Below are 85363 nucleotides of genomic sequence, written 5' to 3' on the forward strand. Positions count from 1 at the left end.
TGAGTTCGATCATGCTGATATTTTTACCGATCTAAGCGCCATAGAAACCCAATTCCATCATTTGGTACGCACTATCCCTTCCAATGGGTTAATCATTCGCCCCAACGAGGCCGAGGCCTTAGATCGCGTTCTAGAGCGGGGCTGCTGGACGCCTGTGCAAACGCTAGAAAATGCTTCCGGCTGGCACGCTACGCAAACGGCGGCTGGTCAACTCTCTATTTATTACCAAACAACGCATCACGGTGATATACATTGGGGTTTAAGCGGCGAGCACAATCGGCTTAATGCCTTAGCAGCTATTGCCGCCGCTCAACACGTAGGGGTTAGCCCAGCCCAAAGCTGTGCGGCTCTTAGCGCTTTTCAAGGCATCAAACGACGCATGGAATTACGCGGTACCCGTGCGGGGATTCGCGTTTATGATGATTTTGCGCACCACCCAACGGCTATTGCACTGACCTTAGAGGGCTTAGCTAAAGACTTACCCAAAACCGACCGCATCATTGCCGTGCTTGAACCACGCTCAAACACGATGAAAATGGGGGCCATGGCCGCCCGCTTACCTGCATCACTCAGCCACGCTCACCATACATTTTGTTACACTGAACCCAGCGGTAAACATGCTTTGGCGTGGGATGCACAACACGCTTTTGCCCCTCTCGGCGAGGCCATCACTATTAAAGACAATTTAGATCAGCTCATTGAAGCAATTGTGCAGTTTGCACAGCCCAATGATCATATTGTGGTCATGAGTAATGGCAGCTTTGGTGGGATCCACGAGCGTTTATTACAGGGGCTAACCCAACGCTTTGAGGTGGAGCAGTCATGATTTTGTACTTACATGGGTTTAAATCTTCCCCCCATTCTTTTAAAGCTCAAGCGCTAAAGCGTACACTGACCGCAAACCAATTAGGTGCACGTTGGTGTTGTCCACAGTTACCTGCTAGTCCTGCCGCAGCCATTGCGTTGTGTAACGAGCTAATTCAAGCAGCACAGCTCAAGGACCCAACCACCGAACTCATCATCATTGGCTCCTCTTTAGGTGGGTATTATGCACAGGTCTTAGCGGAACAATGGCAATGCAAAGCCATTGTGCTCAACCCAACAGTCCATGCCGCGCGCGACTTAGCTACCCAAGTTGGTACGCACACCATGTATCATTCAGATCAACCCTTTGAGTTTTTACCTGAATATGTAGACGAGCTACAGGCCATGGCCACCGCCTCATGCACGCAGCCGCAACGCTACTTTTTGGTAGCATCCCGTGATGATGAGGTGTTAAATAGCCACGAAATGCTCGCCTTTTATGAAGGAAGTCAGGGGTTGTTCATTTTGGGTAGCGATCATGGCATTGCCGATTTTGAACTCTATCTAGCACCTGTTTTACACTTTATTAACGCCTAAGCTCCACTTCTCCTCCTCATTACTTGTTTTACCTCAAGAGCTCTTATGTACGTCCTTTTTGAAGACAGCGGTAAATTTAAAGCTGAAAAAATCTTTTCTGATGCAGAAACCACAATGCAGGTTGAATCCGCAACAGGAAAACGCAGCAAAATTCGTAAAAACAATGTGTTTTTTGAATTTGCGCAACCCGAGCCGGCAGCATTGCTAGAGCAGGCCGAGCAGCTTGCCGCCGATTTGGATATTCATTTTTTGTGGGAGTGCGCCCCCCAAGACGAGTTCAATGCGGTGGACTTTGCCGAGGATTACTTTGGGCATCCGCCTAGCGCAGTAGAAAAAACAGCCTTAATTTTAGCGTTACACGGTGCCCCTGCTTATTTTCACCGTCGCGGTAAAGGTCTGTATCGCAGCGCACCGCCAGAAATTCTTGAGGCCGCCTTGGCAGCCATTGAGAAAAAACGCGAGCAAGCCGCCCTGCAGGAGCAATGGACCGCGGCAATGGTTGCGGGCGAGCTACCTGCACCCATTGCAGCAGCGGCCAACAGCTTATTAAGCAGCCCCGACAAAAACAGTCTTGAGTGGAAAGCCTTTGACGCAGCCGTTAAAGAGCTCAACTGCAGCCCAGAACAGCTCTTGCTGGATCTTAATGCTTGGTCCAGTCCACTTGCCTTGCACCGTCATCGTTTTTTCTCGCAGTATTTCCCGCGTGGCACAGACTTTCCAGACATTGAGTTAGCCGCCGAATGGGGCACAGAGCTTCCCGTAAGCGACGTTATCGCGTATTCCATTGATGATGCTGGTACCACTGAAATTGATGATGCGCTATCTATCCAAGAGCTAGCACCGCAGCATTGGCGTGTGGGTGTGCATATTGCCACACCAGGCTTAGCCGTACAGCGCGATAACGAACTAGATAGCATTGCTCGTAAGCGCTTATCCACGCTGTATACGCCTGGGCAAAAAGTCCCTATGCTGCCCGAGGCAGTTATTCGTGCTTTTTCATTAGACCAAGGGTTAGAACGCCCAGCCTTGTCGTTATACGTGGATATTGATCTGGCAGCTCAATCTATTACGCAAACGCGCACAGTACTAGAACGTATACGTGTCAAAGAGAATTTACGCCAAAACCAGCTTGATCCGTTGGTCACGGTAGAAGCGTTAAATGATCCAAATAGTGAGCTGCCCTATGGCGACTGGTTGCGTCCTTTGTGGCAAGTCAGCCAATTTCTAAGCCAACAACGTGAATTAGTTCGTGGCAAACCTGAAAACAATAACCGTATTGAGTTCTTGTTTGAGCTCACCGGAGCACCCGATGATCCCAATAGTGTTGTGGCCTTAGTCCCACGCGTACGCAATGCGCCTGTTGGTCTGATCACAGCCGAAATGATGATCTTAGCCAATAACATCTGGGGTGGGCTGCTGGCCCAACACGATGTGCCGGGTATTTATCGCTCTCAGCAAAACATGCGAACCCGCATGTCTACCCATGCTCTACCACACGACAGCATTGGTGTGCCTCAGTATGCCTGGTCTACCTCGCCTCTACGTCGTTATGTGGATTTAGTGAATCAGTGGCAAATCCTTGCTGCTGCCGAACACGGCGTATCCGCGCGCTTAGTCGCACCATTCAAACCCAAAGAATCCGATCTTTACAGTATTATTAGTGCGTTTGAAGCCCAATACAGCACCTGGAACGACTTCCAAAACCAAATTGAGCGGTACTGGGTACTGCGTTGGTTACAGCAACAAGGCATTACCCAAATGCCTGTTACTGTGATTAAAGAAGACCTCGTTCGCTTTGATCTGGCTCCCTTTGTGACTCGCCTACCCGGCGTAGGTGAATTAGAGCGTGGGCAAAAGCTAATTATTGACCTATTAAGTTTTAATGAGCTTGAGCTAACAGTAGAGGCGCGTCTTAGGGAAATTGTAAGCCCTGAGGCAGAAGTGACTACGCCAAGCGCTTAATTACCATGAGCAAGCACCGTTTTTTGTCTCGTTCTGATCATTTATGGCTCGCCGTGTTTTTATCACTGCTGCTTCACGGTCTTGCTCTGGTTTACTTTTGGCCTGCTACTCCTGCCACTCTCTCTAAAACACTTGATCCAGAAATTAGCCTAATTAACTATCAAACCGACGCTACGGATCTAGAGGCCGTATTATTGGCTCAATGGAATGCCGTGGGCGGCGGTAGTGCAGACGACGATCAACTCGCCTCTGCTCCTTTTACTGGTCAAGCCGTTCCCAGCCCTAACTCCTTAGTGCTCCAAGCATTACAAGAGCGTCTACGCCAAGCCGAAGCCGAGCAGCAGCAACGCTTAACGCAGCTTGAAGCCGAATGGCAAGCACTACAGCCCGTACCAAATGCTGACCTAAGCCCAAACGCCGAGCTCGATCAAGAGCAATCCGCAGAGCACGTACAATTAGCTTTAGAGCTTCACGCATTAAAAGACAAGCTAAATCAATACAATGCCAAACCACGCGTTCACTTTGAGGCACCATCAGCCAAAGCCTCTGCTTTTGCGGCCTACGTTGAGGCATGGCGTGCCAAAATAGAGCGTTTAGGAACGGAACATTACCCCGATCAAGCCAAAGGCCAGTTATCTGATGCATTGCAAATGACCGTCTTCATTGACCAAGAAGGCAACCTAGTCAAAATTGAAATTCATCAGCCAGCCCAAAACCCATTATTTAACGTCGCTGCTCAACGTATAGTACGCTTGGCTGCCCCTTACCCTGCTTTTTCTGCTGAAATGCGCGAACAAACGGATATTCTCGCTATTACGCGAAGTTGGCATTTCACTAAAGGCAATTTAAAAACCGATTAACTACTATGACAACCAATCCACTTATTCGTTGCGCCGTTGTAGGCAACCCTATCGCCCATAGTCGCTCTCCTGAAATTCATCATGCGTTTGCAAAGCAATTTGACTTAACCCTGCACTATGATCGAATTTTGGCAGACCGCAATGATTTTAGTGACCATGTACGCGGTTTTTTTGCCCAAGGGGGTAAAGGCTTAAACATCACAGTGCCTTTTAAAGAACTCGCTTTCTCTATGGCACAAGTGCGCAGCCCACGCGCTGAGCTAGCTGGCGCGGTAAATACCCTTTGGATGGATAACCAAGTATTGCACGGCTGCAATACCGATGGCGTGGGGTTGCTTAACGATTTAATCCGTTTGGGATTTAACCCAAAAGATAAACGTGTCTTGTTAATAGGGGCAGGTGGCGCAGCGCGCGGAGTGGTACTGCCTTTATTATCGGCACAGCCATCCCATTTACGTATTATTAATCGCACGGCTCAAAAAGCGCTCGATTTAGTCAACGAACTGGCTACACAGGCAGACCCACTCACTGCTAATACTCAAATTGATGGGGGTGACCTAAGCTCTATTGAAGGCACATGGGATATTGTGATCAACGCTACCTCCAGTGGTTTGCACCAACAAAGTCCTCTTCAGACCGTACCCCTCTTTAATGAAAACGCCTTGGCTTACGATATGGTTTACGGCAATCAGCCCACCGCATTCCTGCAACAATGCCACCATGCTGGTGCAAAGCAATGTGCTGATGGGCTTGGCATGCTAGTTGGGCAGGCCGCAGCTAGTTTTTTTATTTGGCATGGGCACAAGCCCGAGTTAGACCCTGTGCTGGCTACTTTACGCTAACAGTGGTTATGAAACGGCAAGCTATACACCCCATGAAACGCCTACTTATCATAGTAGCAGTCAGTATTCTTCTCGTTTTTTTGTATCAGTTCAGTTTTTTGGTAAGAGTGGTGTGGTTTAATTTCTATAACCCCAGCTCTAGCGCCGTTATGCGGGAAACACTAAAAGACCTTAAACGAGAAAACCCTGACGCCCAGTTACAGCACAGCTGGCTTGATTACGACCAAATCAGCGCTAATTTAAAACGTGCTGTGATTAGCTCTGAGGATGCTAATTTTCTTATACACAGCGGCGTGGAATGGGATGCCATTCGTCAAGCATGGCAGTACAACCAACAGCAGGCTGCCCAAGGCTCAGAGCGGCGTCGTGGCGGTTCAACCATCACGCAACAACTTGCGAAAAACTTATTTTTATCTAATAAGCGCAGTTACACACGCAAAGGACAAGAACTAATTATTAGCGTTATGCTTGAGCAAGTCATGTCTAAGCAACGTATTCTCGAGTTATATTTGAACTTCGCTCAATGGGGGACTTCGGAATTTGGGGCTCAAGCGGCGGCACAGCGTTACTTCAAGCGCTCTGCCCAGCAGCTTAGCCCCGCCCAGGCTGCCCGCCTTGCCGCCATGCTGCCCAACCCCGTTTTTTATGACCAAAACGGCAACACCACCTATTTACAACGCCGCACCAATACCATTGTGCAGCGCATGCGTTTGGTGAGTGCCCCTTAACGTTTATTTTTATGCGTCTTGCTCGTCGCTACTTAGCCACTGAAATTTATCGCTCTAGCGCTGTTGTGCTGTTGGCCTTGCTAGGTTTATTTAGCTTTTTCAATTTAATTGAAGAGCTAGACAAACTAAGCGCCAGCCTCAGTTTAGGTAGTTTGCTGTACTTGCAATTACTTAACCTGCCCACGCAACTCTACGAGTTACTGCCTATTGGATTATTAATTGGTGCTGTATTGGCATTGGCCGGTTTAGCCCAACGTAATGAACTTGTCATATTACGGGTGTCCGGTGTCAGTGGCTTACAGCTCTTGATAAGTCTTTGGATCATTACTATTCCCTTAATGCTAGGGGCTTTTGTGCTGTCTGAATACATTACGCCACGCGCTGAAATTCAAGCCAGTGAAAGCAGCCTGAAGCTCTTAGGCAAAGCCGGAGGAGGACGCTTAAATAGTGGTTACTGGTTTAAAGAAAATGCGTCTGACAACCAGACCCGTCTTATTAATATTACTCACTTGCGTGGCACATCGAGTGTAGAACAAGTGCATGTGTATGAGTTTGATGCGGACCAACACTTGCAAAGCTATACCCAAGCTAGCGTAGGCGAATTCACGCTTACTCATCTTTTGCTTAAAGATGTACAACGTTCAATTATTAATCCCGATGTGCTTAAAGCTTTGGAAGCGGGCGTTACACCCTTAGTACCTAGTATTACACTGGAACACGTCGCACAGCTCGAGCTAGAAACCAGTTTAAGTGCCGAACGTCTTTTGGTGCGCGTATTAACCCCCGAGCGCATGGCCGCTACCGATCTCATTGACTACATTAGCTACTTAAAAGCCAACGATCTACAAACAGAACGTCAAACCGTAGCCCTCTGGCGCAAACTTGCCTACCCGTTTACTTTGCTTGTAATGATCACTATTGCCGCGCCAATTAGCTTTATGCAAACGCGCCACGGTGGTGTAGGCACAAAAATCTTTTTAGGTATTTTAATTGGGGTGGGCTTTTTTATGGCCAACCAACTGGCCTTAAATCTGGGTATGCTTACTAACTGGCAACCTTGGCTCACCGCCTTATTACCTAGTATTTTTGCGCTGGCTGTGGCGCTTGGGGCGCTGCTTATTATCGAAAACGCGCACCGCTGGGCACGTCATTTTCATAAGGAGTCCTAATGCTGACTCCTGATTACTGGGTAATTGGCGATGTACAAGGCTGCATTCATAGTTTGCAGCACCTGCTCGCCCAACCCGAGCTACAACAGCCCAATGCACACTATATTTTTCTTGGAGACCTCGTCAATAGAGGACCCGGTTCACTAGAGGTGCTTACACTAGTGCATGACCTAGGTAATCAAGCTCAAGTGGTTTTGGGTAATCATGATATTCACTTGTTAGCGGTCGCCGCCGGAGTGCGTAAGCAAAGTGATAGTGACACGCTCACCCCTATACTAAAAGCCACAAACGGGCCTGCTCTAATTGATTGGTTACGTCATCAACCCTTAGCTTTACATCAAGTAGGCCATTTAATGGTTCATGCTGGCTTGCATCCCACGTGGAACTTAGCCCAAGTATTAGCATTAGCTAAACGTGTAGAGCAACGCCTTCAAGCGCCCGATTGGCATCAGCATATTCAGACATTATTTGGCAATCAGCCCAATCAATGGCGTACCGACTTGTCTGACACGGATACCGAACGTTTGGTTGTCAATATTTTGACACGCCTGCGTTTTTTTGATCAGCACGGCGCATTAAGCAAATACTCAGGAGCACCTAACACCACGGACCTAACCCCTTGGTTTGCTATGCCCGCACGCCGTATTGAGACGCCCGTTGTGTTTGGGCATTGGTCTACCTTAGGACTACATATGCAAGCAGATGTGGTGGGGCTAGATACAGGCTGTCTTTGGGGTGGGCAATTAACAGCTATGCGCCTGCGCGACCGCCGGTTAGTTCAGGTAGAAAATCGAGACGGCGCGTTAAGCCCTTTTTCAACTTGAGCCAATAACAAATCATAAGCCTGCTGAGCCGTCGCGGCTCGGCCTTGGGTTTGATTGTGCGCATGAGGTAAAGGCGGCAAAAACACGCATTCAATACGTACCTTGGGCTGCGATAACAACAACCAAATATTACACAGCAGACTTTGCTCGCCAATAAATGCAACCCGAGCACTACGTTCTGTATCATCAAAAAAACGCAACGCAACTGGTTGAATATCGACCTCTGTTCTAAGCGCTGTTTCAAATAAGCTCGCGTGAAAAGGTCTTACCGTGAAACCATCCGAGGTCGTGCCCTCGGGAAATAAGCCCACCGCCTGTTGTTGCTTAAAGCGTTGCTGCATTTGTTCAGCCACGCGTTTAATGGCGTGGCGCTGCCCACGCTCTATATAAACTGTACCCGCACCCGTCACCAACCAACCGACTACAGGCCAACTTCGTATATCACTTTTAGCTATAAAAGACGTAGCACGTTTTTGATTGACGACGAAAATATCTAACCAAGAGACATGGTTCATTACAAACAAAACAGGTTTGTGCAGCTCGGGTTGACCAAAATAATCGACGTGTATTCCACACCAATATAATAGCCTTCCTGACCACCAAGCATGTACAGCCTGACGACGTGTTTGAGTCCATAAAGGAAACAATAGACTCAATATAAAGAGTCCTAGTAGCAGCCACACAATCAGCGCTAAGGCACGCCATCCAAAACGAAGCCCTCTTCTCATTCTTTTTGATCAAGCCAACGTTGTAAGATCACTGCTGCGGCAACCGCATCATCATCGTCATTATTTGCCAAGATGTCTTGTGCCTCAAGGCTGGAACCACGCTCATCAACTAAGTGTACGGTCAGGGCATAGCGCCCATGCAACTGATTAGCAAACCGACGACAGCGTAGTGAAGCATATTGCTCTGCACCTGTTAACGTTAAAGGCAGTCCGACCACTAAAGCATCGGGCTGCCATTCATTCAGCAAGGCTTCAATTTGAGCAAAGCGCTCTGCTTTGGTTACAGGCCGTAAGATAGTTAATGGCCGCGCTAAACCAGTTAAGGTATTGCCAATCGCCACACCTATTTTCTTTAGACCGTAATCAAAGCAAAGCAAGGTATGATCCATGTCAGGCATGACCGGAAGCCCCGGTCAACATAATTGGATCAATACCTAATTGACCTAAAGCCGCTTGGTAGCGTTCGGCCGCAGGTATGGAGAATAAAATGTCGAGGTTAGCCTCCACATGAAGCCACGCCCCTCCAGCCATTTCCTCTTCAAGCTGCCCCGCTGACCACCCCGCATAGCCTAAGGTAACCAGTAGCTGATCGGGACCACTACCTATAGCAACCTCTTGCAACACATCGCGTGACGTCGTTAGCGCCACCTCTGAACCCATGCTGATGCTTGAACTGTAATCGCCTACAGGCGTGTGTAAAACAAAACCACGGTCAGTTTGGACTGGGCCCCCAAAGAAAACGGGAGCATTTTGACGCACGTCAATTTCCAAAGATAAATCTAAGTCTATGCGTTGTAACAAATCGCCAAGAGTTAAATCAGTAGGACGATTTATCACAACGCCTAGTGCGCCTTGATCACTGTGCTCGCAGATATAAATCACAGTATCTGCTAAGCTGCCTCCCACCATGCCCGGCATTGCAATCAGTAACTGATTGGTGAAATCAACTCGCGGGGTTTGGGATGCGTTAGGTGTAGGTGTAGTCATCAAAATCTCCTTGAGTTGTTAGGCAAAGTAAGAACCTAATCACTAGAGACATGGTTCAGGGTTATACCTCGATCATTTCAAAATCTTCTTTACGTGCGCCACACTCTGGACAGACCCAATTGGGTGGCACGTCTTCCCATTTTGTACCAGGAGCGATGCCTTCTTCGGGCAAGCCCGCTTCCTCGTCATAGATCCAACCACAAATCAAACACATCCATGTACTCATAAAATACTCACTAAAAAAACCACGATTGCCCTTTAGAGCGAGCAATCTATTAAAATGGGTCGATAGTACTGAATATAAACAGAATTTAATACCTGTTCATTTATCCATTTACGACATATTGTCTCGCATTTTTTCTTTGACACTGCCGCTATGACCGCAACCCCACCGCCTGTAGTCTTGGTTTTTGCCCCGTTAGATCCTACTGGCTCTATGTATTTACCTGCTGATGCTGTCAGCTGTGCTGCCGTGGGCTGCCATGCGCTAAGCATTGTAACGGCAACTCATGTGCAAGACACCACTCATACCGAACTTATTACACTTAGCGCACCCGACGTCATGTATGACCAAATGCGCTGTTTGCTCGAGGACATGAGTGTACACAGCATTAAAGCTGGTCCATTGTATTCCATTGACGCTGCCAGTGTTTTAGCACAAATCGCCGCAGATTATACGGAATTGCCATTGGTCTTACACTTGCAATCCATTCCCGACGAGGACATTTTAAGCAACGACGCGGAAACCGATGAAATTACTGACGCCATTTTTCAGCTTGTATTGCCTCAAACTCAGGTGGTGATAGCAGACCACACCTTATTGGCGCAATGGCAAGCCGATGGCTTGTTACCAGAAACAGATAATCCCATCGCTAGCCTATTAGAGTTTGGGGCAAAAATGGTGTTTTACACCTTACCTGCCTCGGACCCAGGTTACGTCACGCACCAGCTTTACAATCAAGACGGCTTATTGCACGAGTGGCAAAGCGCCGTACACCCTGCACGGCTGCAAGATACCGAGGGGTTGCTCAGCACCCTTATTAGCGCCTACTTAGCCCAAGGGCTCGACATGCGTAGCGCTTGTGCTAACGCTATCCTCTATACAGATAAGGCCTCTGAGCATGCATTTCAAGCAGGGATGGGCAGTCGTATTTTGCGCCATGTCGTATCCTAACTGAGATCTTTATGACTTTACCTTTACGTTTTCCACGCGGTTTATACGGCATTACCCCTGAATGGGATGACACACCGCGTTTGCTAGAGGCTATCCAAGCTGCCCACGAGGGTGGCATGGTCGTGTTACAGTGGCGTCGGAAACAGGCTGACGCAGAGCTCCACGTAGCGCAACGCCATGCTGTGCAACAGCTGTGTGCCCAATTAGAACTGCCTCTGATTATTAATGACGACTGGCAAGTGACTCGCGATTTGCACGTAGCTGGAGCCCACCTAGGCAAAGACGACGGGGAACTTAATGCTGCCAAAGCCGGCCTACATACAAATCAATGGCTTGGTAGCACCTGTTACGACCAGCCAGCTTTAGCCGAACAAGCCTTACAGCTCGGTGTAGATTACGTGGCCTTTGGTGCGGTTTACCCCTCTCTGATCAAGCCGCATGCTCCGCGCGCAACGCTCGACATCTTACGTCAAGGTCGTGCTTTGTGCGAACGCTACGGCGATTACACGCGAGCCGCGGTCGTAGCGATTGGCGGTATTACCCCAAGCAATGCCGCCCCCCTCCTTGAGGCCGGCGTAGATAGCATTGCTGTTATTAGCAGTCTATTTGAAGCGCCCGATATTTATGCCGAAGCGCGTGCTTTCAGCCGTCTTTTTACTTCATGATTCACAGGATTATTTATGTCTAACAATCAAGAGCTTTTTGCTCGTGCATCCCAACATATACCCGGTGGGGTTAACTCTCCCGTGCGCGCTTTTGGATCCGTAGGCGGCACGCCTCGTTTTATTACGCGTGCCCAAGGGGCCTATGTTTGGGACGCTGATGGTAAACAGTACATTGATTACGTGGGCTCCTGGGGTCCCGCTATTTTAGGTCACGCTCACCCTGATGTGGTGCAAGCGGTTCAAGATGCCGCCGTCAACGGTCTTTCTTTTGGTGCTCCTACCCAAGGCGAGGTTGAATTAGCCGAGCTAATCAGTCAGCGCCTGCCCTCAATGGAAAAAGTCCGTTTGGTCAGCTCTGGTACCGAGGCCACCATGAGCGCAATTCGTTTAGCGCGAGGCTATACCGGTCGCAATAAGATCATTAAATTTGAAGGGTGTTACCACGGTCACGCCGACAGTTTATTAGTTAAAGCCGGCTCTGGGCTTTTAACCTTTGGCAACCCCACCTCTGCAGGAGTCCCCCAAGACTTTATCCGCCACACACTCGTATTAGATTTTAATAATCTAGATGCGGTAAAAGCGGCATTTGCCGAACACGGCGATGATATTGCTTGTATTATTGTCGAGCCTGTAGCCGGTAATATGAACCTTATTAAGCCTGCCCCCGGCTTTCTAGAAGGTTTGCGCGAATTGTGTACTGCGCACGGCGCGGTATTGATCTTTGACGAGGTGATGACAGGCTTCAGAGCTGGGCCCCAAGGCGTACAAGGTCTAAGCGGCATTACACCCGATTTAACCACCCTTGCTAAGGTCATTGGCGGCGGGATGCCTGTAGGTGCTTTTGGTGGGCGTGCTGACATCATGGACTGCATTGCTCCGCTAGGTAATGTCTATCAAGCTGGCACCTTATCTGGCAACCCCGTTGCCGTAGCCGCTGGACTAGTGACCTTAAAGCTTTTGGATAACGCCCAGTTCTACACTGAATTAGCCCAACAAACAAAAAAATTAGCCGATGGTCTACAAAACATAGCTCGTGGTCACGGGTTGACCTTCTGCACAGACTCTATCGGTGGCATGTTGGGTCTGTACTTCAGTGCAACCGTGCCCACCACTTACGCAGACGTTGCGGCCAGCAACATCGACCAATTCAAACAGTTTTTCCATGCCATGTTAGACGAGGGCGTGTATTGGGCACCCTCTGCTTTCGAGGCTTCATTTACTTCAGGCGCGCATACAGACGACGTCATTCAAGCCACACTGGATGCGGCTGATCGCGCCTTTAAAAAATTGAAAAACTAAGCAATGCTTTAATCTTTGATTATTCGCAAAGCACGACATAGCATGCCCACCTAGAATTTAATGGACCCTGATTACGTCTAATCAAATCCTCTTAGGGCATTGCTATGTTATTACATGACTTACCTCTTTCATCGACCCATTCTGATCTACCCGATCTGGAAGGTCGTCTCAAACCAAGCGCTTGCCACCACTTGCGTACCTGGTTGCGCTACCTCAGTTGTGGACGCCTCATAGAAAATGAAATTCGCAGTCGTCTACGGCGCGAATTCAATACCACCTTGCCACGTTACGAGGTAATGGCTCAGTTAGAGCAGTTCCCCCAAGGCATCAAAATGAGCGATTTATCACGCCATATGATGGTAACCAACGGCAATATTACTGGCATTGCTGATCAACTAGTCAAAGAAGGTCTGGTACAACGCACTCAACTGCCGCGCGATCGTCGCAGCTCGCTATTAAAACTGACAACCAAAGGTCAAAAACAATTAGACGCCATGAGTGATGCACACAACGAGTGGGTATGCTCTGTGTTTGGGAAACTGTCCGAATCTCAAATTGACGCCATGATGAGCTCTCTTGAGGAATTAAAAAAACATTCTCAGGACTTTACACAGCCTAATCACTAATCAATCCAGCAAAAGCACGGTAATATAAGAACATCTATCATCTTTAACGCTTCCAATTAGGTGTGCTATGGCTGTTAATCTTATTATCCCGGCTCAATCCGATATTCATGCTGTTAAAGGCGTCCAAATTGGTATCGCCTCAGCAGGAATTCGTAAAGCAGGTAACAAAGACCTGACGGTTTTTACCTTTTCCCCTAACACGTCTGTTGCAGGGGTGTTTACAACAAATCGTTTTAAAGCCGCCCCTGTTCAAGTTTGCGAAACACATCTGGCCACCGAGTCTGATGTACGTGCCCTAGTCATTAATACAGGCAATGCCAACGCCGGTACTGGTGAACCAGGCTTAGCCGATGCCAATCAAACTTGCAACGAACTCGCCAAGCTATTACACCTACGTCCCGCCCAAATTCTGCCTTTTTCTACTGGCGTTATCCTAGAGCCGCTCCCCATGCCCAAGCTGCTGGCGGCCTTGCCTGCGGCTGTTAACGACCTCCAAGACAACAACTGGTTCAACGCCGCGCACAGTATCATGACCACCGATACCCAGCCCAAGCTACACTCTCAGCAGCTTAGCGTGGCAAACACAACCATTACTATTACTGGCATCAGTAAAGGGGCTGGCATGATTCGCCCTAATATGGCTACCATGCTGGGCTTTTTAGCTACCGATGTGGGTATTGCCCCCGATTTGTTGCAGGATATGACGCGTGAAATAGCAAACAAATCCTTTAACCGCATCACTATCGATGGTGATACCTCTACGAACGACTCGTTTATTATTGCCGCTACAGGCCAAAGCGGTTTGCATATTGATAGCGTTGCTAGCCCTCATTACACCCATGTGTTTAATGCGCTACGCGAAGCCGCTATTGATCTGGCACAAAAAATTGTGCGCGATGGCGAGGGTGCCACCAAGTTTATGACCATTACTGTAGAGGCCGCACACAGCTCTGAAGAGGCACGCAAGGTAGCGTACTCCATTGCGCATTCTCCGCTAGTAAAAACGGCCTTTTATGCTTCAGACCCTAATCTAGGTCGTATTCTAGCGGCCATTGGCTATGCTGGCATTCATGATCTAGATGTGAACCTTATTCGCTTGTGGCTAGGCGATGTGTTGGTTGCCATCGATGGCGGACGCAACCCCGACTACCTCGAGGCAGATGGCCAACGCGTCATGGAACAAAGTGAAATTCTAGTACGTGTTTCACTAGGGCGTGGTGAGCACACCGAAACGGTCTATACCTGCGACTTTTCCCACGATTACGTCTCCATTAATGCAGACTACCGTTCTTAATTGTCAACAGGCTTAAACCCCATCAGTATTATCCCCTTTTACTAACAGCGAAATAAATTGATACCCTAAAGACTTAACCAAATAGACTTCCCTGCGGTCAAGCACGGCAGGGAAGACTGCAATTCATACCCGTAGTATTTGTAGCAGGAGGAGACGAATGAGTCGCAAGAGCTATGTACGCGGCAGTACCGAAGTTGCACTCACCCATGAAACCATTGGTGATTATTTTGACAGAGTCGTAAAAACCCACGCGAACCACGATGCTCTTGTTAGTTGTGCAGAACACATTCACTGGACATGGCAAGAACTCCATACGCAGGTTGAGCAAGCTGCAGCAGGACTATTGGCTATTGGGCTCAAGTCTGGCGATCGTCTCGCTATCTGGGCCAATACCAGCAGCACTTGGCTAGTTACCCAGCTAGCATGTGCCAAAACGGGTGTTATCTTGGTTAATATCAACCCGTCTGCTCGCCCCGCCGAGCTCACCGAACAGCTCAATGCGGTTCAAGCCAAAGCCCTGGTATTCCAAACCGAATTCAAAAGCAGCCATTACACTCAAATGCTGCAGGCTCTATTGCCCGAGCTCGAACATCACAATGCTGCCGAGCTACACGCTCAAGCCATTCCTAGCCTACGCTATGTAATCCAAATCGAAGATCCCGCCCCAGCCGGCATGCTGAGCTTTGCCCAACTAAAAGCCAAAGGCACAAAGCTCAATCCCGAACAACTCACCCAAGCTCAACGCCAAGTCCAAGCCCAAGACCCTTGCAACATCCAATTCAGTAGCGCTCTGGGTACTTTTGCTGCGCCCGTTACCCTCACTCATTTCAATCTGCTTAACAATGGTTTTTTTATTGGTCAGCAAATGCAGTACACACCCAACGATAGGGTCTGCATTCCAGTACCACTTTTCCATTGTTTTGGCATGGTAATGGGCAATATGGCGTCTATAGCACATGGGGCTACCATAGTTTACCCCGACCAAAGCTTTGATCCAGCACAGGTTTTATCTGCTATTCAGACCGAACGTTGTACCGCCCTATACGGCGTCCCCGCAATGTTTGTTAGCCTACTCGATCACCCTCAACGCCCTCACACCGATGTCAGCTCATTGCGTACAGGAATTATGGCTGGGGCACCCTGCCCTATAGACATCATGCAGCGCGTCACCACTGAACTGCATATGCCTCAGGTGCTTATTGGCTACGGCATGACTGAATCCTCACCCATTTCATTCATGACAGCACTATCTGATCCACTCGAACTGCGGGTCAGTACCGTAGGCCAAGTTCAACCCCACATCGAGGCACAGGTGGTCGATGAGCACAACAATGTAGTCCCTATCAATACGGTTGGTCAGCTTTGCGTACGCGGTTATCACGTCATGCAAGGTTATTGGCAACGCGACGACCTCACCCAGCAGGTCATCAAAGACGGTTGGCTTTATACCGGCGATTTAGCTCAGTTCGACGAGCAGGGCTACTGTCAAATCGTGGGCAACATCAAAGACATGATTATTCGGGGCGGGGAAAACATCTACTTGGCTGAAGTGCACAGTTTTTTACGTCACCATCCCGCTATAAAGGAACTCATTTTATTTGGGGTTCCCGATCAGCGTATGGGCCAAGAACTCTGCGTGGCAGTACGTTTACACGACGGTCACAGCCTAGATGCCGATAGCTTACGTCAATACTGTCAGGGTCAAATAGCGCATTACAAAATTCCGCGTTATGTGTTGTGCTACACCACCTTTCCCAGCACAGAACATCAATCGACCAAAGAGCTGCTTGCAGCAGATGCCATCATAAAACTCGGTCTATAAACCATCTATAAACGATTAGACAGTGTAATTTTCTGCACTGCTTATAGGGAGACAACATGGGCTTAACGTCAACGTTAACGTCAATACCTAAACAAGACGAGGTGATTTTAGCGTGCCACAACATCAGTCGGTGGTTTGGTGGCTTGCATGCAGTCAAACATGTAACGCTGGAAATTCGCAAAGGAGAAACTCTAGGCTTGGTTGGCCCCAACGGTTCTGGCAAAACCACCACCGTTAACGCCATTACGGGTTTTTTTCCTCCTCAAGAGGGTGAAATCCTGTATCAAGGGCGGCCGGTACAACGCATGCGCCCCCATGAAATTGCTCAGCTCGGTATAGCGCGTACATTCCAAAATGTAGCGTTATTTAAAGGGATGAGTGTGCTCGACAACATCTTGCTTGGCCGACACAACTTCATGAAACCCAGCGTTATTAGTGCCATGTTTTATTGGGGTCTGGCCCAAAAAGAAGAAATACTGAATAGGCACAAAGTCGAAGAAATTATTGACCTGCTTCAGCTCGAAGATGTACGCGACGAATTGGTTGACGTGATTCCGCTAGGAACGCAAAAACGCGTAGAGCTAGCACGTGCTTTAGTCGCTGAGCCCACATTTTTAATTCTAGACGAGCCCATGGCTGGCATGAACCAAGAAGAAAAAGAGTACATGGTTCGCTTTATCTTGGATGCCAAAGAAGCTCTGGGATTGACTATTTTACTTATTGAGCACCACATGGATGTGGTCACTGCTATTTGCGACCGCTTAGTGGTGCTAAATAACGGTGAAAAAATTAAAGAAGGCTTGCCGCTCGAGGCAATTAGCGACCCCACTGTGGTAGCAGCTTATATTGGGAGGGTAGACCATGCCAGCGCCTAATGCCCGTGAACAATCCCGTCAACTCCATCCACACTGGAAGGACGAAGACAACTTACTGAGCTTGCTTGCTCACAATGCCAAACAATACCCAAACCAAGTCGCCATGCGCGAACGCGATCACGGCATTTGGCAAGAATACACATGGCAGCAATACTTAGATCAAGTTCTGGGCTTTGCTGCGGGTCTAGAACAACTTGGTGTGAAAGCCGATGATTTAATCCTTATTTTGGGCGATAACCGTCCTGCTCTGTACTTTGCCATGCTTGGGGCAATTGCGGTAGGTGCTATCCCATCACCCGCCTACCCCGACACTACCCCCGAAGAGCTCTCAGGCCAAATTCAACGTGAAAACATCCGTTTTGCCGTAGCTGAAGACCAAGAGCAAGTCGATAAGCTCTTGCATGTGGTCGAGCTTCAAGAGACGGGTTCGTTAATAGAAAAAATCATTTACGACGACCGACGGGGCTTAGATCAACAAGCACACCCCCTGACCATAGCCTTTGACGATGTAGTGGAAATGGGGCAAAACCGTTTAGCTCAAACACCGCAATTACAGGCCGATCTTTTGGCGCGCCCCTCTATTCATGACATAGCAGCACTACTGCACTCCTCTGGCACCACCGGAGTACCCAAAGGGATTCCATTAAAACACGGTCACATTTTGTATGGGGTGCGCAACGCTGCTAATGCGGGCTACTTCACCGAAGGCGAGGTGCATATGGCCTATCTGCCTATAGCATGGGTAGGCGACTTTATTTTCTCTATCGGCGCAGCTTTGGCCTTACGGTTTGTGGTTAATATTCCCGAGCGTCAGGAAACGTCGCAAAACGACCTACGCGAAATTGCACCCACACTGTATTTTTGTTCACCACGCGCTTGGTCTACGATGCTAACCCGTATTCAGGTCGGCATTGATGAATCATCCCCGTTCAAACAAAAAATCTATCATCATTTTATGGATTTTGCTTTACGCCTAGAGCGGCAGCGTCTAGAGGGTAAACAGCCATCCTTAGGTCAAAAAATGTGGTATTGGCTAGGTAGCCAATTAATCTATAACCCCATTAAAGACCGCTTGGGTTTATCACGTGTGCAACGCCCTTATACAGCAGGTGAAGCCATTGGCGAAGAGGTGTTCTTATTCTTCCGTGCGTTGGGGCTTAATCTTAGGCAGTTTTATGGGCAAACCGAAAACTGCGCCTTGGCCGCCGCTCAGTCTGCTGACGAGGTCAAACTACACGCAGTAGGGCGACCTTTCCCCGGTGTGGAAATCAAAATCAATGATGATGGCGAAATCCTCATGCGTGGCGACAACGTCTTTGACGGCTATTACAACCAACCCAAAGACACGGCAGAAACCTTGCGTGATGGTTGGATGCATACAGGTGATGCAGGCTATCTAGAGGACGATGGGCAACTGGTTGTATTAGGTCGCGTTTCAGAGGTGGTTTATACCGCCCAAAAAGAACGTTTTATTCCCACCTATATTGAAAACCGTTTGCAGTTTAGCCATTACATTAAAGACGCCTGCATATTAGGTAAAGACCGCAACCACTTGAACGCCATTATCTGCATAGACTTTCAGGCAGTAGGTCATTGGGCCACAGAAAACAGTGTGCCCTATTCGTCTTATGCAGAGCTCTCTCAACACCCCAAAACCTATGAAATGGTTCGAGAGCAAATTGAAAAAGTGAATCAGCTTTTACCTGAACCACTACGTATTCAGCGCTTTGTTAACTTACACAAAGAATTCGATGCTAACGACGGTGAAGTGACTCGCACCCGCAAGCTACGCCGTAACGTGATTGATCAAACCTACGGTGCCATTATTGAAGCCATGTATAACAACCATGATCACATCGATTTCGAAGCCCCGATTGTGTACGAAACCGGTGAAACGGGTGTGCTCAAGCGCACATTACGTATTCATAACACCACTGGAAAAAGGAATTAAGCATGGCATATTTCCTCGAACTTTTTATTAACGGCGCACTAACGGGCTTGATGTATAGCTTAGTCGCGCTAGGTGTGGTCTTGATTTATAAATCTGCTGGTGTGCCCAATCTGGCTCAAGGCGCGATGGTTATGTCAGCCGCTTATGTGGTCTGGATCCTCAATAGTTATGGGGTACCCATGACACTCGCCATTGTGTTGGGCGCAGTCGTCATGTTTGCATTTGGCATGCTGGCCGAGCGTTTTTTATTACGCAAAATGGTGGGACAGCCCATCATCATGATCGTGATGTTAACTCTGGGTCTAGAGATTTTCCTCCGTGGTTTTGGGCCAGGCTTTCTGGGTGCTGCCCCTAAACAACTCGATATTGGGATGTCATTAGCCCCTATTATTATTGGTGATGTATTTATTAACCGCGTCTACTTACTAGGCGGGGTGATTGCTTTACTGCTTATTGCTGCTTCTGGTTTGTTTTTCCGTACCCGCTTAGGTACTAAATTACGCGCCGTGTCTGATGACCATATTTCTAGCTGGTCAGTGGGCATCTCTGTAGAGCGTGCTATTGGCATTTCCTGGGGCATCGCCGGTATTTCGGCATTAGCCGCTGGGGTGGTATGGGGGTCGGTACAAGGGGTAGATTGGACCTTATCCGAACTGCTTTTCCCCGCCATTGCAGTAGTGATATTAGGCGGTCTTGATAGCGTTCTAGGGGTACTTATTGGGGGGCTAATTGTAGGGGTTTTAGGCAGTGTGATCCCCGGCTACATTGATGAAATCGCAGGAGGCGGTACCCGAGATGTAGTGACCTCACTCATTATTCTATTCACTATTATGCTCCGTCCCTACGGTATTTTAGGCCGTGAAGACATTGAGAGGGTGTAACTATGTTTTATCGCTTATCTGGTATTCACCACACACGCTATCAAACAGCACGTCAGCTTTGGCCTATTCCGGCTGATCGTTATCAAGTCTATTTTCTGCTGGCGCTAGGCCTAGCCGCACCTTTTATTTTTAGCAATTTTTATCTTTCTAGCTACATTATGCCGTGGCTAATCCTTAGTGCCGCTGCGCTTTCCCTAACATTATTAATGGGTATCGCCGGACAATTGCACTTTGGCTTTGCTTCTGTCATGGCGATTGGGGCTTATACGAGTATTCACTTAACACGAGCCGGCGTACCGTTAGAGCTAGCTTTATTAGGGGCTGGTTTGATGTCAGCCCTTATTGGTAGTGTGTTTGGGGCCGCCGCTTTACGTGTTAAAGGCTTGTATTTAGTCATGGCAACCTTGGCTATGCAGTACTTAGTGGACTGGACCATTGTGAATGTTCCCGTTATTAGCGGAGGCGCTCAAGCCACTCTTCAAACCCCCGCAACGACTTTTTTATTTGTTGCACTTAAATCCGACATGGCGCGGTATTACTTGGCATTACTTTGGGTAGTGTTTATCACTTTATTAATTCTTAATATTAAACGCTCCAGTATTGGGCGGGCCTTAGTTGCGGTACGTGACAAGGATTATGCTGCCGCAGTAATTGGCATTAATGTAGTGCGCTTTAAATTAGTAGCCTTTTTTACGAGCTCTTTTTTAGGCGGGGTTACGGGTGCCATTTTAGCTTTTTGTTATTACCAAGCCGTTACCCCCGAACAATTTAACTTCAATATTTCTGTACAGCTCGTAGCAATGGTACTGGTAGGCGGTTTAGGTAGTGTACTAGGTGCCTATTTAGGGGCTGGTTTTGTGCTTCTTGTGCCCATTTTGCTAACAAACGCTGTGATTATGTTGTCCGGCATGGGCTGGCTTGATGTATCCACTAATTTACTGGCCCATATTCCTCTGATGATTTACGGGGCATTAATTGTTGGATTCTTGTTGTTTGAACCTCTGGGTTTAGGAAAGATCTACGACAACATCAGAAACTATCTGTTGGTCTGGCCTTTCCGCCACTCTAAGCTGTAATCATAAACAGTCATACCACTCTATTTAGGAGACTACGATGAGACATTCCATGCGCAAATTGGCCTTCGGTGCCGCTTTAGTCGCTAGTGCCATGAGCTTCGGGGTTGCCCACGCCAACGACCCCATTAAATTCGCCGCCCCTCTTGATTACACCGCGGTGTATACCTTCTTAACAAATGAGTATGCCCAAGGCCAAAAAGACTACTTACGCATGATTAACGACGCGGGCGGTATTGAAGGGCAAAAAATTGAATACACGTCATCGGACACAGGTAATCAACCACAGCGGGGTATTGAGGCGTACAACCGAGCACAGCGTGACGGGGCCATTCTGTTTGATTTTCTCAGTACACCCGTTGCTCGCGCCATGGTTAACCGTGTGCTAGACGACAAAGTCGTCATGATCACAGCCTTCCATGGTCGTGGCGACGCCAGTGATGGTGAAACCTTCCCCTATGTCTTCCCTGTTATGTCAACCTATTGGTCCCAAGCCGCCACGCTCATTGATTACATGGAGCAACACGAAGGGGGGTTAAAAGGTAAAAAAGTAGCGCACGTTTACATCGACTCCCCTTTCGGGCGTGAACCTATTCCAGTTTTAGAAAAACTATCGGAAAAACTGGATTTCACTTTGCGTACCTTCCCCTATGCAAGCCCAGGCAATGAACAGTCCTCTACATGGTCCGAGGTGCGTCGTTTCCGTCCTGATCAAGTAATTATCTGGGGTGCAGGCGGTGGTCAAGCCGTGTCAGTACGCGAAGCTATCCGTAATGGCATTGCGCCAGAAAAAATTCACTCTGTAGTCTGGCTCGCTGAAGCAGATATGGAGTCCGTAGGCAAAGACACTGCTAAAGGTATTCGTAAATTTGAAGGTACTGCAAACGGTACGGACTCCGAATTAATCCAAGAAATCATCACCAAGGTTATTGAACCAGGTCATGGCTCTGGCCCTAAAGAAAACGTAGGCCGCACCTATTACAACGTGGGGGTCGCCACCATGGCCGTTTCTGTGGAGGCCGCCCGTTTAGCCCTAGAAAAATTTGGCCCACCTCTTGATGGCGACAAACTACGTCAAGGCTTTGAAATGATCAAAGACTATGATGCAAAAGGCTTACTGCCACCGCTCAGCTTTAGCACTGAAGACCACCAAGGGGGCGGATTTGGGCGCGTTTCACATTGGGATGGCGAAAAATGGGCCCCCTTAAACGACTGGGGCAACCCTTACCAAGACATTGTTTGGGAATCCATTCGTCAAGACGCTGCTGCTTTTAAGGAGGGTCGCTGATGCTAAAACTGAGCAACGTGGAAGTGGTCTATGACAAAGTGTTCTTAGCCATTCGCGGTGTCTCACTTCATGTGGCCGAAGGGGGCATGATTGCCCTTCTCGGCTCTAACGGCGCAGGTAAAAGCACCACGCTCAAATCCATCAGTGGGCTTCTGGCCCCTGAGCGTGGTGAAGTTACTCGGGGCTCTATCGAGTTTTTAGGCGAAAACATTTTGCCTTATGGTGCACCCAAGCGTGTTGGAATGGGCTTAGTCCATGTCATGGAAGGACGCCGCATTTTTGGGCATTTAACGCCGGACGATAACCTACTGGCAGCCTATCGCAGTGGTGGCTCTAGGGCGCGCCTACAGCAGCTGCGTGACATGGTCTACGACTACTTCCCACGTCTAACCCAATTTCAAAAAACCAAAGCGGGCTATTTGTCTGGGGGTGAGCAACAAATGTTAGCCATAGGCCGTGCTCTTATGACAGAGCCTAAGCTCCTTATGTTAGACGAACCTAGCTTGGGCTTATCACCCCGCCTAGTCCAAGAAATCTTCGGTATCATCCGCAAAATTAACCAAGAAAACAAGATGAGTGTGCTCTTAGTCGAACAAAATGCTGCCGCAGCACTTGAGTTCGTCGATCACGCCTATTTAATTGAAAACGGTAACGTAGTCATGAGCGGCGAGGCTGCCGTACTTAAAGAAAACCCAGACGTCCAAGAGTTCTATCTTGGCGGTTCGGATCGTGTGGATTATCACAACGTCAAGCACTACCGTCGCCGTAAGCGTTGGTTGGCCTAACGCCCAAGGAGTGGGGCTAGCTGCTCCACTCCTCTCCTTATTTTTAATTAAGCACTTAGCACTGCCCCCTTCCCACACCGAACAAAAAAAGCCCGCCAAAGGCGGGCTATAAATACCTACATCACTCTCAAAACGACGGAGACAACCTACTTCTACTTACTCATTAATCCACGCAGTAAACTAAGCACTGCGAGCACAATAAATACAAAAAACAGTATCTTTGCTATCGAAGCCGCACCTGCGGCAATACCACCAAAACCTAAGACCGCGGCAATAATAGCGACAATAAAAAATATCAAAGCGTAATGCAACATATCTCTCTCCTAAACAGAACACCTACAGGCAGATAATTTGGGCTTGTTTAAAGTTGAATCATTGCTAACCAGATCAGATCGCTTTAAGGATTGTCATCATAAAAACGCTTTACTTCTTCTTCGGCTGCTTCACGAGTCTTGCCGTAACGTTCTTGTACTAAGCCAGCTAACTGCCGTAAATTACCATTTACTTGATCCAACTCATCATGGGTAATTTTGCCCCATTTTTCTTGGGCCTTGCCCTTGAGCTGCTTCCACTTGCCTTCCAAGATATCTTTATTCATAGTCACTCCTACAGCGGTGTGTATAAAACTGAGCCAACTTGGTTTTCATTAGAGTAGATTACAGTTTCTACCTTACGCATATCTCTCTAAATAACCATGGCAAAATCATTGCAAATGTAATTAAAAAGCACGCTGTCTCTATAAATCACCTGTTTCAGGGCCTTAGTTGATTCAATCCGTTACATTTAAGCGCTTTCCGTGATGATGATTCCCTTTGTTGCTATTTGCACTTAAAGGCGGCTAGTAGCTTGCTTTACTTGATTTTTACGTTTTATAATGCTTAATTAGTCTATTTTTATTTAGACTAAATTTTGACTATTTAATTAATTGACGATTTATCGTTTTTTATAGGAAATCCCTATGTACGCGGTTATAAAAACCGGCGGCAAACAATATCGTGTTGCCGTTGGCCAAAAATTGAAAATAGAACAGATACCGGCAGACATTGGGCAAGAAATCTCGCTAGACCAGGTTCTATCCGTAGGCGAAGGCGACACCCTTAAAATTGGTGTTCCTTTTGTTGATGGTGCCAAGGTTACTGCTACTGTTCTTGCACAAGGCCGTCACGACAAGATCAAGATCTTCAAAATGCGCCGTCGCAAGGGCTACCGTCGCACCCAAGGTCATCGTCAAAACTACACCGAAATCCGTATCGAAGCCGTTAACGCTTAATCTAGATACGAACGGGTATTACCAATAGGAGTGCATTAACATGGCACAAAAGAAAGGCGGCGGCTCTACGCGAAACGGACGCGACTCACAGGCTAAACGTCTAGGCGTCAAAGTTTATGGTGGTCAAGCTATCAATGCTGGTTCCATCATTGTGCGTCAGCGTGGTACACAGTTCCATCCCGGCTCTAACGTGGGCATGGGTAAAGACCACACCCTCTACTCTCTAGTAGACGGTCAAGTCAAATTCAGCATTCAAGGCGCGCTCAACAAGCGTACAGTTTCTGTTATCGCCGCTGAATAAGCCTTTCGGTTTTTACCGAAACTAAAAACTGCACCCATCTGCAGGACTATGTTCCACGTCAGAGGTGCAGTTTTTTTATTGTAAAGTACGATCAATTATGTTTAAAAAACCCGCTTTATTAGGTCTCATTGCCACTAGCGCTTGGCTCAGCGCCACGCCGCTTCCTGCGATTGCCCAAGACACCGAGGCTGCTAAACACGTTCTTGATCAGCTTAATGCCGAGCGCGAAACCACGCGCATTTTGCTAGAAAAGCTAAAAAGCACCGATCCCAGTGTGATTGATGTCTATTTCAAACTGGATGAAAACCAACAACGTACTATGGTGGTTTCTCGAGTCACGGATGCCGGGCTTATTGAAACATGGGAAGCCCCAGCAGACGTCATCAACGCCACCATGCAAGAAGCCGAAGCCAAAGCTAAAGCAGACAACCCCGAGGCCTCATCTGGCTTTGATTGGAGCTCGGCCATCGCGCCTATGCTTGGCGGCATGTTAGCCGGTTATTTGCTGAGCAATGCGTTTTCAGGTGCAGGTAAAAGTACACAGATGACGCGCGAAGCGCATGAACGAGAAAGACGCATTCAAAGCTCCGCTTATCGCGCCAATAGCGCCACGCGAGCCCAACAGCTACGCCAAACACCAGCCAACACCAATACCTTAAACCGTAGTCCTGCTACAGCACGCCCTCCTGTTGGTCAAAGCCAAGGCGGTACTTTTAGCAGCTCAGGTGTGCGTTCTAGTGGCTATAGTAGCGGCGGTTAATCTCTTTTAGGTATTTCATGAGCGCTATTTCTCTTACTTATGCCTCCGTGCCCTTGCAGCTGGATGAGCTAATTGCGTCCGAGCTTCCTTTTTGCCAAACGCTCTACAATCAGCAGGACGAACTACATCAAGACATTCAGAATTGCTTTTCGTTTTTTTTAGAAAACCAAGCAGATTTGCCTTTATATGTGGTTCAGGAGCCCAATGCAGAGCGTATTCAACACGAATTGAGCCAGTACTATCAAATGCTCAAGGACGCACTCAAGCAAGCCTTTGAGCTACCTATGGATCAGCTCCGCTATTGGTTCGATTGCTCTGCTGCGCATGATGTGGGGTTTGGGGCATTTGTGGATTATGCCAAAGCGACTTTTGTGGATCACACACAGAACCGCACTGCTTTTACTCCCGCCTCTAGCGCTATTTACGGGCGCTTAGATGCAGTGGTTGACCCGGATACGGGTGAGGTCGTGGGCGTGTATGAGTTCAACGGTGATACCCCTGTGATGTTGTTTGAGTCCATCAATTTACAAAATAAAATTGTGACTGAATTGGGCCAAGCCGATAATCAAGCTAATGAATGGTGGGAAATCACCCAAAACCGCTTCCGTGGTCTAGCTGGTAAAACCATCGCGGTGGTCTGCGATGTCAGCTATATTGAAGACAGCACCACCTCAGAAACCATTGCTCAGGTATTAGATGCTGTAGGGGCACAGGTGTATTTCACCACCATTGAAAGCTTGAATCACACCTTATTAGATATTGAAAAACCGTTTCGTATTGATGGGGTCGCAACGCCACCTGATGCGGTATTCATGCTGTTACCTTGGGAAGAAATGTGGAGCTCAGGCCGAGATGTATTAGCTCATTGGCCCCATTGGTATAAAAATGTGCATTTTTTCGAACCCGCATGGCGTTGGTTTATGTCGCACAAAGGGCTTTTGGCATGGGCCAGTTTTTTACTGGCGGAAGACCCTGATTTTGCAGCACGGTGGGCTCATGTACCGCATTTACATACCGAACTGAGTCCCGATTATTTTATTGCCAACCATTTAGATTACGTGGTGAAGCCTGTTATTGGTAGACTAAGTCAAAACATCCAAATTGTGCAAAACAACCACGTTATCACCCAAACAGACGGTCACTATGGGGCAGAACCCATGGTGTACCAACAATACTGCCCACCACACCATGTCGCTGACCGCCCCAATATGATCCTAGGGGGCTGGCTGGCCGGAGAGCAAGTGGCTACCTTATGCTTTAGAGAATTCGATGGCGCGGTATTAGACTTACAAAATGAACGCTTTATTGCTCATCTGCTGGTTCCAAACACCGCAATAAGCCCAAGCGACTATTAATGGAAAGAATATGAAATTTGTAGACGAAGCCACCATTGAAGTACAAGGCGGAAAAGGAGGCAATGGCGCTGCTTCTTTTAGACGCGAAAAATTTATCCCTAAAGGCGGCCCTGATGGCGGCGACGGCGGTCGAGGCGGCTCCGTGTTTGCCGTTGCTGATCGTAACGTAAACACGCTAATTGATTACCGTTACGCACGCCTGCACAAAGGTCGCAACGGTGAGCACGGTCGTGGTTCAGACCAATACGGTGCCGCAGGTGAAGACATTACGCTGCGTTTTCCTGTGGGCACTACTATATACGATGCCGAAACCGGCGAGTTACTCTTTGACTTAGATCACCACGATCAACAAGTCACTCTAGCCCAAGGCGGCCAAGGCGGTTTGGGTAATCTGCACTTTAAAAGCAGTATTAACCGAGCGCCCCGCCAATACACCAACGGCACCGAAGGTGAGCAACGCAAACTTCGCCTTGAGCTTAAAGTATTGGCTGACGTTGGGTTGCTAGGTTTACCCAATGCCGGTAAATCTACCTTTATCAGTCAGGTCTCTAATGCACGACCACGTATTGCTGATTACCCATTTACTACCTTACACCCTAACTTAGGGGTGGTACGTAGTTCAGCCGCGCATAGCTTTGTGATTGCCGATTTACCTGGCTTAATCTCGGGCGCTTCCGAGGGGGCTGGTCTAGGTCATCTGTTTCTCAGGCATCTATCGCGTACACGTTTATTGCTGCATATTGTGGATGTCAGCCATCTAGACCCCGAGGTCGATCCCCTAGAAAAAGCTGTCGAGGAAATAGAGACCATTGTCGAAGAACTACGTCTCTACAACCCAGAACTCTATAAAAAACCTCGCTGGTTAGCACTCAACAAGATTGATATGCTTGAAGACCCCACTGCGTTTAAAGCGGCTTTGTGCGAGCGTTTAAACTGGAAAGGCCCCGTTTTTGAAATGTCTGCCCTCACCGGTCAAGGCACTCAGACTTTGGTATTAAAAATTCAAAGTTGGCTTGATCAACAACAGGCCGAAGAACAACGTCTGTTAAATGAAGCACAGGCCGACTTTGAGCCTGACGATCCGCGTTTTAAGCCAAATCGACAAAACATTGATCAAGACGAGTAAAAGCTCAGCACAACATGAAAAAGCGGGATTATCATAGAGGTTTAACTTGTCAATTGATCTCGCTTTACTTTTAATGGTTCATTTATGTCTCATGCGACAACATCGGTAGTTGCTGACTCCCAACGTTTAGTAGTGAAAGTCGGCTCCTCCTTGGTCACCAACCAAGGCAAAGGCATTGACCGCGCTGCGGTCAAAGAATGGTCTGCTCAAATTGCACAGCTGCATCAACAAGGCAAACAAGTGGTGTTGGTTTCCAGCGGTGCTATTGCCGAGGGTATTGTACGCTTAGGATGGCCGCGTCGGCCTACCGCTATGCATGAACTACAAGCGGCGGCAGCCGTAGGGCAAATGGGTTTAATTCAAGCCTACGAGGTGGCTTTTGCCGAGCATGGCATACGAACTGCACAGGTGTTATTAACGCACGAAGATCTGGCGGATCGCACTCGATATCTCAACGCTCGTAGTACCCTCTATACGCTTTTAAACTTAGGTGTAGTGCCTATCGTGAACGAAAACGATACCGTGATTACCGATGAGATTCGTCTAGGTGACAATGACACCCTAGGTGCTTTAGTCACTAATCTTATCGAGGGCGATTCCCTTATTATTCTTACCGATCAATCGGGACTGTACAGTGCCGACCCGCGCTCTAACCCCGATGCTCAATTTATTTCCCATGCCCAAGCCGGCGACCCTGCTTTGGAAAAAATGGCAGGCGGAGCAGGTAGCAGTGTTGGGACGGGCGGTATGATCACCAAGGTCCTCGCGGCTAAACGGGCGGCTAATAGCGGTGGCGACACTATTATCGCTTCAGGTCATGAGCCTAATGTATTAGTGCGACTGGCCCAAGGTGAGTGCATAGGCACCGAACTACGAGCCGAGCTACCTGTACAAAGTGCGCGCCAACGATGGTTATCAAGCCATTTACGCGTGCGCGGCAAAGTTCGCCTCGATGCTGGTGCCATCAAAGCCCTGAAAGAAGACCATAAAAGCCTATTAGCCATCGGCGTCACCGCCGTCATAGGTGACTTTAACCGCGGGGATGTTGTAGCATGTATTGATGAATCCGGCGTTGAACATAGCCGTGGTCTTATCAACTATTCCAGCGCAGACACGCGGCGTATTATGGGCTCTCCAAGTCATGCCATTGCTGACTTATTAGGCTCTATGTCAGATGCCGAACTCATTCATCGCGACAACATGGTCGTCAACTACTCAAAGTAAAGCCTTATCACTAAGGAAAAATCATGAAAGTGCTTGTGCTAGGCGCTGGCGTTGCAGGGGTCTGTAGCGCCTATTATTTAGCCAAACAAGGCCACAGCGTCACCGTTATCGATCGTTTAGAAGGCTCAGCCATGGAGACCAGCTTTGGCAATGCTGGGCAGGTTTCTTTCGGCTACGCCTCACCCTGGGCAGCCCCAGGCATTCCCTTAAAAGCTGCTAAATGGTTATTTGCTGAACACCCTCCTTTTAGTTTTAAACCTGACGGCAGCCTATATCAGTTGCAGTGGTTACTAAAAATGTGGGCAAACTGCACCCCCGCCAATTACAAAACCAACAAGGAACGAATGGTACGCGTTGCTGACTACAGTCGCAAATGCTTAGCCAAACTACGAGAAGACACGCATATTCAATACGAAGCGCGCCAAAAAGGCACACTACAACTGTTTCGTACAGATCAACAGATGGCAGCTTCCGAAGCCGATATGCGTGTTCTAGAGGAAATGGGCGTTGCCTTCCAGCTTTTAGGACGTGATCAGCTCGCTAGTGCCGAGCCAGCTTTAGAACTAGTCAAAGAAAAATTTGTAGGCGGGCTGCGCTTACCCGATGATGAAACGGGCGACTGCCGCTTATTTACTTTAGCGCTGACTAAAATGGCAGAAGAGCTTGGGGTAGAGTTCAGATTTAATGAGTCCATTCAACAAATCCAACGCCAAGGCGACACCATTAGCGGCGTCATTAGCAATGGGCAGCTAATTACCGCCGATGCGTATTTGGTATGTTTAGGCTCATGGTCTAGACCGTTATTACGCAATATTGCCCCGATTCCGGTCTACCCCTTAAAGGGCTATTCCATTACTGTGCCTATTGCAGACCCTAAGTTTGCCCCACAATCTACCTTGTTAGATGAAAGCTATAAAATTGCTTTAACCCGTTTTGATAACCGGATACGGGTAGGCGGTATGGCCGAAGTGGCTGGGTTTGATAAAACACTTAATCCAAAACGCCAAGCTACGTTATTAATGGTATTAAATGACTTATTCCCTAAGGCTAGCCATGAAAAAAAAGAAGTGAACTTTTGGACTGGCTTGCGTCCAAAAACCCCAGATAGTGTGCCTATTATTGGTAAAGGCCCTGCTAAAAACCTATTTTTAAATATAGGCCATGGCACCTTGGGTTGGACCATGAGCACAGGTAGCGCAAGTGTAATTGCTGATATTATCTCGGGCAAAGAGCCAGAGATACGGGTTGATGACCTTAATTTAAGCCGTTACCAATAAGCTTTTACATTATCTGAATCGGAGCGCCAAACATATAGCCCCATTTGTAAATAGAACGAATAGGCAAGGTGAGGCCCTCCGATGCAGCTTTACGCTTTAACCGACTAATAACTACACCTAATCGGTTATGCCCAGAGATAGCTGCTGACTCTATCGAGTTCTTTTCGCTAATAGCTTGTAATAACTGTTCGTGGCTGGCACGGCGATCGGCTTGGCTACACAAGGTATGCAAAAACTGCCGTTCTGTAGTGGTGAGGGCCAATTTATGCGCCTCTGGGCTAACTAAAGTCCATCCATCGTCCTTGAGATGCCAGATTTCTGATTTCTTTTCCGGGATTGTAGGTACCGCAGGAGCCACAGGAGCCATAGTTAAAGGACGTTGATTGCTAGGTACCCGAACACGGCGTAATAAGCATTCTATTTTTGCCACCCAAAGTGCCGTGCTAGTCTCAAAAATGCAATAATCATCAGCCCCGCTATATAAGGCTTGCAAAGCAAGCTCTTCGCTAAAAGAGGATAACTCCACCATAATAGGTAAGTAACCACTATGCATGCGTAGACGTGAAATAGCCGCCAGACTTTCATTTTCTAGGCCAGAAATCATAAATAATATGGAACTAACTGTGCCAACGGAATGAAATGCTTTTGTGGCAGCGGGATAAAACGATCTGGGCTCGGTATAGACAACAACCTCGAAACCCGCAGCGCGTAAGTCATCTTGGCGGCTCTGGAGTGCAGCGCTACGTGCGGACTGGTGCGGCTGATACCAAATAATAGTAGGGGCGGATTGTGCAAGCATTTCCTATCCTTTTATTACGAAAAGAACGACGCTGTTACATCGATGATAAAGGCTTCATTCTAACATCACAAAAGTGATAGTGATTACCACCAACGCGTTTAAAATAGGTCGTTCAATATAGGAGTGAATACATTTGCTGAGCGTCTTCTTTATGCCCGTCGATTACGCGGCTATACCCAAAATCAACTAGCAACTTTGTGTGGCTTATCGCAGAGCACAATTGCTAGTTATGAGGCTGGCACGCGCCTGCACGCACGCAATTTATTGAGCCTTGCGAAAATACTAAAAGTCAGCCCCACCTGGCTAGAACAAGGTACTGGACCTATTTTCTCTACTTTACAAGAAACCACCCCTAATTACAGCCACAGCTGGCCCTTTACAGGGGTAAGTCCTGATGACCTATTGCAACTTAATGAGCAGCAACTCACCACAATAGAGAACGTGATAAAAGCCTTGCTACTTTCTTGGCCCCAAAAAAAGAAATAATCGCCGTCACCTAGCCTCTCAAAGGGTTATCCCTAGGTTATATAAAAGACCTCATTAAATCCTATATACTTGTTTGCACGCGGGGGTACTGCCTGCCTGAAGCTGTTTTATGTTCAGGCATGTGGTTGAGATAAACCCTTCGTACCAGTACGGATAATGCCGATGCTGGGAGCGTGTCACAGCCTAGTTCCTAGGCGACTTCACACCCCTCCCCTCGGCTCCATTAATTTATTTTGGAGCGAATCTTGACTAAAAATCCAGAGTTCTCAGCCCGCACCGCAACGGTCGATGCTGCAGCTATCAAACCTTTACCTAATTCACGCAAAGTTTACGAAGTGGGCTCTAGACCCGATATTCGTGTGCCATTTCGTGAAATTTCTCAAAGTGACACGGGTGGTATTTTTGGCGATGAAAAAAATCCACCCATTACGGTATACGATACTAGTGGCCCCTACACCGACCCCACGAGTCAAATCGACATTCGTAAAGGTCTACCCGCCCTGCGCGCTAAGTGGATTAGCGAACGTAATGATACCGAAATCCTAAGCGGCCTAAGCAGCGAATACGGTCGCGCCCGTCAAACCGACGAGGCCCTTAAATCCATGCGATTTGAACTAAGCCGCCAGCCGCGTCGTGCTAAAGCAGGTAAAAATGTTACGCAAATGCACTATGCACGCCAAGGCATTATTACCCCAGAAATGGAGTTCGTGGCTATTCGTGAAAACTTACGTCGTGAGCATTATATTGAGTCTTTGCGCAATAGCGGTCCCGAAGGCGAGCGTATGGCAGCACGCCTAACACGCTCTCATCCCGGCCAAGGCTTTGGTGCACACATACCAGACGTAATTACTCCCGAGTTTGTGCGCAAAGAAATCGCTGAAGGCCGCGCCATCTTACCAGCGAATATTAACCACCCTGAAATTGAGCCCATGATTATTGGACGCAACTTCTTGGTTAAAATTAACGCAAATATCGGTAACTCCGCCTTAGGCTCTACTATCTACGACGAAGTGGAGAAAATGACTTGGGCCACGCGTTGGGGTGGCGACACCATTATGGATTTATCCACGGGCAAAAACATTCATGAAACCCGTGAGTGGATTGTGCGCAACTCGCCCGTACCTGTTGGCACGGTGCCTATTTACCAAGCTCTTGAAAAAGTAAATGGCGTCGCCGAAGACCTTACATGGGAAATTTTCCGCGACACCCTAATCGAACAAGCCGAGCAAGGGGTGGACTACTTCACCATTCATGCAGGGGTACGTTTGGCGTATGTGCCCCTCACCGCCAACCGCATGACTGGCATTGTGTCGCGCGGCGGTTCCATTATGGCTAAATGGTGCTTAGCGCATCACAAGGAAAGTTTCCTCTACGAGCACTTTGAGGAAATCTGTGAAATCATGAAAGCCTATGACGTTAGCTTTTCTCTTGGTGATGGTTTACGCCCAGGTTCCGGTTACGATGCTAACGATGAAGCACAGTTTGCTGAGCTCAAAACCTTAGGTGAACTAACCCAAATCGCTTGGAAACACGACGTCCAAGTCATGATTGAAGGCCCCGGCCATGTTCCCATGCACCTCATCAAAGAGAACATGGACATGCAACTAAAGCATTGTCACGAGGCTCCGTTCTACACCTTAGGCCCACTGACCACAGATATTGCCCCAGGCTATGATCACATTACGTCAGGAATTGGCGCAGCGATGATTGGCTGGTATGGCACGGCTATGTTGTGCTATGTCACGCCCAAAGAGCACCTTGGGTTACCCAATAAAAAAGACGTCAAAGACGGCATTATTACGTATAAGATCGCGGCGCATGCTGCTGATCTAGCCAAAGGCCACCCGGCTGCTGCCATTCGTGACAATGCCTTATCTAAAGCCCGTTTTGAATTCCGTTGGGAAGACCAGTTCAATTTAGGCTTAGACCCCGATACCGCTCGTGCTTTTCATGATGAAACCTTGCCTAAAGACTCTATGAAAGTGGCCCATTTCTGCTCTATGTGTGGGCCTAAATTTTGTAGCATGAAAATCTCGCAAGACGTGCGTGATTACGCCAAAGAGCACGGCTTAGACGAAAGCTCTGCGCTACAAAAAGGCATGGAGGAAAAATCCATCGAGTTTCTGAAAACTGGCGCTAAACTTTATCACGAGGCCTAATTCCTACAGCTAAGCCAATCAGCTTGGTTGGTAGGGTATAAAAAAACTGAGCGCAGCATATGCGCTCAGTTTTTTGTTGTTGGGCTTAAAGTAGTTAAAAACTACTGCTGTACAGCGTATAAATACAGCTCGACACGACGGTTCATCGCACGGCCAGCTGGCGTGCTGTTATCAGCAATAGGTGCGTTCGGGCCACGGCCTTCGGCCATTAAGTGACTACCCTGAACACCACGCTGGGTTAGGTAATTGGTAACGGCATAAGCACGCTCGTTAGAAAGACGCTGGTTTAAATCGGCTCCGCCAGTGCTGTCAGTATGACCCACTGCTTTAGCACGTAACTCGGGGTGCTGAACCAATGCACGAGCTACACTATCTAAAACAGGTAATAGCTCTGGTTTTAATACGGCTTTGCTTGAATCGAAAGACACATTGCTTGGGATATTAACGCGCAAGCTACCGTCTGGCATTTCAGTAACATCCACACCTAGACTCGTTGCACCTGATTGTTGTACGTCTTCTTTGATGCCTTTCCAGTTATAGCCCACAATACCCCCAGCCACAGCACCAATACCAGCACCAATGGCAGCGGCTTTGCTGCTATCACCAATCAATACACCTAGACCTGCACCTAGTGCGGCACCTGCGCCTGTTCCCACAGCAGTTCGACCGCCCTGTGAATCAGTAGTGACACACCCTGCCAACATAGCGACTACACCTACACTCGCAGCCATTTTTGTTAGTTTCAGCATATTCATAATGCAACTCCTTGTAGTTTAGCGAACTACTAAAATGTAACCGATGTAGTAAGCCTCAGCGCCAAATTATTGTTACAGATTCTTTTGTTTACGGAGCTTTTCACAAAAATTAACAATATCTTGAGACTGAACCTGTATATATCATAGTCTGAGATACTGTTTTTTGCTTCTTTTACGCAGACGGAATGCTTTATCTAGACGCGTTGCGGCATAATAGTATTACTAACTCGCTCCTACTTTTCATGCAGATTCTATGATTGAATTCAAACACGTCTTTAAGTCATATGGTCGTGGGCCCAATATCTTGGCCGACATTAATTTCCATATCCAACCCGGTGAATTTGTGTTTGTGTCCGGTGCCTCGGGGGCAGGAAAGTCCACGTTGTTGCGCCTAATCGGAGCACTTGAGCACCCTACCCGGGGCGCTGTTCATGTGAAAGGCAATCGTATTGACCAGCTCCCAGCACGGGCTCACCCTTATATACGACGTGCTATTGGCTTGATTCTACAAGACGTACATTTATTACACGATCGCCGTGCTATTCATAATGTTATGCTGCCCCTAGAAGTCCTTGGTCTTGAACGCTCTATTGCTTTTCGTCGTGCTCGAGCCGCCATGGAAAAAGTCGGTTTAGCAGGCAAAGAAGACCAATTTCCTATTGAAATGTCGGGTGGGGAACAACAACGTTTAGCCATTGCACGCGCTATAGTTAACAAGCCTGCCATCGTGATTGCTGACGAACCCACTGCCAATCTAGATGCCGATAGCGCAAAACGCATTATGGATGTGTTTAAAGATTTTAATCGCGTAGGCGTAACCACATTAATTGCCTCTCACGATAGGCAACTGATGTCGCACTATGCCCAGCGCACGCTTTTGCTCGAGTCTGGACGCTTTAGCGATTTAGCAGGCACCCCACTCTAACCTTTCTACGATAACAATTTCTTTATGAAAAGCTGGCTTAGACAACATCAATACGCTTTTAGAGTGGCTTTGCTACGTCTTTTGACCCAACCCTTCTCCTCATTAAGCAACATCACGGTAGTGGCGTTAGCGCTTTGTTTGCCACTGATTAGTTGGGCTATTTTAATTTCAGCGCAACCGGTGGTGGCTTCTATTCCTCTAGCCACTGAAATGACGTTGTATCTAAAGCCCGAGCTCAACGACACCCAAGTGCAACAGTTACGCGCCACCATCGAAAAAAATCACAGCACACAAATTGAACAATTACAATTTATCACCAAAGACCAAGCAGCCAGTCGTTTAAAAAAAGACCCTGCTTGGGCTGATGCTTTATCTGCGTTGCCACATAACCCATTGCCAGATAGCTTCGTCCTCCGTCTCCCCGCCAGCGCCGAGCAAACAGCTATTGCCACACAATTGGCTAGTGAACTGAAAGAGTTAGACGGGGTGGATCAGGTGCAGTTAGATACCGATTGGCTTAATCGACTCGAAGCCTTACTTAACTTTGGGCGCTTGGCATTGCTAGTGTTAAGTCTAAGCGTGGGTATTATTGTAGTCGCTACCGTATTCAATACCATTCGCTTACAGGCATTAAACCAACGACAAGAAATTGCTGTTGCACGGCTAGTAGGAGCCACAGAAAGCTTTGTGCGCCGCCCGTTTCTGTATGTAGGCGCTATCAGTGGTGGTCTTTCTTGTCTGTTAGCCATTGCTCTTGCTCGTATTGCAATTAGCCCGCTAGCAGAGGCGCTGAATCGCTTGGCGCTTAGCTACAATACCCAGGTTCACTTGGTACTGCCCGAGCTTGCCGACTTGTTTTTAGTCAGTCTACTCATTATGGTGATTACCGCCACCGCAGCACGTTGGTCCGTAACCCGTCACTCTACTTTTTAATGTCTGATTTACTTTCTACTTTTGCCCAACGCGTGGTCGATTGGCAGTTATCCCATGGTCGTCAACACTTACCTTGGCAACACACCACAGACCCTTATCGTATCTGGCTGTCAGAGATCATGCTTCAGCAAACTCAAGTCAGTACGGTTTTGGGGTATTACGAGCGTTTTTTAGCACGCTTTCCTACAGTACACGCTTTAGCCGCTGCTCACCAAGACGAGGTGATGCCGTATTGGGCTGGGCTAGGTTATTATGCCCGAGCACGCAATCTACATCGCTGTGCTCAAACAGTACAGGAGCAGTATCAGGGACAATTCCCTACGGATAGCCGTGTGTTGGCAAGCCTACCTGGCATTGGTCCCTCTACAGCAGCTGCTATTGCTGCTTTTTCCGTAGGTGAACGCGCACCCATTATGGATGGAAATGTAAAACGTGTTTTTTGTCGCTACTTTGGAGTGTATGGGCCAACACACTTACGTGCGACAGAAAAACAGCTTTGGCAGCTAGCGCACCAAGCTCTAGAGCAAGCGCCTGCAGACCTAAACATGAGCGCTTATACCCAAGGCCAAATGGATTTAGGTGCTCAGGTTTGTAGTCGAGGCCAGCCGGCCTGTAGCCTTTGCCCCTTACAAGAGGGGTGTTATGCCTTGGCTCATCAGGTGCAGACCGAGTTACCCACGCCCAAACCACGCACCCAACAAGCCGAGCGCTCGTGTCATATGCTTATTTGGCAACAAGGTGAACAAGTGCTGCTGGAACAACGTCCTAACCAAGGCATTTGGGGCGGCATGTTAAGCTTGCCTCAGTTTGAGATAGAGGCCGATTTAGCACAGTTTCTGATCAACCACGGCACCCAGCTTCATCAAGCACAAAAAATGGCTGAGTTTACGCATGTATTTAGCCATTTTAAATTGCATATTACGCCTTGGTGGCTGAAAAACCCGACGGTTTTATACGAGCCTAAACCAGATGAACGTTGGCTAAAAAGTGAAGAATTAGCGGTAGCAGCTTTGCCAGCACCAGTAAGTAAACTGCTCTCGGCTTTTCCTTTTTAATCTAACGCCCATCTGCCTACTGCTACATATCGATCAAGACCCGCAGACTCGTGTTCTAGTGTTAAGCGTGAGCGCTTTTCTGTGGGGGGCGGTAGCGGCTAATCCCCATCAACATACCGCAGGCCACGCCTAGGGTCAGCAAAGCCGTGCCGCCATAGCTCATAAAAGGTAACGGCACACCTACCACTGGCAACACCCCTGTTACCATGCCCACATTGACAAATACATACGTAAATAACATAAGTGATAACGAGCCTGCTACCAAGCGGCTGTATTGGCTTTGTGCATGCATAGCAATGGCTAGGCCCCGTAATATAATCAAAGCATACAGCACCAAAAGCATAATACCGCCGTATAGACCGAATTCTTCGGCAAACACAGCAAACACAAAGTCAGTGGTACGCTCGGGGATGAAATCCAAACGCGACTGGGTACCTAACATATAGCCTTTGCCGTAAATCCCCCCAGAACCTACAGCAATCATGGATTGAATCGTATGAAAGCCTTTACCTAACGGGTCTAAGCCAGGGTTCAACAATGTACAAACCCGATGCTTTTGGTAGTCACGCAACACAACCCAGTCAAAATCAGGCGCGCATAAAGTATCTTCGTAATAAAGAATTAAGCCCAAGCCAATCAATAGCAACAAGGTGGCAGGCACGAGTAGCTTAAACGGCAGCCCTGCAAAATACATTACAAAAAAACCGGCAGCTAAGACCAATAATGCAGTACCAAGATCAGGCTGACGCACAATCAGCATAAATGGTATAGCCAACAACAACGCGGCAACAATAAAGTCTACAAAACCTAAATACGTATTTTGACGCCTATGAAAATACCAAGCTAAGGTAATAGGGACCGTAATCTTCAGCATTTCTGATGGCTGAATGCGTGTAAAGCCTAAATTAAGCCACCGTGTTGCCCCTTTGCTGGTTTCCCCGAAGAACTCCACCCCCAATAACAACATAAGCGCCAACACATATACATAGGGGGCTAATCGCATAATCCACGGCGGCGGAATGCAAGCCACTACCCACATAATCACAAACGCCACCAAAAAATGCTTGGATTGCTCGGCAAAGCGCCAGTCCGTACTGCCCACCGCCGAGTGCATGACGGTTAAACCTAAAACCGCCATTAAGCTTAAAAGAATCAATAATGGCCAGTCTAACGAGTTAAATGCTTTTAGAATGCCCTGCCAAACTAATTTCATGGGTACATATGCCCTCTGTCGACGAGCCAATAATCAAAAACAGACCGAGCCACTGGTGCTGCAATGCTTGCTCCCCAGCCCGCATTTTCTACAATCAGACCAATCGCAATTTGAGGATCATCCGCTGGGGCATAGGCCATAAACAAAGCATGGTCACGCAGTCGCTCATCAATTGCGCTCGCATTGTATTTAGCGCCACGTAAACTAAATACCTGTGCTGTTCCCGTTTTACCTGCAGCCTGATACGCGGCATCACTAAATGCACGACGCGCCGTACCAGTGCGTGTTACATCTATCAGTGCTTTTTTAATTACATCAATATTGGCTTGCTGTAGTGGAATCACATGAGAAGGGGTAGTCACTGTAGGCGTTTTGGTGTCCGAGGCAGAATTAATAATTTGACTGACTAGATGCGGTTTCATATATACGCCATCGTTTGCCAATACAGAGGTGGCTTGGGCCAACTGCAAAAGCGTAAACGAGTTGTAGCCTTGACCTACTGCGACTGATACGGTTTCGCCGGCATACCACCGTTGCTGAGAAGGATTTTTATACGCTTTACGTTTCCATTCACGCGAAGGCAAAATGCCGCGTCGCTCTCCTTCGAGGTCAATACCTGTTATTTGTCCAAAACCAAACTGTTTACTGAAGTCATGCAGGGCGTCCACACCAATTTCCGGCCCAAGCGAGTAAAAATAGGTATCTGAAGACACCGCCAAAGCGCGGTGCATGTCAGTCCAACCGTAAGCAGCCCCACCCGCATTACGAAAACGCTGCCCACCAAACTCAAAATAACCCGGGTCTGGAAGTTTTTCTGTGGCCGTGCGTTTACCCATTTCTAGTGCAGCCAAAGCAACAAATGGCTTGTAAGTCGAACCAATAGGATAGGTGCCAAACAATGGGCGATTAATTAGCGGGTGATCTGGCGACTCGTTGAGTTTGCGCCAATTTTCCACATCAATCCCATCCACAAACAAATTGGGGTCAAACGATGGAGCTGACACAAAGGCTAAGACCTCGCCCGTTTTGGGCTCAATTGCCACCAAGGCACCGCGTCTATTTTCAAATTGCGCCTCGGCGACCTTTTGTAATCCAATATCAATTGATAGCTGCAAATCCGCCCCGGGGATTGGGTCAATACGGCGGAGTACTCGCACCGGGCGTCCCGAAGCCGTAACCTCGACCTCTTCCATCCCCGTTTGCCCATGTAATACGTCTTCCCACGTTTTTTCTATACCTTTTTTACCTATGATAGATGTACCGCGGTAGTTGCCTAGCCGACCTTCCTCTTCGAGCTGTTGCTCATCGGCCTGTGAAATGCGACCCACATAACCAATCACATGAGCGGCCGACTCGCCTTGGGGGTATTCGCGTACCCAACGGGCTTGAAGCTTCACCCCTGGGAACTTAAACGAGTGCGCCGCAAACCAAGAGGCTTCAACTTCATTCAGACTATTACGTAATAGCGTTTGGGTGTAACGGCTGCTTTGACCAATGGTTTGTAAAAAGCGGCGGCGCTCACGAGGGGAAATATAAACTAAGGTGGAAAGCTCATCGAGCAGATCCTCGATAGGACCTTCTACTTGGGCGGGGGTGACCATTAAGGTGTAATCGCGGTAATTACGTGCCAACACCACCCCATTACGATCAGAGACCTCGCCACGCCGTGGTGGAATGGGCACGACAGCAATCCGGTTTTGATCGGCACGAGCGGCGAGGCCCTCGTAGCGCACCACCTGCAAATACCACAAACGCCCCATCAATACGCTTAAGAGTAAAATGACAACCACACCTGCTACTGCCGAGCGCACAAAGGTACGACGACGCAGCAGTTGTGAGGTCTTTTTAAACTCAAACATACTAATACACGCTATGTGCTGCTTTCATCCGCATCATCTAAACGACGATGGGGCAATAACAAAAGAAAGTCCACAATGGGCCATAACGCAGCCATTAATACCGCTGACCATACCCATTCCCAACCTGCCCACTCACCAACAAACCACGCGTGCATAAAACGGGGAATAGCCAAAGCAATTAGCCAAATAGGAAATAAATGCACCAACTGCACTAAGGGGTTGAACATTAAAAGACGACGCTGCAATACCCCGCCCCCATACATGGCTAATACATAACTCAGTGCATGTTCACCTAAAAGCGCTCCACCATGTACGTCCAGCAATAAGCCTAATAAAAACCCAGTTAACATGGAGACACGGCGCGGCTCGTGCAGTGCCCAAAAGCACAATACCAACAACAACAAGTCGGGTGCCATAGGCCAGAGCCGCCACGGTAAAAGTGAGGCTAACCACAACAAAAAAATGGTGCCCCATACCATCCATAGGCTTGAAACTGGTTTAAACGGTGAGCTATCGATGGGCTGCAATGAGCTCAGAGAACGATTGCGCTCAAACGCTTGGGTAGCACGGGAGTAATACGGTTTATTATTCATGGGTTAAAGCGCTGTCTTGGAGCTGTAGACTGGGCTCTTCGACTAAAAGAACAAGAAAATGCTGATAGCGCTCGGGGTGGGATAAGGGCTGACCTACAGCCATCGCAAAACCAGTAGCGGGATCAAACTCTAGGCTTTCCACCTCTGCTACAGGTAGGCCTGCTGGAAACAAACCACCAATACCACTTGTAATTAAGACATCGCCTACTTGTAAATCGACCTCGTTGGTCAAATAGCGAGCTTCAATTTTTGAGGCAGCATGCCCACCAAATGCGACTAAACGCAAACCATTGCGTAGCACCTGTACTGGAATAGAGACCTTGTCATCGGTGATGAGGGCAGCCTCGGCCGTGTAGGGTGTAACTCGCACAACCTGCCCCACCACACCGCCTTCGTCAATAACAGGCATGCCTGCACGAATACCTTGGGCCGAGCCCTTGTTAAATACTAAACGACGGTTGAAGGCATTGGGAGGTTCGTAAAAAACCTCGACCGCTACCGCAGGCTGAGTCACAGTGTCTGCAACCTGCAACAAGCGACGCAACTGTTCATTTTCCGCAGCCAGCTGCGCGGCATGAGTGGATAACTGAGCCAGTTCAATACGCTGACGTTGTAAGGCTTCTTTTTCACTATGGACTAAGGCTGTGGCATTCATCCATGTGTCGACGTACTGCACCAAGTTAGCCGGTGCCATTACAGCACGCTGGAATGGGTAGATTGCTAACGACAAGGCTTGGCGCGCTGGCTCGAGTACCGTCCAACGGGCATCAGTAATCAATAAGACCACTGATAATAAGACAAAAAGGGCCAAACGAACCTCCGCAGCCGGACCTCGTTTAAATAGCCTTAGGGTACGTTGCTCTTGCATGAGTGGTCATAAGCAGCGCCAGCTTAAAGGACCAAAGCTGGCACTAGTTAAGCTGGAAGCAAGGATTAATCGTGAATAAAAACTGCGCCTAATTTCTCTAGATGTTCAAGAGCCTCGCCACAACCACGCACCACACATGTTAGTGGGTCGTCAGCCACCACCACAGGTAGACCCGTTTCCTCTTGGAGCAGACGATCTAAATCGTGTACTAACGCCCCACCACCGGTAAGCGCAATCCCTTTTTCGGTGATATCAGCGCCTAGCTCTGGCGGCGTTTGCTCTAGGCCGGTTTTAACGGCAGAAACAATTTGATTAAGTGGATCGGTAAGAGACTCGAGGATTTCATTGGAGGAAACCGTAAAGCTGCGAGGCACCCCTTCGGATAAGTTGCGACCCTTGACTTCGATTTCACGAATTTCTGTACCAGGGAAAGCAGAACCAATTTCCTTTTTAATGCGCTCGGCAGTAGGCTCACCGATAAGCATACCGTAATTACGACGGATATAGTTGATAATTGCCTCATCAAATTTATCGCCGCCCACACGCACAGAGCCTTTGTAAACCATTCCACCTAGGGAAATAACAGCGACTTCTGTTGTACCGCCACCAATGTCTACCACCATAGATCCGCTTGCATCGGACACAGCCAAGCCCGCGCCAATGGCCGCCGCCATGGGTTCCTCGATGAGGTACACCTGGCTTGCCCCTGCACCCAGCGCAGACTCACGAATTGCGCGACGCTCTACCTGCGTTGAGCCACATGGCACACACACAATAATACGAGGGCTAGGTGCAAACATACTACGCGGATGCACCATTCGTATAAATTGTTTAAGCATTTGTTCTGTTACAGTGAAGTCAGCAATTACCCCGTCTTTCATGGGGCGAATGGCTTCGATGTTGCCAGGAACACGGCCAAGCATTTGTTTGGCCTCATGACCAACCGCTTGGATAATTTTTTTACCATTTGATCCGCCATCGTGGCGAATGGCTACAACAGATGGCTCGTCCAGTACAATGCCTTTGCCCCGCACATAAATCAGGGTGTTAGCTGTACCTAGATCAATAGCCATGTCGCTAGAGAAGTAACTGCGTAGGAATCCGAACATGGGTGCGCAATGTGTCTATGAAGAATTGGTATAAACAGGTGTCGGTTCGACGCCGCGTTTTGTAACCAGAAACCGGGCTAAAAACATCCCTGCTAGCGAACTCACAACAACCTAACAATGAAACAGTCAATGATAACTTATAATTTAAGTCTATTCAGACAGTTTTACAGCCTAAAACATCTGTTAGGCTATATTTTTAAATAAAATAGCCCCAAAATGGTGCTATCACACGATTTTTTTATATTGATACTGACACTGGGACCTTTTTATGGCAATCACACAGCAAGATGTCGCACATATTGCACAGCTCGCACATATTGCGCTAACACCAGAGCAAACTGCCCAAGCCGAACAAGACTTCACCCAAATCCTTGAGCTTATCCACGAGCTTCAAGACGTTGATACAGCGGGCATAGAGCCTTTGGTACAGCCTTTGGCCGTCATCCAAGACCTTCATTTGCGTTTACGCGCTGACGAGCCAGCTCCTACCAATACGACTGCAGAGCGGGACGCGCTCATGAGCAATGCCCCTGCCCTATCTGACGGGCTTTTCTTAGTTCCCACTGTTATCGAGTAAATACCCAATTATGTCTTTTTTTACCCAGTTCCCTGACATTGCCACCATGGGGGCAGCATTACGTGCAGGTAAAACCAGCGCACGCGAACTGACCCAAGACGCCCTCAGTGCTATTTCCCAAAACCAACTGAATGCGTTTATTCAGGTCGATGCCGAGCTTAGCCTGGCTCAAGCTGATCAGGCTGACGCCTTATTGCAATCCGGCAAAGCCACCCCTCTTACCGGCATCCCTATCGCACATAAAGATGTAATTGTGACGCAACACTGGCGCACCACAGCAGCCAGTAAAATGCTGGCTAACTACGTCAGCCCCTTTGATGCAACTCTAGTTACACAGTTGCAGCAAGCGGGTGCCGTTTCACTAGGCAAGCTCAACTGCGACGAGTTTGCCATGGGTTCGGACAGCACCAGTTCGTATTTTGGCTCCACCAAAAACCCATGGGATCTAACACGCACGCCAGGCGGCTCATCAGGTGGTTCTGCGGCAGCGGTAGCAGCAGGCTTAATTATGGCGGCCACGGGCTCTGATACCGGTGGCTCAATTCGCCAGCCAGCAGCTCACTGCGGTATAACAGGTATCAAACCTACCTACGGTACCGTGTCACGCTATGGTGTGATTGCCTATGCGTCTAGCATGGATCAAGCTGGCCCCTTAGCGCGCAGTGCTAAAGACGCTCTGGCCTTGTTAGAAGTCATGTCGGGCTTTGATGCCAACGACCCCACTAGCCTAGAGCAGTGCGGTGATCAGAAAAACACCGGCGCTCGTGTGCGCGATCAATTCACAACTCATAGCAATCAGTTTAACGAACAAGGTGCCCAGCCCTTAAAAGGGCTGCGTATTGGTGTCCCCAAGGAATTCTTTTCCAGCCGTTTAGATGCCGAAAGCCACGCCGCCATCGAGGCGGCCTTAGCGCTTTATGAGTCACTTGGTGCAACACGAGTAGAGGTGTCGTTACCTCGTACTCAGCAAGCCATCCCCGCCTACTACGTCATCACCCCTGCCGAAGCCTCAAGCAACCTGTCACGTTTTGATGGCGTCCGTTTTGGTCATCGCTCAGACACCTATCACGATCTGCAAAGCATGATCAGTAATAGTCGTGCCGAGGCCTTTGGCCCCGAAGTAGTACGCCGCATTTTAACTGGTACCTATGTGCTTTGCGAAGGCTACTACGATGCGTACTACCTCCAAGCACAACGTGTGCGTCGCTTAATTGCTAATGACTTCCAATCTGTTTTTGAGCAATGTGATGTGATTATGGGCCCGGTCACCACCAAACCGGCTCAGTCTTTAGATCATCACGACGCTGATCCAACAGCGGACTGGCGTGAAGACGTCTTCACCTTATGCGCTAATTTAGCGGGGCTACCTGCTATGTCGCATCCCTGCGGCTTTAGTGCTCAGCACCTGCCTATCGGTTTACAACTCATCGGCAATTACTTCAACGAAGGCCAGCTTCTAGCCATAGCAGATCGCTTTCAACAACACAGCGATTGGCATCAACGCATTGCAGGAACAAAATAATGGAATGGGAAATTGTGATTGGGCTAGAGACTCACGCCCAACTATCAACAAAATCAAAAATCTTTTCAGCCAGTAGCACAGCTTTTGGCGCTGAAGCCAATACGCAAGCCTCTGCAATTGATATGGCGCTGCCAGGTACTCTGCCGGTATTTAATGGTGCTGCTGCCGATAAAGCCATTCGTTTTGCGCTGGCGGTAGACGCTACCATCACTCCTTATTCGGTGTTTGCACGCAAAAACTATTTTTATCCAGATCTACCTAAAAACTATCAAACAAGCCAGTTTGATTTACCTGTAGTTCAAGGCGGTAAAATCCACTTTTTTGTAGGCGAAACCGAGCACACTGTAAATCTCACCCGCGCCCACCTCGAGGAAGACGCGGGCAAGTCTTTACACGAAAACTTTACTGGCCCTCACGGTGAGTCCTCAACCGGCATTGACTTAAACCGCGCAGGCACGCCGTTGCTTGAGATTGTCTCTGAACCAGAAATGCGCTCAGCCGCCGAAGCCGTGGCGTATGCTCGTGCTCTGCATTCCTTAGTGGTGTGGCTAGGTATTTGTGACGGCAACATGCAAGAGGGCTCATTCCGTTGTGATGCGAACGTTTCTGTACGCCCTAAAGGCCAAGCGGAACTAGGCACTCGTTGCGAGCTTAAAAACATTAACTCTTTCCGTTTCCTTGAGCGCGCCATCAATTACGAAGCACGCCGTCAGATCGAGCTCATCGAAGACGGGGGTAAAGTCATTCAAGAAACGCGTTTATACGATGCGGATCTAGATGAAACACGCAGCATGCGTACCAAAGAAGACGCGAACGATTACCGCTATTTCTCTGATCCCGACCAAGCGCCTTTGTACATTGGTCCCGACTGGATAGCACGAGTCAAAGCAGATATGCCCGAACTACCAGCTCAAAAACGTGCGCGTTTTGAAAGCGAGCTAGGTCTAGGGGCTTATGATGCAAATCAACTAACCGTATCGCGTGAAATAGCTACGTTTTTTGAAAACACCGTGGCTGCGCTCAACAATCAGCATGCCAAACTAGCGGCAAACTGGATCATCACTGATCTGAATGCAGTGCTAAATCGTGAAGAGCTCGATATCACGCAGTCAAAAATTCAACCTCAGCAACTGGCCAAGCTAATTGCTCGTATTGCGGACAACACCATTTCTAACAAAATGGCACGCGAAGTGTTTGCTGCGATGTGGGATGGCGAGCAAAACGCCGACGCAGATCTAATCATTGAAAAACGTGGTTTAAAACAAATTAGCGACACAGGCGCTATCGAAGCAATGGTAGATGAGGTAATTGCGGCCAACCCAGCAATTGTTGAACAGTACCGTGCTGGTCGTGACAAAGCGTTTAACTCACTAGTAGGTCAAGTCATGAAAGCAGCTCGCGGCAAAGCCAACCCGCAACAAGTCACCGACATGCTAAAAGCTAAGCTCGACTAAGCCAACAGTTCGAGTCCACACAAAAACCCCCACTACCTATTACTAGGAGTGGGGGTTTTGTTTAGGGGGTAGCTAGGCTACCCCTGTGATGCAGTCGGGAATTACTTGGTAGTTGCTGCAACGACCTCGATTTCAACAAGCCATTCGGGGAAAACCAGACCTGCTACCTGCATCGCGGAACGTGTAGGTAGGTTAGGCTGTGCCTCGGTGCCAAAAAACTTGCCGTAACCTTTCATAAAGCCCTCAAAGTCCATTTTGTTGCCTTTGTTTGGATCAGCAACAAGAAAAACTTGCATCTTCACCACATCACCCATAGTTAAACCCATGGATTTTAAATTGGCTTCGATGCTTTTTAAGACGCTTTCGGTTTGAGCTTGGGTATCACCGTAGGTACCGTCCTCGCCTTTGCTAGGTACAGTCCCACTAAGGTAGTGAAGCGTGGTCTCTGCAGGCAATGAAACCGATGTCGCAATAGGGAAATCATTAGGCGCAGGCACGCGTTTGATTTCTTCGGCATTCACATTTAGGGCTAATAAAGCTCCCACGACTAAACCCGCTGTTTTCAACGCAAAGCGCATAAAAATCTCCTTAGAACAAATCACCGTAATCCGCTACGTCATCGCTACGTAGTTTCGCTACATCTTCAGGTTTCACATCAGCTTCAAATTGGTTGCCGAAATTGGTACGTAAGTAGTTTACAACCTCTGCGACTTGTTCGTCAGAGAAGTATTTACCAAAACCAGGCATCCCTTTTTGACCATAAAGCACAATGTGCATTGGGTATTGGGCTGCCATCAAACGCATATTGTTTTTAAAAGCAGGAAACTTACCTGCACCCTCGCCACCTGAACCGTCTGCCATATGACAGGCGGCACAAAGTTGAGTGTAGATTTCTTTACCTGTTTTCATTTGAGCGCCTTCGGTGACATCAGTCATCACGGCGCTATCAGCAAAGCTAACGGCAGACACCACTGACAAGGCCGCAGCTGCTGCTAAAGATACTAGTGTTTTTTTCATGGTGAGACTCCTTATTTCGCCATCGCTTTTTCATGGAGCTGCTCGATAGCAGCAATACCAGAAAGCACAGCACCTTCCTGCCATGCAGGAATATAAGAAGCGTGCTCACCAGCCAGTACGATACGACCATCCATACGGCATAGGTTGTCGTAATGCTCTTCGCGTTTTTTGTCGGTCCACACACCGAAGCAACCTAGAGTCCAAGGCACACGGCTCCAGGACATCACCATACTGGTTTCGGCTTCTTCTTTAATTTGGGGGTGGATCTGTGCGCTGTACTCAAGCGCTTTAGCAATACGCTCTTTGACTGGCAGAGAGCCGAACTTTAACGCATCTAAGCCAAACATATAACCATTCAACAAGACCCCTTTGCCATCGCTGAAGAGATCAGCACCAGCGCTTGGGTAAGAGATTTGAGTGATAGGTAAATCGGTGTAGCTAATACCACCGTAAATATGTTCGTCTTGTTCCCAGAAACGACGCTTGTACTGAGTCCCTACTTTGATGGAGGGGCCATAAGGTATAGCGTTGATCGCATCTTGCATTGGGCGACCCACGTTCATTGGGATTTGGCTGAGTACGGATAGAGGAATGGTGTTAACACAGAAATCAGCACGTTCTGTTTTTACATCACCGTTACCGTTAGTGTCGGTATAGTGAACAGTGACGCCAGTATCGTCTTGTTTGATTTCTACGACTTTGGCATTTAACTGAACAATGTCTTTTAGCTCACGGTAGAAAGCTTGACCGATTTGGTCCATACCACCTACTGGCTGGAACATTGTGCTTTGGAACTCCTCGAGGAAGTGAACTTCCATGTTGGCCCAAAGCTTGGAGTTAACCACATCACTGAATTTAATTGGCTCGGAGTACTCGGGACGGCCATCTAAACCGCCACCTGGAGCTTTTTTGTAATGGCGACGTAAGCTGCTATCTGGGCCTTTAACATAGCGGTACTCGCTATCTAAAGCACCATGGTTTTTCAAGGAAGCTAATAGAACCTCTTTGTCTTCAGTGGTGACTTCTTGGTCTAAGGCACCCGCGTTTACTGCTTTAGCCAGTAATTCAGTCACACCGCCGCGATAGTCGGACATAATATGTGAGTATTTTTGTGGCTTGCCATCAAATGCAGTGCTTGAGTGCAAAAGCGAGTTGAAGTTTAGCTCGAGGAAAGGCTCCATTTTCACGCCTAGACGTTTACAGTAGTCTAAAACGGCATGATGATGGAATGGGATACGCCATGGACCTGGGTTGAAGTATTGGCCTTCGTCAAACTCACAAACCTGTTTTTCACCGCCAAGCTCAACGTGTTCCACACCACGACGCCAAGAGATATTACGGCCACCAGCGCGATTTTGGTATTCCAAAACTTTCACGTTGTAGCCAGCATTGCGCAACTCGAGCGCTGCAACCATACCAGCCAAACCTGCACCAAGCACCACTACGGATGTGCCTTTTTTAGGCTTTCCTTTTAGCTGTACAGGGCCTGTATAAGAAGACTCTGCTGCATACCCTAAGCTAGTCATGGATTGGTACATAACGGAAGCACCCGCTGCGTAACCAATCATAGACAATAGCTGGCGTCGTGTCATAGGAAGACCTTTTGCCATATGATTCACCTTTATGTTCTGTATTTAGGTAATGGATTCAGCTACCTGTGAATAGCTGAAAATCTGTGTGTAGTCATAGCGGGTCTATTGACTTGGGCCTTGCACCTCTATGCACCCTAGAGCGGATGAAACTAATAAGTCAATAGACACTGCTACCCATATATTAGACCTAAACACACTTACACAGTAGGTTTTGTCACATACAGATACACGTTTCGGGGTGTAAAATACAGAAAGTTACCTAACTGTCATTGACATGAACAAAACTCACCTCATAAAGCATAAGCTAATAACGCAAAGGCATATACAGTTAGTTTTTAATCTAAATCCCGTACTGGCTTCGATACGCCGCTACAGATTGTTGATGAGCGGCTAATTCTGAATTGTCAGCTAGATAGGCCATAATATCGTTAAGCGATGCGATACTAATTACTGGCATGTTGTACGTGTTGCTGACCTCTTGAACCGCAGAAAGCGCTGAAAGCTGGTCATCAGCACCCGCCCGCTCCATGCGGTCCAGCGCAATCAATACACCCGCTGGCTCTGCGCCTGCGGCACGAATGATTTCTACTGACTCACGTACCGAGGTGCCTGCAGTGATTACGTCATCAATAATAATGACCTTGCCCTGCAACGGTGCACCCACCAAGGTACCACCCTCGCCATGGGCTTTGGCCTCTTTGCGGTTAAAAGCAAAGGGTACATCGTCTTTAGAGAGGCCTGGATGCTGTGCCAGTGCAATTGCCGTAGCCGTTGATAATGGAATGCCTTTGTAGGCCGGCCCAAACAACATATCGAACTCGACCCCCGAGTCAACCAATGCTTGAGCATAAAATTGGGCTAGCTTCCCAACGGAAGCACCACTATTAAATAAACCCGCATTAAAAAAATAGGGGCTAATGCGACCCGATTTCACTTTAAATTCACCAAAGCGCAAAACACCTTGTTCTAAAGCAAAGCGTACAAAATCATGACGTTGTGAAGACATACTGTAATTCCAATTTCTAGCCTAAATGAACTCGCCTATTATTTCATGAAAGCGAAGCGTTTGCGCTGTTAGTTGTACAACCTTTTACTCTATCTATAGGTTTTTATTATGAAAATGCCCGTTTTTTATCTTTCACATGGTGGTGGCCCATGGCCCTGGATGGAAGGTAGCTCGCGTTACGACACGGCGCTGTTACGCTGTTTGCAAGATCTACCACAACAACTGCCTACCCCACCTAAAGCCATTCTGATGGTATCTGCCCATTGGGAAAGCGAGAATGGAACATTTTTAGTACAAGCAAACCCAAAACCCAGCATGTACTACGACTACTACAACTTTCCTGAACACACCTATCAGGTGCGCTACCCAGCCTCTGGCGACCCTATATTAGCGCAGCAGGTACAAGCTCTGATCAACCAAGCCGGTGGTCAAGCGCATTTAGATACCGAACGGGGCTTTGACCACGGTGCATTTGTACCTGCGTATGTGATGTACCCAGAGGCAAATATTCCTATGATTCAGCTTTCTATTGATGCCAGTTACGATCCGGTATTGCACCTAGAGCTGGGACACGTATTACGCCCCCTTCGTGAACAAGGAGTGCTCATTTTAGGTAGCGGTGCTAGTTACCATAATTTACGCTTGATGGGGCCTGAAGGGGCTGAGCCCTCTGTGGCCTTTGATACTTGGTTAGAACAGGCTTTGACCCAAACATCGCACTATGCAGATCGTCTACAACACATAAAACAATGGGACTCAGCCCCCGCCGCTCGCATCGCCCATGCACGTGAAGACCATCTTGTGCCTTTATTTGTGGCGTTGGGTGCTAGTGACGAACAGGATGCTGTCACGCGTATTTTGTCTAGTCGCAGTCCTACAGGTATTATGAATGCCAGTTATCGCTTTGGCTAAATACCATTTAGCCATTTATTCATTATCTATAAAAGAGTTTGATCTGTGTTTCGTATTTGTAGCTTAAACATGAACGGAATCCGCGCCGCATACCGCAAGGGCTTTGCCGACTGGCTTGCAGCCCATCAGCCTGATCTGGTGTGCCTACAAGAGGTTCGCATTCAAGACAAAGACCTGAAAGACCCAATGCGTCACCCTGAAGGCTATACCGGCTATTTTAATCTTGCCCAAAAAGCGGGCTATAGTGGCGTAGGTTTATATGTAAAATCAGAACCACACACCGTACATTTGGGAATGGAGTGCGATGAGTTCGACCCCGAAGGTCGTATTATCCGAGCCGATTATGATCAGCTCACCGTTATTAGCGCTTATCTGCCTTCGGGTACCAGTGGCGACGAACGTCAAGAGGCCAAATATCGCTTTTTAGAGCGCTTCGAGCATTGGTTGCAGGTTTATATGGATGACCACCGTGCTACCGGTCGCGAGTATGTGATTTGTGGCGATTGGAATATTGCCCACCAGCAAATCGATTTAAAAAACTGGCGTGGCAATCAAAAAAACTCTGGTTTTCTTCCCCAAGAACGCGCCTGGATGACAAAAATTTTGGATGATATGGGCTGGGTGGACGTTTACCGCTCTCTTTATCCAGACCACACTCACGAATGCTATACCTGGTGGAGCAACCGCGGGCAAGCGTGGGCTAACAACACTGGTTGGCGTATTGATTATCAAATTGCTACCCCAGGCATTGCAGCCAAAGCCAAAGAGGCCTGGGTGTACAAAGAAGAACGCTATAGCGACCACGCCCCCTTAGTCGTGGATTACGATTTAACTCCTCGTTAACTACTTATACCTACAAGGCAATCTAGCATCATGGCAGAGACCACACTTCTACACGAACTCGCTACTTTTTTGGCACCCAATCAAATCATTACCGACCAAGATGTCTGTCAGACGTATGCCACTGATTGGAGCGGTGAGGCAGGCGACTTGCCTATAGCTGTATTACGTCCTAAAACCACCGAAGAGGTCAGCCAAATCCTCGCCCTTTGCAACCGCTTAGGCTGTGCCGTAGTACCTCAAGGGGGGATGACAGGTTTGGCAGGTGGGGCCACTATACGTGGTAGCGCAGTGGCCTTATCGCTGGACCATCTACACGGCGTCATTGAGCTAGACGCCGACTCGGCTACCCTTACCGCTTGGGCTGGTACTCCTTTAGAAGTTTTACAAAATGCAGCCGAAGAGGCTGGCTTTTTATTTGCCTTAGATCTAGGTGCCCGCGGCTCGTGTCAGATTGGGGGGAATGTTTCCACCAATGCAGGCGGCAACCGTGTTATTCGTTATGGCATGACCCGAGATTTAGTGCTGGGACTAGAGGTAGTACAAGCAGACGGCACCGTACTGTCTATGCTTAACAAAATGGCAAAAAACAATGCCGCCTTTGATCTTAAACACCTATTTATCGGTTCCGAAGGCACCTTGGGCATAATTACCAAGGTAGTCGTCAAACTCCACCCTAAAGTGAATGGAGCAAATACGGCTCTATTGGCCTTATCCGACTTTAACGCAGTCACTCAATTATTACGCTACAGCCAACAAGCCCTATCAGGTCTAGTCAGTGCGTTTGAGGTGATGTGGCAAGACTACTACGTAGCGGCTACCACCGTTGGCGGTAAGCGTGCGCCACTACCAGCTACCCACCCTATTTATGTATTAATGGATTTGCAATCGGCTAACCCCCACGCCACAGAGGCGCAGTTTGAGGCCGTCTTAGAGCATGCATTAACAGAGGGTTGGGTCTTGGATGCCGCTATTGCCCAATCCCAAAGCGATACCAACGATTTTTGGTCGCTACGGGATGCGGTATCAGAGCTTTTGCCACACTATGCTCCTATTATTAATTTTGATATTTCCTTTCCCATTTCTCGTATTGGGCAAGCCGTCGAGGAACTAAAGCAGGGATTAAGTGCGTCTTACCCTGACATAAATGCTCTGTTTTTTGGGCATGTTGGCGATGGCAATATTCACTTATCCGTCGGCCCTGTTCCAAACAATGACAAAAATATCGAGTACGCCATTGAAAAACAGTGCTATGAAATCGCTCAGCGTTATCAAGGCTCTGTATCGGCTGAGCACGGCATTGGCTTACATAAAAAGCCATGGTTGCACTACAGCCGTACAGAAAGCGAGCTAGCACTGATGCGCTCCTTAAAGCGCACTTTAGACCCGAACGGTATTCTTAACCCAGGGAAAGTATTCGATTTGTAGGCATCTTCTGCCCGTCCTCGAGCTTAAACGCAGCTACCCCTGCGGCTAGCTCATCGGCTTGAACCCGCAACACATGCGACGCGCTGGTGGTTTGCTCTACCAGCGTGACGTTTTGATGTGTGGCATCGTCCATTAAGTTAATTGCCTGATTAATCTGGTTTAACCCCACAGACTGCTCTTGGCTGGCGGCGGCAATCTCACGAATCAGCAAAATCATGCGCTCGTTGTTTGCTACTATTTCATCCATCGTAGCGCCTGCCTCTGAAACCTGCGCATTCCCACTATGCACGATTTGCACAGAGCTATCTATTAAGGTGCGTACTTCTTGGGCTGCGGAGGCTGAACGTTGTGCTAAAGCACGTACCTCTGAAGCCACCACAGCAAAGCCTCTGCCCTGCTCGCCGGCGCGTGCAGCTTCAACCGCTGCATTTAAAGCCAAAATATTCGTTTGAAACGCAATGCTATCAATAATGCCCACAATTTCTGCAATGCGTTGCGAAGAGTGATTAATTTCGTTCATGGTTTGCACCACATTACTTACGGCTTGGCCGCCACGGCGCGCCACCTGCTCGGCCTGATCTGCCATTATCTCTGCCTCGCGCGCATTGGCTGCATTTTGCTGAACCGTGCTGTTTAGCTCTTCTGTTGCTGCCGAGGTTTCTTCAAGGGATGCCGCTTGTTGATCTGTACGGGACGATAACTGTAACGAACCATCTGCCACTTGATTCGCCACATTTACAATCGTGCTTACACTGTAATTAATCCCAGAAAGTAGCTGCCGTAAATTACGCTGCATCTGCTCCATTTGGGTGAGTAGCTCTGTAATTTCATCTTGACCATCATCGGCACTAATAGACTGGGTAAGATTGCCCCCAGCAATGGCCTGGGCTGTTTGGTTAGCTAGGCTGAAACCACGCATCATGCGACGCAAGGTCAACACCATAAACCACGTGATGGGTAACACCCCTACCAAGACAATAGTGGCAAAGATTAACTTGGCATAAAAATAACGTTGGTCGGCTTGCTGTGCCTCTTGGCTAGCTTGTGCGGTTTGGTGCTCGATGGCCGCATTAATTTGACTGACCACCTCGGCACCCTGTGTACGACCTGCCACTAAAAACTCTTGCATTACCTGAGGGCTAAAATCGCCTTGCTCTACATGGTCAATGGTTTGTACAAGCTTGGCACGCCATGCTTCTTGTGCAGAAAAAATACGGTCTAAAACAGTCTGCTCTTCAGCCGATAAAGTACGACTATATAAATTTTCCCGACTTATTTTATTAGCTGCCATGTTTTTTCTAATGTCATCCAAGTGCAAGGTGACAGGGTGATCATGCAACTCATATAAGGCACTGTCTGGATCGTGCTGGAAACTTAATAAAATATTAAGGCGGGTTTGCAGCAGATTGTGCTTCATTGAGTTTAAGGTTTCGACTGCTGTCATACGCTCATCATGAATTAGATGGAGGCTATCACGCGCCTGCATAAGTCCCTTGCTAGCCACTACAATAGTGAGCACAAACACAATCCAATACACAAATGCAATTAACCAAAAGCGCCGCGTTAAACTAAACCGGTTAAACATAACCCCGCCCACCTTATACAAAATAAAACGATGACATAAAAACACTTACATTTTTGTTAAATAAAAATTACAAGTGGCACACTATGGGCTTATTTTATGCATCAAACTCTTTTGTATTCTTTGATATAAGTAAAGAAAACCCCAAAATAACCAGTATTTTGGGGTCAAGGTATTCATCATTTAACCAGGTGATTTACTAGAAAATATTCATAAAAATAGTAATGATGACGGCGTTAAAGAAATCAATAAACAACGAACCCACTAAAGGAATCACAAAGAAAGCTTTAGGAGAAGGACCATTTACTGCGGTAAATGACTGCATGTTAGCCATGGCGTTTGGCGTCGCCCCCATACCAAAGCCACAATGCCCGGTAGCAATCACAGCGGCATCGTAGTCTTTGCCCATCAAGCGGAACGTCACAAACATAGCAAAGAAGAACATGAACACAGTCTGTACCACTAATATCACTAATAGCGGCCCCGCCACGTCGGCAAGCTCCCATAGCTTCATAGACATTAAAGCCATAACCAGGAAAAAGCCCAGCGATATCGAACCAATAACGTCAAACTCTTGCTCGGGAAAGCGCAATTTTTTCCAGTCAATAACATTACGAATAACAGCAGCAACCACCATAGCACCTAGATAGCCCGGCAAGGTAATACCGCTGTCTTTTAACCAATCAATAATAAAAGCACCCAAACCCATCGATACAGTCAGCAGCACCACTGAATGCAAAGAGATAGGTAATAAAGGCTTGCTGTCTGAGGAAAGCTCTTTTTGTTGGTGGTTAAGATCTTGGGGGGGTTCGTTGGTGTCGTGACTCTGATGTCCGTGACTAAAAGGTCGCCCTTTAATTTTATGACGCTTCATTAAGCGCGAACCTAACGGGCCGCCGATTACACACCCAGCAACTAAGCCCCACGTGGCTGCGGCAATAGCAGCGGGCATTGCCCCTACTACCCCTTTTTGTTCTAACAAAGGCGCAAACGCAGCAGCCGTACCATGACCACCTGTTAAGGTGATTGAGCCAGCTATTAAACCAAGCAATGGGTTTTCGCCCATCAATGAGGCAAGACTAATGCCCACCACGTTCTGCAAGCTTAGCAAAAGCACTGCGGTAAATAAAAAGACAGCTACTGCGATCCCACCCTTTTTCAACATCTCGAAACTGGCTGAAAAACCAATCGTGGTAAAAAAGGCCATGAGCAAAAAGGCACGCATATTGTCGTAAAGCTCTATAGTAAAGCTTTGCGTTTGATGTCCATATAGCGTAATTAAAGAAAATACCAAGCCGCCGATAATTGGGCTAGGAATAAAATAACGCTCCAGCACAGAAACGTTTCTTTTGATTAGCTCACCAATCACTAAAAATACGGCAGCTACGCCGACCGTTTGTGCAATATCTAGCTCTATAAGCATAAGACACCTAGGTAAGTTTTTGTTTTAAAAGGAGTCAATTATAGGGTAAAACCACAAATAATCTAACGTTGGATTTCATCCATATATCGCCTACTCTAGGTATAGACTCAAGGAACTCTAGGAGTTATTTAGTAAGAGTTTGTAAAACCACGCAGTCTTTACTGATCACTCTCAAGCAAAGATTCAGATTTTTGCTGTAAAAAACACAAAATAAACTCAGCAACCGCCTGTGGTTGATTTAAATCTAAGCAAACTAAGTCATGAGCCGACAGGTCTTCATCACTCACCAGTGCGATCACCTGCTCAGTATGTGGGTAAACAGGCTCAATGCCACGTGATGGTCTGTACACCTCTAGTCGAGGAATAGCGGCTTGTCTGTAGCCTTCGACCAAAATCACATCCACCTCTGGCTGTAAACGCGCCACCAAGTTACGCAACATGGGCTCATCTTGGTCTTCAAGATTATGGAAAAGCGCGTAATGATAAGGCGATGCCACAATCACCTCGCGTGCGCCAGCAGAACGAAAACGAGAGCTGTCTTTGTGAGGAGGCTCAAACTGGAGGTTGTGGTGGCTGTGCTTGATAACGGCTACCTGTAAACCTTGGTGTTTAAACCAAGGAATCATTGCTTCGATCAGGGTGGTTTTACCACTACCTGATCGGCCCACAATGCCAAAGACTCGCTGCATAATTATAAAAAGAAATTAGTGATCGCGCTGTACGGCGGCAGTACAAAAACCAATAAGGGTTTGTTTGAACTGGCTATCGGGAAAGGCCTGAATGGCTGAAAGTGCTAGGTTGATTTCCGCATCGGCCACCTGACGTGTATAAGCCACCGCATCGGTATTTGCAATAGCAGCGGCAACCTTGGTGAAGTCAGCATCGCCTGTTTCAATAGCAGATTTAATTAGCTGTTGTTCTTGGGGGGTACCCACCTGCATCACGCGGATTAAGGGCAGAGTAGGCTTGCCTTCACGTAAATCATCGCCTACGTTTTTCCCTAGGGCCTCGGCATCGCCACTGTAATCCAATACATCGTCGATTAGTTGAAAAGCGGTACCTAAATGACGCCCAAACGCAGCCGCTGCGTCTTCAAGCTCGACATCGGCCTGAGCTAAAATAGCGCCCACCTGAGCGGCAGCCTCGAAGAGTTTGGCGGTTTTGTAACGCACAACTTGCATGTAGCGGTCTTGAGACACATCGGGGTCGTGTACGTTTAATAGTTGTAGTACCTCGCCCTCGGCAATAATGGTGGTGGCCTCGGACAAAACCGCCATAGCGCGCATGGAGTTGGTCTCTACCATCATTTCAAAAGAGCGCGAATAGAGGTAGTCGCCAACTAAGACACTTGCCGCGTTGCCAAAGACAGCATTAGCTGTGCTACGACCACGGCGTAAGTCGGACTCGTCCACCACATCATCGTGTAATAAGGTAGCGGTATGAATAAACTCGACCACGCCCGCTAAAGTGTGATGGTGATTGCCTTGATAGCCTAAAGCCTTGGCTACAAGTAACAACAAAGCAGGTCGCATTCTTTTGCCACCCGCGCCCACAATATACTCCCCAATAGTACGTATTAAAACAACCTCTGAATTCAAGCGACCTCGGATTACCTGATCCAGGGCTTTCATATCATCAGCGATGGGGCTCATTAGATTTGGGAGATTCAAAACGTATTCCGAACGAAAAAAATTCCTGCTTGGAAAAAATCCAAGGCTAAAGGGATAATTATACGGTGTTGTGGCCTTTAAACCGAATTTGTCACTAAACTAAACTTGCTGACGACATAAAAACCACGCAACCTTTAATAATACATCTAGAGTTTACCAAGTGGAGAAGATTTTGAATTACGATTTAACCCAGTTATTACAACGCGCTGAACGTGTATTAGAGCAGCTTGAAGCGTATTTACCCCCTGCTCCGCCAAGTATTGACTGGAATGCTTCTGCGTTTATATGGCGTCGTCGCGGTGCCCGCGGATGGCTTGATGCAGTCCAACACATTGCCACCATTCACCCCGACGACTTACAACATGTAGAGCAACAAAAAAATACCTTACTGCGCAACACGGCTCATTTTATGGCGGGAAAACCAGCCAACAATGTGCTAATGACAGGTGCCCGTGGCACCGGCAAAAGCTCATTAGTCAAAGCCATGCTGAATCAATTTGCGGATCAAGGCCTGCGTCTAATAGAGATCGATAAAAACGATATGGGGGATCTGCCCGACATCATTACTTTGATCGCAGACCGCCCCGAACGTTTTATTATATTTAGTGATGATCTGTCTTTTGAAGATGGTGAGGCTGGTTATAAAGCATTAAAGTCTGTACTAGATGGGTCAATTGCTGCTCCTAGCGACAATGTGCTTATTTATGCTACCTCGAATCGTCGTCACCTCATGCCTGAATACGCGGTTGACAACCTAGCCACCACAACCCCTGCAACTGGCGAGCTTCATTATGGCGAAGCGGTCGAAGAAAAGGTCTCTTTATCGGAGCGGTTTGGTATCTGGCTCTCTTTTTATCAATTTAAACAAGACGACTATTTAGATATTGTGTATTACTGGCTCAAAGAATTAGGACATCCACCCGCTGAAGTAGAAAATGCGCGTCGTGAAGCCTTGCAGTGGGCCTTGCATCGCGGTTCTCGATCCGGACGTGTGGCTCAACAATTCGCCAGAGATTGGGTAGCAAACCATGGCAACTAAGCCCTATGTACGCGTGGCGGTGGGTGTAATGGTGCAACCAACAGGTGCGGTGTTGCTAGGCAGCCGCCCTGCAGATAAACCTTGGGCTCATTGGTGGGAGCTGCCCGGCGGTAAAATTGAGCCCAGTGAAAGTGTGCACGATGCGCTAGTACGCGAGCTGCACGAAGAAATCGCCATCCAAGCCACCGAGATCAGACCGTGGGTGCGTTATATTCATCACTATCCTCGCTCTACGGTAGAGCTGCATTTTTGCCTAGTCACCAAGTGGGAAGGCACACCTAGCCCCCAAGAAAACCAGCAGCTAGCGTGGTATGACCCGTTTGCGCCCACCCCGTTAACCATAGGGCCCATCCTCCCCGCCACCTTCCCAGTTTTAAAATGGCTCACTCTGCCCAACCGATACTTAATCAGCCACATTGGTTCGCCATCAGGGCTACAACCCTGGCTAGCACAACTAGAGCAAGCCCTAGAAAACGGCGTTAAGCTGGTCCAGTTTCGCGAACCAGAATGGGAACAACACAGTCCACAATCTATAGATTTACTGGATGCTTTAGAGCAAACCATGGCGTTATGTCAGCGCTATCAAGCGCGCTGTTTGCTAAATAGTGTGCACGGTCTAGACTGGCTTCACTACACAGATGGACTGCACTTGCGCAGCCAAGATGCACAGCGCTTAGTGGCACAACAAATCGCTGCCCCAGTACGCGCTGACCAACTGGTTGCTATGTCCACCCATTCTGCTGCTGATATGCAGCTAGCCCAGCAACTGAATACTGACTTTGTAGTGCTAGGCCATGTGCTCCCTACCCCTTCCCATCCAGACCAAGCTGCATTAGGATGGAACACATTTACTCAGCTAGCAACGCTAGCAGGCCGACCCGTGTATGCAATTGGTGGGCAAAACCCCACCACCTTAGCCATTGCGCAACAACATGGCGCGCATGGTATTGCGGGTATTAGGCAACTTGTTTGATTGACGCAAATAACAATGGATAAAGTCACAATTTCAGAACACGAAGGAGTGCGCTATCTGCACTTGGGCTCACCTTGGGTTCAAGGCGCGATGCGCTTGGATCAGCCTGATCATTTAGAGTTAGTCTACATTCAACAAATGATGATGTGGCAGCTGTTTATGGATCAACCTGAACATATTATGCAGCTTGGCCTCGGCGCTGGCTCATTGACTAAATATTGTTACCAGCATTACCCCTATAGTCTGGTCAGCGCCGTCGAGCTAAACCCCGAGGTGGTGCGCGCATGTAGGGAGTTGTTTAATCTGCCCGATGACAACGATCGATTACATGTCATTATTAATGATGCTCACCAACAGTTATCTCAAACTAAAGGGGCTTCTATTGATATTTTGCAGGTTGATTTATACAGTGCACAAGCTGACCACCCGGCCATTGAGACCCTTGCGTTTTACCAGTCCTGTGCGCGTGTGTTGTCTGAACAAGGTATTCTGACCATTAATTTGCTGGGCAACCAATACGTTCATGCCCGTAATGTGCATTTATTGCAGCAAACCTTTGCTGCAGTGGCGTGGCTACCAGAGTCGCACGACGGCAACATCGTAGCCATTGCTTTTAAAGAAGCGCCTTCTGTTGACTTTGAAGCGCTGTATGAGCGCGCCACTCAAATCACTATGGCCTATGGTTTGCCTGCTGCAGAGTGGGTAGAGGGCTTAGAACTGTGGATGCAAGGCGATTAGCCTTGCTCTGTCTAACTACCGTTCGCGCTCCTGCTATGGTTGTGCAGGCTCTAGGGTGTGTTAGAGCACCTTAGGGGCGAACCGCCAAAATTAGTGGCAAGCCTTAATCCCAACGTCCGCCTAAGGCTGTGATTAAGCGCACCGAACTAATATACAGCTCGCTTTGTAAATTCAGCAAAGCTCGTTGTGCTGATAAGGCGTTGGTTTCAACCTGAACCACAGACAAGTAATCAATTAAACCCGCCTCGTATTGATTACGTGTTAACTGCAAGGACTGTTGAGCTGCCGCGACCACCCGTTCTTGGCTGCTTAGCTCTTGACGCAAACCATGCGCTTCTACCAGCGCGTCCTCTACCTCGCGCAACGCTTCTAATGCGGTTTTCTTATAGGTAGCGGCTTGGACATCGTAAGCAGCCTCGGCTTCACGAATACGTGCTGAGCGTGCGCCACCATCAAATAACGTCAAAGCCAAAGCGGGGCCTAAAGACCAAAACCGTGCTGGGGCGCTAATCCAATCAGACCACGAACCACTACGGTATCCACCCTGAGCGGAAAGAGTTAAATTAGGAAACCAAGCTGCTGTTGCTACACCAATTTGGGCATTAGCAGCGGCAACACGACGTTCAGCAGCCACTATATCAGGCCTACGCACTAGCAACTGAGCAGGTAAACCCAGCGGCACAGTAGGTAACACCCCCAAATCCGCCTCGGCTGTTAAGTCAAACTCGGCTGGGGCTTTTCCTAGTAACACCGCCATGGTGTTTCGTAATAAAGACCACTGCCGCTCTAAAGCCAATGCCTGAGTTCGTGCGTTTTCTAATTGCGTCTCGGCTGCAGCCACATCAGCAGTTGAAACCAAGCCCGCATCCAAACGATTACGTGTCATTTGCAGACTGCGCTCGTAGGCGGCAATGGTTTGCTCGTACAGTGCTTGGTTTGCACGTATGTTTTTAGCCTGAAAGTAACTTTGGGCTAGGGTAGACTCTAGACTAAGTCGAACCGCATTCAAATCAGCAGCACTGGCCTGTTGCTGCGCTGTGCCCGCCTCGACCGAACGGCGCACTCGCCCCCATAGGTCCACCTCCCAACTGACATTGGCACTAAGAGTATGCTGATCGCTAGGGCTGGTTTGACCAGACCCCGAGCGTTGAGAAGAAGCCTGAGAGCTAACTGTAGGAAAAAAGCCCGCTTGAGCCTGTTGTAATGAGGCCTGCGCTTGCCTATACCGTGCTTCAGCTTGCTCTAAGTCAAGATTTGCAGTGTGCAGCTGCATCATCCAATAACTAAGGGTGGGCTCATGAAATAGTTGCCACCATGGCTGCGGCTCTGGGGCTACGGCAGTGTCAATTTGAACCCACGCGGCATCCATTGTCTGTGCACGATGGGCATAGTCTACGCTTAAAGGCGTTTCAACCGCATGGTAATCAGGACCGACGGCACACCCAGTCAGTGCACCTACACTTAATAAAACCCATGCCCATTTTTTCATACAGAGGCCTTTTTCATTGGTCGGAAAAACTGCGCAATGCGCTCTAGATAGATATACACCACCGGAGTGGTATAAAGAGTTAATAGCTGACTGACAAGTAGCCCCCCTACGATGGTCAAGCCCAATGGTTGACGCATTTCCACACCTGGGCCTGTAGCTATAATTAACGGCACAGCACCTAAAATCGCTGAAATGGTAGTCATCATAATCGGACGAAAACGCACCATACAGGCCTCAAAGGCAGCATCCGTAATAGATAAACCCTTGTCGCGTTGCGCATGCAGCGCATAATCCACCATCATAATGGCGTTTTTCTTTACTATACCGATCAATAAAAACACACCGATCATGGCAATAATGGAAAACTCCTCATTGACGAGCTTTAATGCTAATAACGCACCAATGCCCGCGGAAGGCAACGTAGAAAGAATAGTTAATGGATGCATATAGCTTTCATAAAGCATCCCAAGCACGATATACATCACCGCTAAAGCGGCCAAAATAAGCATTGGCTGTTGCGCGATGGCTTGTTGCATCATGCGCGCCGAGCCCTCATAGCCCGCCTGAATCTGATGCGTAGGCAAGCTAATGCGTGCCATGGCCTCATCAATAGCACGTAGAGCCTGATCTAACGACACCCCCTCAGCCAAACCAAACGACACACTTTCTGCAATAAACAGCCCCTGATGACTAACGCTAAGTGGTGCATTGCCATGCTCAAAATGGGTAAAAACGGACAACGGAATTCGTTTGCCCTCACGCGTCACTACTTCTAGCTGCTGCAGGGCCTCGATGTCTTGAGAAAAGCGCTTTTCTACCCCCATCACAATGTAATATTGGTTAAGACGCCCATACACCACCCCTACCTGACGCTGGCTAAAAGCACTGTTCAGCGTGGATGCAATCAAGGCCATATCAATGCCCAGTGAGGTGGCTTTTTCTCTATCGATAACAAGCTCAATACGTGCCCCTCTGTCTTCAGAGTCTGCATCCACATCGGTAAGCTCTGGTAGCTCAGCCATCGCTCGCTGCACTTTAGGCTGCCACTCTTTAAGCACCGACAGCTCACTGCCTAACAGGCTATAGCTGTAGGAGCCCGACCGACCTAAGCCACCACCAACAAAAATATCCTGTTGGGGTGTTAAAAATAAACGAGCGCCTGGTTCGGATTGGAGCTGATTGCGTAGACGCGCAACCACCTCGAGCGCACTGACATCCCGTTGGTCTAATGGCACTAGCTCCACCAAAATGGTGGAGGAATTACTACCGCCTCGCCCCCCTGCAAACACAGCTACATTTTGTACAGCGGGATCGGCCTGAATAATCTGTCTAAACGTATCAAGCTTGGGTTTCATAGCCTCAAAAGACATACCCCGGTCGGTTCTAAAAAAACCCATTAATTGCCCGGTGTCTTGTTGAGGAAATAAGCCTTTAGGCACTGTCACATACAAGTAGCCGTTTAATGCAATGGTAGCCAGTAATGACAACAGTGTCAGAAAACGGTAATGCAATGCCCACGTCAATGTTTTTCTATAAACAGCACTGCAATAGTCTCCACATTTTACAAGCGCACGCTCTAAAACGTGGGTAGCGCGATCTGCCACACCCTGTGGGCGCGAACGCAAAAGCTTAGCCGCCATCATTGGGGTGAGCATCAGGGAAATCAACCAGGAAATCATCACAGCCACTGACAAAGTGACGGCAAACTCTTTAAATAAACGCCCCACTAAGCCACCCACTAACCACAGTGGAATAAACACGGCTACCAACGAAAGGCTCATGGCCGTCACAGTAAAGCCTACAGTACGCACACCGCGTGCTGCTGCCCGCAAAGGACTAAAGCCCTGTTCTAAGTGGCGCATAATACTTTCCAGCACAACAATGGCATCGTCCACCACAAAGCCTGTCGCCACAATCAACGCCATCAACGAAATGGTATTTAAAGTAAAACCAAAAAAGTACATGAGCGCAAAGGTGCTGATCAGCGAAGCAGGCACAGCGACAGCGGGTATTAAGGCCGCACGCCAATCTCGTAAAAACAGCAACACCACTAGCACCACGAGCCCAACCGCAATAAACAGAGTGGTTTGTGCTTCGGCTAAGGTGGCACGAATGCTGGGCGTGCGGTCTTGAGCCACCTGCAAACGCACATCTGAAGGCAACATGGCCTCAAGCTGTGGAATACGAGCACGAATGTCTTCGACCGTTTCAATAATATTGGCATCGGCTTGCCGACGTACAATTAATAAAACCGCCTCTTGGTTGTTTACGTAGCCTAAATTATTGATGTCTTCGACTGAATCCTCTACGGTGGCTACGTCTTGTAAACGTATAGCGCTGTTATCATTCCAACCAATAATCAGCGGGGCAATTTGTTGTGCCTGATTCATCTGCCGATTGGTACTGAGCCACCATTGCTCATCGTCATTTTCCACGTAACCATTGGGTCGTAGTGGATTAGCACCATTTAAAGCAGTACGTATATCATCTAAGGCCAAACCGGCCACCGCTAAGGCTTGGGGATTCACACTAATACGCACCGCAGGCAAGGACCCGCCCCCCACATCCACTTGGCCTACGCCCCGAACTTGAGCTAACTTTTGGGCTACTATAGTGGTCGCCATATCGTAAAGCTGCCCTTGCGTAGCAACGGGCGAGGTCATGGCTAAAACCATGATAGGTGCCGCATTGGGATTCACTTTAAAATAGGAAGGCACCCCTCGCATGCCCGACGGCATCATAGGCATAGCCTGATTAATGGCCGCTTGTACATCGCGTGCTGCTTCGTTGATGTCTCGCTCTAGCTCAAACATCAACGTAATACGAGTTGAGCCCTCCGAGCTACGAGAGCTCATTTCGCTTAGGCCAGAAATAGCCCCAAGCGCTTGCTCCAAAGGCGTGGCCACACTAGATGCCATGGTTTCTGGACTGGCCCCTGGCAAACTGGCACTAACCGAAATCATCGGAAAATCCATCTGGGGCAGGGGCGCAACCGGCAGCTGACTTAATGCTAAAAGCCCACTAAACACCATGGCAATGCACAATAAAGTGGTTGCCACGGGACGCATGATAAAAAGCGTTAACCAGCGTTTCATACTCGGCTCTGCTTGTAAGCCTGCCAGCGTTGTGACCAACGATCAAAAAACAGATAGATCACAGGGGTAGTAAATAAGGTCAGCAACTGGCTACAGATCAACCCTCCCACCATTACCAAACCTAAAGGCTGACGCATTTCTGCCCCTGCCCCAGTGGCTAGCATTAAGGGAACAGCACTAAACAGGGCTGCAAATGTGGTCATCAATATAGGACGGAAGCGCAAAAGCGCGGCCTGATAAATAGCAGTATGAGCAGGTAGTTTGTCTTTACGTTGTGCAACCAATGCAAAGTCAATCATCATAATGGCATTTTTCTTGACTATACCGATCAACAAAATAATGCCAATTACCCCTACCATGTCTAACTCGCGCCCTGTTAGAAGTAAAGCCGCCAACGCCCCAATGGTGGCCGAAGGTAAAGTAGACAAAATGGTAACGGGATGAATATAACTTTCATACAAAATGCCCAGCACAATATACATAGTCAACACAGCCGCTAGCATCAACCACAGCGTACTGGACAAAGAAGCCTCAAAGGCCTGCGCAGCCCCTAAAAACCGCAGCTCTGAAGACTCGGGAAGCTGAGCATCTATAGCGCTTTGTTGAATAGCATCTACCGCATCGGAAAGGGAATAGCCAGTTGCCACATTAAAAGAAAGCTGTGTGGCCGGAAACTGATCTAAGCGATCTATAGAAAGCTCTACAGGAGCCAACTGCATACTAGCCACCGTAGCCAATGGCACCACCTGACCACTGCGCGTAGGCAAATAAATAGACTGCAAACTATCAGGCGACTGCCTGAACTCGGGGGCTACCTCGAGCACCACGCGGTATTGAGCCGACTGGGTATAAATAGTGGAAATTAATCGCTGTCCAAACGCGTCATACAACACATCATCAATAGTGGCTTTGCTAATCCCAAGCCGTGCCGCAGCATCGCGGTCCACAGTAACCACCACTTGCTGACCACGCATTTGTAAATCAGTAGCCACCTCAGACAGCTGGGGCAGCTGCTGCAATTGCTCTGCCCAGTGAGGTGTCCAAGTATTCAATACAGTGGGGTCAGGATCAGACAAAGCCATCTGGTAAGCAGTGCGGCTGATTTGATCATCAACGGTGAGCTCTTGTACCGGCTGAAAATAAACGCGGAAATCAGGTTGATTACCAAAGCGGGCAGCAAGCTGCTCAATCACGGCTGGAGCCGTTATATTGCGCTGCGCGTGCGGTTTTAATGCAATCTGCATGCGACCTGTATTTAGCGTAGGGTTGCTGCCATCTACACCAATAAATGAAGTCACCGCCGCCACATCGGGATGGTTAAGAATTTCGTCAGCGGCTGCGGTTTGTAAACGTGACATAGCACTAAAGGAAGCCGCCTGTGGCCCCTCGGTGATGGCTTGAATCATACCAGTGTCTTGCTGCGGGAAAAAACCTTTGGGCACCATCAAATACATGCCCCCCGTTAAGACCAAAGTCGCCACCGCCACCCACAACGTTAGCCCTTGACGCTTTAGCACCCACTGCAAACCATGCTCGTAAGAATGGGTTAAGGCCTGCATGGTACGGTCAGACCACTGCACAAATCGCCCTTGTTGTTGGGGCTGATCGGCAGGAGCGCGCAAATAAAGCGCACACATCATGGGCGTTAAACTCAACGAGATAAATAGCGACAAAGAAATAGCAATAGCCAATGTAATCGCAAACTCTTGGAACAAACGCCCAATCACATCCGACATAAAGAGCAAAGGAATTAGCACAGCAATTAACGACACCGTCAGTGAAATTAAGGTGAAAGTAATTTGCTGAGCCCCTTTTAGGGCGGCCTGTAAAGGTTGCATACCCTCTTCGATGTAACGCGCAATGTTTTCAATCATCACAATCGCATCATCGACCACAAAACCCGTGGCAATAGTTAATGCCATGAGAGTTAAGTTATTAATACTAAACCCCCATAAAAACATAACGGCAAACGTACCCGCAATAGATAGCGGTACCACCACCGACGGAATAAACGTAGCAGTCCAGGTACGTAAGAACACAAACGTGACTAAAACCACTAAGGCAATAGCCATCAACATCTCGGTTTGAACCTGTTTTACTGAATCTCGAATAGTAAGCGTGCGGTCGGTGGCGACTTGAATATCCACCCCTGTCGGCAAAGAGCGTTGCAAACTGTCTAGCTGTTGCTTAATGCTTTCAGCAACCTCTATGACGTTAGCACCGGGCTGACGTTGTATATTTAATAGGATGGCGGGCTCTGAACCTATCCATGCTGCTTGCCGTAAATCTTCAGCGTCTTGAACTACTGAAGCAATATCACCCAAGCGCAGTGGTGCCTCGTTCACATACTGAATAATCAGGTTTTCATAGTCCTCGACAGAGCGTAACTGCTCGTTGGCACTGATGGTGGTGGAGCGTTTGGGGCCATCTAAACTGCCTTTGGGTTGGTTCACGTTCGCCCCTATCACTGCTTGACGTACCGCAGACAAAGCCACATTCCGTGCTGCCAAGGCTTGGGGGTTGACTTGAATTCGGACCGCTGGACGTTGTCCTCCAGCAATACTGACTAAACCCACACCCGCCACTTGTGACAGCTTTTGAGCCACGCGCAAATCAATCAAATCACGCACTTGAGGCAAAGGGATAGTAGGCGAAGTTACTGCCAAGCTAATCACAGGCTGATCGGCTGGGTTTAACTTGTTGTAAAGCGGAGGCGATGGCAAATCGGAGGGCAGCATCGTCGAGGCGGCATTAATAGCGGCTTGAACCTCTTGTTCAGCAATAGCCAATGACAAGCCCAAATCAAACTGTAAGGTAATGCGTGATGCGCCGCCCGAGCTGCTTGAGCTCATTTGCGCTAAGCCGGGCATTTGCCCAAATTGACGCTCTAAAGGAGAAGTGACCAACGAGGCCATCACGCTAGGGCTAGCCCCCGGGTATAGGGTGACGACTTGAATAGTAGGGTAATCCACCTGCGGTAGAGCTGCTACAGGCAAGCTTTTGTACCCCAGTAAACCAGCTAATAGCAGAGCCACCATCGCTAGGGTGGTCGCCACAGGCCGTAGAATAAATATCCTAGAAATCGTCACTGCTGCAGTACCTTATGCTTAAGAGGCGCTAGGAGTGCGACTGCTGCCGCCCCCGTTCCGGCCATTTACCGTGCCGTTAATGGGTTCAACCTGGCTGCCCTCGCGCAGACGATCGGTGCCTTCGACCACCACCTTTTCGCCTAGCTCTAGCCCATCGGTAATGAGACTGCGCTCGTCTGTAGTAAGACCTACTGTGACTTTGCGAATAGCGACTTGGTTATCGTTGGACACCACATACACAAAATCGCCGATTGAGCCTGTTTGAATGGCCTCGCTAGGCACCACCAAACCATTGTGATTCGCTAATAACACACTGACGCTCACAAACTGATTAGGAAACAATCGGTTGTCTAAATTCGGCATGGAGGCCTTCACACGAATCGTGCCGGTATCGAGATTAATCTGATTATCTACGGCCAAAATAGAGCCTGAGCTGACCAGTTTATTTTGGCGGTCGCTAACATAGACGCTTAATTCGCGTTCAAGCTGTAATCGTTCAAGTAAGCGCTGTAAATCGTTTTCGGGTAAAGCAAAACTGACGGCAATAGGTTGTGTTTGTGTGATCAGCACTAGCCCATCGGTATTGGCAGCAGAAATTAAATTGCCTTCATCGAGATTACGTAAACCCAAACGCCCATTAATGGGTGAGGTGATTCGGGTATAACCTAGCTGCAATTGCGCATCATCCACTGCGGCTTGAGCAGACGTAACAGAGCCTTCAAACTGGCTGACTAGAGCACGCTGCGCATCGACTTGTTGCTTTGCTATGGATTGTTGCTTTTCAAGTTGTGTATAACGCGCTAAATCTGACTTGGCTTGGGTAAGTTGCGCTTGAATTTGACGTAGTTGGCCCTGAGCTTGATCAAGTTTAGCCTGATAAGGTCGGGGATCAATTTCAGCTAAGACCGCCCCTGCTTGTACAAACTGACCGTCTTTGAAGTTAAGTTTTACAAGTTCGCCTTCGACACGACTACGCACCACAACGGTATTAAAAGCTTGAACCGTACCTACCGCTTGAAGGCGCTCTTCGACCACCCCCATACTGACATCAGCAGTACGTACTGGTGTTTTTTGTCCACGCATCGCCATGCCCGCACGTGCGTTGTTTGAGCTAGAGTCTGTTGTCTTGTACTGCGACCATCCATACCAACCTGCGACCACCACTACAACTACCAACACCCAAAGCCAGACACGCGCTTTCTTTGGGGATACGTGGTCATTTTTTTCTGTCATGTATGAATTCTCCAGCCATAATTAGCCCACATTACAACGTGCAATAGTAAAAGGTATGGTTTCTTTGACGGTCAAGGGCTTTTGTTCACCGTCATGACGAGAAAAACGCACTAAAATAACGTATTTATTGGCGCTCATTTCCGGAAACACTTCGTATTTTTCATCTACCCAGACGCGTAAAAGCTGAAAGCTTTTACCGCCTAGCATTTCTTGGTAAGACCCATCTGTAGCCATTTGCTCTGTGGTATCGCCTGCCCCCCGTAAAATACGTAAAATCAGACTAAGCGCATTAAACAACGGCATAAAACACGCCGACCAACCTGCGATGTCCGATTGACGCTTGGCAACGCTTTGCATTTGCCAACCATAAAAAGAAGGCATATCGACTGGTGAAGACCCACCAGGCACCACAAGCCGACCACGCAAACTAGATAACCATTCGTTATTGCGTAGCTCTTGACCACTGCGACCCTGACTAGCTAATGCGCTAGAAACGTCCTGAATCTCAGCCAGCATTTTATCGAGCATGGCGGCCGATACCTGCGGGTGTTCACGCAACGCCGCTAACGCCCCACGTTGGCGCTCTAGGTCTTGTAACACCATACCGCGCAAGTCAGATCGTTCGGTTACATCCAGTAAATCAAACAAGGTAACAATAGCCACCTGGTGCATATAACTATCTGCACCCTCAGTAAAATAAAACAAACGTTTAAATAAAGACTCTACACGTAAGAAAGTGCGTACTCGTTCGTTACAGGGGTATTCGTATAAAATCACGCAATAAAAACCCTAAATTGATTCATGTTTTGTTTGGCAAAATTAGCTTACAAGCCGAGCCATAGCTGATGCTTTAACTGGGTGCGTTCGGTCAGTTGCGCTACTGTGGTGTGTGCGTCATTAAGGATGACATCATCTGCCACAGCAAGACGCTGCGTTCTGGTGGCCTGAGCGTCCATGATACGCTTGATTTGGGCTACCGTCAGCCCGCTACGCTGCTGAACCCGAGCAATTTGAGTGGCCTCGTCGCAGTCCACTACACAGACTCGATCAAGATAAGAAGCCCACTGCCCTGACTCGACAAGTAAAGGTATAACCACTACAACATAACAACCTTGAGCTTGCTGTACTTGTCTAAATGTAAGATCTCTAATCAAAGGGTGCAAAATAGCCTGCAGCGCTTTGCGTTGTTTAGGCTGGTTAAAGACCAATTCGCGCATTTGATCGCGGCACATTGCCCCACTAGTAGTAATGAACTGCTCACCAAACTGCTGGCGAATGGGATCAATGGCCGCCCCATTGGGCGCGGTTAATTGATGAGCAATGACATCGGTATCTACTACAGTAGCCCCCCATTGCTCTAGCAGCGTCGCTACAAAGGACTTGCCTGAACCAATACCCCCAGTTAAGCCGATCTTTAGTCGTTTTTGGGTCATAGATGTTAAATCGTTATAAAACAAATGAATGGGGGCACCACCACACCAGCCAACTAGCACTAACTAAATAGGGGCCGAACGCACAGGATCCGGTAGGACGCCACGAGCCTTGTTTATAAACCTGAGTTAAAAAACACAGCACACAGGCCAAACACAACACATACAGCAGCGCACTGGCACCTAACCAAGGTGTTATGGCAACCAATAATTTAACATCACCCAGCCCAACTAGGGGCAAAGCAAAACATAATTTTCCAAAGAACTGAATCAAACGCCCGCTTAAATACACACCGCTTGTGGCCCAGAGCGTGGTGGTAAGTAGTTCAGGGGTTTTTATGCTGAGCTGAAGCAACCCCCACCATAGCAAGGTTTGGGTAAATACATCAGGTAACAACAAACAGCTGTAATCAATACGAGCAAGTAGCCACAATAAACCAAACCATATGAACAAATCATGAATGGAATACGTCCAAGCCCCAGCAATTTGTGTCACATGCAGATAAGACAGCGCCCAAAACACCCCAAAACTCAAAGCAGTGCTTATATACTGCATAGTAATAGCAGAGCTAGGTGCATGGTATACGCAATGCCACCATAACGTTTCATCTGCCCAGGCTCCGGCCTGCACCTGAGCGGAATAATACGGAATCACCGTAAAATACATATGCGTCAACAGCAAGCTTCCTAGGCCAATATATAATGCATTGAAATACATACTTTACCTTTTTGTTCCCCAAGGAGCTTTCTGATGAAACTTCGCATCACTCGCCCTCTGGCTTCGCTTTCTGCCGTGCTGCTAGTCGGGCTGGTTGCAGGCTGTGCCCAACCCCCAACTCAACAGCATTCAGGACGCGCTAGCACCCTAACCGACGCCCAAGAAAAAGCACGGGGTCAACGCGATGGTTCCAAAAACAAAGGGGCGTCTCAGGTTGCAATTGGCTTTGGTGATAAAGGCAATATGGCACATACAACCGACTTACCTAAAGGGGGCATTCGCGAAATCTACGAAGCCAAAACCTTTTTAGGTACTATTTCTTGTGCGGCGACCCAAGTCAATTGTTCCCCCATTCAATTTACCGTCACTCTTAGCCCAAGCGGCGCTTGGCGTATGCGTGCCACGGAAGCATCTACCGCTGCTGGCAAGGCCGCAGTAGCTCAGGGCTGCTGGCATCAAATTGGCACCGAGCCCACCCGTATTTTGTTAGAAACCATGCAAGAAACGGTATTAGCTGACCTAAGCTTTGTTCACGATCAACAGCTACGCGTCAATGTGTTTAATTACGTTACCCCTACTCTAGAGACTCATTTAAGCAGGCAACAGGACATTGATGGCATTGACGAGCTACAAAACCAAACGGGTCCAGTATGTCGTTCCTGATCCACTCTAGAGCGATTCGCTTCCAGCAACTGCACAAGCTCTAATGCATTACGAACACGAAGCTTTTGAAATAAGTTAGCTCGATGGGCTTCCACCGTACGCTGTGAAACAAACAAATCACCAGCAATACGTTTATTTGCTTTGCCCAGCACTATTTCAGTGGAAACCTGTTGTTCCATAGGCGTCAAAGCACTAACTAAAACAGCGGCAAACATAAAAAAACTCCTCCTTAATACTTAGCAATAGCTATTTTAAGGAGGAGTTTTTTTATTGATAAGCTCTCAATTGTTGCGGCGTATAAACCCGTAGTGAGAGAAACAGCAAGCTTTAAACTTCTAGGTTATCGATTAAACGGGTCTGCCCAAGACGTGCAGCACCCAAAGCCACTAACGGCTCTCCGTCAGCCACCTGATTTTGAGTGGGATTCAGTAAATCGCTTTGCCGACGCAAAGATAAATAATCCACTGACCAACCTTGTTGTTCAAGCTGTTTAACTGCCTCTGCTTCGATTGCCGCCACATCGGTCTGCCCAGCTAACACTTGAGCACGCACCGCCTGCAAACAAGCATAAAGCTGAGGGGCCTGAGCTCGCTCTTGCTCGCTAAGGTAGCGATTGCGAGAAGACATAGCTAAGCCATCGGCTTCCCGTACCGTTTCATGCGCTAAAATTTCAACCGGTAGTTGAAATTGACGGCACATCTTACGTATTACCATTAATTGCTGATAGTCTTTTTTCCCAAACACGGCCACACGGGGCTGAACACAGGAAAACAATTTCATTACTACCGTACTGACCCCATCAAAGAACCCAGGACGTACCTCACCCTCGAGGATGTCGCCTAAACCTGTAGGTGGTTGCATCTTGAAGCTTTGCGGTTCGGGGTACATTTCTTTTTCAGAAGGCGCAAACAGCACATACACATCGCGTGCTTTTTCTAATTTCTCTATGTCTTGAGCCAATGTGCGAGGGTATTCAGCAAAATCCTCGTTGGGACCAAACTGCAGTGGATTCACAAAGATACTGGCAACCACCGGGTCACCATGCTGACGAGCCAACTTCATCAGAGCTAAATGGCCCTCGTGCAAATTTCCCATAGTGGGTACAAAAGCAATGCGCGACTGTCCTTGTAACTGATCACGTAACTCTTGGATAGTATGTACAACCTTCACTCGGAACTCCGATGAAAAAAATTAAGCCGCAACAGTAGGTTGCGTATAAGCCAATCGTAAATAAATGGGCGCATAGGGCTCGGCCTGAGTCAATGCCACCAACGACTCTTTAGCTAGTTCAAGCATAGCTAAAAAGTGCACCACCACTACCGCTGCTGCATCGGCAGTTGTTTGCTCTAACACCTCATCAAACAACTGATTAAACTCTAAAAACTCATGATTAGACAAGCGTCGTAAGATTTGGCTCATGTGATCACGCACCGACAGCTGCTCGCGAGTAATGGTATGTGACTGATGCAGCGTGGCACGTTGCATAATGCCTAGCCAAGCTTGGCGTAAATCATCTGCACACACATCGGGAAAAACCTCTTCAATGTGCAAATCCACCTGCACTGCGCTAAGCTCAAAATCTCGCTCTACCCGAGGTAAATCCTCAAGCGCTAAGGCCGCACGTTTCATTTGCTCATACGCTAGCAAGCGGCGTACTAGCTCTGCCCGCGGATCTTCAACCTCTTCGCCTGTATCCGCTTTTTTAACAGGCAATAACATGCGCGACTTAATCTCTATTAAGAGTGCTGCCATTAATAAGTATTCGCCCGCTAACTCTAGGTGCGTTTGCCGGATCTGCTCCACATAGTCTAAATACTGCTTTGTAACTTGAGCCATGGGAATATCGAGCACATCCAAGTTTTGTTTGCGAATTAAATACAACAAAAGATCAAGCGGGCCTTCAAAGCTATGCAAAATGACCTCGAGCGCCTGCGGCGGTATATAAAGATCATGCGGTAAGCTAAACAAAGGCTCGCCATACAGACGAGCAAAAGCCTCCTTAGGCTCTAAGGAAGCATCGGGTTCTAGCACCGGGGTACTTAACGTATCGTCCACCCCTTATGACACGCAAAAACTAGGGGTTTTGGTAATACACATAAGGATCTTGGGGCACGTTAGCTGCTTTGTAACCGTCTTGAGCCTCTTGATCAATAGGTTTGTCCCATAAGCGTCCCCGTCCTTCACGTTGTTTGGCTTCAGTCTCTGGATGCTGTTTTTTGAAATTGTTTAGGAACTGGGTGATATCAGATTCGTAATTCTTTGCCATAATGGGGTGTAAAGAAAAAATTGAACATACACACAGTGTACTGCAATCCTATGCCAACCGAACAGCTTCCCTCACAATCTACTTCTCAACTGTCAGCCCGTGAACGCCAAGCCATACGTATTATTCCGTATATAGTGGGCTGCGCTTTATTTATGCAAATGCTTGACGCAACAGTGGTCGCCACCGCGCTGCCCATGATGGCCCAAGCTTTAGGCACCGATGTGGTCCGCATGAACACCATTATCACCAGTTATTTATTGGCGGTAGCGGTGTTTGTTCCTATCAGCGGGTGGGCCGCAGATCGCTTTGGTGCACGACGGGTTTTTATTGCCGCGGTTTTACTCTTTACACTTAGCTCTGTGGCCTGCGCGGCGTCACAATCACTACCACAACTGATTGCTGCGCGTATTGTTCAAGGGATTGCTGGAGCCATGATGGTGCCCGTTGGCCGCATTATTATGTTGCGCCGCGTACCTAAAGAGGAGTTATTGGGGGCCATGGCGGTATTAAGCTTACCGGCTTTGCTTGGGCCAATCATAGGGCCACCCGTAGGTGGCTTTTTTGTCACCTACATGAGCTGGCATTGGATTTTTTTAATGAACGTGCCAGTAGGCATTCTGGGCATTGTTTTAATTTTAAAATTTATACGCATAGATGTAATTGATGAAAAACCACCCTTGGACTGGTTTGGCTTTATTCTTAGTGCAACCGCTTTGGCGTGCTTGGTGATTAGCTTTGAGTCCTTTGGGCACAGCGAATTCACCCCCCTAGAGCTCACTGTACTGCTAAGCACAGGTGTAGTTACCGCACTTTGGTATGTATGGCACGCACGCCATACCGCTTTTCCTATCTTAGATTTATCGCTACTAAAGACCCGCAGCTTTGCTGTCTCTATTTTAGGTGGCAATTTATGCCGCTTTGCATTGGGCTCAGTGCCATTTATGTTGGCGATATTATTGCAACTAGGCTTTGGCCTAAGTCCAATGACAGCAGGGCTGGTTACCTTTACCAGTGCAGTCGGTGCATTGGTGATTAAACCATTAGCCCCAGCCATTATTCGCCGTTTTGGCTACCGCACAGTATTAATGTATAACGCGCTGTTAACAGGCTTTTTTATTGCAGTTTGCGCCGTGTTTAATGAACAAACCCCGCTATGGCTCATTTCATTGGTCTTAGCAGTAGGCGGCTTGTTTAGGTCTTTACAATTTACCGCCGTCAACACCCTGACCTATGTGGATCTCAGTCAAAATGCCATGAGCCGAGCCAGCTCATTTGCTGCTATGGCACAACAGCTGGGCATCAGCTTGGGGGTAGCTTGTGCAGCCATTACTTTAAATATCAGTATGCAGCTACACGGAAATACTAGCGTAAATCAAAATGATTTGTTTTGGGGGTTTATAGTCATGGGGCTGTTAACGGCGTTATCTTTTTTCTCTTTTAAACGCTTGCCTCTGGTCCAACCAGATTTCACCTCCAAGCCAGAAAAGGAGTAGAATTGAAGCGATTTTTATTTAATTACCTCTAATTTCGCTTAAAAAGCAAAAAGGACTCCATGAATACAATTCCTGCTTGCCCTCAATGCGGTATGGAACACACCTACCCTGACCAAGACCACTACATTTGTCCAGATTGTGCGCACGAATGGCCCATGCAGGCTGAAACTCAAACCGAAGACACACCCATAGTCCGTGACAGCAACGGCACCCCGCTTCAAGACGGTGACGATGTATTGCTCATCAAAGACTTAAAAGTAAAAGGCTCCTCCACTAACCTTAAAAAAGGTACCAAAGTACGCGGCATTCGTATTATTGAAGGTGACCACGATATTGCTTGTCGCATTAACGGCACCCCTTACGAGCTGAAATCCGAGTTTTTGAAAAAAGCCTAAACAGGGTGGGTGGGGCTAGCTCCCACAGGCCCAGCCTGCTCAAAACAAAACGGCCGCGATGCAATGAGATCGCGGCCGTTTTATTGTGTATTTAGTTAAAAGCTATGTAGCAGAGCCACACACGCTGCATTTTGGGTCTTTACGAAAGCGTACAGTATGCCACTGCATGGTTAAGGCATCCACACTTAACAAGCGCCCTACAAGGGGCTCTCCGAACCCGCCAATCACTTTTAATGCCTCGGCGGCTTGAATGCTGCCCACCATCCCTACCAGTGGCCCTAAAACGCCGGTGGTAGCACAACGTAACTCTTGCACGTCATCGGCTTCGGGAAATAAGCAGTGATAGCATGGCGCTTGGTCATCACGTAAATCGTACACACTAATTTGCCCCGCAAAACGAATCCCCGCCCCCGATACAATGGGTACACGATGACGAACGGCAGCACGATTAATAGCATGGCGCGTCGCAAAATTATCGGTGCAGTCCAGCACCACATCGTGCTGCGGCACTAAACGATCCAAATCGGCATCAGACAAACGCTGCGCCAATGGCTCTATGCTGATTAATGGATTTAAGGCCTGCAGAGTTTGTTGTCCCGACTGCGCCTTGTTTAGCCCAACCCGTTCGGAGTTATGCAAAATTTGGCGCTGCAAATTGCTAAGGTCTACCTCATCATCATCGACGAGGGTGATGTGGCCCACCCCTGCTGCTGCCAAATAATACGCAGCGGGCGAACCCAAACCACCCGCCCCTATGATAAGAACCTTGGCAGCAGACACCTTTTCTTGGGCCTCAATGCCATACTCATCCAATAAAATATGACGAGCATAGCGCATGAGTTGTGCATCATCTAACGACATACGGTCTTTTACTATTGAATCGGTTGCACACCTTGAGGGGTGATACGGAAACGCTGTACCTCTTCGGTATTAGTCGTTTTTACTGGGCTTTTTTTTTCAGCATCTGCTGACTGTATTGCCGCATCCTCTGATTCCGCTTGAACTAAAGTGGGGTCCGTTTTTTTAACAGGACGCCCCTCTAGGTGGTTGACGGCCTGACGCAATTGAAAATCGTCATCGCCCCCAAACTCAAACATCTTGGGGTCTTTAACATAGGTTTCATCTGCACCTAGCACAGACTCGTCCTCTACCACGGCATTGTTTAGGTGACGTTGAAGATCGGCTTCGCGAGGAATACGGAATAGATTGCCATTAGGCGTATCATCCACATACACATCGGGCTCGACACCCGTTACCTGAATGGATTTGCCACTGGGTGTGTAATAAAGTGCTGTGGTTAGCTTAATACCAGCCTCGGCACTAAGCGGCAACACGCTTTGTACAGAACCCTTGCCAAAACTGCGTGTGCCCATTACCGTGGCACGACCGTGATCCTGCAACGCCCCTGCCACAATTTCTGATGCCGAAGCAGAACCCGCATTAATTAACACCACAATAGGGATCTGTTTGAGCCAGTCCATTTGCTCTAGCAGTTGACGGTCGTTGCTGCCTAACACCTGAGTGATGGGCTTGACGTAATACTCACGATTGGATGAAGGGATACGCCCCTTGGTTGAAACCACCAAATCGCCACTGTTTAAGAAAGCCGAGGACACGCCAATAGCGCTGTCTAGCAAACCACCAGGATCGTTACGCAAGTCGAGCACCAAACCACGAGGAGCTTGACCATTGCTTAGGCTTTGAAGCTGACGTACTAAATCGGCCGCCGTGCGCTCTTGGAATTGGGAAATACGCACATAGAGTAAATCGTCATCTAAACGCTTGCCACGTACACTTTGTACTTTAATGTGGTCACGCACAATAGTTACTTTAAACGGCTTTTGTTCGCTACGCTGGATTTCAAGCTCGATTGAGGTGTTGGGCTGACCACGCATCATTTTAACCGCGTCATTTAATGGCATGTCTTTGGTGCTTTTACCATCAATGCCTACGATCACGTCCCCCGCCAAAATACCGGCCTTGGCAGCAGGGGTGTCTTCGATGGGTGAAATCACCGTCGGATAGCCGTTTTCATGACCGATTTCAATACCTAGCCCACCAAAACCGCCTTGGGTCATGGACTCCATGTCTTTAAACGCATCAGCGTCTAGATAAGACGAATGTGGATCAAGCTCGTTAAATAGGCCTTTGATTGCCTCGTTAATTAATGCTTCGTCACCCAATGGCTCGACGTAGCTGCTTTTGATCGCAGAATACACATTGGCAAACTGCTGCAGCTCACGCAAGGGTAAAGGCTCGCCTCGTTGAGCGACAGCATTGATCGCTAAGCTCGCCAACACGCCACCTACTCCACCAAGTACTAGTAATCCTATACGGTTTAGCCTACGAGTGCCCATGCACAAAGTCCTATTTATCTAAATTGAAAACACGCCTATATAGCGCACTATAGCGGAATTATAGACAGTTCGCTTTTTATTTGCTTAGCCAAAGCTGTGGATTTACCGGTTGACCATGATGGCGTATTTCAATATAAACGCCGGGATCGACCTGCCCTCCGGTAGCACCGACTCTAGCTATTGCATCACCAGTAGAGACGATATCTCCTACCTGTTTTAACACGCTTTGGTTATTACCATAAACACTTAGAAAGCCGGCCCCATGGTCCACAATTAATAAATTACCAAATCCTGACATCCAATTAGCAAAAACCACACGCCCTGGTGCAATGGCTTTTACTGGTGTACCCGCTGCAGCACGCAGCACAATGCCACGCCATGTGCCCCCATCGGGACGCTCGCCCCCGAACATACCTAATTGCTCACCCCGCACAGGAGGAGGAGCCCCTTTCTTTAAACCCGTAAAGCCTCCCGCTGGTTCGACGGGAGTTTTTGTCTGTGGTTCAACCTGTACGGGCTTTGGCTCTGGCTCTGGCTCAGCAGGCTGTGCCGGGGTATGAGCCAAAGCATACCAACGCGCTTCTTCTTTACGCGCCGCCTCTCGTTCGGCTGCTAACTGCTGATCACGCTCAAGCTGAGCCTGACGCAAAGCAGCCAAATCTGCTTCATTCTGTGTTTTTTGCGCTTGCTCTTGGCGCTGACGCAACTGTTCGGCTTGCGCTTTTGCTTCGGCAATACGTTGTTGTTCGGCCGCCAGTGCTTGTTGACGCTGCTCTTCAGCAACCCGCTTTTGTTCAGCCAAGCGACGCGCTTCTTCGGCTTTGCGACGTGCCTCTTCAGCCCGGCGGCGCTCCTCAGCCAAACGACGTAACTCGGCCTGACGGGCAATTTCCTTTTCTAAGCCGGTAATAAGCTGACCTAAACGCGCCTCATTGGCTGCTAAGTTTTGGGCTTGTTTTTGTTGAGCTACTAGCTCAGTTTCAATGTTTTTTAATACTTGCTCTCGCTCTGCTTGTTGCTTTTGCAACTGTTGTTTTTGTGCTTCAGTTTTCTGAGTGAGCTGCTGTAATTCGGTCTCATTTTTCTGTACGGCGGCTTTAAGCTGTTGTAGACGCTCTAGCCCTTTTTGCAGTTGTCGTACCTGATTGGCTTGGGCTTGATTTACATAACCTAAATAACCCAACTCGCGCTGAATTTCTTGAGGGTCATTGCCAGATAACAAAGCCGTCCACGGCGATAAGCCATTTGCATACTGACTGCGTAACTGCTCGGCCAATTGGGCTTGCCCTACTTGTTGTTGATGTTGTTGCTCTTTAATTTGATCGAGCAAATCGGCAAGATGGGATTGAACCTCAGTTTGACGCTGCTGCAGTGTGTTGAGCTCGCGATCAGTGCTAGAAATACGTGTTTCTACATCACGCAATGCTTGCGTTGCGTCTTTTTTACTTGTTTGCGTGGCCTCAATATGCTTTTGCAATTGATTAATACGCTGCTGAAGCTCAACACGTTGCTGTTGAGCTTCAGCCTGCTGCGCGCTTAGGTTGGTTTGGGCCCAAAGCAAGCTAGGGCCACAGACCATCAGTACACTTACCAACCCAACACGCATCATTTTTTTCATGGTTTTTTTATTTGGCCTTGCCTTGGTTAGCGACCTCGGCCATTTGGGCTTTGATAGCGTCTTCGTCACCTAAAAAGTAATGACGAATAGGTTTTAAGTTCTCGTCTAGCTCGTAGACCAAAGGTTGTCCGGTAGGCAAGTTCAAATGCACGATGTCTTCTTCGGAAATGTTGTCTAAGTGTTTAATCAAAGCACGTAAGCTATTGCCGTGTGCAGTAATCAACACATTACGACCCGAACGGATCGCTGGTGCAATGCTGTCATTCCAAAAAGGCACCACACGCTCGACGGTTTGAGCTAAACACTCGGTTGCTGGCAACTGCTCGGGTTTTAAATTGGCATAGCGTGGATCGTTTTTAGGATGACGTGGATCGTCTTCAGTTACGGGGTCTGGGCCAATCGCATAGGCACGACGCCACACCATGACTTGCTCGTCTCCGTACTTTTCTGCGGTTTCCGCTTTATTTAAACCTTGTAAAGCACCATAATGACGCTCGTTTAAGCGCCAAGTTTTACCTACAGGGATATGAACGCTATCCATGGTATCTAAAACAATCCATAATGTACGGATTGCACGTTTTAATACGGAGCTAAATGCGATATCAAAAGAAAACCCGTTGGCTTTTAAGAGCTCTCCGGCTTGTTTGGCTTGTTCACGACCTGCTTCGGTCAAGTCAACATCTGTCCAGCCGGTGAAACGATTTTCTAGGTTCCACTGGCTTTCGCCGTGGCGCATCAATACAAGTTTATACATGGTAAAAATAGCCTTTAGGTTGCAAAATTTTTGTCCATTATAATTAGTCGAAACAGCCCTTTAACACTTTTAATCTAAACTAAGTTTTACACAGGACTCATCGTGGACTTTTTAACCGATACCAACAATCTGCTGATACTCGTAGTGGCCTTTATTTCCGGCATGATGTTGATGTTCCCTAGCCTCTCTAAACGCGGAGGCCAGTTTCTATCTCCGAGCCAAGCCACACAAAAAATCAATCAGCAAAATGCAATTTTAATCGATATACGCGCAACGGACAGTTATAAAGCGGGCCACATTGCGCAATCACGTCATATTGAAGCGGCCGACCTCGTCAACAAGACTGAAAAAATAGCAAAAGATAAACCCATTATCTTAGTCTGCGATTCTGGACGCAATGCCTCGCGTCAGGTAGCCACATTGCGTAAACAGGGCTTTAATGATGTTTCCGTTCTAGAGGGCGGCCTTATGGCTTGGACTCAAGCCGGCTTACCTCTTAAAAAATCATAACTTTACTCACTAAAAGGCATGACTCATGGCTAAAGTTACAATGTATTCCACTGTGGTTTGCCCATTTTGCACTCGTGCAGAAATGTTGTTAAAACAACGGGGTGTAACAGAGATCGAAAAAATCTTTATTGATAAAGATCCTGCTCAGCGTGACATTATGATGGAGCGCACCAAACGTCGTACCGTGCCACAAATTTACATAGATGATAAGCATATTGGTGGTTACGACGATTTAGCCGCATTAGATCAAGCAGGAGGCTTGGTCCCCCTGCTTTCAGCATAACGGCTTAGTTAACCTTATCACTTTCTACCCCTAAAGGAATGTCTCATGGCAGAGAACCAAGAAAACCAAAACGCAGGCTCTACAGAACAAAGCGCCTCGCCCGTATTCAGCTTACAGCGCACCTACGTTAAAGACCTATCGTTAGAAATGCCCAATGCACCAGAAATCTTTCTAGAGCAAGAGGCCCCTACTGTTTCTGTAGAAATTAACGTTAGCGCTCAGCGTTTAGCCCAAACCGTCTTCGAGTCCGCAGTGACAGCCACTGTAACCACACGCGTCGAAGACAAGGTGCTTTACTTGGTTGAAGCCACTCAAGCAGGTATTTTTGAAATCGACAATATTCCTGCCGAGCAAATGGATCCGCTCATCGGTATTGTATGTCCAACCATGCTGTACCCTTACCTACGTGCTACCGTTGCGGATGCGATCAACCGCACCTCGCTACCCGCTCTGCATCTTAGCGAAGTGAACTTCCAAGCACTTTACGAGCAGCGTGCTGCTGAACAGTCCGGTGCTGCAGCAACAGAACAGGTTCAGTAATGACAGCGTTTGCCCTATCTTCTGTACCCGTATCCGTACTTGGCGCAGGCAGTTGGGGCACCGCTTTAGCGGCGCTCGCCAGTCAGCGTGCCTCAACAAAAATTTGGGCACGCAGTACTCATAGCGCCGCACAAATTAACGAGCAACATCAACTTCCACACTACTTACCTGGCATTCATCTGCCTACGCAGTTACAGGCCACAACCCATTTTGAGCAAGCCCTAGCCCACGCGTTGGGAAACGACACCCAGGCCGGCTTGATTATTTTAGGTGTGCCGCTGGCTGGTCTGGCCGAGCTTTGCCAACGTATTAACGCTCTACTGCCCTCTACACGGCAACATCCGCTTTTTCTTTTACGCACTAGTAAAGGCTTTGACCCAGTAACAGGCCAGCTGCCTCATCAGATTACCGATCAACACCTACGCGCAGCGCCTTGGTTACATACCGGCACACTTTCGGGCCCGTCTTTTGCTCTAGAGGTCGCCCAAGGGCTTCCTTTTGGTTTAACAGTAGCCAGTCACTCACAAACACTCTGTCAAACCACAGTGGACATTTTTCATGGTCAAAGTGCGCGTATTTATAGCAGCACAGACTTATTAGGTGTAGAAATTGGCGGGGCGCTAAAAAATATTATTGCAGTAGCCTGCGGCATTGCGGATGGACTTCAGTTGGGCACCAATGCCCGCGCTGCCCTTATCACCCGAGGCCTTGCAGAAATTCAACGTTTGGGCGTGGCATTAGGTGGCGAAGCTGCCACCTTTATTGGCTTAACGGGTTTAGGGGATCTGGTCCTCACAACCACTGGCGAGCTCTCTAGAAACCGCCAAGTCGGCTTAGCTTTAGCTAAAGGCCAACGTCTTGAGTCCATTCTTGCTTCTGGTTTAACGGCCGAAGGCGTGCGTTGCGCCCAAGCCGCCTATAAACTAGCCCAACAACACCAGATCCAAGCCCCCATTACCGCTGCGGTCTGTGATGTATTATTTAATGGCTTAGCTCCACAACAAGCAGTGCAGCAACTCCTTGCGCGCGATCCTCGTTTAGAAACCTCACTGTAAAAAAATTAAATATGCTGACTCACTTACCTAAAAAAATGCTGGCCGTACTAGGCAGCGCTATGCTTTCTTTATCACTAAGCGCGGCTGCAACAGCGGCAGACTGGCCCACCAAAACCATTCAAATGGTGGTCCCTTTTCCAGCTGGCTCTTCACCTGACATCTTGGCACGCACCCTAGCCGAACCCATGTCTAAAGAGCTTGGTCAAACCATTATCATTGAAAACAAACCCGGCGCAGGCGGCAACATCGGCACACGCTACGTCAGCCAAGCCAAACCTGACGGTTACACCCTGCTATTAACCATTAATGGCCCCATGGTAACCGCACCCACTTTATACAAAAATACACTGGGCTACGACCCACTCAAAGACCTACAGCCTATCTCTTTGGTTGGTACCAGTCCCAACGTGCTAATCGTTCCAGCGGACTCCCCTGCAGAAAATATTGAGCAGTTCATTGAGCTCGCCCAAAAAGAAAAGGGTAAATTAAACTATGGCTCCGTCGGCGCAGGCAGTGCCTCTCATCTGAGCATGGCTATGCTGGAGCACGAGGCCGATATAGAATTAGCTCATATCCCCTATAGCGGCTTTCCACAAATCATTGCTGGAGTGATTGCAGGCGACATTGACGCAGCATTCATGGTCCCTGGTATTGCCATGCCCCAAGTTAACTCTGGCAAAATCCGCGCTTTGGCCGTCACCAGCCTAGAGGAAAGCGACCTAGTCCCTGGCCTAGCTCCTATTGCTGCGGATGAAAAATACAAAGGCTTCGAGGCCATTTCCTGGGATGCGCTTTTTGTACCAACCGGTACCCCCGATGATATTGTGCAACGCTTGAATCAACTGACTCAAGAGGTCATCGCTCGTCCCGATGTTCAAGAAAAAATTCGTGCTTTGTATTTCACTCCTGCAGCCTCTAGTCCCGAGGACATGACTGCTTTGATTCAGTCAGAAAAAGAGCGCTGGGATGCGGTGATTGAGCGTCTAAACCTAACGTTAGATTAATTTTTCTAGGCATTCCTAGCTTGATTAAGCTAAGGTTTTTGAGCTGCGGCAATTACTGTCGTGGCTCTTTTTTTATCTATTATCTAACTGCATTAACCGTTTATTCCTGCATCTTAATGGCATGATCTATCGGCCTTAGCCATTTGCTCTTGCATCATGATGGCATGATCTAACGGCATTAACCATTTGCTCCCGCATCCCAGCTCAGCATAACGCTCTCACTAGGCAGTGCTCGCTCACTAGCGTTCGCTCCGCGCTGAACCGTTCGATCGTTAGTCTGAGCTGTGCTGAAATCAG

The 85363-nt window shown here is 48.3% G+C and carries 85 protein-coding genes (1 of these 85 only partly in view); 49 read left to right on the top strand and 36 right to left on the bottom strand.

Features of this window, described 5'->3' with window-relative positions:
- The 8 genes in view from mpl to ACBP46_RS12785 are tightly spaced (at most 45 nt apart) and all read left to right on the top strand, a layout consistent with a single transcriptional unit that may run on beyond the window.
- Positions 1 to 826, top strand: the 3' portion of a protein-coding gene (mpl, locus tag ACBP46_RS12750) for a UDP-N-acetylmuramate:L-alanyl-gamma-D-glutamyl-meso-diaminopimelate ligase (protein WP_371017098.1). Its footprint begins 560 nt before the window's first position; the window shows 826 of its 1386 coding nt (coding positions 561-1386); its start codon lies off the left edge, out of view; the stop codon is at positions 824 to 826.
- Positions 823 to 1401 carry a YqiA/YcfP family alpha/beta fold hydrolase gene (locus tag ACBP46_RS12755; protein WP_371017099.1) on the top strand — a complete coding sequence of 193 codons (579 nt, stop codon included), beginning with the start codon at positions 823 to 825 and terminating at the stop codon, positions 1399 to 1401. Before mpl ends, ACBP46_RS12755 begins: the two co-directional genes overlap by 4 nt.
- Before the next feature lie 45 nt (positions 1402 to 1446).
- Positions 1447 to 3363, top strand: coding sequence for a ribonuclease catalytic domain-containing protein (locus tag ACBP46_RS12760; protein ID WP_371017100.1), 1917 nt, complete (start codon positions 1447 to 1449; stop codon positions 3361 to 3363).
- A 23-nt stretch (positions 3364 to 3386) separates the two neighbouring features.
- The gene (locus ACBP46_RS12765; RefSeq protein WP_371017101.1) at positions 3387 to 4223 is read left to right on the top strand and encodes a TonB C-terminal domain-containing protein; all 837 of its coding nucleotides are present in this window, start codon (positions 3387 to 3389) and stop codon (positions 4221 to 4223) included.
- 5 nt (positions 4224 to 4228) lie between these two features.
- Positions 4229 to 5065 carry a shikimate dehydrogenase gene (gene aroE, locus ACBP46_RS12770; RefSeq protein ID WP_371017102.1) on the top strand — a complete coding sequence of 279 codons (837 nt, stop codon included), beginning with the start codon at positions 4229 to 4231 and terminating at the stop codon, positions 5063 to 5065.
- Positions 5066 to 5097: 32 nt separating this feature from the next.
- Positions 5098 to 5793 carry a monofunctional biosynthetic peptidoglycan transglycosylase gene (mtgA, locus tag ACBP46_RS12775; protein WP_371017103.1) on the top strand — a complete coding sequence of 232 codons (696 nt, stop codon included), beginning with the start codon at positions 5098 to 5100 and terminating at the stop codon, positions 5791 to 5793.
- A gap of 11 nt (positions 5794 to 5804) precedes the next feature.
- A complete protein-coding gene (gene lptG / locus ACBP46_RS12780) occupies positions 5805 to 6962 on the top strand; it encodes an LPS export ABC transporter permease LptG (protein ID WP_371017104.1) in 1158 nt (385 codons plus the stop codon).
- Complete coding sequence (locus tag ACBP46_RS12785; RefSeq protein ID WP_371017105.1) at positions 6962 to 7786, top strand: symmetrical bis(5'-nucleosyl)-tetraphosphatase; 825 nt, start codon at positions 6962 to 6964, stop codon at positions 7784 to 7786. The genes lptG and ACBP46_RS12785 overlap by 1 nt, the downstream gene beginning before the upstream one ends.
- On the opposite strand, the gene ACBP46_RS12790 is transcribed toward ACBP46_RS12785, so the two are convergent.
- From ACBP46_RS12790 to ACBP46_RS12805, 4 genes are all read right to left on the bottom strand, one after another.
- On the bottom strand, positions 7741 to 8442 hold the full coding sequence (locus ACBP46_RS12790; RefSeq protein WP_371017106.1) for a lysophospholipid acyltransferase family protein: 702 nt from the start codon (positions 8440 to 8442) through the stop codon (positions 7741 to 7743). The two genes, ACBP46_RS12785 and ACBP46_RS12790, sit on opposite strands and share 46 nt — an antisense overlap.
- A gap of 68 nt (positions 8443 to 8510) precedes the next feature.
- A complete protein-coding gene (gene ruvX, locus ACBP46_RS12795; protein ID WP_371017107.1) occupies positions 8511 to 8912 on the bottom strand; it encodes a Holliday junction resolvase RuvX in 402 nt (133 codons plus the stop codon).
- Positions 8905 to 9501, bottom strand: coding sequence for a YqgE/AlgH family protein (locus ACBP46_RS12800; protein WP_371017108.1), 597 nt, complete (start codon positions 9499 to 9501; stop codon positions 8905 to 8907). Before ACBP46_RS12800 ends, ruvX begins: the two co-directional genes overlap by 8 nt.
- 61 nt (positions 9502 to 9562) lie before the next feature.
- The gene (locus ACBP46_RS12805; protein WP_077733889.1) at positions 9563 to 9727 is read right to left on the bottom strand and encodes a rubredoxin; all 165 of its coding nucleotides are present in this window, start codon (positions 9725 to 9727) and stop codon (positions 9563 to 9565) included.
- 150 nt (positions 9728 to 9877) lie between these two features.
- Between ACBP46_RS12805 and ACBP46_RS12810 the strand changes: the two genes are divergently transcribed.
- From ACBP46_RS12810 to ACBP46_RS12865, 12 genes are all read left to right on the top strand, one after another.
- On the top strand, positions 9878 to 10675 hold the full coding sequence (locus tag ACBP46_RS12810) for a bifunctional hydroxymethylpyrimidine kinase/phosphomethylpyrimidine kinase (RefSeq protein WP_371017109.1): 798 nt from the start codon (positions 9878 to 9880) through the stop codon (positions 10673 to 10675).
- Between the two features lie 11 nt (positions 10676 to 10686).
- Positions 10687 to 11340 carry a thiamine phosphate synthase gene (thiE, locus tag ACBP46_RS12815; RefSeq protein WP_371017110.1) on the top strand — a complete coding sequence of 218 codons (654 nt, stop codon included), beginning with the start codon at positions 10687 to 10689 and terminating at the stop codon, positions 11338 to 11340.
- 15 nt (positions 11341 to 11355) lie between these two features.
- On the top strand, positions 11356 to 12639 hold the full coding sequence (hemL, locus tag ACBP46_RS12820) for a glutamate-1-semialdehyde 2,1-aminomutase (RefSeq protein WP_371017111.1): 1284 nt from the start codon (positions 11356 to 11358) through the stop codon (positions 12637 to 12639).
- 104 nt (positions 12640 to 12743) lie between these two features.
- Positions 12744 to 13265, top strand: coding sequence for a MarR family winged helix-turn-helix transcriptional regulator (locus ACBP46_RS12825; RefSeq protein ID WP_371017112.1), 522 nt, complete (start codon positions 12744 to 12746; stop codon positions 13263 to 13265).
- 67 nt (positions 13266 to 13332) lie between these two features.
- Positions 13333 to 14559, top strand: a complete 1227-nt coding sequence (gene argJ / locus ACBP46_RS12830; protein ID WP_371017113.1) for a bifunctional glutamate N-acetyltransferase/amino-acid acetyltransferase ArgJ — start codon at positions 13333 to 13335, stop codon at positions 14557 to 14559.
- 157 nt (positions 14560 to 14716) lie between these two features.
- Positions 14717 to 16381, top strand: coding sequence for an AMP-binding protein (locus ACBP46_RS12835; protein ID WP_371017114.1), 1665 nt, complete (start codon positions 14717 to 14719; stop codon positions 16379 to 16381).
- Positions 16382 to 16437: 56 nt separating this feature from the next.
- Positions 16438 to 17256: an ABC transporter ATP-binding protein gene (locus tag ACBP46_RS12840; RefSeq protein ID WP_371017115.1), complete on the top strand. Its 819-nt coding sequence runs from the start codon at positions 16438 to 16440 to the stop codon at positions 17254 to 17256.
- A complete protein-coding gene (locus ACBP46_RS12845) occupies positions 17243 to 19207 on the top strand; it encodes an AMP-dependent synthetase/ligase (protein WP_371017116.1) in 1965 nt (654 codons plus the stop codon). The genes ACBP46_RS12840 and ACBP46_RS12845 overlap by 14 nt, the downstream gene beginning before the upstream one ends.
- Positions 19208 to 19209: 2 nt before the next feature.
- Positions 19210 to 20088: a branched-chain amino acid ABC transporter permease gene (locus tag ACBP46_RS12850; RefSeq protein WP_371017117.1), complete on the top strand. Its 879-nt coding sequence runs from the start codon at positions 19210 to 19212 to the stop codon at positions 20086 to 20088.
- A gap of 2 nt (positions 20089 to 20090) precedes the next feature.
- On the top strand, positions 20091 to 21164 hold the full coding sequence (locus tag ACBP46_RS12855) for a branched-chain amino acid ABC transporter permease (RefSeq protein ID WP_371017118.1): 1074 nt from the start codon (positions 20091 to 20093) through the stop codon (positions 21162 to 21164).
- Between the two features lie 37 nt (positions 21165 to 21201).
- Positions 21202 to 22449, top strand: coding sequence for an ABC transporter substrate-binding protein (locus ACBP46_RS12860; RefSeq protein ID WP_371017119.1), 1248 nt, complete (start codon positions 21202 to 21204; stop codon positions 22447 to 22449).
- Positions 22449 to 23234: an ABC transporter ATP-binding protein gene (locus ACBP46_RS12865; RefSeq protein WP_371017120.1), complete on the top strand. Its 786-nt coding sequence runs from the start codon at positions 22449 to 22451 to the stop codon at positions 23232 to 23234. Before ACBP46_RS12860 ends, ACBP46_RS12865 begins: the two co-directional genes overlap by 1 nt.
- 152 nt (positions 23235 to 23386) lie before the next feature.
- On the opposite strand, the gene ACBP46_RS12870 is transcribed toward ACBP46_RS12865, so the two are convergent.
- On the bottom strand, positions 23387 to 23548 hold the full coding sequence (locus tag ACBP46_RS12870; protein ID WP_077733899.1) for a DUF1328 domain-containing protein: 162 nt from the start codon (positions 23546 to 23548) through the stop codon (positions 23387 to 23389).
- An 83-nt stretch (positions 23549 to 23631) separates the two neighbouring features.
- Positions 23632 to 23832 (bottom strand): CsbD family protein, encoded by a 201-nt coding sequence (locus ACBP46_RS12875; RefSeq protein ID WP_371017121.1) that lies wholly within the window; start codon positions 23830 to 23832, stop codon positions 23632 to 23634.
- Between the two features lie 360 nt (positions 23833 to 24192).
- On the opposite strand from ACBP46_RS12875, the gene rplU reads away from it, so the two are divergent.
- From rplU to ACBP46_RS12910, 7 genes are all read left to right on the top strand, one after another.
- Entirely contained in the window at positions 24193 to 24504 is a 312-nt protein-coding gene (rplU, locus tag ACBP46_RS12880; RefSeq protein ID WP_167661600.1) for a 50S ribosomal protein L21, read from the top strand.
- A gap of 40 nt (positions 24505 to 24544) precedes the next feature.
- Positions 24545 to 24805, top strand: a complete 261-nt coding sequence (rpmA, locus tag ACBP46_RS12885; protein WP_371017122.1) for a 50S ribosomal protein L27 — start codon at positions 24545 to 24547, stop codon at positions 24803 to 24805.
- Positions 24806 to 24902: 97 nt separating this feature from the next.
- Positions 24903 to 25565 carry a hypothetical protein gene (locus ACBP46_RS12890; RefSeq protein WP_371017123.1) on the top strand — a complete coding sequence of 221 codons (663 nt, stop codon included), beginning with the start codon at positions 24903 to 24905 and terminating at the stop codon, positions 25563 to 25565.
- Between the two features lie 17 nt (positions 25566 to 25582).
- A complete protein-coding gene (locus ACBP46_RS12895; RefSeq protein ID WP_371017124.1) occupies positions 25583 to 26920 on the top strand; it encodes a glutathionylspermidine synthase family protein in 1338 nt (445 codons plus the stop codon).
- 10 nt (positions 26921 to 26930) lie between these two features.
- Entirely contained in the window at positions 26931 to 28046 is a 1116-nt protein-coding gene (gene obgE / locus ACBP46_RS12900) for a GTPase ObgE (RefSeq protein ID WP_371017125.1), read from the top strand.
- An 84-nt stretch (positions 28047 to 28130) separates the two neighbouring features.
- Positions 28131 to 29270: a glutamate 5-kinase gene (gene proB, locus ACBP46_RS12905; RefSeq protein WP_371017126.1), complete on the top strand. Its 1140-nt coding sequence runs from the start codon at positions 28131 to 28133 to the stop codon at positions 29268 to 29270.
- A 23-nt stretch (positions 29271 to 29293) separates the two neighbouring features.
- Positions 29294 to 30547: a D-amino acid dehydrogenase gene (locus ACBP46_RS12910; protein WP_371017127.1), complete on the top strand. Its 1254-nt coding sequence runs from the start codon at positions 29294 to 29296 to the stop codon at positions 30545 to 30547.
- A gap of 4 nt (positions 30548 to 30551) precedes the next feature.
- Here the strand turns inward: ACBP46_RS12910 and ACBP46_RS12915 are convergent, their stop codons facing one another.
- Positions 30552 to 31346, bottom strand: coding sequence for a winged helix-turn-helix domain-containing protein (locus ACBP46_RS12915; RefSeq protein WP_371017128.1), 795 nt, complete (start codon positions 31344 to 31346; stop codon positions 30552 to 30554).
- 123 nt (positions 31347 to 31469) lie between these two features.
- On the opposite strand from ACBP46_RS12915, the gene ACBP46_RS12920 reads away from it, so the two are divergent.
- Together ACBP46_RS12920 and thiC are read left to right on the top strand one after the other, a co-directional pair.
- The gene (locus ACBP46_RS12920; RefSeq protein ID WP_371017129.1) at positions 31470 to 31832 is read left to right on the top strand and encodes a helix-turn-helix domain-containing protein; all 363 of its coding nucleotides are present in this window, start codon (positions 31470 to 31472) and stop codon (positions 31830 to 31832) included.
- Positions 31833 to 32077: 245 nt separating this feature from the next.
- A complete protein-coding gene (gene thiC, locus ACBP46_RS12925) occupies positions 32078 to 33991 on the top strand; it encodes a phosphomethylpyrimidine synthase ThiC (protein WP_371017130.1) in 1914 nt (637 codons plus the stop codon).
- A gap of 101 nt (positions 33992 to 34092) precedes the next feature.
- Here thiC and ACBP46_RS12930 read toward each other — a convergent pair whose 3' ends face one another.
- Complete coding sequence (locus ACBP46_RS12930; RefSeq protein WP_371017177.1) at positions 34093 to 34695, bottom strand: OmpA family protein; 603 nt, start codon at positions 34693 to 34695, stop codon at positions 34093 to 34095.
- Positions 34696 to 34999: 304 nt separating this feature from the next.
- Here ACBP46_RS12930 and ACBP46_RS12935 point away from each other — a divergent pair, with 304 nt between their 5' ends.
- Genes ACBP46_RS12935 through mutY form a run of 3 tightly spaced genes read left to right on the top strand, consistent with a single transcriptional unit; the run spans position 35000 to position 37659 of the window.
- Positions 35000 to 35671 carry a cell division ATP-binding protein FtsE gene (locus ACBP46_RS12935; RefSeq protein ID WP_371017131.1) on the top strand — a complete coding sequence of 224 codons (672 nt, stop codon included), beginning with the start codon at positions 35000 to 35002 and terminating at the stop codon, positions 35669 to 35671.
- Between the two features lie 24 nt (positions 35672 to 35695).
- Positions 35696 to 36604 (top strand): cell division protein FtsX, encoded by a 909-nt coding sequence (locus tag ACBP46_RS12940; RefSeq protein WP_371017132.1) that lies wholly within the window; start codon positions 35696 to 35698, stop codon positions 36602 to 36604.
- Complete coding sequence (gene mutY / locus ACBP46_RS12945) at positions 36604 to 37659, top strand: A/G-specific adenine glycosylase (RefSeq protein WP_371017133.1); 1056 nt, start codon at positions 36604 to 36606, stop codon at positions 37657 to 37659. The genes ACBP46_RS12940 and mutY overlap by 1 nt, the downstream gene beginning before the upstream one ends.
- A 61-nt stretch (positions 37660 to 37720) precedes the next feature.
- On the opposite strand, the gene rodA is transcribed toward mutY, so the two are convergent.
- The 5 genes from rodA to ACBP46_RS12970 form a co-directional block, all read right to left on the bottom strand.
- On the bottom strand, positions 37721 to 38872 hold the full coding sequence (gene rodA / locus ACBP46_RS12950) for a rod shape-determining protein RodA (RefSeq protein WP_371017134.1): 1152 nt from the start codon (positions 38870 to 38872) through the stop codon (positions 37721 to 37723).
- A complete protein-coding gene (gene mrdA, locus ACBP46_RS12955) occupies positions 38869 to 40731 on the bottom strand; it encodes a penicillin-binding protein 2 (protein ID WP_371017135.1) in 1863 nt (620 codons plus the stop codon). The genes rodA and mrdA overlap by 4 nt, the downstream gene beginning before the upstream one ends.
- A gap of 11 nt (positions 40732 to 40742) precedes the next feature.
- Positions 40743 to 41324 (bottom strand): rod shape-determining protein MreD, encoded by a 582-nt coding sequence (gene mreD, locus ACBP46_RS12960; RefSeq protein ID WP_371017136.1) that lies wholly within the window; start codon positions 41322 to 41324, stop codon positions 40743 to 40745.
- Positions 41317 to 42192 carry a rod shape-determining protein MreC gene (gene mreC / locus ACBP46_RS12965; RefSeq protein WP_371017137.1) on the bottom strand — a complete coding sequence of 292 codons (876 nt, stop codon included), beginning with the start codon at positions 42190 to 42192 and terminating at the stop codon, positions 41317 to 41319. Before mreC ends, mreD begins: the two co-directional genes overlap by 8 nt.
- A 65-nt stretch (positions 42193 to 42257) precedes the next feature.
- Complete coding sequence (locus tag ACBP46_RS12970; protein ID WP_167661585.1) at positions 42258 to 43301, bottom strand: rod shape-determining protein; 1044 nt, start codon at positions 43299 to 43301, stop codon at positions 42258 to 42260.
- A 268-nt stretch (positions 43302 to 43569) separates the two neighbouring features.
- On the opposite strand from ACBP46_RS12970, the gene gatC reads away from it, so the two are divergent.
- The 3 genes from gatC to gatB are packed head-to-tail and all read left to right on the top strand — an operon-like array spanning position 43570 to position 46854.
- Positions 43570 to 43878 (top strand): Asp-tRNA(Asn)/Glu-tRNA(Gln) amidotransferase subunit GatC, encoded by a 309-nt coding sequence (gatC, locus tag ACBP46_RS12975; RefSeq protein WP_077733915.1) that lies wholly within the window; start codon positions 43570 to 43572, stop codon positions 43876 to 43878.
- A 10-nt stretch (positions 43879 to 43888) separates the two neighbouring features.
- Entirely contained in the window at positions 43889 to 45400 is a 1512-nt protein-coding gene (gene gatA / locus ACBP46_RS12980; protein ID WP_371017138.1) for an Asp-tRNA(Asn)/Glu-tRNA(Gln) amidotransferase subunit GatA, read from the top strand.
- Positions 45400 to 46854 carry an Asp-tRNA(Asn)/Glu-tRNA(Gln) amidotransferase subunit GatB gene (gene gatB, locus ACBP46_RS12985; RefSeq protein WP_371017139.1) on the top strand — a complete coding sequence of 485 codons (1455 nt, stop codon included), beginning with the start codon at positions 45400 to 45402 and terminating at the stop codon, positions 46852 to 46854. Before gatA ends, gatB begins: the two co-directional genes overlap by 1 nt.
- Before the next feature lie 101 nt (positions 46855 to 46955).
- On the opposite strand, the gene ACBP46_RS12990 is transcribed toward gatB, so the two are convergent.
- The 4 genes from ACBP46_RS12990 to pyrE all read right to left on the bottom strand — a co-directional run bounded on the left by ACBP46_RS12990 (position 46956) and on the right by pyrE (position 50469).
- Positions 46956 to 47432 (bottom strand): RidA family protein, encoded by a 477-nt coding sequence (locus tag ACBP46_RS12990; protein ID WP_371017140.1) that lies wholly within the window; start codon positions 47430 to 47432, stop codon positions 46956 to 46958.
- A 10-nt stretch (positions 47433 to 47442) separates the two neighbouring features.
- Entirely contained in the window at positions 47443 to 47871 is a 429-nt protein-coding gene (locus ACBP46_RS12995; RefSeq protein WP_371017141.1) for a c-type cytochrome, read from the bottom strand.
- 11 nt (positions 47872 to 47882) lie between these two features.
- Entirely contained in the window at positions 47883 to 49481 is a 1599-nt protein-coding gene (locus ACBP46_RS13000) for a flavin monoamine oxidase family protein (RefSeq protein ID WP_371017142.1), read from the bottom strand.
- 322 nt (positions 49482 to 49803) lie between these two features.
- Positions 49804 to 50469, bottom strand: coding sequence for an orotate phosphoribosyltransferase (gene pyrE, locus ACBP46_RS13005; protein ID WP_371017143.1), 666 nt, complete (start codon positions 50467 to 50469; stop codon positions 49804 to 49806).
- Between the two features lie 108 nt (positions 50470 to 50577).
- On the opposite strand from pyrE, the gene ACBP46_RS13010 reads away from it, so the two are divergent.
- From ACBP46_RS13010 to ACBP46_RS13020, 3 genes are read left to right on the top strand one after another with little or no spacing between them, the layout of a single operon-like run.
- Positions 50578 to 51381, top strand: a complete 804-nt coding sequence (locus ACBP46_RS13010) for a DODA-type extradiol aromatic ring-opening family dioxygenase (protein WP_371017144.1) — start codon at positions 50578 to 50580, stop codon at positions 51379 to 51381.
- Between the two features lie 45 nt (positions 51382 to 51426).
- Complete coding sequence (locus ACBP46_RS13015) at positions 51427 to 52224, top strand: exodeoxyribonuclease III (protein WP_371017145.1); 798 nt, start codon at positions 51427 to 51429, stop codon at positions 52222 to 52224.
- A 30-nt stretch (positions 52225 to 52254) separates the two neighbouring features.
- Positions 52255 to 53649 carry an FAD-binding oxidoreductase gene (locus ACBP46_RS13020; RefSeq protein ID WP_371017146.1) on the top strand — a complete coding sequence of 465 codons (1395 nt, stop codon included), beginning with the start codon at positions 52255 to 52257 and terminating at the stop codon, positions 53647 to 53649.
- Here ACBP46_RS13020 and ACBP46_RS13025 read toward each other — a convergent pair.
- The 4 genes from ACBP46_RS13025 to ispB form a co-directional block, all read right to left on the bottom strand.
- Positions 53621 to 55234, bottom strand: coding sequence for a methyl-accepting chemotaxis protein (locus tag ACBP46_RS13025; protein WP_371017147.1), 1614 nt, complete (start codon positions 55232 to 55234; stop codon positions 53621 to 53623). The two genes, ACBP46_RS13020 and ACBP46_RS13025, sit on opposite strands and share 29 nt — an antisense overlap.
- 196 nt (positions 55235 to 55430) lie before the next feature.
- Positions 55431 to 56654: a sodium/glutamate symporter gene (gltS, locus tag ACBP46_RS13030; RefSeq protein ID WP_371017148.1), complete on the bottom strand. Its 1224-nt coding sequence runs from the start codon at positions 56652 to 56654 to the stop codon at positions 55431 to 55433.
- A gap of 158 nt (positions 56655 to 56812) precedes the next feature.
- Positions 56813 to 57343, bottom strand: a complete 531-nt coding sequence (gene mobB / locus ACBP46_RS13035; RefSeq protein WP_371017149.1) for a molybdopterin-guanine dinucleotide biosynthesis protein B — start codon at positions 57341 to 57343, stop codon at positions 56813 to 56815.
- Positions 57344 to 57358: 15 nt separating this feature from the next.
- Positions 57359 to 58324, bottom strand: coding sequence for an octaprenyl diphosphate synthase (gene ispB / locus ACBP46_RS13040; RefSeq protein WP_371017150.1), 966 nt, complete (start codon positions 58322 to 58324; stop codon positions 57359 to 57361).
- A gap of 169 nt (positions 58325 to 58493) precedes the next feature.
- Here ispB and ACBP46_RS13045 point away from each other — a divergent pair, with 169 nt between their 5' ends.
- Genes ACBP46_RS13045 through ACBP46_RS13055 form a run of 3 tightly spaced genes read left to right on the top strand, consistent with a single transcriptional unit; the run spans position 58494 to position 61074 of the window.
- Positions 58494 to 59363, top strand: a complete 870-nt coding sequence (locus ACBP46_RS13045) for an ATP-binding protein (RefSeq protein WP_371017178.1) — start codon at positions 58494 to 58496, stop codon at positions 59361 to 59363.
- A complete protein-coding gene (locus tag ACBP46_RS13050; protein ID WP_371017151.1) occupies positions 59353 to 60336 on the top strand; it encodes a Nudix family hydrolase in 984 nt (327 codons plus the stop codon). The genes ACBP46_RS13045 and ACBP46_RS13050 overlap by 11 nt, the downstream gene beginning before the upstream one ends.
- Positions 60337 to 60351: 15 nt before the next feature.
- A complete protein-coding gene (locus ACBP46_RS13055) occupies positions 60352 to 61074 on the top strand; it encodes a methyltransferase domain-containing protein (protein WP_371017152.1) in 723 nt (240 codons plus the stop codon).
- A 103-nt stretch (positions 61075 to 61177) separates the two neighbouring features.
- Here the strand turns inward: ACBP46_RS13055 and ACBP46_RS13060 are convergent, their stop codons facing one another.
- The 7 genes from ACBP46_RS13060 to ACBP46_RS13090 are packed head-to-tail and all read right to left on the bottom strand — an operon-like array spanning position 61178 to position 72128.
- The gene (locus tag ACBP46_RS13060; protein ID WP_371017153.1) at positions 61178 to 62563 is read right to left on the bottom strand and encodes an efflux transporter outer membrane subunit; all 1386 of its coding nucleotides are present in this window, start codon (positions 62561 to 62563) and stop codon (positions 61178 to 61180) included.
- Complete coding sequence (locus ACBP46_RS13065; protein ID WP_371017154.1) at positions 62560 to 65658, bottom strand: efflux RND transporter permease subunit; 3099 nt, start codon at positions 65656 to 65658, stop codon at positions 62560 to 62562. The genes ACBP46_RS13060 and ACBP46_RS13065 overlap by 4 nt, the downstream gene beginning before the upstream one ends.
- The gene (locus tag ACBP46_RS13070) at positions 65655 to 68747 is read right to left on the bottom strand and encodes a multidrug efflux RND transporter permease subunit (RefSeq protein ID WP_371017155.1); all 3093 of its coding nucleotides are present in this window, start codon (positions 68745 to 68747) and stop codon (positions 65655 to 65657) included. The genes ACBP46_RS13065 and ACBP46_RS13070 overlap by 4 nt, the downstream gene beginning before the upstream one ends.
- 18 nt (positions 68748 to 68765) lie before the next feature.
- Positions 68766 to 69980 carry an efflux RND transporter periplasmic adaptor subunit gene (locus ACBP46_RS13075; RefSeq protein WP_371017156.1) on the bottom strand — a complete coding sequence of 405 codons (1215 nt, stop codon included), beginning with the start codon at positions 69978 to 69980 and terminating at the stop codon, positions 68766 to 68768.
- A 21-nt stretch (positions 69981 to 70001) separates the two neighbouring features.
- Entirely contained in the window at positions 70002 to 70757 is a 756-nt protein-coding gene (gene zapD / locus ACBP46_RS13080; RefSeq protein ID WP_371017157.1) for a cell division protein ZapD, read from the bottom strand.
- 47 nt (positions 70758 to 70804) lie between these two features.
- Positions 70805 to 71413 (bottom strand): dephospho-CoA kinase, encoded by a 609-nt coding sequence (coaE, locus tag ACBP46_RS13085; RefSeq protein WP_371017158.1) that lies wholly within the window; start codon positions 71411 to 71413, stop codon positions 70805 to 70807.
- A 13-nt stretch (positions 71414 to 71426) separates the two neighbouring features.
- Positions 71427 to 72128, bottom strand: a complete 702-nt coding sequence (locus ACBP46_RS13090; RefSeq protein ID WP_371017159.1) for a prepilin peptidase — start codon at positions 72126 to 72128, stop codon at positions 71427 to 71429.
- A gap of 33 nt (positions 72129 to 72161) precedes the next feature.
- Between ACBP46_RS13090 and ACBP46_RS13095 the strand changes: the two genes are divergently transcribed.
- Entirely contained in the window at positions 72162 to 72791 is a 630-nt protein-coding gene (locus ACBP46_RS13095; RefSeq protein ID WP_371017160.1) for a hypothetical protein, read from the top strand.
- Here ACBP46_RS13095 and ACBP46_RS13100 read toward each other — a convergent pair.
- The 4 genes from ACBP46_RS13100 to ACBP46_RS13115 all read right to left on the bottom strand — a co-directional run bounded on the left by ACBP46_RS13100 (position 72716) and on the right by ACBP46_RS13115 (position 75057).
- Complete coding sequence (locus tag ACBP46_RS13100) at positions 72716 to 73006, bottom strand: LuxR C-terminal-related transcriptional regulator (RefSeq protein ID WP_371017161.1); 291 nt, start codon at positions 73004 to 73006, stop codon at positions 72716 to 72718. The genes ACBP46_RS13095 and ACBP46_RS13100 overlap by 76 nt on opposite strands.
- Positions 73007 to 73118: 112 nt before the next feature.
- Positions 73119 to 73961: a pantoate--beta-alanine ligase gene (gene panC / locus ACBP46_RS13105; protein ID WP_371017162.1), complete on the bottom strand. Its 843-nt coding sequence runs from the start codon at positions 73959 to 73961 to the stop codon at positions 73119 to 73121.
- Positions 73962 to 73982: 21 nt separating this feature from the next.
- Positions 73983 to 74822, bottom strand: coding sequence for a segregation and condensation protein A (locus ACBP46_RS13110; protein ID WP_371017163.1), 840 nt, complete (start codon positions 74820 to 74822; stop codon positions 73983 to 73985).
- 43 nt (positions 74823 to 74865) lie between these two features.
- On the bottom strand, positions 74866 to 75057 hold the full coding sequence (locus tag ACBP46_RS13115) for a DUF3460 family protein (protein ID WP_371017164.1): 192 nt from the start codon (positions 75055 to 75057) through the stop codon (positions 74866 to 74868).
- 50 nt (positions 75058 to 75107) lie between these two features.
- Here ACBP46_RS13115 and ACBP46_RS13120 point away from each other — a divergent pair, with 50 nt between their 5' ends.
- Together ACBP46_RS13120 and ACBP46_RS13125 are read left to right on the top strand one after the other, a co-directional pair.
- Complete coding sequence (locus tag ACBP46_RS13120; protein ID WP_371017179.1) at positions 75108 to 76550, top strand: DHA2 family efflux MFS transporter permease subunit; 1443 nt, start codon at positions 75108 to 75110, stop codon at positions 76548 to 76550.
- A gap of 59 nt (positions 76551 to 76609) precedes the next feature.
- Positions 76610 to 76945: a zinc ribbon domain-containing protein YjdM gene (locus tag ACBP46_RS13125; protein WP_371017165.1), complete on the top strand. Its 336-nt coding sequence runs from the start codon at positions 76610 to 76612 to the stop codon at positions 76943 to 76945.
- Positions 76946 to 77047: 102 nt separating this feature from the next.
- Here the strand turns inward: ACBP46_RS13125 and ACBP46_RS13130 are convergent, their stop codons facing one another.
- The 4 genes from ACBP46_RS13130 to gpmA form a co-directional block, all read right to left on the bottom strand.
- A complete protein-coding gene (locus ACBP46_RS13130) occupies positions 77048 to 77806 on the bottom strand; it encodes a HesA/MoeB/ThiF family protein (protein ID WP_371017166.1) in 759 nt (252 codons plus the stop codon).
- A gap of 11 nt (positions 77807 to 77817) precedes the next feature.
- Positions 77818 to 79302 carry a S41 family peptidase gene (locus tag ACBP46_RS13135; protein WP_371017167.1) on the bottom strand — a complete coding sequence of 495 codons (1485 nt, stop codon included), beginning with the start codon at positions 79300 to 79302 and terminating at the stop codon, positions 77818 to 77820.
- A 76-nt stretch (positions 79303 to 79378) separates the two neighbouring features.
- Positions 79379 to 80920 carry a murein hydrolase activator EnvC family protein gene (locus ACBP46_RS13140; RefSeq protein ID WP_371017168.1) on the bottom strand — a complete coding sequence of 514 codons (1542 nt, stop codon included), beginning with the start codon at positions 80918 to 80920 and terminating at the stop codon, positions 79379 to 79381.
- 7 nt (positions 80921 to 80927) lie between these two features.
- Positions 80928 to 81674 (bottom strand): 2,3-diphosphoglycerate-dependent phosphoglycerate mutase, encoded by a 747-nt coding sequence (gene gpmA, locus ACBP46_RS13145; protein WP_371017169.1) that lies wholly within the window; start codon positions 81672 to 81674, stop codon positions 80928 to 80930.
- A gap of 102 nt (positions 81675 to 81776) precedes the next feature.
- Here gpmA and ACBP46_RS13150 point away from each other — a divergent pair, with 102 nt between their 5' ends.
- The 5 genes from ACBP46_RS13150 to ACBP46_RS13170 are packed head-to-tail and all read left to right on the top strand — an operon-like array spanning position 81777 to position 85066.
- Positions 81777 to 82184, top strand: a complete 408-nt coding sequence (locus tag ACBP46_RS13150) for a rhodanese-like domain-containing protein (RefSeq protein ID WP_371017170.1) — start codon at positions 81777 to 81779, stop codon at positions 82182 to 82184.
- Positions 82185 to 82209: 25 nt separating this feature from the next.
- Complete coding sequence (grxC, locus tag ACBP46_RS13155) at positions 82210 to 82467, top strand: glutaredoxin 3 (RefSeq protein WP_371017171.1); 258 nt, start codon at positions 82210 to 82212, stop codon at positions 82465 to 82467.
- Between the two features lie 45 nt (positions 82468 to 82512).
- Positions 82513 to 83007 carry a protein-export chaperone SecB gene (gene secB, locus ACBP46_RS13160; protein WP_371017172.1) on the top strand — a complete coding sequence of 165 codons (495 nt, stop codon included), beginning with the start codon at positions 82513 to 82515 and terminating at the stop codon, positions 83005 to 83007.
- On the top strand, positions 83007 to 84062 hold the full coding sequence (locus tag ACBP46_RS13165) for an NAD(P)H-dependent glycerol-3-phosphate dehydrogenase (RefSeq protein WP_371017173.1): 1056 nt from the start codon (positions 83007 to 83009) through the stop codon (positions 84060 to 84062). Before secB ends, ACBP46_RS13165 begins: the two co-directional genes overlap by 1 nt.
- 11 nt (positions 84063 to 84073) lie before the next feature.
- A complete protein-coding gene (locus ACBP46_RS13170) occupies positions 84074 to 85066 on the top strand; it encodes a Bug family tripartite tricarboxylate transporter substrate binding protein (protein ID WP_371017174.1) in 993 nt (330 codons plus the stop codon).
- Positions 85067 to 85363 lie beyond the last annotated feature (297 nt).

The sequence above is a fragment of the Paenalcaligenes hominis genome (assembly GCF_041359055.1).
Taxonomy (GTDB): Bacteria; Pseudomonadota; Gammaproteobacteria; order Burkholderiales; family Burkholderiaceae_B; genus Paenalcaligenes; species Paenalcaligenes hominis_A.

Excerpts from the sequence above, each read along its gene's own strand:
- rodA (WP_371017134.1), bottom strand. The coding sequence starts at position 38,872 with ATGAAATTAGTTTGGCAGGGCATTCTAAAAGCATTTAACTCGTTAGAC.
- ACBP46_RS13075 (WP_371017156.1), bottom strand. The coding sequence starts at position 69,980 with ATGACAGAAAAAAATGACCACGTATCCCCAAAGAAAGCGCGTGTCTGG.
- pyrE (WP_371017143.1), bottom strand. The coding sequence starts at position 50,469 with ATGTCTTCACAACGTCATGATTTTGTACGCTTTGCTTTAGAACAAGGT.
- ACBP46_RS12930 (WP_371017177.1), bottom strand. The coding sequence starts at position 34,695 with ATGTTGGCAGGGTGTGTCACTACTGATTCACAGGGCGGTCGAACTGCT.
- ACBP46_RS13010 (WP_371017144.1), top strand. The coding sequence starts at position 50,578 with ATGAAAATGCCCGTTTTTTATCTTTCACATGGTGGTGGCCCATGGCCC.
- ACBP46_RS13050 (WP_371017151.1), top strand. The coding sequence starts at position 59,353 with ATGGCAACTAAGCCCTATGTACGCGTGGCGGTGGGTGTAATGGTGCAA.
- ACBP46_RS12875 (WP_371017121.1), bottom strand. The coding sequence starts at position 23,832 with ATGAATAAAGATATCTTGGAAGGCAAGTGGAAGCAGCTCAAGGGCAAG.
- lptG (WP_371017104.1), top strand. The coding sequence starts at position 5,805 with ATGCGTCTTGCTCGTCGCTACTTAGCCACTGAAATTTATCGCTCTAGC.
- ACBP46_RS13000 (WP_371017142.1), bottom strand. The coding sequence starts at position 49,481 with ATGGCAAAAGGTCTTCCTATGACACGACGCCAGCTATTGTCTATGATT.
- mreD (WP_371017136.1), bottom strand. The coding sequence starts at position 41,324 with ATGAATAATAAACCGTATTACTCCCGTGCTACCCAAGCGTTTGAGCGC.
- ACBP46_RS12870 (WP_077733899.1), bottom strand. The coding sequence starts at position 23,548 with ATGTTGCATTACGCTTTGATATTTTTTATTGTCGCTATTATTGCCGCG.
- ACBP46_RS12825 (WP_371017112.1), top strand. The coding sequence starts at position 12,744 with ATGTTATTACATGACTTACCTCTTTCATCGACCCATTCTGATCTACCC.
- ACBP46_RS12850 (WP_371017117.1), top strand. The coding sequence starts at position 19,210 with ATGGCATATTTCCTCGAACTTTTTATTAACGGCGCACTAACGGGCTTG.
- ACBP46_RS12970 (WP_167661585.1), bottom strand. The coding sequence starts at position 43,301 with ATGTTCGGATTCCTACGCAGTTACTTCTCTAGCGACATGGCTATTGAT.
- ACBP46_RS13115 (WP_371017164.1), bottom strand. The coding sequence starts at position 75,057 with ATGGCAAAGAATTACGAATCTGATATCACCCAGTTCCTAAACAATTTC.
- gatA (WP_371017138.1), top strand. The coding sequence starts at position 43,889 with ATGTCTTTTTTTACCCAGTTCCCTGACATTGCCACCATGGGGGCAGCA.
- gatC (WP_077733915.1), top strand. The coding sequence starts at position 43,570 with ATGGCAATCACACAGCAAGATGTCGCACATATTGCACAGCTCGCACAT.
- ACBP46_RS12895 (WP_371017124.1), top strand. The coding sequence starts at position 25,583 with ATGAGCGCTATTTCTCTTACTTATGCCTCCGTGCCCTTGCAGCTGGAT.
- rpmA (WP_371017122.1), top strand. The coding sequence starts at position 24,545 with ATGGCACAAAAGAAAGGCGGCGGCTCTACGCGAAACGGACGCGACTCA.
- ACBP46_RS12785 (WP_371017105.1), top strand. The coding sequence starts at position 6,962 with ATGCTGACTCCTGATTACTGGGTAATTGGCGATGTACAAGGCTGCATT.
- ACBP46_RS12940 (WP_371017132.1), top strand. The coding sequence starts at position 35,696 with ATGAAAAGCTGGCTTAGACAACATCAATACGCTTTTAGAGTGGCTTTG.
- ACBP46_RS13055 (WP_371017152.1), top strand. The coding sequence starts at position 60,352 with ATGGATAAAGTCACAATTTCAGAACACGAAGGAGTGCGCTATCTGCAC.
- ACBP46_RS12840 (WP_371017115.1), top strand. The coding sequence starts at position 16,438 with ATGGGCTTAACGTCAACGTTAACGTCAATACCTAAACAAGACGAGGTG.
- ACBP46_RS13130 (WP_371017166.1), bottom strand. The coding sequence starts at position 77,806 with ATGTCGTTAGATGATGCACAACTCATGCGCTATGCTCGTCATATTTTA.
- aroE (WP_371017102.1), top strand. The coding sequence starts at position 4,229 with ATGACAACCAATCCACTTATTCGTTGCGCCGTTGTAGGCAACCCTATC.
- ACBP46_RS12760 (WP_371017100.1), top strand. The coding sequence starts at position 1,447 with ATGTACGTCCTTTTTGAAGACAGCGGTAAATTTAAAGCTGAAAAAATC.
- obgE (WP_371017125.1), top strand. The coding sequence starts at position 26,931 with ATGAAATTTGTAGACGAAGCCACCATTGAAGTACAAGGCGGAAAAGGA.
- ACBP46_RS13020 (WP_371017146.1), top strand. The coding sequence starts at position 52,255 with ATGGCAGAGACCACACTTCTACACGAACTCGCTACTTTTTTGGCACCC.
- secB (WP_371017172.1), top strand. The coding sequence starts at position 82,513 with ATGGCAGAGAACCAAGAAAACCAAAACGCAGGCTCTACAGAACAAAGC.
- ACBP46_RS12995 (WP_371017141.1), bottom strand. The coding sequence starts at position 47,871 with ATGAAAAAAACACTAGTATCTTTAGCAGCAGCTGCGGCCTTGTCAGTG.
- mreC (WP_371017137.1), bottom strand. The coding sequence starts at position 42,192 with ATGCAAGAGCAACGTACCCTAAGGCTATTTAAACGAGGTCCGGCTGCG.
- ACBP46_RS13065 (WP_371017154.1), bottom strand. The coding sequence starts at position 65,658 with ATGAAACGCTGGTTAACGCTTTTTATCATGCGTCCCGTGGCAACCACT.
- ACBP46_RS12860 (WP_371017119.1), top strand. The coding sequence starts at position 21,202 with ATGAGACATTCCATGCGCAAATTGGCCTTCGGTGCCGCTTTAGTCGCT.
- mtgA (WP_371017103.1), top strand. The coding sequence starts at position 5,098 with ATGAAACGCCTACTTATCATAGTAGCAGTCAGTATTCTTCTCGTTTTT.
- ACBP46_RS13140 (WP_371017168.1), bottom strand. The coding sequence starts at position 80,920 with ATGAAAAAAATGATGCGTGTTGGGTTGGTAAGTGTACTGATGGTCTGT.
- mutY (WP_371017133.1), top strand. The coding sequence starts at position 36,604 with ATGTCTGATTTACTTTCTACTTTTGCCCAACGCGTGGTCGATTGGCAG.
- ACBP46_RS12835 (WP_371017114.1), top strand. The coding sequence starts at position 14,717 with ATGAGTCGCAAGAGCTATGTACGCGGCAGTACCGAAGTTGCACTCACC.
- ACBP46_RS12805 (WP_077733889.1), bottom strand. The coding sequence starts at position 9,727 with ATGAGTACATGGATGTGTTTGATTTGTGGTTGGATCTATGACGAGGAA.
- ACBP46_RS13120 (WP_371017179.1), top strand. The coding sequence starts at position 75,108 with ATGCCAACCGAACAGCTTCCCTCACAATCTACTTCTCAACTGTCAGCC.
- proB (WP_371017126.1), top strand. The coding sequence starts at position 28,131 with ATGTCTCATGCGACAACATCGGTAGTTGCTGACTCCCAACGTTTAGTA.
- ACBP46_RS13025 (WP_371017147.1), bottom strand. The coding sequence starts at position 55,234 with ATGTTTAACCGGTTTAGTTTAACGCGGCGCTTTTGGTTAATTGCATTT.
- argJ (WP_371017113.1), top strand. The coding sequence starts at position 13,333 with ATGGCTGTTAATCTTATTATCCCGGCTCAATCCGATATTCATGCTGTT.
- ACBP46_RS12845 (WP_371017116.1), top strand. The coding sequence starts at position 17,243 with ATGCCAGCGCCTAATGCCCGTGAACAATCCCGTCAACTCCATCCACAC.
- ACBP46_RS13060 (WP_371017153.1), bottom strand. The coding sequence starts at position 62,563 with ATGAAAAAATGGGCATGGGTTTTATTAAGTGTAGGTGCACTGACTGGG.
- rplU (WP_167661600.1), top strand. The coding sequence starts at position 24,193 with ATGTACGCGGTTATAAAAACCGGCGGCAAACAATATCGTGTTGCCGTT.
- ACBP46_RS12855 (WP_371017118.1), top strand. The coding sequence starts at position 20,091 with ATGTTTTATCGCTTATCTGGTATTCACCACACACGCTATCAAACAGCA.
- mrdA (WP_371017135.1), bottom strand. The coding sequence starts at position 40,731 with ATGTTTGAGTTTAAAAAGACCTCACAACTGCTGCGTCGTCGTACCTTT.
- ACBP46_RS13125 (WP_371017165.1), top strand. The coding sequence starts at position 76,610 with ATGAATACAATTCCTGCTTGCCCTCAATGCGGTATGGAACACACCTAC.
- ACBP46_RS13170 (WP_371017174.1), top strand. The coding sequence starts at position 84,074 with ATGCTGACTCACTTACCTAAAAAAATGCTGGCCGTACTAGGCAGCGCT.
- gpmA (WP_371017169.1), bottom strand. The coding sequence starts at position 81,674 with ATGTATAAACTTGTATTGATGCGCCACGGCGAAAGCCAGTGGAACCTA.
- coaE (WP_371017158.1), bottom strand. The coding sequence starts at position 71,413 with ATGACCCAAAAACGACTAAAGATCGGCTTAACTGGGGGTATTGGTTCA.
- ACBP46_RS13100 (WP_371017161.1), bottom strand. The coding sequence starts at position 73,006 with ATGTTTGCCGCTGTTTTAGTTAGTGCTTTGACGCCTATGGAACAACAG.
- mobB (WP_371017149.1), bottom strand. The coding sequence starts at position 57,343 with ATGCAGCGAGTCTTTGGCATTGTGGGCCGATCAGGTAGTGGTAAAACC.
- ACBP46_RS12890 (WP_371017123.1), top strand. The coding sequence starts at position 24,903 with ATGTTTAAAAAACCCGCTTTATTAGGTCTCATTGCCACTAGCGCTTGG.
- ACBP46_RS12755 (WP_371017099.1), top strand. The coding sequence starts at position 823 with ATGATTTTGTACTTACATGGGTTTAAATCTTCCCCCCATTCTTTTAAA.
- ACBP46_RS13095 (WP_371017160.1), top strand. The coding sequence starts at position 72,162 with ATGAAACTTCGCATCACTCGCCCTCTGGCTTCGCTTTCTGCCGTGCTG.
- ACBP46_RS13135 (WP_371017167.1), bottom strand. The coding sequence starts at position 79,302 with ATGGGCACTCGTAGGCTAAACCGTATAGGATTACTAGTACTTGGTGGA.
- ACBP46_RS12935 (WP_371017131.1), top strand. The coding sequence starts at position 35,000 with ATGATTGAATTCAAACACGTCTTTAAGTCATATGGTCGTGGGCCCAAT.
- hemL (WP_371017111.1), top strand. The coding sequence starts at position 11,356 with ATGTCTAACAATCAAGAGCTTTTTGCTCGTGCATCCCAACATATACCC.
- ACBP46_RS12865 (WP_371017120.1), top strand. The coding sequence starts at position 22,449 with ATGCTAAAACTGAGCAACGTGGAAGTGGTCTATGACAAAGTGTTCTTA.
- grxC (WP_371017171.1), top strand. The coding sequence starts at position 82,210 with ATGGCTAAAGTTACAATGTATTCCACTGTGGTTTGCCCATTTTGCACT.
- ACBP46_RS12910 (WP_371017127.1), top strand. The coding sequence starts at position 29,294 with ATGAAAGTGCTTGTGCTAGGCGCTGGCGTTGCAGGGGTCTGTAGCGCC.
- ACBP46_RS12915 (WP_371017128.1), bottom strand. The coding sequence starts at position 31,346 with ATGCTTGCACAATCCGCCCCTACTATTATTTGGTATCAGCCGCACCAG.
- ACBP46_RS12990 (WP_371017140.1), bottom strand. The coding sequence starts at position 47,432 with ATGCGCTTTGCGTTGAAAACAGCGGGTTTAGTCGTGGGAGCTTTATTA.
- ACBP46_RS13165 (WP_371017173.1), top strand. The coding sequence starts at position 83,007 with ATGACAGCGTTTGCCCTATCTTCTGTACCCGTATCCGTACTTGGCGCA.
- gatB (WP_371017139.1), top strand. The coding sequence starts at position 45,400 with ATGGAATGGGAAATTGTGATTGGGCTAGAGACTCACGCCCAACTATCA.
- ACBP46_RS13090 (WP_371017159.1), bottom strand. The coding sequence starts at position 72,128 with ATGTATTTCAATGCATTATATATTGGCCTAGGAAGCTTGCTGTTGACG.
- ruvX (WP_371017107.1), bottom strand. The coding sequence starts at position 8,912 with ATGCCTGACATGGATCATACCTTGCTTTGCTTTGATTACGGTCTAAAG.
- ACBP46_RS12800 (WP_371017108.1), bottom strand. The coding sequence starts at position 9,501 with ATGACTACACCTACACCTAACGCATCCCAAACCCCGCGAGTTGATTTC.
- thiE (WP_371017110.1), top strand. The coding sequence starts at position 10,687 with ATGACTTTACCTTTACGTTTTCCACGCGGTTTATACGGCATTACCCCT.
- gltS (WP_371017148.1), bottom strand. The coding sequence starts at position 56,654 with ATGCTTATAGAGCTAGATATTGCACAAACGGTCGGCGTAGCTGCCGTA.
- ACBP46_RS12810 (WP_371017109.1), top strand. The coding sequence starts at position 9,878 with ATGACCGCAACCCCACCGCCTGTAGTCTTGGTTTTTGCCCCGTTAGAT.